Consider the following 111,237-nt stretch of genomic DNA (forward strand, 5'->3'; position numbering starts at 1 on the left):
GTACCGGGTGGGCCGCGTGTTCCTGGCGGGCGATGCCGCCCACATCCACAGCCCGGCGGGCGGCCAGGGCATGAACACCGGCATGCAGGATGCCGTGAATCTCGCCTGGAAACTCGCCCTGGTGCTGCGGGGCGAGGCCGCGCCGGACCTCCTCGACAGCTACAGCCCGGAACGCGCCGCGGTGGGCGAGGCGGTGCTGCGCAACGCCGCCCGACTCACCGCCGCGGCGACACTCACCAGCCCGGCGGCCCAAGCCGCCCGCAACCTCGCGCTCCGGGCGCTGCTCGGTTTCCACGCGGTGCGGGACCGGATGGCCGCGACCATGAGCGAGATCGAGATCGGTTATCCCGACAGCGTCCTCTCCGAGGGGCCGGGCGCAGGGCTGCGCTGGCCGCCGGAGCACGATGCCGGGCCGCCGCCCGGTGCGGGCGGTGCGCCGCGCTTCGCGCTTTACGCCGAGGACGGGCCGGCGGGCGCCGCGCTCGCCGCGCGCTTCCCCACCTTGCTCGCTCCGGAGATGCGGCCCGCACCGGACGGTCGGCTCCATCTGGTGCGACCCGACGGCTATGTCGGCTTGAATGCCGAGGCCGGCGACTGGGCGGCGGCCGCCCGCTACCTCGCCCGCCTCGCCCCGTCCTGACGATGCAGCCCGCGCGCGGCTCGCGCGTTGATCCGCGGCTTCTGCACGAGGATCGATGCCCCACATGAAATGGTACGCCCTGCGCCCGCGCGATCCCGCCGATCCGCGCTGGCCGCTGCCCGAGACGCCCCAGGTGAGCCTCAAGGCCGAGGATGCCCCCGACGCGCGGCGCCGCTTCCTGGAGGCCTATCCGAGCGAGCCGTTCGGCACGCCGGGCCAACCGCTGCCGAACCGCGGCGCGGGCTCGTTCCTCGGCGACGAGGACGCGCTCCTCGTGGAGGAGACGCAGGCGCCGCCCGCCCCCGAGGCGTGAGGAGAGGACGCGATGGGTATCCCGCACGAAACGCTCGACGCGCAGGTGATGCGCTACTGGGAAAAGGAGGCGGCCCGCTTCGACGGGCTCGCGGCGCGGGCGAGCTTCGGCTGGCTGGCCCGCTCCTATGCGCGGCGCGCCAAGCGGGCCCGCGAGATGGCCGAACGCGCCCGCGCCAAGGAAGTCGTCCGCGGTCGCCTGCCGGCCAAGCCCGCAGGCGCGTGAGGCGTTAGCCCGGGCTAAGACCTTTGCCGTGGCCTTCCAAGAGGCCCGGCCTTAAGGCGTGGCACCCCGCCACACCCCCGAAAATCCCGCCATGACCCGGACCGAGAAAGCCGCTCTCGCGAGCGCCGCCGTGGGCGTCGTCGTGACGGCGCTCAAGTTTGCCGCCTACTGGCTCACCGGTAGCCTCGCGCTCTATTCGGACGCGCTGGAGAGCATCATCAACGTCGTCGCGGCGGCCTGCGCTTTCCTGGCCGTGCGCGTCGCCGCCCAGCCGGCGGACGAAGACCACCCCTACGGCCACCACAAGGCGGAATACTTTTCAGCGGTGATCGAGGGCGCGCTCGTCATCGTCGCGGCGGTGCTGATCCTGCGCGAGGCCTATCACGGCATCCTCGATCCCACGCCCCTCGACGCGCCGGCTCTGGGGCTCGCGGTCAACGCCGTGGCGACCGCAATCAACGCCGCCTGGGCCTTCGCGCTGTTCCGCCAGGGCCGGATGCTGCGCTCGCCCGCGCTCATCGCGGATGCCCGCCACATCGTCGCCGACGTCGTCACCTCCGGCGGCGTCCTCATCGGCGTCGGCCTCGTCGCCGTCACCGGCACGCCGGTGATCGATCCGGTGGTGGCGGGCTTGGTGGCCCTCAACATCCTGTGGTCGGGCTGGACCATGGTGCGCGATTCGGTGAACGGCCTGATGGATCAGGCCGCCTCGCCGGAGATGATCGCCCGCATCCGCGCCCTCATCTCGGCCAACAGCGAGGGTGCTCTGGAGGCCCACGACGTGCGCACGCGGCATGCCGGGAGCGCCACCTTCGTCGATTTCCACCTCGTCGTTCCCGCCGAGATGACGGTGAAGGAATCGCACGCGATCTGCGACCGCCTGGAGGACGCGATCGAGACCGAGATCGAGGGCGCCGTGGTGGTGATCCACGTCGAGCCGGGGGACAAGGCGAAAGCCCGAGGCGTGCCGGTGATCTGACGATCACCCTGTCTTCTTCTGCCTCGAGCGCCCGCGTCCGCCTCGGCCAAGCCGCGGTCCGCTGCGCGGGGCACTTTCTGCGCCCGGCTTGCGGAGCCGATCGCTCGATCCGAGCGATCGGCACTTGACGCGGGGGGCGCGGTTCCCGAGCACGCTCGCATGAGCCGCGTCTTCGTCACCACCACCCCGACCCACCGCAACGCGACCGACCTGTTCGCCGACCGCTGGGCCAGCGACCTGTCCGAGTTGGCGCCCGGCCTGCCGTCCGGCGGGCTGCCGGGGTTTCGGGCCGATCCGCGGCCCGGACAGGCCGCCGCGCATCTCGGGGTGAACGGGCGGCTCGACGGCTACGACGTGCTCGAACTCGGGCCGCTGGAGGGCGCCCATACCTGCCAGCTCGAAGCGCTGGGGGCGAAGAGCATCACCGCGGTCGAGTCGAATTCGGAGGCCTTCCTCAAGTCGCTGATCGTCAAGAACATCGCCGGCTTGAACCGCTCGACCTTCCTGCTCGGCGACGTCAGCCGGCATCTGGAGGCGCCGGGGCCGCGCTACGACCTGATCTTCTGCTGCGGCATCCTCTACCACATGCTCGATCCGCTGGAGTTGATCCGCTTGGCGGCCGCGCGCACCGACCGGATCTTCATCTGGACCCATTACTTCCGCGAGGAGCGGCGCCTGCGCCGCCACGTCACCCATCCGGTCGAGCACGAGGGCATGCGGCTGTCGCTGCACGAACTGACCTACCGGGACCGCAAGCTCGCGACCTTCTGGGGGGGAAACCGCGAAAAGACCCGCTGGATGGAGCTGCCCGATCTGATCCGGGTGCTCGCCCATCACGGGCTCAGCGAGACGACGATCATCGCCGACGCCCCGGACTTCGTGAACGGGCCGGCGGTGACGCTGGCGGCCAAACGGCCGGGCGCCCCGCCAATCGCTTGACCCGTCCCGCGGGCCGTCCCTACACACTGCGGACGAAAGGCGCCTTCCAGGCGCCGCCGGCACTGAAGAATCGCGAAAGACCATGACCGAGCGCGTCGACCCCAAAAAACTCATCAAGGGCGGCCTGCACGACTGGGAGGTCGTGATCGGCATGGAGATCCACGCCCAGGTCACCAGCCGCTCCAAGCTGTTTTCCGGCGCCGCGACCGCCTTCGGCGCCGAGCCGAACGACCACGTCTCGCTGGTCGATGCGGCGATGCCGGGCATGCTGCCGGTGATCAACGAGGAATGCGTGGCCCAGGCCGTGCGCACCGGCCTCGGGCTGAAGGCGAAGGTCAATTTGCGCTCGGTGTTCGACCGGAAGAACTATTTCTACCCGGATCTGCCGCAGGGCTATCAGATCTCGCAGTACAAGGACCCGATCGTCGGCGAGGGCGAGGTGCTGGTCGATCTGCCGGACGGCGCCTCGATCACGGTGGGCATCGAGCGGCTGCATCTGGAACAGGACGCCGGCAAGTCGCTGCACGATCAGGATCCGACCAAGAGCTTCGTCGATCTCAACCGTTCGGGCGTGGCCCTGATGGAGATCGTCTCGCGGCCGGATCTGCGCTCGTCGGAGGAGGCCAAGGCCTACGTGACCAAGCTGCGCACGATCCTGCGCTATCTCGGCACCTGCGACGGCGACATGGAGAAGGGAAACCTGCGCGCCGACGTGAACGTCTCGGTGCGCCGTCCCGGCGAGGGGCTCGGCACCCGCTGCGAGATCAAGAACGTCAACTCGATCCGCTTCATCGGCCAGGCGATCGAGGTCGAGGCGCGGCGCCAGATCGCGATCCTGGAGGATGGCGGCACCATCGATCAGGAGACCCGCCTGTTCGATCCGGGCAAGGGCGAGACCCGCTCGATGCGCTCCAAGGAAGAGGCGCACGATTACCGCTACTTCCCCGACCCGGATCTGCTGCCGCTCGAATTCGATCAGGCCTATGTCGATGCCTTGGCGTCCGGCCTGCCGGAGCTGCCGGACGCCAAAAAGGCGCGCTTCGTCAAGGATTACGGCCTGTCGGCCTACGATGCGGGCGTGCTCGTGGCCGAGCGCCCCTCGGCCGATTACTTCGAGGCGGTGGCGCGCGGGCGCGACGGCAAGGCGGCGGCCAACTGGGTGATCAACGAGCTGTTCGGGCGCCTCAACAAGGAAGGCCGGAGCATCGAGGACACGCCGGTCTCGGCCGAGCAGCTGGGCGGCATCGTCGATCTGATCGGCGAGGGCGTGATCTCGGGCAAGATCGCCAAGGACCTGTTCGAGATCGTCTGGTCGGAAGGCGGCGACCCGCGGGCGATCGTCGAAACCCGCGGCATGAAGCAGGTGACCGACACCGGCGCCATCGAGGCGGCGGTGGACGAGATCATCGCCAAGAATCCCGACAAGGTCGAGCAGGCGCGGGCCAAGCCGACGCTGCTCGGCTGGTTCGTCGGCCAGACCATGAAGGCCACCGGCGGCAAGGCGAACCCGGCCGCCGTCAACGCGCTCCTGAAGGAGAAGCTCGGGATCGAGTGAGGGCCGTCCAGCCCGTGGCCGGACGACGCGGCTAAGAGTGCCTCACAAAACTCCCGTTCACAGCCGGTGTCTCCTCCGGGCGCGCCGGCGCAGCGGGAGTCTTGTGAGAGACACTCAGAACGCGATCCCGACCGCCTTGCGCCGAGGTGTTCAGTCCAGAGGGTCGGTCCCGATCGAGCTGGCGCGGATCGAAGCACGGCCCCACACTCCGGGATTGTCTTTTGCTGCTCCGTGCGGCGGGATTGTTAACTCTCGGCCGTAAATGTCGGCGTCGTTCAGGGTCTCCCCCGCCTAAGCCGGTCTTGGTCCCGGCTGCGGCGGGCCGCCCGAGCGAAGACATTGGGCTTCACCGGTGCAGAGCTTCGACCACGACGCCATCCCTGCCCCCCGCGAAGCCCTCCTGAACGCGGGCCCGCAGGAGCATCTCGACGCCCTGTGCCGGACGGCGTCCGAAATGTTCCGCACGCCGGTCGCCCTGATCCCCTTGATCGACGAGGACCGGTTCTGGTTCCGCGCCCGCTGCGGCGTCGAGGACGACGGCATCGAACGCGAGAGCGCCTTCTGCAACCACACCATTCGCCGCGCCCGGGGGCAGGCGCTGGTGGTTCCCGACCTGACGCAGGATGCCCGTTTCGCCCACTCGCCCCTGGTCGTAGGCCCGCCGCAGGCCCGCTTCTATGCGGGCGTGGCCATCGGCTCGATCACCGGCCGGACCATCGGCACGTTCTGCGTGATCGATGTCGTGCCGCGGCCGGACTTTTCGCCCACGCAGGTGCGTGCCCTTCAGGATCTGGCGCTGCTGGCGGAAGCCCATCTCCACCTGCACGAGCGTCGCGCCGAGGCCGAGGCCGAGGTTCTGGGGCAGGCCCGCGCCGAGGCTCACCTCGTCGAGCGTGAGGCGGCGCTGCGCGTTTCCCAGGCCGCCCACGCCATGGCCGAGCGCACCGCCTGCTTCGGTCACTGGCGGATCGATGCCGAGGAGCGCACCATCGCGTGGTCGGAGGGGATCGCCCGCATCTTCGGACGCAACGCGGCCCTGAGCCCTCTCTCCCTCGACACCCACATCGCCTTCTATCATCCCGATGATCGCGCCCGGGTCTACTGGGTGATCGACGAGGCGCTGGCCGGGCGCAGCACGGCGGAGACCGGCGGCTACGACCACCGCTCGCGGGTCATCCGTCCCGATGGCGAGGAGCGCGTGGTCTCGGTTCACGGCATCGCCCAGCACGATGACGGAGGACGGCTCGTCGCGCTCTACGGCGTCTGCCTCGACGTGACCGATCTGGCCAATTCCGAGCGACAGCAACGGGAGGCCGGCGAGGTCCTGCGCACGACCCTGGAGGCGATGGACCAGGGGCTGATGATGATCGGTCCCGACGGCCGTATCCGCGTCCACAACCAGCGCGCCCGTTCGGTCCTCGGCCTGCCCGAATCGCTGCTCCACGAGGGCGCGCGCTACGCCGACGTTCTGCGCTTCCAGACGGATTCCGGAGAGTTTCGCAACGCCCCGCCCGAGGTGCGCGACTGGCTCGTGGACGGCAGTCCGCGTCCGTCGATCAGCCGGTACGAGCGGACCCGCCCCAACGGCGTCGTGGTCGAGGTCCGCATCGCTCCGACGACATCCGGCGGCACCGTCTGCACCTATACCGACGTGACCGAACGGCGGCAGGCCGAGGCGGCTCTGCGCGCCGCGGAGGCCGACTACCAATCGCTGTTCAACAACGCGGTGATCGGCGTCTATCGCGCCCGCCTCGACGGACACATCGTCCAGGCGAACCGGGCGCTCGCCCGCCTGCACGGCTACGACGACGGTCGTGGCATCCTCGTGCCCAATACCGCCTTCGGCCACGACTGGTATGTCGATCCCGAGCGCAACGCGGCCTTCCTCGATCTCCTGCACCGCGACGGACGGGTCGAGGATTTCGTCTCGGAGGTGCGCCGTCACGCGGGCGGGGAGACGATCTGGGTGTCGGAGACCGCATGGCTCGTGCCGGGGCCCGACGGGACGCCCGTGGGCTACGAGGGCACGGTCGCCGACGCCACCGAGCGCAAGCGGGCCGAGGCGCTGGTCGAGCACATCGCCCGCCACGATGCGCTGACCGGGCTGCCGAACCGCCGCCTGTTCCAAGAGACGCTCGGCCGCAAACTCGCGGGCGCCCAGCGGCGGGGCGGCCGGATCGCGGTCCTGTGCTGCGACCTCGACCGGTTCAAGGCGGTCAACGACACCTTCGGCCATCCCGCGGGGGATGCCGTGCTGCGGGTCGTCGCCGAGCGACTGGGAGCGGCCCTGCGCGAGGGCGACATGGTGGCCCGTCTCGGCGGCGACGAGTTCGCCATCATCCTGAAGGATCAGGACGAAACCCGCCGCATCGCCGTCGTGGCGCGTCGCATCATCCAGTCGCTCGAGCGTCCGATCGATCTCGACGGCCTTTCGGCGGCCATCGGCGTCTCCATCGGCATCGCCGTCGGCCCGGAGGACGGCGACAGCCCCGAGACGCTGTTCAAGAACGCCGACATCGCCCTCTACCGGGCCAAGGATTCCGGCCGGAACGCCTTCCGCTTCTACGAGCGCGGGATGGATGCGGCAGTGGCCACCCGCAACCTGCTCGAACTCGACCTGCGCGATGCGCTGCGCTCCGGCGGCTTCGCCCTGCATTACCAGCCGATCTTCGCGTTGAAGGACGGTGCCCCGAACGGGTTCGAGGCGCTCTTACGCTGGAATCATCCGGTGCGCGGCGCGGTCTCGCCGGCGGAGTTCATCCCGGTGGCCGAAGAATCCGGGCTGATCGCCCCGCTGGGCACCTGGGCTCTCAACGAGGCCTGCCGCGAGGCGGCGTCCTGGCCCGGCGAGATGCGGGTCGCGGTCAACGTCTCGGCGGTGCAGTTCCGCAAGCAGGGGCTGGAGCAGGCAGTGGTCCGGGCGCTGGCCGCCTCCGGCCTACCCGCGCGGCGGCTGGAACTGGAGATCACCGAAAGCGTGCTGATGCAGGATTCGGACGCCGTCATCGGCTGCCTGCACCGCCTGCGGGCGATGGGCGTGCGCATCGCCCTCGACGATTTCGGCACCGGCTATTCGTCGTTGAGCTACCTGTGCCAATTCCCCTTCGACAAGATCAAGGTCGACCGCTCCTTCGTCCGCGACCTCGACAACCCGGTGGCGGCGGCGGTCGTGCGGGCCATCGTCGGCATCGGCGAGCGGCTCGGCTCCTCCATCACCGCCGAAGGGGTCGAGACGGAAGAGCAACTCGAACGCCTTCGCCACAAGGGCTGTACCGAGGTGCAAGGCTTCCTCCTGTCGCGCCCGATGGCGGCGGAGGACGCCCGCGCCTTCATGCGGGGGCGGACCAGCGCGGCGGCCTGAGCGGCCGCTACCGAAAATCCGTCGGCACCAGGCCGTAGCGGGCGATCTTGTCGTAGAGGGTCTTGCGCGGAACGCCGAGGGACTCGGCGGCCACCCGCACGTCGCCGCCGGCCATGATCAGTTCCTCGCGGATCAGGCCGCGCTCGAACCGTTCGACCTGCTCCGAGAGGGTCGGCGCCGTCGTCGGCGCCGGCGCGTCCGCTGCGGGCCGTCCGGCAAGCCCCAGCGCGCAGCGCTCGGCGAAGTGGTCGAGCTCACGCACGTTGCCGGGCCAGGAATGACGGGTCAGGTGGTCGCGCATCGCCCCCGTCACCGGCGGCGGCTCGCGTCCGAACCGGGCGGCGGCGCGGCCCAGGAAGTGCTGGAACAGGAGCAGGATGTCCTCCCGCCTTTCCCGCAGCGGCGGGATGGCGACCGTCACCACGTTGAGGCGGTGATAGAGGTCGTCGCGGAACGAGCCCGCTGCGGCTTCCTGGCCCAGATCGACCTTGGTGGCCGACACGACCCGCATGTCCACGGGACGGCGCTCGTTGGTGCCGAGCGGTTCGACCACGCGCTCTTGAAGCACCCGCAGCAGCTTCACCTGAAGCCCCAGCGGCATGCTCTCGATCTCGTCGAGGAACAGCGTGCCGCCCTGCGCGTGCTCGATGCGCCCGACCCGGCGCTTGAGGGCGCCGGTGAAGGCGCCGGCCTCGTGGCCGAACAATTCGCTCTCGACCACGCTGTCGGGCAGCGCGCCGCAATTCATGGCGACGAAGTTCTTGTTGGCCCGCCGGCTCCAGCGGTGAAGCGCGCTCGCCACCACCTCCTTGCCCGAGCCGGTCTCGCCGAGCACCAGCACATCGACATCGGCCGAGGCCACGTCGCGCACGAGGCGGCGCAGGGCCACGATCTCCGGCGAGATGCCGAGGAAGGCCGGATCCTCCTCGATGGCGGCATCGAGGCGGGCATGGAGGCGGCGGTTCTCCAGCACGAGCCGGCGGTGGTCCAGCGCCCGGCGCACCGAGCCCATCAGGCTTTCCGCCGGGTAGGGCTTGGCCAGGAAGTCGTAGGCGCCGCCGCGCATCGCCGCGACCGCCATGGAGATATCGCCGTGGCCGGTGATGAGGATCACCGGAAGGTCCGGGTCGTCGGCGCGCACCCGCTCGAACAGGGCGCGCCCGTCCAGGCCGGGTAGGCGCACGTCGGTGACGACGACGCCCGGCGGCTCGGCCCGGATGGCGGCGAGCGCGGCTTCCGCCGTCTCGAAGGTCTCGACCGCGAAGCCGTCGAGTTCGAGGCTCTGGCGATTGGCCCGGCGCACGTCCTCCTCGTCGTCGACGAAGACGATGCGCTCGGATCGGTCGGGCTGAGATTCGCCGCTCATGAGGTCTCCTGAACGGCCTCTCGCACGGCCACCCCCGCCCGCAAAAGGTCCATGCGGAACACGGTGCCGTCATCGCTCGAGGTCACCGAGAGGGTGCCCCCGCATTCCTCGACGATGCCACGGGAAATGGCGAGGCCGAGACCCAGACCGTCGGCCTTGGTGGTGAAGAAGGCGTCGAACACCTGCGCCCGCGCCGCCTCCGGGATGCCGGGACCGTTATCGGCGACCGATAGGATCACCCGCTCGGGCCCTGCCTCGACGTCGAGCCGGACCCACGGATCGGGCCGCCCGGTCACGGCGTCGAGGGCGTTCTGGACGAGATTGACCACGACCTGCTCCAGGCGCGGCCCGTCGCCTAGCACGGCCAGATCGGGCGGCAGCGTCGCCACGTCGAGGCGGATGCCGGCGTCCCGCGCACGGGGGCCGAGAACCTCGAAGCCGCCGCCGACGATCTCGGCGAGCCGCACCGGCTCGCGCCGGCCCGAGGCACGCCGGGCGAACCCCTTCAGCTGCCGCGTCAGCCCGCCGATCCGCTCGGTCAGGCGGCCGATGGCGGAGACGTTCTCGGCGGCGTCCTCGATCCGCCCGCGCCGCACGAGGATCGCGGTGTTGTCGGCATACGACCGGATCGCCGCGAGCGGCTGGTTGATCTCGTGGGCCATGCTGGCGGCGAACTGGCCGAGCGCGGCGAGCCGCCCGGCCTGGGCGAGTTCGCGCCCCAAGCGCTCGCGCTCGGCCTCGGAGCGGCGGCGTTCCTCCATCTCGGCGACCAGCTGGCGGTTGGCGTCGCTCAAGGCCTGGGTCCGCTCTGCGACCCGCCGCTCCAGTTCCTCGCGCCGCGCCGCCGACTCGGTGAGGCGGTTGCGGATGCGCCGCTGCCGCGCCAGCCACGTCGCGAGCGCCCCCCAGGCGAGTCCGGTGCCGAGCAGCGCGATCAGCCGACCCTGCACCCGCTCGCGCTCGACCGCGGCGGCGATGGGGGTCAGCGTATGGAGCCGCCACGTCGTGTCAGGCACGGCGGCGTCGAGCATCAAGGCGGGCCATGCGGGACGCCCGCCATTGCCGACCCGCACGAGATCGACCGCGTCGTCGGTCGGATAGACCGGCAGCGGCCCGAGGGTCGCCTCGCCGAAATCCCGCGACGCGCCGATGCGCTCGCGCTCCGCCGCGTCGAGGCCGCGCAGGGCCGTGAAGCGCCACGCCGGATCGCTCGCCACCAGCACGATGCCGCGGGCATCCGTGACGAACACGCGCTCGCGCGCCGCCCGCCACGCCGCCTCGACGCCGTCGAACTCGATCTTGACCACGACCACGCCCGCGGATGCGGGCAGGCGCCGGGACAGGTAGAAGCCCGGGCGCCCGCTCACGGTGCCGAGCGCGAATTGCGAGCCCGCGCCCGTCTCCATCGCCTGCCGGAAATAGGGGCGGAAGGTGTAGTCGTTGCCGATGAAGCTGCGCGGCTCGTCCGCGTTGCTCGCCAGAAGGGTCACGCCGTCGGCGCGGATGACGTAGATCACCGTCGCCCCGGTGGCCCGGGCGATCTGGCCGAGCCGGCCGTTGACGCTGTCGATGAGCGCCTTGTCCGGGGCGGGGCCGACGGCGCGCAGGATCTCGGGATCGGTAGCCAGCGCCAGCGGCAGCGCGCTCTGGCGCTGCATCTCCGCCGAAAGCGCCGCGACCTGAAGCGAGAGCGCCGATTGCGCCGTGCGCCGCAGGTCGGTGAGCGCGAGGCGCTCCGCCAACCGTCCGCCGAGCCAGACGGCGAGCGCCATCACCACGAGCCCGGCGATGAGGAAGAGGCCGGTGCGCGGGCGCACGCCGACAGAGGCCGGTTCGCTCACCGCCCGCAGCCCCGTGCGGAATCCCGGAACGAATTCCGCGACCCGGTGCGGAAAGCCGCAGAGGCCTCCCCGAGCCGGACCGGGCCGGTATGAAAAATAAGTCTCATTTCAACACGTTAGCAAAAAGTTACGAGCCTCGCCGGGCTGGCACGGGGGTTGCCATTCATATCGCGAAACGCAGCCATGCCCGAACCGCAGAGCTGTGTGCCGGAAGGCCAAAAGCAAGAGTGGGCGCCGTCGTGATCCCGTCCGGGACCGGCGACCTCCCACCGATCGATCCACGTTTCGCAGGGAGAAGCCCCATGGCAACCGTGCCGTCCCCGCTGACCGCGCCGCATGCGCCGTCCGCCCCCAAGCCGATCTACCGCACGCTCTATTTCCAAGTGCTCGTCGCCGTCGCGATCGGCATCACGCTCGGCCACTTCTACCCGAAGCTCGGCGCCGACATGAAGCCGCTCGGCGACGCCTTCATCAAGCTCGTCAAGATGATCATCGCCCCGGTGATCTTCCTCACCGTGGTCTCCGGCATCGCCGGCATGACCAACCTCGAGAAGGTCGGCCGCGTCGGCGGCAAGGCTTTGGCGTACTTCCTCACGTTCTCGACGCTGGCCCTCATCGTCGGCCTGATCGTCGCCAACGTGCTCCAGCCCGGCCACGGCCTGCACATCGACCCGAACTCGCTCGACCCCAAGGCGGTCGCGACCTACGCCGGCAAGGCGAAGGAGCAGAACATCGCCGACTTCCTGATGAACATCATCCCGACGACCGCCGTCGGCGCCTTCGCGGGCGGTGAGATCCTTCAGGTTCTGTTCTTCTCGGTGCTGTTCGGCTTCGGCCTCGCCTTCATGGGCGAGAAGGGCAAGCCGGTCCTCGACATCATCAAGGTCACCTCCGAGGCGATCTTCGGCGTCGTCAACATCATCATGAAGGTCGCCCCCATCGGTGCCTTCGGCGCGATGGCCTTCACCATCGGCAAGTACGGCATCTCCTCGCTCGCCAACCTCGCCTACCTCGTCGGCGCCTTCTACCTGACCTCGGCGATCTTCGTGCTCGGCGTGCTCGGCGCGGTCGCCCGCTACAACGGCTTCTCGATCATCCGGCTCATCCGCTACATCAAGGAAGAGCTGATGCTGGTGCTCGGCACCTCGTCCTCCGAGTCCGCCCTGCCCTCGCTGATCGAGAAGATGGAGCGCGCCGGCTGCTCGCGCCCGGTCGTCGGCCTCGTGGTCCCCACCGGCTACTCGTTCAACCTCGACGGCACCAACATCTACATGACGATGGCCGCGCTGTTCATCGCCCAGGCCACCGACACCCCGATCACCTACGGCGAGCAGATCCTGCTACTGCTGGTCGCCATGCTCTCCTCGAAGGGCGCGGCGGGCGTCACCGGCTCGGGCTTCATCACGCTGGCCGCGACGCTGGCGGTGGTCCCCTCCGTGCCGGTCGTCGGCATGGCGCTGATCCTCGGCATCGACCGCTTCATGTCGGAGTGCCGCGCGCTGACGAACTTCATCGGCAACGCGGTGGCCTGCATCGTCGTCGCCCGCTGGGAGGGTGAGGTCGACGAGGCCAAGCTGCACGCGGCGCTCGGCGGCAAGCCGGTCGAGGCGGCCCCGGTCGCCCCGGCTCCGGTCCTCCAGCCGGCCGAGTAAAACGGTCGAGAAGCTCCGGGCGGGTATCGTCCCACGCCTTACGCCCCGTCCGTGAGGGAGCCGCGGCAGCCGAAGGGTTGCCGCGGTTTTCTGTCTTTTTGGAACCGGCCCCGGCCGCTACGGTCCGCTCACCGATCGTTCGAGGAGAGCCGGATGCCAACCGGAGGATGCCATTGCGGAGCGATCCGCTACACGATGCAGGGGGAGCCGGTGCACAACGCCTTGTGCCACTGCACCGACTGCCGACGCCATGCGGGCGCGCCGATGGTCGGCTGGGCGATGGTGCCGGCCGCACAGGTGACGATTGAGGGCGAGCCCACGGTCTACGCCTCGTCCGAGCACGGGCGGCGCCATTTCTGCGGCCGCTGCGGCACCGGCCTGTTCTACGTCAACGAGCGGATGCTGCCGGGGATGATCGACGTGCAGACCGGCACCCTCGACGATCCCGCTTCCCTGCCGCCCCAGGCGCATATTCAGGTCGCCGAGCGCATCGCCTGGATGGAACACGCGCACGACCTGCCGCGCTTCGAGCGGTTTCCGGGCTGACCCTTCAGACCCGCGCCAGCTTTCGTCGGACCCGGCCGACGAAGCGCTCCCGGGCGGTTTGCGTGACGCCGTCCATGCCGGTGAGGGCGATCCAGTCGAGCCGGCAGCGCGGGGCGCAGAGCACGCAGATGCCCCGCTTCACCATGCGCCGGTCGGGCCAGCCGACGAGCCAGAGCAGCCAAAGCGGCGAGCCGTAGGTCGTCACCACCGTGATCCGGCGGATGCCGGTGAGCCGCGGCTGCAGCACGCGGGCACCGCCGAGCGCGAAGGCGACGCCGGGGCGCCACACCCGGTCGAACCAACCCTTCAGCATCGCCGGCATCCCGAACCACCAGGTCGGGTAGACCAACACCAGCATCTCGGCCCGCCGCAGGGCCGCGACATGCCCGGCGATATCCGGTGGGATCGCCGCCTCGTCGTAATAGCCGCCGCGCTCGTCGCCGCTCAGCCGCGGATCGAAGTTTTGGGCGTAAAGATCGATGATCTCGACTTCGTGGCCGGCGGCTTCGAGCGTGGCGACGGCGGTCGCCCGCAAGGATGCGGAAAAACTGTCGGCGCGGGGATGGCAATGCACCAGCAGGACGCGCATGGGCGGGGCTTCCTCGCGGGCTCCGTTAACCGAGGTTTCGGACTTGTACGGCGATGCTGCCCACCGTGATCGCGTGGGAAGCGCCAAGCCGGCAAGGGCTCACGCCCGGTCAGCCGCCGGGCGTCCGAGGGCGACGGCATCGTCCGGTCACGACCCAGGAGGCGACGATGGTGTGGTTGGTTCCACGCTTTCGCGTTTCGGTGGTGTTCAAACGAGTGCGGAGGACCAGCTTGACCCTGATCCTCCGCGTACAGCTCGGGTAATCCACCGCTGAAAGGAGCGGGGAGGTTTTCACCTTCCCGCTCCACTCCGGGATAATCGGTTTTCACCGCCAAATTGCAAGACCGGCCCCTGCGTTGTGCGCAGGCATCCGTCACGGCGCGGGCGAGGCCGCCCTCACCTTGTCCAGCAGGCTGGCTTCGGCGTAACCGTCCGGCACGAGCCCGTGGGCGGACTGGAAGGCGCGGATCGCCGCGCGGGTCTCGGGACCGACCTTGCCGTCGGTGCCGCCGGTCGGGTGTCCGAGCGCTTCGAGTCGGGTCTGGAGGTCGATGCGCTCGTCGTTGGTCAGCATCCGGTCGCCCCGCGGCCAGTCGCGGCCGAAGGGCGGGCCGCCGGCGAGCCGGTCGGAGAGGTGGGCGACGGTGAGCGCGTAGGCGAGCGCCGTGTTGTAGCGCAGGATTACCCTGAAGTTCGGTTCCAGCAGGAAGGCCGGTCCCCGTGCGCCTGCGGGCACCACCAGGGTCGCGCGCCGCTCCGCGCCCTCCGGAAACCCCTTGCCGCCCGCGGGCTTCAAGCCGAGCGCCGCCCATTCCGAAAAACTGCGCTCGGTCATCTCGTCGGCGAGCCGGTAGTCGAATCCCTCGGGTCGGCTCACGTCCTGGCCCCAGCCCTCGCCGGAGCGCCAGCCGTAGCTTTTCAGAAAATTGGCGGTCGAGGCGAGCGCGTCGGGGACCGAGCGCCAGATGTCGCGCTTGCCGTCGCCGTCGAAATCGACCGCGTGCTTCAGGTAGGCGCTCGGCATGAACTGGGTGTGGCCCATGGCACCGGCCCAGGAGCCGGTCATGCGCGCGGCGTCGGCGTCCCCGTTCCCGAGGATCGTCAGGGCGCCCAGAAGCTCGTCGCGCCAGAAGCCGGCGCGGCTTCCGTCCTGGCAGGCGAGCGTCGCCAGGGCCGGGATCACCGGGCGGACGATCTTCGGATCGTCGAGCACGCTGCCGTAGCCCGATTCGACCCCCCAGAAGGCGACGAGGATGTGCCGGTCGACGCCGTAGGCCGCCTCGATCCGCCCGAGCACCTCGGCCCACTCGGCGAGCTTGGCCTGCCCCGTGGCGATCTTCTCCGGCGTTACCGAGGCGTCGATGTAGTCCCAGACCGGCCGGACGAACTCGGCCTGGGTCTTCGTCGCGGGCAGCACCGCCGGATCGGGGGCGAGATCCTTCAGCGCGTCGCGCGCGGTCGCGGCGGGCACGCCGCGCGCCTCGGCGAGGCGCGCGAGGCCGGTCAGGCATTGTTCGAAGTTCGGCTGCGCCTCCTCGGCCCGCGCCCCGCCGGCCATCAGGACGAGGAGCGGCAGGAGCCGACGAAGGAGGGTCGCGTCGAGGCGCATCGAACATCCATCCTAGTTCGGGGCGAGGCGCAGCCTATCACCGCCTGCCCCGATCCCGATGATGCCTCAACCGCCGAAGGCGGTAGAGCGGGCGAAGGCCGCGGCGAAGCCTGCGAGCGGCACGGTGATCACCGTCGGCTCCTTGGTGTCGGGCTTGGCTGCCGTCACGGTCAGGTTCTGGGCGGTCTTCATCGCGTCGGTGGCGAGCGTCGGCAGGCTGATCGGCACGAGGCAGCCATCGGCGACGCAGTAGGAGAACGGCGCGCCCTTGCCGAGCGCCCGGTCGTCGAGCTTGAACGTCACGCCGGGCTCGATCTGCAGACCGAACGGCATCAGGATCAGGCCTTCCGTGCGTCCGTCCTTCGGCACCTTCAGCTCGATGCTGAACAGGCGCTTGCCCGTGCGGCGGTCGCCCTGGGACTGGATGATGACGCAATCGGTGCGGTTGTCCTCCCTCGTGCAGTTCATGGTCCAATCGCCGTAGCTCTCGCTGACCGAGCGGGCGCCCGCGGGCCACTGCGCCGGGCCGGACGGGGCGGCGGCCGGCTCCAGCACCGTGCCTGAGCCGGCGACGGGCTCCTTGGCGTCCTTGCTCTCCTTGGCCTCCTCCGCGGGCTTCGGCTTCGGCGGGGGGCGGCGCGGCCTGGGCTTGGGCTTGGGCGCTTCGTCGGGCGCCGCCTCCGGAGCCGCGTCCGGCGCGCCGTCCTGGGCCCGGGCGAGCGGAAGGCCGGACCCGAGGCCGACGGCGAGCCCGGCCAGGAGAAGCAGCACGCGGGGGGAAGCGGGCGGCGTGGTCCTGCGGGGAAGCGGCGGCATCGAGGAACTCCTGCACGTTGTCCGGGGCCGCCTAGCCTCGCCGGAGGGCGGATGCAATGTCCCCCGCCGAATTCTGCCTAAGCCTGGAATCGTTCCATGAAATCCGGCAGATACGCTGCGGGACGACTTGGGATCATTCGGCAAGAGAAGGCGACTACCGCATGAGCGACATCCTCGCGCACGCACCGCTCGACGCGCGCGGCCGGCCGCATCCTCTGTCGCAGTACCGGGGCAAGGTCCTGCTCGTGGTCAACACCGCCTCGAAATGCGGCTTCACCTCGCAGTATCAGGGGCTCGAAACCCTGTGGCGGCGCCATCGCGGCCGGGGCCTCGTGGTGCTGGGGCTCCCCTGCAACCAGTTCGGCGCCCAGGAGCCGGGCGACGCCGAGGAGATCGAGCGCTTCTGCTCGCTCACCTACGACGTGACCTTCCCGGTTCTGGCCAAGATCGAGGTCAACGGCGCGGGCGCCGATCCGCTCTACGTCGATCTCAAGCAGGCCAAGCCCGGCCTGCTCGGAACGCAGAAGATCAAGTGGAACTTCACCAAGTTCCTCATCGGCCGCGATGGCCGCGTCATCGAGCGCTTCGCCCCGGCGACGAAGCCCTCGGCGCTGGAGGGGGCGATCGAGCGGGCGCTGGACGAGACCTTGCCCGAATAGATTCGCGTCCGGTCAGGCGGGCGGCAGATCATAAAGGCGCAGCCGGATCGTGTCGTCCTCCAGGCTTACTTCGAGAGCTTTGTTGGTCAGGTCGTTCCCCAGCCCATCCAGGCGATCCAGGGCGATCGCGAATAGTTCTTTCTGCAATGCGAGGTCCATTCCGACTGGCCCGTTGAGGCAGATCAGGCCAGCATGGAGGTCGAGGCCCGCGTAGAGACCCTTCGATCCGGGCTCGCTTGCCGGCCCACGGAAGTCGATCGAGTTCTTGGTGACGAGGGTAAGATCCTCGGTGAGCAGAATCGGCAGCAATCGCCAGTCGGGCGTTCCCGACAGGCCGCGGCGCTTCACGCTCGTCGAACCCCAGTGGCCGCGATCGAGTGCCATCCGGGTCAACTCGTCGCTCAGGCACTCGTCGATGAAGAGGTTCATCCGGCCGGACGGCGGGGCACGCTTTCCTCGAAGACCAAGCGCGCGGTCTCCAGCAGCGGGCGCGCCCGCGGACGTCCGGCCAACGGATTCGCCTTGGCGTAGAGGGCGGCCAACTCGATCTGCGCCGGGCTCAGCGACGGGTAGGCAGCCGCAACCCGTTCCGGCAGGTGGCCTGCGGCGAGCGAGGCCGCCACGTCGTGGACGGGAATGCGGGTGCCTGCGATGATGGGTGTGCCTGACAGGATCGCCTCGTCGGACACGACCATCGCCCGCGCTGCGCCGTAAAGCCGCCAGCGCTGGGCCGCGCGCGCCACGAACGGCGACAAGTCGATCCGCAGGAAGTCGTTGTGTACGATCCAGTCTTCGGTCGAGCGCGACCAAGGATCGTCCGAGGGCGCCGCTCGCAAGCGGGTCTCCACGATGCAAATCGCGGCGATGCGTTCTTCCGCGGTCAGGCGCTTGGCACTGGCATAGTAGAACGCGACAAGGGGGCAGCCCTCGACGGCGACGCGTCGCTCGTCTCCGCGCAGGAAGAGACGATCGGGCAAAACGTTCCGGTCGATGGCGTGGTGGATGTCCCGCGGCTCGACATCGGCGACGAACGCAGCCTGCGTCGCCGACAGCATCCCAGCCGTTTCCGGTTCTCTGCCGCTCTGCAGAATGCTTCCCATGAACGGGAAGATATATTCTGGCGTGCGAGCCTTCAATCGGCCGGGGCGCCTCAGCGCCCCTTCGGTCCCGGATCGATCGCCTGCAATTCGCCCGGCGGCAGGCTCGGCGCCGCGGAGGCGGTCTGGGGGGCGTCGAGGCCGCGGGCGCGGTTGGCGAGCGCCACGGTGAGGCGTTCGGCGGGCTCCGAGCCCATCAGGGCCAGCACCTCGGCCATCTTGCGCGGGTTCATGGCCAGCACGATCGGCACCAGCGTCTCCAGGCTCAGCCGGTCGAACACGCGGGCGGCGTCCTTGGGCTTCATCGTCTCGTACATGGTGACGATGGTCTTGAGGCCGGCCTTCTCGGCCTCGCCCTTGTTGGTGGTGACGGAAGCCGCCTTCTCCTCGGCCTCCTTCAGATCGGAGACGCCGGATTCGAGCTTGCGCTCGGCGTCCTTCAGCATCTGCTCGCGCAGATCCAGCGCGTCCTGGCGCTGCTTGAGGGCGTCGCGGCGGGCCTGGAGCTTTTCGAGCAGTGCCCGCTCTGTCGGCGAGACCGGCTCGGGAACCGGAGGCTGGTAGACCGGCGGAGGCGCGGGCTCGGCCTTCTTTTCCGGTGCCGAGACCGAGCCGGTCGTGGTCGGGTCGGGGGGCGTGTAGTCCGAGCGGGCATGGGCCAGCACCCGGGCGAAGTCGGGCAGCGGCGCTCCGGCCGGAGGGCCCTCGCCCATCAGGGCGGTCAGCTTCAGCACGAGGAGCCCGATCGCCGCCAGGACCACGGCGTCGATCAGGCGCAGCCGGAAGGGGCGCGCCGGCAGGCTCGCGAGTCGGGCGAGGCGGCGCGCGGGGAGCTTCATGCGGCCCTGGCCCGCAGGCGGTCGAGGGCACGCTCGGACAGGGCGTGGGCGGCGGCGAGCGCAGCCCCGACCCGCTCGCCGTTGCCCGGCGCGGCCTCAATGGCGGCGGGGCGCGGCGCGGCCTGTGCCGACGCAGCGGCGGCCGGACGGGCCTGCCCGACGATCGCGGCGATCCGGGCGATTACGCTCTCCCCGGCCTCGACATGGGCGGCGATGTCGGCGGAGTAGCGCTCGGCGGTGCCGAGGCGCTCGGCCAGCGTCCGGTCGCACTCGTCCAGGGTAGCGCGCAGGCCCGCGATGGCCCGCTCCGCGGTGGCGCTCGCCACCACGAGGTCGCCGATGGTGGTGCGCAAGGCGGCTTCATCGGCCTTGAGCTTGCTGATGCGCCGCGACAGCCGCACGGACGACGCGATGGTCGCCACCAGGAGGATGGCGACGAGGATGTCGGCGGCGAACGAGACGAAGAAGGTCATGGGGCCGCAATCCTAGCCGTCGTTGCGGTTCTGCATCGAGGTCTCGTAGGCCTGGAGCGTGGTGCGGGACTGGCGCAGCGGCCGGGCGACCTGCACCGCGATGGCGTCGTCGATCCGGCCGATACGCCCCTGTGTCAGCGCCCAGTCGCCGCAACGGACCGTGATGAGGTCGGAGGGCTTGCGGTCGAACATCAGCGTGTCGCCGACCTTGAGGTTCAGGACGCGCTTCAGCGGCAGCGTCACCTCGTGCAGCACCGCCTCCATTTCGATGTCGGCCTGCCAGATCTCGGTGGCGAGATGGCTCTCCCACACCTGATCGCGCCCGAGCCGCTCGCCCATGAAGCTCTGCATGAGCAGATCGCGGATCGGTTCGATCGTCGCGTAGGGGAACAGGATCTGCATCCCGCCGCCGCGCCCGTCCATGTCGAGCTTGAGCGTGATCAGGATGGCGGCGTTGCCGGGACGGGTGATGGTGGCGAAACGCGGGTTGGTCTCGATCCGGTCGATGCCGAACCGCACCGGCGAGAGCGGCTGGAACGAGAGTTCGAGGTCGGTGAGGATGATCTCGACGAGGCGGCGCACGAGGCTCATCTCGATCGTGGTGAACGGGCGCCCGTCGAGGCGGCTCGACGAGCCGCCGCGCTTGCCGCCGAGCAGAAGGTCCATGGTCGAGTAGGCGAGCGTCTGCTCCACCGTGACGAGGCCCGAGCCCTCCCACAGGTCGGCCTTGAACACGCCGAGCAGCGTGGGGAGCGGGATCGCATTGAGGTAGTCGCCGAACCGGACCGAGGTGATGTTGTCGAGCGTCACCTCGACGTTGTCCTGAAAGAAGTTGCGCAGGGACGTCGACAACAACCGGATCATCCGGTCGAAGACGATTTCCAGCATCGGCAGGCGTTCGTACTGGACGACGCCCGAATCGACGATGGCGCGCACGCCCCCCGCGCCGGAGGCGGAGAGTTCGCGCAGAGAGAAGCCGAGGACGCCGTCGATCTCGTCCTGGTTCAGGATGCGGTCGTTGCCGGCGAGTTCGGGGAGGTTCTCGGTCTCCCCGTCCTCGATCATCGTCGCCCATTCGGCGGCGACGTCGCTGGCGCTCTTGGTGGTGCCTTGCTCGGCGAGCGCCGCGCCCCATTCCTCGGCGAGCGACGCGTCGCCGCCCTCGGCCCCCTGCTCGGCGAAGGCGGCTGCCCAATCGTCGTCGAGATCGTCCTCGGGGCCCATCATTGAACGATGACGTCCTTGAACAGCACCGCCTCGACCTTGGCCGGGTGGATCGCGATGTTGACGCGGCGCAAAAGCTCCTCGCGCAGGCGGAAGAGCCCGGCCGAGCCGGCCAGATCGCTGGCGCGGATCTCGCGCAGATAGGTCTGGAACGCGTCCTCGACGCGCGGCATCAGCGGCTTCACCTCGGCCTCGACCTTGGCGTCCTTCAGTTCCAGCGCGATGCGCAGCTTGAGCGTGCTGCCCTTGGCCTGGCCGGGATCGGCGTTGAGGTTGACCAGCATGTCGCGCACGTCGACGAAGACGGCGGGCATCTTCACATCCGCATGGGCGCCGTGCTCGGCTTCGGCGGCCGCAGCAGCTTTCTTCTTCATGAACACGAAGCCGCCGCCCCCGCCGCCGAGCAGCAGCACCGCGGCGGCCGCGATGATGATGAGCTTCTTCTTCGACTTCGGCGCTTCCGCCTCGCCGCCCTCGCCCTCCGCCTCGGGCGCCTTCTTCGGCTTCTTGGCCATGTGCTGCTCGGGATCGGGGACGGGCGCGGGGCGCGCGCGTGCGGCCCCGCTTCCGTTCTCGGCCGGCGTGGTTAACGCCCTCTTAAGCCGGGCAGAATTTGCCGGGTCGGACTTGCCGCGGGGTTCGACCGTCCCGGCGCCGCCGACGGGGGAAATCCGATCAAGCTATTGATCGTTAAAGGGAAAAATAAGAAGACCGGGATGGCACGGTCCCTGCGGTGATGCTCTCGTCCGCCGCCGCTATCCGAGGCCAGCCATGCAGAACGCGCTCTTCGTCGGGGTCTCCGCCCAGACCGCGCTCGCCCGCGAGCTCGACGTCATCGCCAACAACATGGCCAACGTCTCGACCACCGGCTTCAAGGGCCGCTCGGCCCGCTTTCAGGAATACCTGATGCCGGTGGCCTCCGCCGACAGCTTCCAGCGGCAGGACCGGCGCGTCTCCTACGTCATCGACCAGGGCACGCCGCTCGACCTCAGCCAGGGGCCGATCGAGCCGGACGGCAACCCGATGCACGTGGCCGTGCGCGGCGACGCCTTCCTCGCGGTGCAGACGCCCTCGGGGCTCCGTTACACCCGCAACGGCGCCTTCGAGCTCGATGCGCAGGGCAACCTCGTCAACTCCGACGGCTATGCCGTGCAGGGCGATGGCGGCACGATCACCATCGGCCAGCAGGAGACGGGGCTCTCCATCGCCCCCGACGGCACGGTCTCGACCAATCTCGGCGTGCGCGGGCGCGTCCAACTCGTGCGCTTCGCCGATCCGCGCGCGCTCAGGAACGAGGGCGCCAACCTGTTCTCGTCGGCCACGCCCGGCCAGCCCGCGGGCGCCGAGGGCCGGCTGGAGCCCGGCGCCCTGGAGCGCTCCAACGTCAAGCCGGTCATCGAGATGACCCGGCTGATGGACGTGAACCGCACCTATTCCATGGTGTCGAGCATCGTCTCGCGCCTCGACGACCTGCGCGGCACGGCGATCCGCCGCCTCGCCGACGTCGCCTGATCGCCGCCGCTTAAGGAAACGCTCCGATGCGCGCTCTCTACGCCGCCGCCACCGGCATGGCGGCCCAGGAACTCAACGTCCAGGTCATCTCGAACAACATCGCGAACCTGCGCACCACCGGCTACAAGCGGCAGCAGGCACATTTCCAGGATCTGCTCTACCAGAACCTGCGCCGCTCCGGTTCGTCCACCTCCGACCAGAACACCGTGCTGCCGGCCGGCCTCGCGCTGGGCTCGGGCGTGAAGACGGTCTCGACCGCCCGCGTCATGTCGCAGGGCACGCTCACCATGACCGAGAAGGATTACGACGTCGCGATCCGCGGCGAGGGCTACTTCCGCGTGCGCATGCCGGACGGCCGCACCGCCTACACCCGCGACGGCTCGTTCGACCTCGACGCGCAGGGCCAGATGGTCACCCGCGACGGCTACCTGCTCGATCCCGGCATCACGGTGCCGAACACCGCGACCGCGGTAACGATCGGGGCCACCGGCGCGGTGCAGGCGACCATCCCCGGCCAGACCGCGCCCCAGGCGCTCGGCCAGTTCCAGATGGCGCGCTTCGTCAACAAGGTCGGCCTCGAATCGATCGGCGACAACCTGTTCGTCGAGACCGCTGCCTCAGGTCCCGCCGTCACCGGCCTGCCGGGCTCGGAGGGCTTCGGCAACCTGCAGCAGAGCTACCTCGAAGAGGCCAACGTCAACGCCGTCACCGAAATCTCGTCGCTGATCGCGGCGCAGCGCGCCTACGAGATGAACTCGAAGGTGGTGACGGCCGCCGACCAGATGCTCTCCACCACCTCGCAGATGTTCCGCGGCTGACGAGATCCGTGATGCACGCCCTTCGCCCGATCCGCCGCCCCGCCAAGCGCGCCGTGCTGCCGCCCTCCCCCGGTGCCATCGGCCGCACCGCCCTGGCGCTCGCCGCCTTCGCGATGCTCGCCCTGTTCGTCTCGCCCCTGATGGCCGCCGAGGCCCTGCGCCTGCGCGGCGACGTGACCGCGCGGGGCGATACGCTCAGCCTCGGCGATCTCGTCGAGGGGGCGCCGACCGATCTCGCCGCCCGGGCGATGTTCCGCGCCCCCGGCCTCGGGGCGGTGGGCACGATCCAGGCCCGGCGCATCGTCGAGGCGGCGGCCGCCCTCGGGCTCACCGGTATCGAGACGGGGGGGCGGGTGCAGGTGAGCGTGCAGCGCGCCGCCCGCCGCGTCGGCGCAGCCGAGATCGAGGCCGCGCTCAAGCGCACGCTCGAGACGGCCTACGGGCTCGACGCGAAGACCCTGTCGGTGCGGCTCGACGGCGAGGCCCCGCTCCTCCTCGCTCCCCTCGACCTCGACGGCCCGGCGGCGGCGGTCGATGTCACCTACGATCCGCGCAACCGCCGGGTCGCCGGCCTCGTGGTGCTCGGCGAGCGGCAGGCTTCGCTGCGGGTCTCCGGCGTCGCGGTCGAAATCCGCGAGGTCGCCGTGCTGACCCGTAACCTCAACCGCGGCGAGGCGGTGACGGCGTCCGACCTCGCGGTCGAGCGCCGCCCCCGCGAGACGGTGCCGGTCGATGCCCTCGGCACGACCGCCCTCGCCCTGGGCCAAGTGGCGCAGCGTCCGGTCGGCGCCGGGCAGGTGCTGCGCTCCGGCGACGTCGCCCCGCCCGATCTCGTCGGCCGCGGCGAGGCCGTGACCATCGTGTTCGAGACGGCGGGCGTCTCGCTCGCCATGCGCGGCACCGCCAACGAGTCCGGCCGCCTCGGCGCCAGCGTCGCGGTGACGAACGGCGCCTCGAAGAAGGTGCTCCAGGCGGTCGTCGTCGGCCCTGGCCGCGTCTCGGTCAGCCCGCTTGCGCCGCAACCCGTCCTCCAGGCCAGCGCGCTCCCCGCGCGGCCCGGCCTCAACTGATCCCCTCGTAAGGCGTCCCGTCCGATGGCTCCTCGCCGCTCCCGCCTCCTCCTCGCCGCCGTCGCGATCGCGCCGCTGGGCGCCTGCAACACCGTCGACCGCCTGTCGCAGATCGGCGCCACGCCGGCCCTCTCGGCGATCGAGGACCCGACCAGCCAGCCGGGCTACAAGCCGGTCCGGATGGCGATGCCGGATATCCAGCCGGTGAGCTACGCGCCGAACTCGCTGTGGCGCACCGGCTCCCGCGCCTTCTTCAAGGACCAGCGCGCCGCCCGCATCGGCGACCTCCTGACCGTGAAGGTCAACGTCACCGACAAGGCCAACCTCAACAACGAGACCAAGCGCTCCCGCTCGAACGCCGAAGGCCTCGGCCTGCCCAACGCCTTCGGCCTGGAGAGCAGCGCCGCGGTGGCGGCGGCCGGCATCACGCCGGACAAGCTGATCACCGGTACCTCGACCACGTCGAGCGACGGCGCCGGCTCGGTCCAGCGCGCCGAGACGGTGACGACCAACATCGCCGCGGTGGTCAATCAGGTGCTGCCCAACGGCAACCTCGTGGTCGAGGGCAAGCAGGAGATCCGCATCAATTTCGAGGTGCGCGAGCTGATCGTGGCCGGCGTGGTCCGCCCCGAGGACATCGAATCGGACAACACCATCGATTCGACCAAGATCGCCCAGGCCCGCATCGCCTATGGCGGCCGCGGCCAGATCACCGACGTGCAGCAGCCGCGCTACGGCCAGCAGCTCGTGGATATCCTGCTGCCGTTCTGAGGCTCACGTCTCGCCGCTGTCGAGCAGCGCCCGGTAGGCATCGAGGGTGATCGAACCGTCCTCCGACCCGTCGAGCGCGGCCCGGTCGCGCGGGGGCAGCACGTCGCCGAAGGCGTCGATCCGCTTCCAGGCCGGCACCTCGCCGGCCCGGGGCTCTCCGGGCACGAAGCCGGACGGTGCGACGCGGCGGTAGCGGTGGACGTAGCGCGGGCAGTTCACGAAGACCTCCGCGATCGCGATCCGCAGGACGAACTCGGCGCCGGGATGAGCGCCGAGCGCGGCGGCGTCGCGCAGGACCTGCCCGGTCCCGTGCAGGCGCAGGCGGTGGGGCCGCTCGAAATCGACGAAGAGCAGGCCGAGTTTCGGGTTGGCCGCGAGATTGCCGGCGCTCAGATACATGCCGTTACCGTCGTAGCTCGGCATTTCGAGAGTGCGCGCATCGACCACCCGCACGAAGCCCGCCGCGCCGCCCTTGTAGGAGCAGGTCGGGAAGCCGCGATGGTCGATCGAGGTGAGGAAGACCATGTCGCGCCCGGCGATGAAGTTTTTCTGCGCGGCGCTGAGTTCGCTTGTGACCGAAAGCTTTCGCAATCGGTTGGCGAGGTTTTCGGTCCCGAATTCCTCCTGAAACACCCGGTGGCGCGGCCCGTAGAGCGGGCTGATCGCACCGAGCGGCGAACGGAACACCGCGCCCGGCGCCGTGGGGGTCATCGACCAGCTCAGGCGCTCCAGGCAGATCGCCCAGGCTCCGCGGTAGCGCGCGGCGCTTTCCGACGTGTCGATCTGCGTGTGGGACAGCGTCAGTTCGGTGAGGTCGGGCCCGAGCGGGCGCAGATCGATCCGCACCAGCGAGGGCGGCCCCCGCAACGGGCCCTCCCCCTCGTAATGCCATGTCAGGACGAGGCGGCGATCCGGGACGATGTCGCGATAGGTGCCGGAGATGGCGTAGGTCCGGCCGTCGGGGTCGCAGCCTTCGAGGCTGAAGCACCCGCCGACGCGAAGGTCGGTGATGGCGGCGTGCAGCTCGCCCGCCCCCGGCGTCAGCCAGCGCACGAGGCGGCGCGGATCGGTGCAGGCTTCGAAGACCCGCTCGGGCGGCGCGTCGAGCCGGCGGGTCAGGCTGACGGCGATGCGAGGCGGGGCGGTCGCGGGCTCGGTCATCGGGGCCTCCTCACGGGACGGCATCGAGAGCACGCCCCCGCGTCTCGGGCAGGAACAGCGCCGAGACCGCGAAGGCGACGCCCAACACCGCGACCGCGTACCAGAGTCCGGCATAGAGGTTGCCGGTCGCCGTGAAGGCCGAGAAGGCGATGGCCGGGAAGAAGCCGCCGAACCAGCCGCCGAGGGTGTAGGGCACCGACAGGGCGGTGTTGCGGATGCGGGTGGGGAACAGCTCGATCATCCAGGCGGCGAGCGGGGCCGAGGCCAGGGCCACGAAGGCGTTGAGCAGGCTCAGGAGCGCGATCAGCATCGGCACGTCGGTCTTGGCCGGGTCGGCCTTCGCCGGATAGCCCGCCGCCTTCACCGCCGCCGCCAGATCCTTCCCGAAGGCGGTTTTGCGGCTCGTGAAGGCGGACCCATCGAGCCCGGCGCCGTCGAAGGACGGGAGGGCGAGCGCGCCGATCTCGATCCGGGCCGCCTCGCCCGCCGCGAGATCGCGGGTCGTGTAGGGCACCCCGAGCTTGGCCACCGCGCTGCGGGCGACATCGCAGGGGCTGTCGAACCGGGCGAGGCCGAAGGGATCGAATGGGCGGCTGCACCCGGCCGGATCGGCCGCCACGACGACGGGCCGCTCGGCGACCGCCGCCGCGAGGTCGGGATGGGCGTAGCGCGTCACGCCCTCGTAGACCGGCAGGGCGAGCAAAGCCGTACCGAGGAAACCCGCGAGCATCACCGGCTTGCGGCCGATCCGGTCGCAGAGCCAGCCCGCCGCGATCATGCAGGCCACGAGGCCGGTGCTGTAGCCGAGGATCGTGTAATGCAGGAGAAACGGATCGATCTTCAGGTTCAGCATCAGCAGATAGATCGGGTAGGAGCCGGTCGCCGTCGCGACCGCCTGTCCGGCGACGGCGCCGAACAGCACCGGCAGGACGATGCGCAGGTTCGCCCATTGCCCGAGCGCCTCGGTCACCGGCCGGCGCGAGCCGCCGCCCCGGCTGCGCATCGCCACGAAGACCGGCGATTCCTGCAACTTGAGCCGCATGTAGATCGAGACGCCCATCAGCACGGCGGAGAGCAGGAACGGGATGCGCCAGCCCCAGGCCTCGAACGCCGCCTTGCCGAGCATCGCCTCGCAGGCGAGCACCACGAGGATGGCGAGCATCAGGCCGCCGGCCATGGTGATGCCGACCGCGCTCGTCGCCAGCCCGCGGCGCTCGGCGGAGGCATGTTCGGCGATGTAGGTGACGGCCCCGCCGAACTCGCCGCCGAAGGCGAGGCCCTGCACGATGCGCAAGCCCATCAGCAGGATCGGCGAGAGCACGCCGACGGCCGCGTAGGTCGGCAGCAGGCCGATGGCGACGGTGGCGCCGCCCATGATCACGATGGTGAGCAGGAAGGTGTATTTGCGGCCGACGAGGTCGCCGAGCCGCCCGAAGAGCAGGCCGCCGAAGGGCCGTGCCAGGAAGGTGACCGCCGCCGACAGCAGCGTGAAGACGTAGGCATAGGCCTCGTCGAGCCCCGAGAAGAACTGCCGCGCGATGATCGCCGCCATCGGCCCGAAGAGCACGAGGTCGTAGGCCTCGAACACCGCGCCCAGCGACGAGGCCGCGATGACGCGGCGGACCCGGCCACGCTCCTCGGGGATTGCCTCCGGCCGTATCGCGGCATGGGTGGCCGCAGCGTGCTGTGCCATGAACGTCCTCCCTGATGTCCCTGTCCGCGCCGTTCCGGCGTCGGGCGTGTCAGGCGGGATCGGCGTCCCGCTTCATCTCCTCCAGGAGCCCTTCGAGGGCGTCGAGGCGCTGGCTCCAGAACCGTTCGTAGGCCTGAAGCCAGCGGTGGGCGGTCAGCAGCGCCATCGGTTCCAGCCGGCAGAGATGCGACCGGCCCTGCACCTGCCGGGCGACGAGGCCGGCGGCTTCCAGGGTGCGGACATGCTTCGAGACCGCGACCGCCGAGATCGGGAAGGCCGGCGCGAGTTCGCTCAGGCCATGAGGGCGCTCGGCCAGCATGCGCAGGATCGAGCGCCGCGTCGGATCGGCCAGGGCGTGGAAGACGGCGTCCAGCGCCTGTTCGCGAGTCTCAACCATTCGGTCATTCAAATAACCGAATGGTTTTTTGTCAACCCGCCTGGGTTGAACTCACAGCGGCACGACGGCCGCGATCGCCGACAGCACCAGCGGGATCGCCACGAGCGCCAGCAGGGTCTGCACGGCGATGAGGCCGGCCATGAGGGGGGCGTCGCCGCCGAGCTGGCGCGCCATGATGTAGGAGGAAGAGGCCGTCGGCAGCACTTGGAACACGAGCGCGACCGTCAGGGCCGGGCCGCTCAGGCCGAGCGCCAGGGCGGACAGGACGGTGGCGAGCGGCATCGCCAGGAACTTGACCGCGCACGCCGTCGCGATCGGTCCGGTCCAGGCCCGTACCGCGCCGAACTCGAGGGCCGCGCCGATGCAGAGGAGGCCGAGCGGCAGCGAGGCGGCGCCCAATGTGCGGAACGCCGGCTCCAGCCCCGGTGGCAGAGGCAGTCCGAGGAGGCGGAAGGCGAGCCCGGCGAGAGAGGAGACGACGAGCGGGTTGGTCGCGATCTGCCGGGCAATGCCGGCCCCGGTGAGCCGGGCCGAACCGTGGCGGGCGAACACCACGACGCAGAGGATGTTGACGGTCGGCACGATCGCGGCGTTGCAGATGGCCGCGAGCGCGATGCCCTTTGCGCCGTACAGGCCCGCGGCCAGCGTGACCCCGACATAGTTGTTGAAGCGCACCGCGCCCTGGAACACCGACGTGAAGGCCGGGCCGTCGATCCGCATCAGGGGCCGCGCCGCCACGACGAGCCCGGCGACCGTGGTTGTCGCCAGGATCAGCGTCAGGGCGAGATCGGCCACGGGGACCGCGTCGAGCTGCGCGGTGGCGAGACCGTGGAAGAACAGGCTCGGCAGCAGGACGAAATAGGCGAGCCGCTCGGCCCCCGGCCAGAACGCGCCGTCGAGGAAGCCGCCGCGCCGCAGGCCCAGGCCGAGCGCGATCAAGAGGACGACCGGCAGCAGCGCCAGGACGACCGCGCCGCTCATGACAAGGACGTCAGTGCGCGCGGGCGATGCAGAAATCGACCGCCTGGAGCAGCGCGGCCTTCACCGGGCCGTCGGCGAAGATGTCGAGCGCCGCGCGGGCGGCGTCGCCGTAATGGCGGGCGCGGTCCATCGTGTCTTCCAGCGTGCGGTGGCGGCGCAGGATCGTGAGCGCCTGTTCGAGATCGCCCTCCTCCAGCTCCTCGCGTTCCAGGGTGCGGCGCCAGAACACCCGTTCCTCGTCCGTGGCGCGGCGCAGCGCCAGCACGATCGGCAGGGTGATCTTGCCCTCACGGAAATCGTCGCCGACGTTCTTGCCGAGCGCGGCGCTGGTGCCGCCGTAATCGAGCACGTCGTCGATGAGCTGGAAGGCGATGCCGAGATTCATCCCGTAGGCCCGGCAGGCCGCCTGCTCGGCTTCCGGCCGCCCGGCCAGCACCGGGCCGACCTCGCAGGCGGCGGCGAACAGTTCCGCCGTCTTGCCGCGGATCACCGCGAGGTATTCGTCTTCCGAGGTCTCGGTGTTCTTGGCGGCGGTGAGCTGCATCACCTCGCCCTCTGCGATCACCGTGGCGGCCGCGGACAGGATGTCGAGGGCGCGGAGCGAGCCCACCTCGACCATCATGCGGAAGGCCTGTCCCAACAGGAAGTCGCCGACGAGCACGCTCGCCTCGTTCCCCCACTTGATGCGGGCGGCGACGCGCCCGCGGCGCATGTCGCTCTCGTCGACCACATCGTCGTGGAGCAGCGTGGCGGTGTGCATGAACTCGACCGCGGCGGCGAGTTTCACCGCCCCGTCCCCGCCCGCGTAGCCGGTCAGGTCGGCGCAGGCGAGCGTCAGGATCGGCCGCAGGCGCTTGCCGCCCGACGCGATCAGGTGGTTGGCGACCTCGGGGATCATCGCGACATCCGAGCCGGTGCGCGACAGGATCGTGGTGTTGACCCGCTCCATTCCGCCCGCGACGAGGCGGACGAGATCGTCGAGGCTCGCCTCCGGATCGGTGCGGCCTTGTTCCAGCGGTACGACGACGCCCAAGCGCGGAGCCTCCGGATGACGTGCCGGCGCGGCGCCGGACCCTCTACCCCGTGGCGCCCCCTCTCGCACGGGGCAGCCTGCACCGCAACACATCGGGGCGAAGGCCCCCGATGTGTTGCGGTGCAGGCGGCTCTGTTTTCTTTGTTTGGCCGCAAGCGCTGGCGGTCGCCTCCGCGGCCTCAGGCTTCTTGCCCGGTTATATGGGGCTCCCGCACGCTCTTTCTTTCGGCCGCGATGCTGTAGGAGCTTGGAGAGACAGGGCCTCCGGCCTGTGAGCAGGTGCGGCAACGTGACGGAACTCATCCGCAGCAACGACATCGTCCTGATCGGCTTCGCCCGCTCGCTGCTGGAGGGCGCGCAGATCCCGCTCTTCGTCGCCGACGAGCATATGAGCGCGCTGGAAGGCTCGATCGGTGCCTTCGGGCGGCGCCTGCTGGTGCCGGACGATCACGCCGCCCAGGCTCGACGCATTCTCACCGATGCGGGCCTTGCTGCCGAACTGCGCGATGACGCCCGCGGCTGAGCCGGACCGCTTTTTCGGCGGGCGCCTGACCCTGCACCAGCCGCCTCGCGGCGCGCACCGCGCCGGCACCGATGCGGTGTTGCTCGCCCGGTGGATCGCGCCGGAGCCGGGGGAGACGGTCGCCGATCTCGGCGCCGCGACCGGCGCGGTCGGCCTCACGGTGGCGCATCTCGTGCCGGAATGCCGCGCGGTGCTGGTGGAGCGAGATCCTGCCCTCGCCGCGCTGGCGCGGGAGAACGTTGTGGCCAACAGTCTCGACGGGCGGGTCTCTGTGATCGAGGCCGATCTGCTCGCCTCCGGCGCCGCCCGCCGCGCCGCGGGGCTCGTGCCCGACAGTGCCGATCTCGTGCTGACGAACCCGCCCTTCTTCGCCGGGCCGGGGCACCGCCCCTCCCCCGATGCGGGCCGGGCCGCCGCCCACGCCTTCGCGGCCGAGGACGGGCTCGAAGCCTGGATGCGGGCCTGCGCCGATCTCGCCCGACCGGGGGGGCGGATCGGGTTGATCCATCGGGCGGACGCCCTGCCGGCCTGCCTCGACGCCCTCAAGGGGCGCTTCGGCGACTGCGCCGTGCGCCCGGTCCATGCGCGGGCGGATCGGCCGGCGATCCGTGTGCTGATTGCGGGCCGCAAGGGCAGCCGCGCCCCGTTCCGCCTGCTGCCGCCGCTGGTGCTTCAGGAGGCGGACGGTCGCTTCACCCCGGAGGCGGCGGCACTGCACGGGCGGATATGAGAAAGGGGCGCCCGGATGGGCACCCCTCGGGACATGCGGTTCAGTAGAACCGGCGGTGCCAGTAGTGGCGACGGTGCCAGTAATGACGGCGGTGCCAGTAATGACGGCGGTGCCAGTAAGGCCGCGGACGATAGTAGTACGGGCGGTAGTACCGCCGCGGGCGCCAATAGTGCCGGCGGTAGTAGTGCCGCGGGCGATAGTAGACCGGACGGTAGTAGTAGCGCGGGCGCCAGTGGCGGCGATACCCGTAGTAATAGGCCTTGGCGACGAGCGGTGCCTCGGCGGTTGGGGCGGCCATGGGCGCGACCGGGAGCGGGGCGGCCTGCGCCGTGGCGTTCAGCCCGGCCAGCCCGCCGAGCATCCCGAACGCCAGGATGAACAGACGTAGGATACGCATGGAGACGATTCCCTCCGTTCCGTCCGGATGGTGCGGACGCGCGCGGACGGATCGCGGCCCGGCCGTGCCCTGACGATCGTCCGGAAACGGCCGTGATGAACGTCATGCGGCCGAGTTTGGTTCTCACACTTTCGGCTTCGTGATCGCCGTTGCGGGAATCGGGCCGATGGATCGCGATCCGGCCTGCTGTTAACGAGGCGTCCCCGCCGTCGGCGCCTCGCGCCGCCCTCGCCGCCGAGCCCCTCATGCCGCTTCGCCTGCCCGACCGGTTGCGTTTCCTCCTGCCGCGTCGCTTCCGCAAGGCGCCGCCGCGGGTCGCTGTGGTGCGGCTCAGCGGGGTGATCGGCGCGGTCTCGCCGATCCGGCCCGGTCTCTCGATCGGATCGGTGGCGCCGAGCCTGGAGCGCGCCTTCGCGATGCCGGGGCTTTCCGCGGTGGCGCTGATCGTCAACTCGCCCGGCGGCTCGCCGGTGCAGTCGCACCTGATCTTCAAGCGCATCCGGGCGCTCGCCGAGGAGAAGGGGCTCAAGGTCTTCGCCTTCGTCGAGGATGCGGCGGCGTCCGGCGGCTACATGATCGCCTGCGCGGCCGACGAGATCGTGGCCGACCCGGCCTCCGTCGTCGGCTCCATCGGCGTCGTCTCGGCGGGGTTCGGCTTCGACCGCCTGATCGAGCGCATCGGCATCGAGCGCCGCGTCCATACCCAGGGCGAAGCCAAGGCGATGCTCGACCCGTTCCGCCCCGAGAACCCCGACGACGTCGCCCGCCTGAAGGAACTCCAGGCCGACGTGCAGGATCTGTTCACCACCTTGGTGCGCGCCCGCCGGCCCGGACTCGTGGCGGATCGAAACCTGTTCACCGGTGCGGTCTGGACTGGCCGTCAGGCGGTGCCGCTCGGCCTTGCCGATTCGGTCGGCGACCTGCGCGGGACGCTGCGGGCGCGCTACGGCGAGAAGGTCGAGCTTCACGTGGTGCCGGAGACCCGCGGCTCCCTGCTCGCCCGCCTGCTGCGGCGCTCGACGCCGGGCCAGACGGCGGCCTCGCTTTCCGAGGGTGCGCTGGCGGCCATCGAGGAGCGTGCCGCCTGGGCCAGGTTGGGGCTGTGAATACCGATCGGCGATGATCCTGGCGCATCGCCGATTGCCCCCGCGACGGCGGGGCAGCGGGTGTCCGCCGGACGCACGGGATAGGACCATCGGTCCTGTTCCGTGCCGCTCGGTATCAGTTCGCATCGGCTGGACGCTCGGCAAGGACAGTCCGCCCGCTCAAGCTTTTCCGTCCATTTCATCGGCGATGATGGCCATGTATCCGGGAAGCAGGGCGCCGAGCTTCTCCTTCCCGAGCCGCGTCAAGCCGACATGCTTGACCCTGGCATCGCTCGCGTCCTTGGCCTGTGTGATGAGCCCATCGTCGAGGAGGGCGCGTAACGTGCGCGCGACGACGGGGCCGGCAACGTCCAGGCGTTCGGTGATTTCGCCGACCGTCAGCGTCTCGCGGTCGGGCTCACGATCGATGACGATAAGGACCAGGAAGCGCAATTGCGACAGGCCCTGGTCGCTGAAGTAGCTCTCCAACCGCCGGATCATCAGGCTTGCCCGCCGCATCATGGCGAGGGCCGAGGCGATCGTCTTCGGCGCGACGCCGTGCGCCTCGGCATAGCCTTCGATCATCTGCTGCGTCGGGAGATCCTTCAGGAAGAACACGCGCGCGCCCTCGGTGACGGATCACGCCACGGGTTGCAGGATGGTCAGCTCGACCGGGCGGGCCAGCCACGCTTCGTAATGCCGAAACACCGCCCGCGTGTAGGGCTGGGCGTGATGATGATCGAAGGCGGCCTGATCGGCCCAGATCTCGTAGAGGTGAAGCTGCTCCGTTTCGACCCCACGATGGAGATCGAAGCGCAAGCAGCCGCGTTCAGCCCGCGTCGCGGCCACGATGGCCTCAATCGCCGCGACGGCATCCGAAAGGTGCTCCGGCTTCGGCGTGATGGTGGCAAAGATCGCGAGCGGCATGGCTGCCCCCTCCGTCAAAATTACTACCAAGATATATATCGAGATAGAGATTGGCGCAAACTCGACTCGAATGACTCAATGCGCACGCGCGCTCCGGGTTGATACCGTTGCCCAAATCCTGTACCGATTGGTACATTGTTGACCGATCGGTACGGAGACGCCCATGTCACGCCCGCCGCTGCCCCCCTTCACCGCCGAGACCGCCGCGCAGAAGGCCCGCATGGCCGAGGATGCCTGGAACAGCCGCGACCCCCAGAAGGTCGCGCTCGCCTACACCCCCGACAGCGTGTGGCGGAATCGGGCGGAGTTCATCCAGGGCCGGGACGCGATTGCCGCCTTCCTCACCCGCAAGTGGTCGCGTGAACTCGATTACCGCCTGATCAAGGAGGTGTGGGCGCATGAGGGCAACCGGATCGCCGTGCGCTTCGCCTATGAATGGCGCGACGACAGCGGCCAGTGGTTCCGCTCCTACGGCACCGAGAACTGGGAGTTCGACGAGGCCGGGCTGATGGCCCGCCGCATCGCCTCGATCAACGACCTGCCGATCGCGGAATCCGACCGTCGATACCACTGGCCGTTGGGCCGCCGGCCGGACGACCACCCATCGCTCAGCGATCTCGGGCTGTAACGTGGCCCGCCAAGTCGCCCAGCGGGACGACCTCCTGCCCGTGCTCGCCGAGACCTTTCGCGAGCACGGCTACGAGGGGGCCAGCCTGTCGCTGATCGCGACGGCGACGGGGCTCGGCAAGGGCAGCCTCTACCACTTCTTTCCCGGCGGGAAGGCCGAGATGGTCGAGGCGGTGCTGGCCGAGATCGAGGCGTGGTTCGAGGCCCGTGTCTTCGCCCCGCTGCGGCAGGACGACGACCCGGCCGCGGCGATTGCCCAGATGTTCGGAACCGTGACCGACTATTTCCGCTCGGGTCGCCGCGTCTGCCTCGTCGGCGCGTTGAGCCTGAGCGATGCCCGCGACCGGTTCGGGCAGGCTTTGCGGCGGTACTTCGCCCTGTGGGTCGAGGCGCTGACCGAGGCGCTCACCCGCGTCGGCCATCCGCCGGAGGGCGCGACGGCGCTCAGCGAGGACATCGTCGGCGGCATCCAGGGGGCGGTCGTGCTGGCCCGCGCGCTGGACAGGCCCGAGACCTTCGAGCGCATTCTTGTGTGTCTAAGAGAGCGAGCCCGAGCCGCCTGACCTCAGCGGCAGGCGGCGGGGGTCGCGCCGTAGCCGCTATAGACCACGCGCACCTTGCGGATACAGGTCTCGGCGGGAGCCGCGACTGGGGCGACCTCGACCAGCGTGACCGCGACCTTGGTCTCGACGGTGTCGGTGCCGTCGGAGGTGGCGCGCGCGGCGGCGCCCATCACGATCGGCGTGGCCGCCAGCGAAGCGGCGACGAGGGCGGCGAAGACAGTCATTCCCTTGCGCATGATCTTCCGAGCCGTGGTTTGCGCTGGCCGTGCAGGCGAAGCGTGGCTGTTCCTTTGCCGCATTAACTTGGCGGCAACCTTTGCAGTTCCCGGTCTCCAAGGTTTCGCCGAAAAAAGATGTGCCGGGCGACACGCGGGGCCGCATTTCGGACACGAAGCGCGTCCCGACCAGCCGGCCTCGGCGCGAGCCGAGCGAGAAGCCGCTTCGCTTGACACCCCGCCCCCCGCTCGTAAACGAGCCGGCAATCCCGTCTCGCCGCCTTCGGACACCCGCACAAATGAGCGACGCCGATCTCTCGCCCACCCGCTCGTTCCAGGGCCTGATCCTGACGCTCCAGCGCTTCTGGGCGGCGCAGGGCTGCGTGATCCTCCAGCCCTACGACATGGAAGTCGGCGCGGGCACGTTCCATCCGGCCACGACGCTGCGGGCGCTGGGGCCGAAGCCCTGGAAGGCGGCCTATGTCCAGCCCTCGCGCCGTCCCAAGGACGGGCGCTACGGCGAGAACCCCAACCGGCTGCAGCACTATTACCAGTTCCAGGTGATCCTGAAGCCGAATCCGCCGAACCTCCAGGAGCTGTACCTCGCCTCGCTCGACGCGATCGGGGTCGATCTGAAGCTCCACGACATCCGCTTCGTCGAGGACGATTGGGAGAGCCCGACGCTCGGCGCCTGGGGCTTAGGCTGGGAATGCTGGTGCGACGGTATGGAGGTGAGCCAGTTCACCTATTTCCAGCAGGTCGCGGGCTTCGAATGCGCGCCGGTCGCGGGCGAGTTGACCTACGGCCTGGAGCGCCTCGCCATGTATGTCCAGGGCGTCGAGAACGTCTACGATCTCAACTTCAACGGCGGTGAGGGCGACGCCAAGGTCACCTATGGCGACGTGTTCTTGCAGGCCGAACAGGAATACTCGCGCCACAACTTCGAGGCCGCCGACACGGCGATGCTGTTCCGGCAGTTCACCGACGCCGAAAAGGCCTGCCGCAGCTACCTCGACGCGGGCGCGCCCTCGGACGAGACCGGCCGCCACCGCATGGCGCAGCCGGCCTACGACCAGTGCATCAAGGCGAGCCATGTCTTCAACCTGCTCGACGCCCGCGGCGTCATCTCGGTGACCGAGCGCCAGAGCTACATTCTGCGGGTGCGCGAGTTGGCCAAGGCCTGCGGCGCGGCGTGGCTGAAGACCGAGAGCGGCGGCGCCGCCGCGGCGTGACGCTTGGGCGCGGGCGCCGTCATCGAAGCGACATGCGAGGGGGCTAGCGCCGGGACCTCGACCGACGCTTTCGCGACGAGCCCGCGATGTCCGACACCCCCTCCCCCGATCTCGACGCCCTCATCGCCGTCCGCCTCTCCCGGCGCGGCCTGATCCGCGGCGTGGGCGCCGCCGCCTTGACCGCCGGCCTCCCCATGCCGGCGATGGCCGCCGAGCCGCCGGCCTTCGACTTCCCCGAACTGGCGGCGGGCGTCGACGAGCATCTCCACGTGGCCGAGGGCTACGAGGCGCAGGTGCTGCTGCGCTGGGGCGACCCGCTGTTTCCCGACGTGCCGGCCTTCGACCCGACGGCGCAGAGCGCGGAAGCGCAGGACAAGCGCTTCGGCTACAACAACGATTTCGTCGGCTTCATCCCGATCGGGGGCCGAGCCGACCGCGGCCTGCTCGTGGTCAACCACGAATACACCAACGCCGAACTGATGTTCCCCGGCCTCGGCGCCTCCGACCGCAAGGGCGTGATCGCCGCGTTGTCGCCGGAGCAGGTCGCCATCGAGATGGCGGCCCATGGCGGCTCTGTCGTGGAAATTCTCTACGAGAACGGTCGCTGGGCCCCGGTGATCGGGTCGCGCTACACCCGCCGCATCACCGCGAATACGCCGATGACGCTCACCGGCCCCGCTGCCGGCCATCCCCGGCTCACGACGGCCGCCGATCCCGAGGGGCGTCGGGTCGAGGGGATGATCAACAACTGTTCCGGCGGGGTAACGCCCTGGGGAACGTGGCTCTCGGGCGAGGAGAACATCCACTATTACTTTCAAGGCGCACTGCCGGAGGGCCATCCAGAGGCCGGCAATGCCAAGGGGATGGGGATGGGCAGCCCGCAATATGCCTGGGGCCGCTTCCACGAACGGTTCGATCTCTCGAAAAATCCCAACGAACCCAACCGCTTCGGATGGGTGGTGGAGATCGACCCGTTCGATCCGGGCTCGATGCCGAGGAAGCGCACGGCGCTGGGCCGCTTCAAGCACGAGGGTGCGGCGGGGGTGACGGCGGGGGATGGACGCTACGTCGTCTATCTCGGCGACGACGAGCGGTTCCAGCACGTCTACCGCTTCGTCAGCGCGGGCCGCGTCGGGGCCACTCGTGCGGAGAACTCGACCCTACTCGATTCCGGAACGCTCAGCGTCGCCCGTTTCGAGGCCGACGGCACCGGCCGCTGGCTCCCGCTGACCCACGGCCAAAATGGGCTCGACGCCACCAACGGCTTCGCTTCCCAGGCCGACGTCCTGATCGAGACCCGCCGCTCGGCCAAGCTTTTGGGCGGCACCCCGATGGACCGCCCGGAGGACATCGAGGCCAACCCCAGGACCGGCCGCGTCTACGTGATGCTGACCAACAACACCAAGCGCACGCCCGAGCAGACCGACGCCGCCAACCCGCGGGCGGCCAACGCCTTCGGCCACGTGATCGAGATCACCCCCGACGGCGGCGATCACGTCTCCGAAAACTTCCGCTGGGAGGTGCTGGTCCGCTGCGGCGATCCGGCGAGACCTGAGGTGAAGGCGACCTTCTCGGCGCTGACCTCCCCCGATGGCTGGTTCGGCATGCCGGACAATTGCGCCTTCGATTCGAGCGGCCGGCTCTGGATCGCCACCGACGGCAACAACCGCCGCGCCACCGGCCGGGCCGACGGCATCTGGGCGGTGGAGACGGAGGGGCCGCGCCGGGGCACCTCGAAGCATTTTCTGCAAGTGCCGGTCGGCGCCGAGATGTGCGGCCCCTGCTTCGCCCCGGACGACCGCACCTTCTTCGTCGCCGTCCAGCATCCGGGCGAGCCCGACGAGGAGGGCGCCCTCGGCTCCTTTGAGAAGCCCTCGACCCGCTGGCCGGATTTCTCCCCCGACATGCCGCCCCGCCCCTCCGTGGTGGCGGTGACGCGCAAGGGCGGCGGGCGGATCGGCTGAAGTCATCTCGACGCGGCCCGACCGGGCGGCTATTCCCGCGCGCATGCCCGATCTTCTCCTCGAACTCCGCTCCGAAGAAATCCCCGCGCGCATGCAGCGGCGTGCGGCCGAGGATCTGAGGAAGCTCGTCACCGATGCGCTGGTGGAGCGCGGCTTCCTCTACGAGGGCGCCAAGGCCTTCGCGACGCCCCGGCGCCTCGCTTTGCACGTGGCCGGTCTCCCGGCCCGCGGCGAGGCGGTGCGGGAGGAGCGGCGCGGGCCCCGCGTCGGCGCGCCGGACGCCGCCGTCCAGGGGTTCTTGAAGGGGGCCGGGCTCGCCAGCCTCGATCAGGCGACGACCGTCACCGACCCGAAGAAGGGCGAATTCTATCTCGCGGTGATCGAGCGGCCCGGCCGCGAGACGCTGGACGTGCTGGCCGAGATCCTGCCCGGCATCATCAGGAATTTTCCCTGGCCGAAATCGATGCGCTGGGGCGCGGCCTCGGCCCAGCCCGGCAGCTTGCGCTGGGTGCGCCCGCTGCAATCGATCGTCGCCACCTTCGGCCCGGAGACGGAGAATCCGGAGGTCGTGCCGTTCTCGGTCGACGGGATCACGGCGGGCACCACCACCTACGGCCATCGCTTCCTGGCGCCCGAGCCGTTCGAGGTGCGCCGCTTCGACGATTACGTCCAGGCTCTGGAGCGCGCCCACGTCATCCTCGACGCGGACCGGCGCAAGGACATCATCCTTCACGACGCCCGCGATCTCGCCTTCGCCCGCGGCCTCGACCTCGTGGAGGATGACGGCCTGCTCGAAGAGGTGGCCGGCCTCGTCGAGAAGCCGGTGGTGCTGATGGGCTCGTTCGACGAGCGCTTCCTGGAGATCCCGTCGGAGGCCATCCGGGCGACGATCCGCGCCAACCAGAAATGCTTCGTGCTGCGGAAATCCGGCACCGAGGAACTGGCCCCGGCCTTCCTACTGGTCTCGAATCTGGTGGCCTCCGACGGCGGCGCCGCGATCACCGCGGGCAACGAGCGCGTGGTGCGCGCCCGGCTCTCGGACGCGCGCTTCTTCTGGGAGACGGATAAAGCCACCAAGCTGGAAGACCGGCTGCCGAAGCTCGACACCATCGTCTTCCACGAAAAGCTCGGGACGCAGGGGGAGCGCATCGCCCGCATCGCGGCGCTCGCGAAAGAGATCGCCCCGTTGGTCGGCGCCGACCCGGCGCTCGCCGAGCGCGCCGCCCGGCTCGCGAAGGCCGACCTCGTCACCGAGATGGTCGGCGAGTTCCCGGAATTGCAGGGCCTGATGGGCCGCAAATACGCGGCGCTCCAGGGCGAGCACGCAAGCGTCGCCGCCGCCATCGAGGAGCATTACAAGCCGGTCGGCCCCTCCGACCGGGTGCCGACCGATCCGGTCTCGATCGCGGTGGCGCTCGCCGACAAGCTCGACACGCTGGTGGGCTTTTGGGCGATCGACGAGAAGCCGACCGGGAGCAAGGATCCGTTCGCGCTGCGTCGGGCGGCGTTGGGTGTGATCCGCGCCGTGATCGAGCGGTCCTTGCGCTTGTCGCTGACCGCGCTGCTGGAGCGCCGCTTTGCGCAGGCCGGTGCGGAGCGCACCGCGGATCTCCTCGCCTTCTTCGCCGACCGCCTCAAAGTCTATCTCCGCGATCAGGGCGCCCGCCACGACCTGATCGACGCCGTCTTCGCCCTGCCCGGCCAGGACGATCTCCTGCTCGTCGTCCGCCGGGTCGAGGCGCTCGGCGCCTTCCTCGGCACCGACGACGGCAAGAACCTGCTGGCGGGCTACAAGCGCGCGGCCAACATCCTGCGCATCGAGGAGAAGAAGGACGGTCGCGCCTACGACGCCGCCCCGGACGCCGCCCGCGCGGCCGCCGGCCAACCCGAGGAGCGGGCGCTCGCCGAAGCGCTGGAATCCGCCCGGGCCGAGGCCTCCGCGGCGGTCGCAGCGGAAGATTTTTCGGGAGCGATGCGGGCGCTGTCGCGGCTGCGGGCGCCGGTGGATGCGTTCTTCGAGAAGGTCACGGTCAACGCCGACGATCCGGGCTTACGCGAAAACCGCCTCCTCCTCCTCAACGCGCTGCGCGCCGCCACCCGCGAAGTCGCCGACTTTTCGCGCATCGAGGGGTGAGCCGCATCCCCTCTCCCCGCGATGCGGCGAGAGGGGAGCCAGGGTGATTGCTGCTCAACCGAGCCCTCCGGTCGCCTGCGGCCCAGGGCGGCGTCGAATCAGATCGAACGTAGGGCAGTCTGCTGAGGGCGGCTTGCGGACGTTACCGGCGCTGTTAGTCCGATATGGGTCGACCTTTTGCGAACCGGTCATGGCAGCCGCTTTCGACTCATTGCTGACCATCAGGATGTCCGCTTTAGGGCTCTCCATGACGCCCATTTGCTAAAGGTAATGTGTTGCAACGAATATGCATTGCACAGCCCTTGTTGGCGGCTGAAAGGGCATCCAGCGACGCCATCGATTTTATTCAAATAATGTTGACCAAGCTACTTGTCTTGATTAGTCATTAGATTTTGCGGATATGATTTTGTAGCTCGTGCGAGCCAAACCCAAGCGTCACCATTGCGAAAATATTTAAACCGATAAGGCTTCGATCCTTCACTGTCATAGCCTGGATGCTCGCGAATATAAAACTCTACCCAGATATTTTTAATTCTCTGGTGTTCAGCTCTCGATTTTAGATCGTAATCTAATATTCTGCGAAAATAGTCCACAAATTTTGATTTATCATAATCAATCGGCAAAGAAATTCTTGCACGAATGATTCTATGCTCGACTTCCTCGCCGCTGCTGCAAGTATCAAAATATGATACGGTGTCCGTGTTGATTTTGTAATAGCTTTGCTCATTTTCTGGAAACAAAAATTGCATTAATTGGCTGGAATGTATTGAGACCAGGATAACTAGAATGAGAAAAAATCGCCAAACTTTGTCCATGCCGGCCTCGGGGCTGCAAACTACCACGGCATTGCCAACTCGCAGCTAAAATGTATGCCCCGAAATTATCAATTTGCACCTATAAGATAGAGAGTCGGGCCACATGCTATGTTTAGGTTGAATAAATCCGTAACGACCCGCCCGATCCCTGCGTGAACGTCCGCTTTCGGTCGTACAGCCAAAGCCCGCTCACCACCCATAGCAGCCCATCCATGTGGTTCGGTTTAGGTGTGGAGAGGCGAACCAGCGCTATCAGTCCGATATGGGTCACCTTTAAACGAACCGGACCTGACAGCCGCTTTCGACCCAACTCGGACCCTCGCGGCGTGGATCGCGTATGTCCGAACTTACCAGAAAGCAGCCACGCGTTGCGCGTTTCGTTCATGGGTTTCGTGGGTCGTGAAGGCTTGAAGTCCTTGAGCAAAATTTACCCACAAAACTCCTGATTTCTGCGTGGTGGGGCCGCCTGCGCGACCGTGTGCAGAAGCCAAGAAAGATTGCTTGCGGGCTGCGCCGGATGCAGTTCAATGTCTTGACAACGACCATTATGTGGTTGAGGCAAATCGGCATGAGCAGCGACCGGGCCAGCAAAATTATATTTGCAATTATATGTGCGACATTCGTGTTGCCTCTAATAATAATTTTGCCACTTCTCATGACATCCGTAGGCCCATTACACGAGTCGAAAGGAGCAATAAATTACAAGCTGGACAAACATTGCGTAGGTATGCCTTGTTGTCTCTTGTACATCACTACTGATCATAGAGAGTTGGCCGTATTCAGAGGTGTCAATACATATTGTGGCGATATGTATCCGGCGGGAACACAGGTTGTATTTACGTTCCGAAAAAGTATATTAGGAAAAATTTTGGTCGAAAATATATATAGCGCGACCAATTCATCCCATCTTATGAGAAACCACCCGGCTCCACGCTTCTCATGAAGCGAATGACCGCGCAGCAACCTAAGTCGCTACTTTGTTGGGGCTTGGCTTTTGTGGAAGTCATAATTTCTGCGCACGCGCGATCGAATTCGAGAGTTTCTGCAAAACAACGGTGTCAGCATGTGGAACTTTTGGCTTCCAGTAGCTTGTGCGATCACAGTACTTACTTTCGTACGAGGGTTTTGGCGTTTTAATAAAGATAGATCGGAATGGTCAAAGGACTTTTGGGGTCTGGGAATGCCTGATCTAAGAATAACGATTGCAATAATATTGATGTCATGGATATTTTCTGCAGCGGTTTACTCTTGCAGGAGTTATGGTTTGTTTTGCCGCGTGAATCCGCAAACAGACAGATTGGAACGATAGGTTATTTCATCGCTGATCGCTGTTCTCCTTATTCCTCCATGCCCGTGTGAATAAGTTTTCGCACCGATCACCGCGGCCAAGCTGTTGCAAAATTCTTGAGTTTCGAAGAGAGCGGCGTCCGGTCTGATCGCGAAGCGGTCGTCCTCGTGGCGCGTGAGCGATGCCTGCTTTCCACCCTTAGTAGCCCATCCGTTTGGTTCGGTTTAGGTGTACCCATAGCGCACCCTGCGCCGCAGTCTGTTTTGGATATCGACACGGACTATCCAAAACGGACTTTTCCATGCGAACCATCCATAGAGAACTGGCGCGGTGGAATGCTCGGAGGCGGACACCCCACGAATCCGCATAGGGCGGAAAGCAGGCCCCCGCATGGTTCAGCGGATTGGGTTTGGCCCCTGGCCGGCGCGGGCGTGGATCACAGTGCCGACATCGGATTCGTGTCTCTCCTGACGCGCCCACCGCCTCGTCGAGCCCAGACGGGAAACCGGCGGCGGGCGTGAGCCGGTCCGAGGGGACCCGCCGATGCCGAACCGCCGTCTGTCGAACGCGCCACACTCTGGGCCAGGGTGGCGTCCGGCCCGGCCCTGGCCGACGGCGTCACCGCCGTCACGCTGCTGCCGGGAGGGCACGCGGAGGTCACCCGCGTCATGCGGTGACCGGGACGACAGCATCCGAATCGTGATCCCGGCCGACCAGATCGACGATATCCTCAAAAGCCTCGAGTTGCGCGATCCGAACGGCACCGTGCGAGCCTGCGCCTCGATGGACCGGCCCGGGCCGAGGAGGCCCTGAAGCGGCTTCCGAGCCGCAGATCGGGTTCAGCCGCGACATTCAGGACAGGACCGCCATCGCGGACGTCCGAAGCGATGCTCCGACAGGCGGGGGCCGGCTGCCGGGCCGAGCCTGTTCGGCCCGATGCCCTCGCCGGATGAGGGCCGCCGCAGCGCCCGCTTCCAGCGATCAAGGCGTGGCGGCTCTTCTCGACCCTATTCGGGTCTCCTTCGCCCGCCCGAAACCTGTCGTCGAAAAAATCATCCACCGGACGTTGCGCCGTGGAAACAGACGCCGGCCCGCGAATCGTGCGACTCGATTCCTGTTGAATTGATTCTAGCCGGCACATGACACGCTTCGACGCGCCTGCCCTGATCGATGCGTGCTACGCCGCCGCCCTCGATCCGACCCTGTGGCCGGCGGCGCTCGACGGGATCGCGCGGGCGGTCGGGGGCCGAGGCGGGTTGATCGTCTCGCACGATCCCCGGCGCACGCCGCTGACGCTGCATTCGGAAAGCCTCGGCGCGATCAACCACGATTACGGCGCCGGGGGCTGGTGGCGGTTCGACACGCGCATCGCCCGGGCCAACGCGCTGGGCCTCGCCGCCGGCTCGGTCGTCTGCGACGAGATGTATTTTCCCGCCGAGGACAAGCGGCGCGATCCGTTCATCCAGGATTTCTTCGGCGGGCACGGCCTCGACAACCTCGCCGGCTGCCTCGACACCGATCCGATCGACGGCACCGGCCTGTCCTTCAGCGCCCCGCGGGAGGCCGCGCGCGGGCCGTTCGAGGGCTACGAGCTGGACCGGTTGCGGTTGCTCGGCCCCCACGCCACGCGGGCGTTCAAGCTGACCACGATCCTCGGCGAGGCCCGGCGCGGGGTGGGCGATCTCGGCGCGGCGCTCGACCGGATGCGGGCCGGCATCGTCGCCCTCGACCGGTCCGGCTGCGTGCGCAGCGTCAACGCGGCGGCCGAGGCGCTGGTGGCGGGCTACCTCGTCCTGCGCACCGGCCGCGCCCCGGAGGCGGCGGAACCCGCCGACCGCGACCGGCTCGGGCGCTTCCTCGCCGAGTACCTGCCCGGTCCCGGCGTCCCGCGGAAAACCTCGATCCTGCTGCGGCGCAAGGGCGGCGGGCGCCCGCTCTTCGTCGAGGCGCTGCCCCTGCCCGGCGGCGGCGCCGATTGCGCCTGGACCGGCAACTGGACCGGCCACGGCGTGAACGGCCTGATCCTGCTGGTGCGCGATCTCCTCGCCCCCTCCGCCCGTGCCGTCGAACCGCTGCTGGAGCCTCTCGGCCTCACCGCGGCGGAAGCGCGGGTCGCCGCCCTGATCGGCCGCGGCGCGAGCCCGCGCGCGGCGGCGGCGACGCTTTCGGTCGGCGAGAGCACCGTGCGGACGCAGCTCAAGGCGATCTACGCCAAGCTCGGCATCCACCGGCAGAGCGAGCTGGCGGTGCTGGTGACGCGGTTGGACGGCGTGTGAGCGCGCTTTTCCCCTCGATCGCGTCGGGTTCGGCCGCCCCCTCGCCCCGCCTGCGGCGAGAGGGGGTGCGCGTTGCGAACGGGCCGAGGGGAGCGATCCCGTCGGCGAGGAAAAGAGCTCAGCCCTTCCGGCCCTTCTTGTAGCTCTGGATCGCGTTCTGGCAGCCGGGGGAGAGCTTGGCCATGTTCTTCTCGAAGCAGGCCTGGGTCTCCGGGCCGTCCTCGGGGGGCAGTCCGGCGCAATGGGTGGTGAAGTCGCCCATGCATTGCTGCTGCAGCACGGCCTTGTCGTCCGCCGACATCGGCGCGGCCAGGGCCGCCGAGGCGAAGCCGGTGAGGAGGGCGGCGGACAGGATGAGACGAACCGGCATGGAGGCTCCGACCTTCAGAGGAAAACCGTCCAGAAAGTCGCGAGACCGGCAAAGCGTTGCATTGCGCGAGCCCGGAACGGGAGAAGGACGCTTCGCGTTGAGGAGGCCGCCACACAGGAGCTTCGCCGTGCGCCCCGCCCTCCTCCTCCTCGCCGCGACGCTCCTGGCGGTTCCGCAGGCGGTGTTCGCCCAAGCCGCGCCCGCGCCCACGACCGTCGAGGCGGTGCCGGCGACCGAGGACGACACGCCCCCCGGCCCACCGCCGCCGCTGCCCGATCTCGCCGATCCCAACGGGCGCACCGGCTCGGCCCTGAGCGAGCCCGACGAACGTTCCGGCATCCCGAAATCCCTGCGGGCCTCCGGCTCGCGGGCGGGCGGGCCGGCCAACGACCTCAACCCGAGCGGTCGCGCCGAGGCGCCCGCGCCGCCCAAGGGCGAACTCGTCAACGTGCTCACCGGCCGGACGCTGTTCCACGGCAATTACTGCGGCAAGGGCAATCGCGGCGAGGACGTGCCGCCGATCGATGCGCTCGACACCGCCTGCATGCACCACGATGCCTGCTACGGCGCCGCCGGCTACAGCTCCTGCGCCTGCGACGCGACGCTGCGGCGCGAGGCCACCGCCGTCTCCGACGATCCCTCGGTGCCGCTGGAGACCCGCCGCCGGGCGCTCAGCGTGACCCAGGCCGCCGGGGCGATGGAGTGCCGCCAGCCTTGAGCGAAAAACGCGCTCGCGCCGCATCGGCTTCCTTCGGAAGCCGGCGGCACACGTTCGGGCCGAGGCTTTACTCCGGCTCGTCCCGGCGCTGGCGCAGCTCCGGGGCGGGACTTTCGGGCTCGGTCGCGGGGGCGACCTGACTTTCCGTGCGGCTGGTGTCCACGAACAGCCGTGCGTCGCCCTCGCGCACCCCGAGGCTGCGTAGGGCATAGGTCATCATCCCGAGGGCCAGCTCGCGCTCGGCCATGAGCACGAGGCCGACGCCGTCTTCCTCCAGCCGACGCCGCTCGGCGTCGCTGTGGGTGCGCACGACGCTGTCGATGGTCGGGTTGGCCGCCCGCGCCTTGCGCAGGAGGCGCCGTCCCTGGTGCGAATCCGGGGTCGCGACGACGAGGAGACGGGCGGAGCCGATGTCGGCGGCTTCCAGGATGCCCGGCGCGGCGGCATCGCCGAACACGGCGGGCACGCCGACGGCCCGCAACTCCTCGACCCGGCGGCGGTCGCGCTCAACCACGACGTAGGGCAGGTTCCAGTCGGCGAGCGCGCCGGCGATGGCGCTGCCGACCCGGCCGTAGCCGACGAGCACGGCGTGGCCGGCCATCCCCGGCTCGTGGCCGCCCACCGCCAGCGGGGCGGCGCCGCGCCGCTCGAGCCGACGGCGCCATTCCGGCCGCTCGCCGAGCCATGCCGAGGCCCGCTCGGCGAGGGCGAAGAACAGCGGGTTGAGGGTGATGGAGAGGAGCGCGCCGCCCAGGATCAGGTCGCGGCCGGGTTCGGGCAGCAGCTTCAGACCGATGCCGAGACCCGCCAGGATGAAGGAGAACTCGCCGATCTGCGCCAGGCTCGCCGCGATGGTGAGCGCGGTGCCGACCGGGTGCCCGAAGGCCAGAACGATGGCGATGGCGGCCAGCGACTTGCCGACGACGATGACGCCGAGCACGCCCAGCACCGAGAGCGGCTCGCGGATGAGGATGCCGGGATCGAACAGCATCCCGACCGAGACGAAGAACAGGACCGCGAAGGCGTCCTGCAACGGCAGGGAATCGGCCGCCGCCTGATGGCTGAGGTCGGATTCGGCCAGCACCATGCCGGCGAAGAAGGCGCCGAGCGCGAAGGAGACGCCGAACAGCTCCGACGAGGCGAAGGCGATGCCGACTGCCGAAGCGAGCACCGCCAGCGTGAACAGCTCGCGCGAGCCGGTGCGGGCGGCCAGTCCCAGGAGGTAGGGCACGAAGCGCCGCCCGCCGATCAGCATCACGGCCATGAACACGCCGACCTTGGCGAGCGTCAGCGCGAGCGTCGCCAGCAATCCGTGCGCCGCGCCGCCCTGCCCGCCCTGCGGCGCGACCCCGCCGAGGGAGGGGGCGAGCGCGGGCAGCAGCACCAGCGCCAGCACCATGGCGAGATCCTCGACGATGAGCCAGCCCACCGCGATGCGGCCCTTGTCGCTGTCGAGGAGGCCGCGCCCCTCCAGCGCCCGCAGCAGCACCACGGTGCTGGCGACCGAGAGCGCCAGCCCGAAGACGATGCCGGCCCCGAGCGACCAGCCGAAGGCGGCGGCGAGCCCGGCTCCCATCGCGGTCGCGGCGGCGATCTGCACGACGGCGCCGGGCAGGGCGATGGCGCGCACCGCCATCAGGTCCTTCAGCGAGAAGTGCAGGCCGACGCCGAACATCAGTAGGATCACGCCGAGTTCGGCGAGTTGCGCGGCGAGTTCGGGATCGCCGACGAAGCCCGGCGTGAACGGCCCGATCGCGATTCCCGCCACGAGGTAGCCGACCAGCGGCGGCAGCCGCAGGCGCTGCGCCGCCATGCCGCCGACGAAGGCACAGACCAGCCCCAGCGCGATGATCGAGATGAGTCCGGTAGCGTGGTGCAACGCGGGTCGATTCCTGCGGAGCGCCGCCCGCTCCACAGGTTCCTTAGAGCAATTCTTTTGCCTCTGTCCGCATCGGTTTCACCGTTGCGAGACGGCGCGTGCCGGGCGTCACCCTGGCCCGGCCCGCACCGAATGAGAGACGCGCCGGTCAGATCTTCCCGTCGAGGCCCATCTGGTAGTACTTGTGGACGATCTTGTCCTGGTTCTCGAGCAGCCAGTCGATCGACGGCTCGTTGGTCATGGCCTTGCGGATCGCCTCGGTCATGCCGCGGCGCTGGATGTCGAACAGCGCCTTGTGGTCGATGTTCTGGTCCTGAATGATGCCGGGGCTGAGCCAGACCGAGCAGATGATGCCGAGATCGTTCGCCTTCTCCTTGGGGATGTAGCCGGCGCGCACGGCGTCGAGCACGCCGTTGGCGATGGCGTACTGAACGGTGCCCATCAGGATCGAGGTGTACTTGTTCTCGGTCACGCTCACCTTGGAGACGCACAGCGTCACCGGGCGCACCATGATGTCGGTGTTGAGCAGCGCAAAGACGCGGGAATGGCCGACCACCTGATCGCCGGTGAGCGTGGCCAGCGCGGTGCCGACCGGCCCGTCGAGCTCGCCGATGATGACCTCGGGCTCGGCGGCGGTGTTGGGCGGGCCGCCCGCGACGAGGGCTTCGCCGGCGCGCAGGATGATGCGGTCGCTCATGGTCACTCCTTAAGGCATTGATCCGGCGCGGGTCGTCGCAGCGCCGGACGGGTTTGTCCAGGCCGCGTAGAGCGGTGTGGGAATGCACGCTTGTCCGGGAGCGACACCGGTTTGGCCCCCGCCGCCCGAACTGGCGCGGTTCTCGCCTGCACGGCGTTCCGCCGTCTGCGAAGCGGGGCGGTGACAGAATCGCGCTTCCGAAACAGCCCGCCACGGCCCGGCTTTGTCGTGTTGGTGCGCTGCGTTATAGGGGCGGCGACGAGGTTCCGGGAGCGTGCGGGACGGCAACCGGCCGGGCGCACGGGCTCCCGAGTCACTGAGGGACCGACATGGGCAAGATCAAGGTGGCCAATCCGGTCGTCGAACTCGACGGCGACGAGATGACCCGGATCATCTGGGCGGAGATCAAGAACAAGCTCATCCACCCCTACCTCGATCTCGACCTCGACTATTACGATCTCGGCGTCGAGCACCGCGACGCCACGAACGATCAGGTCACGGTCGATGCGGCCGAGGCGATCAAGCGCCACGGCGTCGGCGTGAAATGCGCCACGATCACGCCGGACGAGGCCCGCGTCGAGGAGTTCAAGCTCAAGGAGATGTGGCGCTCGCCCAACGGCACGATCCGCAACATCCTCGGCGGCGTCATCTTCCGCGAGCCGATCATCTGCAAGAACGTGCCGCGCCTCGTGCCGGGCTGGACCCAGCCCTTCGTCATCGGCCGCCACGCCTACGGCGACCAGTACCGCGCCACCGACTTCAAGGTGCCGGGCAAGGGCCGCCTGACGATCAAGTTCGAGGGCGACGACGGCACCGTCATCGAGAAGGAAGTGTTCAAGTTCCCGGACGCCGGCGTCGCGATGTCGATGTACAACCTCGACCAGTCGATCATCGACTTCGCCCGCGCCTCGTTCAACTACGGCCTCGCGCGCAAGTACCCTGTCTATCTCTCGACCAAGAATACCATCCTTAAGGTCTATGACGGCCGGTTCAAGGATCTGTTCCAGAAGGTGTTCGACGAGGAGTTCAAGTCGAAGTTCCAGTCGCTCGGGCTGGTCTACGAGCACCGCCTGATCGACGACATGGTGGCCTCGTGCCTGAAGTGGTCCGGCGGCTATGTCTGGGCGTGCAAGAACTACGACGGCGACGTTCAGTCGGACACCGCGGCGCAGGGCTTCGGCTCGCTCGGCCTGATGACCTCGGTGCTGATGACGCCGGACGGCCAGACGGTCGAGGCCGAGGCCGCCCACGGCACCGTGACGCGCCACTACCGCGAGCACCAGAAGGGCAAGGCGACCTCGACCAACTCGATCGCCTCGATCTTCGCCTGGACCCGCGGCCTGTCGCACCGGGCCAAGCTCGACGACAACGGCGCTCTGGCGAAGTTCGCCGCCACGCTCGAGAAGGTCTGCGTCGACACCGTCGAGGCCGGTCACATGACCAAGGATCTGGCGCTGCTCGTCGGCCCGGACCAGAAGTGGCTCACGACGAACGGCTTCCTCGACAAGGTCGATGAGAACCTGAAGGCCGCGATGGCGTAACGCCACCGCTCAACCCTCTCCCCTCCGCGGGAGAGGGTGCCCGCGGAGCGGGCGGGTGAAGGGAGCGACGGTTCAGCTTGGCCGCATTCGACGCGAACTCACCGGAAGCGTAGTTCCCCTCTCCCGCCTCGCATCCGCGAGGCACCCTCCCCCGCGGAGGGGGGAGGGTTTTGGGTGGCGGCGACGCGCTCCGTTTGGATGATCACTCCTTCGGGAACACGTCGCCCGCATTCGCCCTGCTCAGCGGCGTCGCGCCCGGCGCCACGCCGTTCTTCATCAGGATCCACGCCACGATCGGATCGAGCTGAGCGTCGGGCAGCGTGCCCGGCGCGTTCGGCGGCATGTTGGAAAAAATCCAGTCGCGGAGGTCCGAGACCGGCCGACCGCTCCACTTTGCCTTGAACGCCGCATCGACCAGCGACGCCCCGAGGGCGCCGGCCAGTTCCGGGCCGTGACACTCGGCGCAGTGATCGTTGTAGATCACGTGGCCGGCTTCCGCCTGTTGGCGGTCGAAGGGGCCGGAGGCGGCGTGCGCGGTGGTCGGGGATGTCGGACCGCCTAGGAAAATGACGACGGCGAGTACGGGGCCTCGGATGCCCCCGTAAACGGTCGAACGCATACGCCTTCCCTCCGATTCGCCTCCCGCATCTTATCCGGTTGATCGGGGCCTGATCCGCTCCACGCCGTCATCGCGAGGCGGAGCCGACGCGATCCAGGGCGCGACGTTTCCGGATGGGGCGCGAACGCACCGACGGAACGGTCCAGGCCTCCTCGGACAATGCGGAGCCCCGGATTGCTTCGGCTGCACCTCGCATTGGCGGCGCGGGTTGCCGGATCGGACGGCGTGCCGTGGCCGGTCGCGAACCGCCCTACCCGGCCTTCTTCGCCGCATTCCGCTTGCGCGTCTCGGCCGCCTTCTTCGCCGAGGCCGAGCGTTGCTCGGGCGTGCGGGAGGCCGAGGCCGTGCCGCCGGTGCGACCGCCCTTGTGGGCCGCGGGGTGGCCGGTCGCCTGGCCCCGGCCGGAGCCGCCGGGCTTCTTGCCGCCGCCGTCGTCCTTGTTGACGGTCGCCCAGGCGCGGGACTCCGCTTCCTTCTCCGGCACGCCGCGGGCCTCGTAGGATTCCGCGATGTGCTCGGCCTTGCGAACCTGCTTGTCCGTGTATTTCGACTTGTCGCCGCGGGCCATGTGACTCTCCCGTGATCGGCGCCGGTCAGGTCTTCGGCGCGTCGAGGACCGCCCTCACCCGCCGGATCAGGTCGGCCCGGCGGTAGGGCTTGTTCAGGATCTCGAACTCCGGACGCGGTAATCCGGTTCGCTCCAGCGACGCCTCGGCGTAGCCGGTGGTGAGCAGGACCTTGAGCGACGGGCGCCGCCGCCGGGCCTCGCGGGCGAGGCTGAGACCATCCATGCCGGGCATGATGAGGTCCGAGAAGAGGATGTCGATCTCGGGATGGTCGTCGAGGATTTCGAGCGCCTCGCGGCCGTGGCGGGCGAGCAGGGTGCCGTAGCCGTAATCGCGCAGGATCGCGCGGGCGAGTTCGGCGACGTCGGCCCGGTCGTCCACCACGAGGACGGTTTCGTTGCCCCGCTGCGGCTCGCCCGAGACGGGGCCGGGGGCCGGCGTCTCGGCGCCGGTTTCGTCGCTCGCCGGGAAGAGGAGGCGCACGGTGGTGCCCTCCCCCTGGACCGATTCGATCTGCACGGTGCCGCCGGACTGCTTGGCGAAGCCGTAGACCATGGAGAGGCCGAGCCCCGTGCCCTTGCCCTCCTCCTTGGTGGTGAAGAACGGGTCCATCACCCGCGCCAGCACGTCGGAGGGGATGCCCGAGCCGGTGTCCGAAATCTCGACGGCGACGCAGCGCGACCCGCCGGGCGAACTCGGCTCGCGGTTGCGGGTCGCGATGGTGACGCGCCCGCCCTCCGGCATGGCGTCGCGGGCGTTGATCAAGATGTTGAGCAGCGCGACCTCGGCCTGGGTCGGATCGAGCCGGCAGGGCCACAGGCCGGGGGCGAGGTCGGTCTCGATGGTGATCGCCTCGCCCAGCGTGCGCCCGGCGAGCTGGCGCATCTCTTCGACGAGGGTATTGAGGCTGAGCGTGCGCCCTTCCAGCCGCTGCTTGCGAGCAAACGAGAGGAGCTGCGCCGTCAGGGTCGAGGCGCGCTCGGCGGCCTCGCGGATGTTGCCCACCGCGCGGCCCATCCGGGCGCGGTCGGCGTCGGGGCGCTCCAGATTGGTCGCGAGCGAATCGGCGTAACCGAGGATGACCTGGAGCAGGTTGTTGAAATCGTGGGCGATGCCGCCGGTGAGCTGGCCGAGCGCCTCCATCTTCTGCGCGTGGCTCAGCGATTCCTCGGCCTGCTTGCGCCGGGTGATGTCGAGCTGCGAGCCGAAGAAGTAAACGAGGTCGCCGGCCGCGTTGTAGACCGGGCTGACGAACAGGGCGTTCCAGAAGGCCGAGCCGTCCTTGCGGTGATTGATCAGCTCGATCGAGATGTCCTCTTCCCGCTCGATCGCCGCGCGCAGGCGGGCCTTGGCCTCGGCGTCGGTGTCCGGCCCCTGGAGGAAGCGGCAATTGCGGCCGACGACCTCCTCCTTCTCGTAGCCCGTCATCGTCAGGAAGGCTTGGTTGACGAAGACGATCGGCTGGTCGGGGAGGTTGGGATCGACCACCGTCATCGGCATGCGCGTCATCTCGACGGCCGCGAAGAAGATGCCGCTGCCCGATTCGAATTCGTGGCCGGCCAGCCCCGCCTCGACGCGCGGATGGACGTTGTGCGACGGCTTCTCGGGAATATCGGTCATCGACAAGCCGCCCTCCGGCACGGGGTCGCCGACGGGCCAATGCCGCCGGCACCCCTCTCCCGCATCTCATGACACGGCGGGCGCCGGAGGGTGAGTCCCCTCCGGCCCGCCGTGACGGTCTCAATCCTCCCGATCGATGCCGAAGCGCACGTTCTCGACGTTCGCCCGCTCGAAGGCCTGCATGACGTACTGGTACGAGCGCTCGGTGGCGCTGTGCTCGCCGTCCGGGCTCTCGTCGGGCTTGAGCACGAACATCAGCATCGAGCGGCCGGTGACCGAGTAGGTCTCGCCGACCTTGAAGCTCTCGACCTCCTGGTCGTCCGGCAGGTTGGTGTCGAGCAGCCGCGTCCAGGCGGTGCCGCCGGGCGTGTCCGGGAAGGTGAAGCCGACGACGTCGTGATAGGCGTTGTAGAACAGGAGCAGCGTCGCATCCTCGCCGCGGCGGTGGATGCCCGAGGCCTGTGCGCGCCCATCGAGCAGCACCGCGAGCGAGCGGGAATTGCCGTCGTTCCAGTTCTCCGGCGCCATCTCGGTGCCGGCGGGCGTCAGCCACGTCACGTCCTTGACGCCGAACTCCTCGTCGTAGGCCCCCGTCACGAAGCGCCCGCGCGAGAGCATCGGCAGGGCGTTGCGCAGCAGGATCAGGCGCTGGGTGAACTCGGCGAGGTCCCGCTCCTCCTCGCCGATGGCGCCCCAATCGACCCAGCTCACCTCGTTGTCCTGGCAATAGGCGTTGTTGTTGCCGTTCTGCGTGCGGGCGAACTCGTCGCCGGCGAGCAGCATCGGCGTGCCCTTCGACAGGAACAGCGTGGCCAGCAGGTTGCGCATCTGGCGCAGGCGAACCGAGCGGATGGCCGGATCGTCGGTCGGTCCCTCGACGCCGTAATTGTAGGACAGGTTGTGGCCGTGGCCGTCGCGATTGTCCTCGCCGTTGGCCATATTGTGCTTCTCGTTGTACGAAACCGTATCGTTCAACGTGAAACCGTCATGGGCGGTGATGAAGTTGACGGACGCCCAGGGCCGGCGACCGCGCTTGTTGAACTTGTCGGCGGATGCCGTGATGCGGGAGGCGAGCCCCGGCAACAGGCCGCCATCGCCCTTCCAGTAGCCGCGCACGTCATCGCGGAACCGGTCGTTCCACTCGGCCCAGCCGGGGGGGAAACCACCGACCTGATAGCCGCCGGGGCCGCAATCCCACGGCTCGGCGATGAGCTTCACGTCGTTGAGCACCGGGTCCTGGCGGCAGGTGTCGAGGAAGCCGCCGCCCTCGTCGAAGCCGTAGGGCTCGCGGCCGAGGATGGTGGCGAGATCGAAGCGGAAGCCGTCGACCCGCATCTCGGTCGCCCAGTAGCGCAAGCTGTCGGTGACGAGCTGCAGCACGCGCGGGTGCGAGAGGTTGAAGGTGTTCCCTGTCCCCGTATCGTTGATGTAGTAGCGCGGCTGGTTCGGGAGCAGGCGGTAATACGAGGCGTTGTCGACGCCCTTGAAGGAGAGCGTCGGGCCCTTCTCGTTGCCCTCCGCCGTGTGGTTGTAGACCACGTCCAGAATCACCTCGAGGCCGGCGCCGTGCATGCGCGCGACCATCTCCTTGAACTCGGAGAAGGCGAAGTCCGGCACCGCGGCGTAGCGCCGGGCCGGCGTGAAGAACGAGATCGTGTTGTAGCCCCAGTAATTGATGAGCCCCTTCTGCTGCAGGTAGTCGTCCTGCACGAAGGAATGCACCGGCAGGAGCTCGACCGAGGTGACGCCGAGGCTCTTTATGTAGTCGAGCACGGCCGGATGACCCATGCCGGCATAGGTACCGCGGTGCTTCTCCGGCACCGCCGGATGCAGCTTGGTGAAGCCCTTCACGTGGGTCTCGTAGACGATCGTCCGCTCCCACGGCACGCGGGGCTTCTCGTCCCGGCCCCAGGTGAAGGCGGGGTCGATCACGCGGGAGCGGCGGGTGTAGGGGGCGGAATCGCGCTCGTCGAAGGTCAGGTCGTCGCCGGTCTCCATCTTGTAGCCGAACAGCGCCGGGTTCCACTGGATCGTGCCGACGAGTCCCTTGGCATAGGGGTCGATCAGCAGCTTGTTCGGGTTGAAGCGGTGTCCGGCCTCGGGCTCGTAGGGGCCGTGGACGCGGTAGCCGTAGATCGTGCCCGGCCGGGCGTCGGGCAGGTAACCGTGCCAGACCTCGTCGGTGTATTCGGGGAGCTCGATCCGCTCGATCTCCTTCTCGCCCGCATCGTCGAACAGGCACAGCTCGACCTTGGTGGCGTGGGCCGAGAACAGGGCGAAGTTGACGCCGCGCCCATCCCAGGTGGCGCCGCGGGGATGGGGCGAGCCCTCGCGAATGCGCGAGCGCGCCACGCGCACCTTGGGGCTCGCAATCCTGTCCTGATCGGGCATCTTCATTCCAATTGATGATCGGGGCGGGCCCGGCGGTGGCCCGGTCGCGACTCTGAACGTTCACGCAACGGTGAAGCTCCACCGCAACGCGGCATGATCGCAATTATTTCCGCATGCCCGTCCCTCCGATCGCCGATTCGGGCATGATGCGGGCCGCTCGGCCCGGCCGGGACGAAACTCCGGGGGCGGGCAGGCGTTTCTGGCCGCATCGAAGCAGGGACGGCCGAGCATGGGCGAAGACGGAACCGAGCGGCGGGTGAACCCCAGGGCGATCGCCGAGCGCCACGGCGTGAGCGCGGAGGCAGTCGAGCATCTCGCCCGCGCGCTGGCGACGGGGCACGGCAACATGGCCCAGTTCGACCATCCCGAACTGGGCGGCCTCGGCCAATGGTCGCGCGGCGGCATGATCATGGTCGGGCGGATGAACGACCACGCGCTCAAGGCGCGGGTCGATGCGCTCTGCACCGAACTCGCCGCCACCCTGCCCCTGCCCGAGACGCACGGGGTGCCGGGCGCCGGCAATTGGTGGCCCGACGGGCTCGGCGTGCCGTCGAGCGTCGGGGCGCAGGACGGGACCCGCTACGCCTTCTTCCCGGCGAGCCGGCGGCTCGCCGTCGAGACCGGCGGGCAGATCAAGCTCTACGATCTCGGCGAGCGGGTCGTGACCGGCGTGTCGCAGCAGCAGGGCGCGGGCGGTTCGTTCCGGTTCAGCGGCCCGGCGGGCAGTTTCGCCCTGGACGACCTGACGCCGGTCGAAGCCGCGGCGCAGGCGGAGAACGCGACCCCGCCGGTGCCGGCCGAACCGTCTCCGGCGCCCCCGCCCGAGCCGGCCCTCGCCCCGCATCCGGAGCCGCCGTCGCCACCTCGGGCCGCCGCATCGCCGAGCGGCGCCGACGAGATCCTGACCATCCTGGAGCGGCTGGCCGAACTCCACCGCAAGGGCGTGCTCACCGACGCCGAGTTCGCGCAGAAGAAGGCGGAGCTGCTGGCCCGGCTCTGAAACGCCGAGGCTCAGCGCTCGCCGCGGGCCAGCACGGCCCCGGTATAGGTCTCGGCCACCTCGCAGAAGGGCACGCCGCCGGCGGAGAGGACGGCCTCCACGGAGAAGAGCGGCGCGTCGGGGCCGGGCACGATCCCCTCCCCCGGTCGCCACAGCATGCGGAGCGACAGGTTGCGGCGGCTCGGGTTCAGCGGGCGCACCACGCGGCCGAACGGCGCTTGGCTGCCGTCGAGGGCGGCGTTCATCTCGGGCGTCAGCCGGCCGGGCACGTACCAGTTGTCGGCTTCCGACAGGACGTGGCTGCCGCAGGTGAGCCGGACCCGGCGGTAGCGCACGGTCTCGTCCGGGCCGACCGCGAGGCGCTCGCGCTGAAGCGGGCTCGGCGCCTTGTCGATGCTGGGCACGCGCACGGCGACGATGCGGGGATCGGCGGACAACCCGCGCTCGGCGCACCACGCCTCCAGCACGGCGGTGGCGCTCGGCGCGGCCAGCAGACGGGCGCTGAGGGTCTCGATCACCGCGCGCGTCCCGGCCTCATCCTGCGCCTCTCGTCGGATTTCCTGCGGCTGCGCCTCAGCCGGCGGCGAGAGGGCACCGGCCGTCGCGAGTCCCGCCATCAACATCCTGGCCGCCGCATCCATGGTGCAGCGCATACGTTGCCGGGGCGGAAAGGTCCATCGCGGCGAGCGCAAGGCAGGTGCGGAAACGAAGAAGCCGCCCAAAGGCGGCTTTCTGCGAAGGAAATGTTTGGTGGAGCCTAACGGGATCGAACCGATGACCTCTTCCATGCCATGGAAGCGCTCTCCCAGCTGAGCTAAGGCCCCAAACCATCTCGCCAGGACCGCTGGAGGTCTCGGCAAGGTCTTATCGTCAACGTACCAAGTGTAGAGGGATGGTGGAGCCTAACGGGATCGAACCGATGACCTCTTCCATGCCATGGAAGCGCTCTCCCAGCTGAGCTAAGGCCCCAACCTCTCTCGCCGAACCGCTGGAGGTTTCGGCGACGTCTTGGCCGCGGGTGGTGCCCGCCGCTGACGAGCGGTTCTATAAGCGCAGGTTCGGGCGGACTCAAGCCCCTCCGGCCCCGCGAACCCGCTTTTTTGCCGCCTCCCGAAGCGGGCGCTCAGATGCCCGCGTACCACGAGAAGCCGAGTTGGGAGACCATGCTGCCGCGGCCCTGACCGATCCCGGAGACGCGGTCGGTCGCCTCGATGCTGGCGAGGTATTTGAGCGACTTGTAGCCGAGCTGGCGCTCGACCCGCAGCCGCACCGGGGCGCCGTGGGCGACGGGCAGGTCGCCGCCGTTCATGCCGTAGGCCAGGATCGTCTGCGGATGGAGCGCGTCGAACAGGTCGTAGCTGTCCCACCAGCCGTCGACGGTGCGGATGACGATGAAGCGGGCCTCGGGCTTGAGGCCGCAGCTCGCCAGCACGTGCGACAGGGGAACGCCGGTCCAGCCGCCGATGGCCGACCAGCCCTGCTCGCAGGAATGCAGAGTCACCTGGGTGCGCGCCGGCATCGCCTTGAGCGCGGCGAGCGAGAACGCGGTCGGGCGCTCGACGAGGCCGCTCACCGGCAGGCGCCAATCGGAAAAGCCGGTCGCCTTCGAGCGGCGGTAATCGGGATTGTCCGGATCGGTGGTGTTGATCGTCGGGAAGATCTTGGAGATCGCCTCGGGCGGAAATTCGCGGGCGAGCGGCTGATCGCGCAGCAAGAAGCGTTGGGTGGCGAGCGTCAGGGTGTCGCTCAGGCCGTAGAGGCCGGGACGGCTCGGGCCGCCCTCGATCGGTTCGCAGCCGCCGAGCCAGGGCGCGAGGCCGAGCGTCGAGGCGCCGACGAGCCAGCCGCGCCGGGAGATGTCGGCCATCACGTCTCCTCCGTGGTGCGGCCGGTGCGGCCGGTGATCATGCCCCGCAGCAGCCGGAGCGGGCGGTTGGCGGCGACCTGCCAGAGATGCACCAGCAGGAACGCCACGAGCAGGGTGGCGGCCAGGAAGTGGACCGTGCGGGCCGATTGGCGCCCGCCGAACAGCGTGAACAGCTCCGGATAGGCGGCGGTGACGCCGGGCGACATCGTCAGCCCCGAGAGCAGCATCACCGGCGCCAGCACCAGCAGCACGGCGAGATAGGCGAGCTTCTGCAGGGCGTTGTAGCGCTCCCGCCCCGAGGCCGGCACCGGCGGGCGGAGGCGGAGATGCGCGCGCAGCTCGCCGGCCAGATGACCGGGGCGGAGTTGGTCCCGCTCCGGCGCGAGTCGGCGGAACAGGTGACCGCTGACCAGCGCCGCCGCGAGATAGAGCGCCCCGCTCAGCACGAAGATCCAGGCCGCGAGGAAGTGAAGGTTGCGACCCCAGCCGGTCTGTTCGAGGTTGACCGGCAGCGGCAGGACGATCCAGGCCGGCGCGTCGTTGGCGCCGGTCTCGCCCCAGAACAGCCGGGGCAGGGCCAGCAGGATCGCGACGCCGCTCACGCCAAGCGCCACGAAGGCGCCCGCGCCGACCCAATGGGTCAGGCGCACCCAGAGCGGATGGCGCACAGGCTCAACCGGCCTCATGGCCGGACCGCAGCACGTCGAGGCGGTAGTGGTCGCGACGCGCCCGCGTCAGCGGGCGGCTGAACGGCGCGGCCCCGGCGACGAAGCCCTCCACCGCCTCGTCGCCGGAGAGCGGATAATCGGTCACGCCGGTCCAGTGCACCAGCACGCAATCGCCCCCCGGCCTCAGGCTGCGTCCGACCTGGGCCACCAGGCGGGCGAGGTCGTCGCGGTCGAGGAAGTAGAGCACCTCCGACAGGACGATGAGGTCGAACCGGCCTTCGGGCCAGACCGTCGGCACGGCGCCGACGACGAACTCGATCCGCGGATGGTCGGCGCAGCGGGCGCGGGCCGCCTCGATCGCCGAGGGGGCGATGTCCAGGGCCACGAGGTCGGCGCAGCGATCGGCCAATTGCCGGGTGAAGACGCCGATGGAGCACCCGACCTCCAAGGCGCGGGCGTAGCGCGGCTGCGGCAGGGCCCGGAGCGTCGCCGCGTATTTCTCCCGCTCGTAGTCGCTCGAAGTGAAGCGCCACGGGTCGGGGTTCGAGGCGTAGAGATCGACGAAGTAGCGCGCCGGCAGGGTCTGGGCGTGGCGCAGGCTCATGGCTCCGCCCCCCAGAGCCCGTGCAGGGGCGCGTCCGCCTCCAGCACGTGCGCGGCCATGCCGGTCAGGGCGAAATCCGGTGCGGGCTGGCGCAGATAGGTCGCCAGATCGCGCATCTGCGCCTCCAGCGGATGGTCGTCGAGGAAGCCCGCGAGGCCGACCGAGCGCTGGGCGAGCGTCAGCACGTCGAGCCCGGCCTGATCGACCGCGGCGCGGGCGAGGTTGACGCAGGCCACGACGCGATCCGGTGACAGCGCCTCGGCGGCGGCGGTCTCGGCCGCCTGCGCGACGAGCAGGCGGCAGGATTCCAGTGCGATCAGGCTGCGCCCGAACCGGGCCTGCTGATGCGGGTCGCCGCCGCGGCCGGTCGTCCGCATGTGAGTGCGGAAGGTCTCGACCACGGCCTCCATCCCGCCGAGCTGCACCGCGAGGAAGCGCCACGCGCCGGCAAAGAAGAACGGCTGGCGAAAATAATCGTCGGGGGCTCCGACCACCGCCCCGTCGCTCGACCCCAGACCGGTGAAATCGACGGTGCCGGTCGCGGTCGCGCGCATGCCGTGGACGCGCCATTCGCCGAGATCGGCCCGCTCGCCGGCCTTCATCCGCATCACCAGCATCAGGCTGCGCCCATCGGGGGCGCGCGCGGTGACGAGCGGGCGCGTCACGAAGCCGGCGCCCGAGGCGAAGCTCTTGGCACCGTGGAGCCGCCCGACGGCGTCGAGCGTCAGGCCGTTCTCCTTCGGCTCGGTGTTCCAGACGCCGAACAGGTGGCCGTCGAGGGCATCGCGGGCGAGTGCCGCGCGGGTCTCCGGATCGGCGTAGCGCAGCACGAGCGCCAGCGCGTTGACGTGGCCCTCGTAGATCCGGCCCACCGGCAGGCTGTCGCGGCCGACCTGGGTCAGGAGCCGGCGCAGGTCGCCGACGCGCTCCGGCGCGCACAAATCGTCGCCGCCGAGCGCCTCGGGCAGCGGCGCGGCGAGCCGGCCGTTGCGCCGCAGCCGCTCGATCGCGACGAGGGGAAAGGCATCGTCGCGCGCGGCCTCGGACGGGGACGACACGAGGTGAAGGGGAGAATGGGCAGACAAGAAGGGCTCGCGCGTGGCGGGCCGGCTCCGACGCGGCCGTCCGCAGAACCAGCAAACGTTTGTTCGCGCCCCGCGTTCAACCGAGCAGTGCGGATGTTGCGCCGCTTTGCACGGGAATCCGCTCGTTTCGCCGAACGGGCGGCGGGGGACGGTGAATCCCCCTTAACCCTTCCCCCCGAAAGCTGCCGCGCGCGATTCGCGAGCGAGGGACGGCCGGCGGCGATGACGGGTGACGGATTCGAGGCCCGGCGCGACCGGGTGCTGGCCGGGGTGACGGCGCTGGCGGGGGCGGCCCTTCTCGCCCTGCTCGTGCTGCGCGGCGGGCTGAAGGATGCCGGGCTCAACTCGCACGGGGCGCTGGCCGACGCCTTCCTGCACGGGCGGCTCTGGATCGAGCGCTGCCCGGAAATCGACTGCGCGCTCTTTCAGGGCCGCACCTACGTCATCTTCCCGCCCCTGCCCGCTGTGGTGGCGATGCCGTTCATCGCGCTCTTCGGATTTCCCGGCTTCAAGGGCTTCGTCTTCCTCGGCCTCGCGCTCGGCGGCTTGAGCCTTCTCGCCTGGCGGTCGATTCTGCGGACGCTGGGCGTCGCGCGCGCCGACGCGCTCTGGCTTCTCGCGGCCCTGGCCTTTGCCAGCCCGCTCTATCAGGTGACGCTGCGGGCCGACGGCGTGTGGTTCTACGCGCAGACCGTCGGCTTCCTGATGGTCAGCCTGAGCCTGTGGGCCGCGATCTGCCGGCAATCCCTGCCGCTGGCGGGCCTGTTCGTCGGCCTCGCCTTCCTGTGCCGGCAGATGGCGATCTTCTATCCGCTGTTCCTGCTGGTTCTCTGCCTCCCGCGGGAGCGCCCGCTGTCGGAGAGTCTCCGGACGATGGTGAAGCCGGTGCTGCTGGCCGGCATCCCGGTGGCGGCGGCGCTCGCGGTCTACTTCGCCTACAACGCCGCCCGCTTCGGCAGCCCGACCGAGACCGGTTACGGTTTCATCCATAACCCGGACCAGACGAGCTTCATCTGGCACCGCATCCGCGAGACCGGCCTGTTCTCGCGGGACTACCTCCTGTTCAACACCCTCTACCTGTTCCTGCAGGGACTGCATTTCGAGTTCGGCGGCCCGGGGCTCACGACGCTCGCCGGCTTCGACAAGGCCGGCACCGCGCTGCTGGTGGCGAGCCCCTGGGTGCTCCTGGCCTTCTACGCGCGGCTCGACCGGGTGTTCGCGGCGGGCGCCGCGGTGATCGCGCTCATCGCCGGCATCACCCTGTTCTATCACTCGAACGGCGCCGAGCAGATCGCGACCCAGCGCTACACCCTCGACTGGCTGCCGATCCTGATCGTGCTGATGGCGCGCGGCTCCCGCCCCCCGGCCTTCGCGGCGCTGCCGCTCCTCGTCACCTGGGGCGTGGCGGCCAACCTCGCGGTGCTCGCCGTGCTGGCGGTCTACAAGGTCTGAGGCGTCCCTCCGAACGTCAGCAGGCGGTGGCCGAAATAGTTGGCGACGGCGCCGACCCCGATGCCGACGCCGTGGCCGAGCGCCTCCGCCGCGGCCCGCGGCAGGCCCGGCACCATCGCCCCGAGCACGGCGACGAGACCGGCGCTGACGGCGAGCACCACACCCATGCCGACCATGTTCACCGCCAGGAACACCGGCAACTGGCCGCGCACCGAGCCGGCTTGCGCGCCGCGGAACACGAAGCGGCGGTAGAGCCAGAAGCCCGCCGCCATGCCGATGGCGTAGGCGAGGATCAGCGCCGCCTCGAACGGGAAGGCCAGCGAGAGGAGGATGCGGGCCAGCCAGTTGATCGCCGCCGCCGAGCCCCCCGCGATCAGGAAGCGGACGACCTCGCCGTCGGTCCCGCGGTTCGTCGCGCGCGCCATCACAGCCCCCATCCGGCGACGAGCCCCTGCGGCAGGCCGAAGGCGGCGATGCCGAAGGCCAGGCCGGCGATCCCGGCGAGCGCGAGGCTCGGCCGGTCCTTGACCGCGAAGGCGACCGGATCGTCGTGCAGTTCGTCGCGGCCCGCGAGCAGCCAGACCCGGCCCATGAACAGCACCAGCACCATCGGGAAGGCCCACAGGGCCAGCGGCGCCGCCAGAGCCGCGTGGCGGAACGCCTCGTTGGCGAGATAGAGGATGAATATGACGACGCTGGCGAGCCCCGCCGCGATGCCGAAGGCCAGCACCACCGGCTCGTCGGCGCTCTGATAGCCCCGCCCCGACAGCTTGCCCGAGCGCCCGCGCTTGGCCGCGCCGCGCAGTTCGGTCTGCCGCTTGGCGAAGGAGAGCGAGGTGAACAGGAACATCGAGAAGGTCAAAAGCCAGGGCGACCACGCCACCCCCACCGCCGCGACGCCCACGGCGATGCGCAGGGTGAACAGGCCGCCGAGCGTCAGCGCATCGAGCATCGGCACCCGCTTGAGCCAGGCGGAATAGGTCAGCGTCAGCGCCAGATAGGCGAGCACGCCGACGAGCACCGCCGGGCCCGCCGCGAAGGCCACGGCGAGCCCGCCCGCGAGGCCCAGGATCGTGGCGGCGATCCCGGCCGAGAGCGGCAGCCGTCCGCTCGCCAGCGGGCGCTCGCGCTTCGACCAGTGGGCGCGGTCGTGCGGCAGATCGAGCAGGTCGTTCAGGAGATAGCTCGCCGAGGCGACGAGGCCGAGCGCCAGGAAGGCGGCGAGCGCCAGCCCCCAGGCCGCCGGATCGCCGGCCCGACCGCCCAGCACCAGCGGCAGGAAGACGAGGCCGTTCTTGGCCCATTGGTGCAGCCGCAGACCCTTCGTCAGGGCGCGAAGCCGCGACGCGGCGGGAAATTCCCGAACCGGCTTGCCCAGAGCCCGTGCCGCCCGTGCGACGCCGCCCGGCGCCTCGACGACGATGAGGCTGCGCGCCCGCGCCCAGACCGGCAGGTCGGCCGCCGAATTGCCGGCATAGTCGAAGCCCTGCGGATAGAGGCTCGCGAGTTGGGCCGCCTTCGCCTCGCCCTTGAGGTTCCTCACCCCGTCGCTGGCCACCACCCGGTCGAAGACCGGGAAGGCCTGCATCACCTTGAGCGCCATCAATTCGTCGGCGGCGGTGGCGAGCACGATCTCGCGGCCCGCCGCCCGCTCGGCCTCGATATGGGCCAGGAGCGCGGCGTTGGCCGGCATCGTCGCGATGTCGAGCACCGCCCGCTCGGCGACCTTGCGCTTGAAATACGCCTTTCCGCGCGGCAGCCACAGCAGCATCGCGAGGACCATCAGGAGGTTCCGCCGCAGCAGCGACACCGCGCCCTCGAGCAGCAGGTCGGTGCGCAGCAGCGTGCCGTCGAGATCGATCACCAGCGGCACCGGCTTCGGGCCGGCGGTCGGGGTCGGGGGGGAGGCGGGCGTCTCCGCCCGTCGAACGCTCGCGATGGCCATGCTGCCCGCCTGTCCTCTGCGGCGGCTCGGCCTGTCGACCGCCGCCTCGTCTCGGATCGATGTTCCGGCGGGCGCGACTTCACGGCGGTTAAATCGGCGGGGATGGGCAGCGCGGATACACGGTTTCCGTCGGTCGTGCTTGCGCGATACGAGCGGATTTCCGTCGAATTTTACCGGTTCGTCTCGGGTCAACCGCGACAGGTCGCAAGGCCGCGCGATCGGAGACGGAAGACGCCGGTCCCTTCCGCATAAGGGGAGGAGCGTGCCTCACCCTGACCGTAAGGCCCCCTGAACCCAAGCGGCACGGAACCGGACCGACGCTCCTGTTGCGTGCATCCGGCGGACGCCCGCCGCCCCGCCGTCTCGGAGGCAATCGGCGATGGGCCGGGATCGTCGCCGATCGGTCTTATTCGGAGTCCCGCACCGCGAAGGAGCGCGCCAGCTGCCGCGCGCTGTCGAGCTGAGCCTCCAGCGCCTCCGTCACCAGGGCGAAGTGCTCCCGCTCGGCGGCGTTGCTCGTGCCCCGGGCCAACTCTCCCAGGATCCGGGAGAAGTCGCGCCCCAGTTCGTCGATGGCACGGGTCGGCTCCGCGCGGGAGCGTTCGAGCGAGTGCTGCACCAGCAGCATCTTCACGAGCTGCTGCGTCGCGCTCAGCTCCGCTTCGAGCGTGGCCAGCACCGCCTCGATCCCCTCGCTCATGCCGCTCATGCTCCTCGTTGCCCGACACCCGCTATAGCGCAGCGTCCCGCGCATCGCCGCACGGCTCGCCGCGCCGCTTGTGGAGCGGAAGGCTTCTGGGCTAACCCTCCGCCCCTTCCCCCGCCCACACCATCCCCGGACCCGTCCGACGCCATGGTAGCCCAGAACCGCGACGCGGCCGCGCCGAAAACCATCCTCGAAAGCCTCGCCGGTACCCGCGTGCTGGTGATCGAGGCGCGCTACTACGAGGACATCGCCGACGAACTCCTGTCGGGGGCCCGCGCCGCCATCGAGGCGGTCGGCGCCGAGGCGCATGTCTTCACCGTGCCGGGCGCCCTCGAAATCCCGGCCGCGCTGGCGATCCTGCTCAAGGCCGGCGAGCGCCGGGGCGAACCCTACGACGCGGCGGTGGCGCTCGGCTGCGTCATCCGCGGCGAAACCGGCCATTACGACATCGTCGCGGGCGAGAGCGCCCGCGCGCTGATGGACCTGTCCGTCGCCGAGCGGCTGCCGCTCGGCAACGGCATCCTCACCGTCGAGACCATGGAGCAGGCGCTGGTGCGCGCCCGGGTCTCCGAGATGAACAAGGGCGGCGGCGCGGCGGAGGCGGCCTTGAGCCTCGTCGCGATCAAGCGCGCCGCCAACCTGGAAACCACCCGATGAGCCAGCCCGCCGAGACCCCGGCCGCGCCCGAAACCACGGCTGAAGGCAGCTCCAGGCCGAAGCCCGCTCCCTTGAGCCTGCGCAAGGGCGCGCGCCTCGCTGTGGTGCAGGCGCTCTACGAGATGGAGATCTCGGACAAGGGCGTGATCGAGGCCCTGGCCGAATTCGAGGCCTTCTGGATCGGCCAGGAGGTCGACGGCGTCGTCCATCCCCCGGCCGAGACCGCCTTCTTCCGCGACGTGCTGCGCGGGGCGGTCGAGGAGCAGCGCGCCATCGATCCGAAGCTCGACGCGGCCCTCTCCAAGGGCTGGCCGCTGCGCCGCCTCGAGGTCGTCCTGCGCGCGATCCTGCGCGCGGGCGCCTACGAGCTGCTGTTCCGCCGCGACGTGCCGGCCCGTGCGGCGATCTCCGAATATGTCGACGTCGCCCACAGCTTCTATGCCGGCGACGAGCCGGGCATGGTCAACGCCGTGCTCGACCGGATCGGCCGCGAGGCCCGCTCGACCGAGTTCGGCATCCCGGCCGCGCCGAAGAAGGCCTGACGATCCGTGGCGCGCGCCGGCGAAGAAGCCCTGATCGCGCGCTACTTCGCCCCGCTCAGCGGCCCCGGCGCCGAGGGTCTGCGCGACGACGCCGCCAGCCTCACCCCCTCCCCCGGCCACGACCTCGTGCTGACGGCGGACGCGGTGGTGGCGGGCGTCCACTACTTCCCCGACGATCCGCCGGGCTCGATCGCGGTCAAGGCGCTCGGCGTCAATCTCTCGGACCTCGCCGCCAAGGGCGCCGTGCCCCGCGGCTTCCTGTTGACGCTCGCGCTTCCCGACGACTGGACGGAAGCTTGGCTTTCCGCCTTCGCCGAGGGCCTGGGCGCGTCCTCCCTCGAACACGGCTGCCCGCTTCTGGGCGGCGACACCGTCCGCTCGGGCGGACCGGCGCTGATCGGCGTCACGGCGTTCGGCGAACTGCCGGCCGGCACCATCGTGCGGCGGCAGGCGGCGCGGGCCGGCGACCGGCTCTGCGTCAGCGGCACCATCGGCGACGCGGCTCTGGGCCTCGCCCTGCGGCTCGCGCCGGACGAAGCGCTCGATCCGGCGCATCGGGAGGCCCTGCGCGACCGCTATCTCCATCCTCGCCCGCGGCTGGCCCTGGCACCGGTGCTGCGGGCCCATGCCCGCGCCGCCATGGATATCTCGGACGGCCTCGTCGGCGACCTGACCAAGATGCTCTCCGGCACCGGGCTGACCGCGCGGATCGAGGCGGCACGGGTGCCGCTGTCCCCGGCCGCGCGGGCGGCTATCGCCCGCGATCCGGCCCGCCTCGCCACGGCGCTGACCGGGGGCGACGATTACGAGATCCTTTGTGCGGTGCCGCCCGAGGCGCTGCCGGCCTTCCTCGCCGAGGCCGCCCGCGTCGGCGTGCCGGCGGCCGAGGTCGGCATCGTAGAGGCGGGCGCGGCGCCCCCGCGCGTGCTCGACGTCGCCGGCACGGCGATGGCATTCGCGGCGGGCTCGTTCAGCCACTTCTAAGCTTCCGCGGTCGACAGGCCGCCCGGCGCGGCCGCCTCGGTGCCGACCGTGGTGACGGCAACCCACGATCCTCTCCGGCGCCGGAGATCCGGGTCCGTGCCGACTGGGCGATCAATCCCGGATCGTTGTCCGATTGAGGACCAACGGTCACGTCGCGCAGGATGAACCGATGGGGCGGCATGGCGATGACGTCTGCCGCCTTGAGTTCGCGCGCCGCGGATCGCCCGCCGCACGCGCGTGAACGCGTCGGCGACTCTGAGCATCCGGAACTTGCGCCGGTTATGGGGGCGCGCCTCGATGAAGTCGGAGGACCGGACGTGATCGCGATGCGCCGCGGCGAGCGATGCTGCCCGGGCGCGGCAGGTCCGGCACTCTGACCTCTTCACCGTCTCGACGCTGCGCTCGCGTTGCGGTGCCGGCGGGCTTGCGCGTAAGAGGCCTGACGAAATGTCCGTTCGCCGTCGGTTGCCTCGTCCGGCGCGGCGTGGCGGGCGCTTTGCGAGAGACAATCAGGCCACGGCGATGACCGACCATCCGACCCCCGAGGGCCTGCCGCCGATCTCCGGCGCCCCGGCCCGTCCGCGCCTCGTGCTGGCCTCTGCCTCGCCCCGGCGCCTCGCCCTGCTCCAGCAGGTCGGGATCGAGCCGGACGGGCTGCTGCCCGCCGACATCGACGAGACGCCGCGCAAGTCCGAATCCCCCCGCGAACTCGCCCGGCGCCTCGCCCGCGAGAAGCTCGAGGCGGCCCAGGCGGCCGCGCGGCGGCGCGAAGACCTGCAAAGCGCCTATCTGGTCTCCGCCGATACGGTGGTGGCGGTCGGCCGGCGGGTTCTGCCGAAGGCCGAGACCCTCGACGAGGCCGCCGATTGCCTGCGCCTGCTCTCGGGCCGGGCGCACCGGGTCTATACCGGCGTCTGCGTGCTCTCGGCCAAGGATCGGCTGCGCGAGCGCATGGTCGAGACGCGGGTGCGCTTCAAGCGCCTCTCCAACCGGGAGATCGAGGGTTACCTGTCCTCCGGCGAGTGGCGCGGCAAGGCCGGCGGCTACGCCATCCAGGGGCTCGCAGGGGCCTTCGTGGTGAAGCTCGTCGGCTCCTACAGCGCCGTCGTCGGCCTGCCGCTCAATGAGACCATGAGTCTGCTCGAAGGCGAAGGCTTTCCCGTGCGCGGAGCCTGGGGCGCGGCGTCGTGAGCGCGGCCCGCCCCGAGACCCCGCCGGCTTGCCCGATCTGCGGCCGCCCGGCGAACCCCGAGACCAAGCCGTTCTGCTCGCCGCGCTGCGCCGATATCGATCTCGGCCGCTGGCTCGGCGAGCGCTACGCCATCCCCGGCCCGCCGGACGAGAACACCCTGCCCCCGATGCCGGACGGCGACGACGACCGCTCCCGCTGAGGCCGTCGCACGTTCGTCAAAAAACCCGCTTCCGACCTGCAAAACGAGGCTGGACAGGACCGGAGGCCTTCCTTATACCCCCGCTCGTCGCCAGCGCACAGCGCAGCGGCCGATGCCCAGGTAGCTCAGTTGGTAGAGCATGCGACTGAAAATCGCAGTGTCGGCGGTTCGACTCCGTCCCTGGGCACCATAGCTTCGCCGGATCAGTCGATCGGCCATCTCTGACCTTCGAAAATCTATAGACGCTGCGCCTGGGCGCTCGCTCGGACTGGCGAGGAGCTGCGTGCCGCGGCCGGTTGCCTCGTCGGCGACCCTCTCGGAACATGGTGCCGCGCCGCCGCTTCCCACCCCGCCGAACTGGCATAGGACAGCCTCCGGGGATGAGCATGGCCAAGGACGTGACGACCTATACGCTCAAGCAAGCGCTCGCCGCACGGGTGGACGATCACATCGAGATCGCCGTGGAGGCCGAAGACGGCACGACGTTCAAGATCCGGGCGAGTTCCGAACAGCTCGACGCGCTGACCGGCGATCTGGAGACGATCCTCGACGGCGACGCCGCAGGCGACGACGCCTGACCTAGAGCATCGTCCCGAAAGGTGGTGTCCGGCTTTCGGAAAAAGACGATGCGACACAAGAATATAGAGCATCGTCCGGGATCCGATATCCAGGACGATGCTCTAGGCAGGCGGGCCCGCGGCCGAGCCCGCCGCCGCTGAGCCGGGTTTCCGGAGCCGGTTCTCGGAAAACACCGATGCGGCACGGGGACCGAGCGTTTCGTGCGGAATCCGGGATCGCCGCACGAAACGCCCATGACGGCGGCGCGCGCGGCCCCGGCCCGTCGGCGGCCTGTGCCCCGCCGGACGTCGCGGGGCGTTCCGTGCCAAAAGGGGTCGTCCGGGTCGGGACGGGCGTCCCAGGAGGCGGGACAGCCCGCGTCCCGCCCTTGCCTTCGCGGGGGGGCTTCGCCAAGCTGTGCAGCCCCTCCCCGCTCGGGCCCTCGGGCCGGGTCTCCGGCGGGCGGGCTTCGTTGCGAGAGATCACGGGTTTGTCGATGAGAGTCACTGTCGAGCGCGCGGCCCTCCTCAAATCGCTCGGCCACGTGCACCGGGTGGTGGAGCGGCGCAACACCATCCCGATCCTCTCCAACGTCCTGTTGCGCACCGCCGAGAACGGCCTGCAGCTCAAGGCGACCGACCTCGACATCGAGGTGACCGAGACCGTGCCGGCGGACGTGCTGGACGCGGGCGCCACCACGGTGCCGGCCCACGTCATCTACGACATCGTCCGCAAGCTGCCCGACGGCGCGCAGGTCTCGCTCGAGACCTCCGGCGAGACCGGGCAGATGACGATCCGGTCCGGCCGCTCGCGCTTCGCGCTCGGCGCCCTGCCCGAGGGCGATTTTCCCGATCTCGCCGCGGGCGAGCTGCCGCATTCCTTCTCGATTCCGGCTGCCGAGCTGAAGCTGCTGATCGAGAAGACCCAGTTCGCGATCTCGACCGAGGAGACGCGCTACTACCTCAACGGCATCTATCTCCACACCGTGGAGGTCGAGGGCGAGGCCAAGCTCCGCGCGGTCGCCACCGACGGGCATCGTCTGGCCCGCGTCGAGACGACGGCGCCCGAGGGCAGCCGGGGCATGCCGGGCATCATCGTGCCGCGCAAGGCGGTCGCCGAGATCATCAAGCTCGTGGACGACGGCGGCGAGAGCGTCGAAGTCGAAATCTCGCCGGCTAAGATCCGCCTCACCTTCGCGGGCGGCGTGACGCTGATCTCGAAGCTGATCGACGGCACCTTCCCGGACTACCAGCGCGTCATCCCCACCGGCAACGACAAGCGCCTGACGGTGGAGCGCGACGCCTTCGCCCGCGCGGTCGACCGTGTCTCGACCATCTCGTCCGAGCGCGGGCGCGCCGTGAAGCTGTCGGTGATGGAGGGGCGTCTCGCCCTCTCGGTGACCAACCCGGATGCCGGCTCGGCGACCGAGGAGCTCGACGCCGACTACGAGGCGTCGGCCCTCGATATCGGCTTCAACGCCCGCTACCTCCTCGACATCACCGCCCAGCTTCAGGGCGACACCGCCCTGTTCAAGCTCGCCGATCCGGGTTCGCCGACCCTGATCCAGGACCGCGAGGGCGCGCCCGCCCTCTACGTGCTGATGCCGATGCGGGTGTGAGGCCTCGCGCCTCCCTCGCGCTCGGCCGGCTGAACCGCTAGATTGCCGGGGCAGAGGGAGCCCATGTCCGAGCCCGTCGTCCTCATGGAACACGCGGCCTTCGACGATCTCGGCGCGGCCGAGCGCGATCCTTCGACCGACGCGCTTGCCGCGCTGCGCGCGATCTGGGCCGAAGGCGTCGCGTCGGGCGATCACCGGCCGGTCGACGATGTGCTCGATGTGCTTGCCGCGCGTTACGATGCCATGCAGATGAAGGCGCCGTGAGCCGGTCGTCGTCGTGCCGATGTCCTGATCGATCGCGTCCTCCACTCCGCCTGGGATCGGTCCGGCCCCCTGCCGTATGAATGAAGCCCCACCTCCGGCGACGCGCCTCACCCGTCTGATCGCCCGCGACTTCCGCAACCATGTCGATCTCGACCTCTCGACCGCGCGTCGCTTCGTGGCGCTCGTCGGCGAGAACGGGGCGGGCAAGACCAACGTGTTGGAGGCGGTCTCGCTGTTCTGCCCCGGCCGGGGCCTGCGCCGGGCCGACCTCGCCACCATGGCCCGCACCACCGGCCCCGGCGGCTTCGCGGTCTCGGCCACGCTCGACAGCGGCGAGGCCGAGCACCGGCTCGGCACCGGCTACGAGCCGCCGGTCTACGAGGCCCGCGGCAGCCGGGTCTGCCGCATCGACGGGGCGGCGGCGCCCTCGCCCGTCGCCTTCTCGGAATTCCTGCGGGTGGTCTGGCTCACCCCCGATCTCGACGGGCTGTTTCGCGGGCCCGCGGGCGACCGGCGCCGCTTCCTCGACCGGCTGGTGCTCGCGGTCGATGCCAGCCACGGCGCCCGCGTCTCGGCGATGGAGCGGGCGCTGCGCTCGCGCAACCGCCTGCTCGACGAGCGCCCGGACGACGGGCGCTGGCTCGACGCGGTGGAGCGCGAGGTCGCCGAACTCGGCGTGGCCGTGGCCCTCGCCCGCCGCGAGACCGCCGAGCGCCTCGACCGGCTCATCGCCGAGACGCGGGACGATGCCGCGCCGTTCCCCTGGGCCTCGGTGCGGCTGGAGGGCGACCTCGACGACCTCGTGGCGGTCTGGCCGGCGCTGGAGGCCGAGGATCGGTTCCGCCGCGCCCTGATGCAGGGCCGCCACCGCGACCGCGCGGCGGGCCGCACCCTGATCGGCCCTCAGACCACCGACCTCGTCGTCCGCCACGGCCCCAAGGACGTGCCCGCGGCCACCGCCTCCACCGGCGAGCAGAAGGCGCTGCTAATCGGCCTCGTCCTGGCCCATGCCCGCCTCGTGCGCGCCATGAGCGGGCTCTCGCCGCTCATCCTCCTCGACGAGGTGGCCGCCCATCTCGATCCGCGCCGCCGCGGCGGGCTGTTCGATGCGCTGGAGGCGCTGGAGAGCCAGGTCTGGATGACGGGCGCCGACCCGGCGCTGTTCGGCGAGCTGGAGGGCCGGGCCGACCTCGTGCGGGTCGCCGACGGGCGGATTCTTTTGGGAGAGGGCTGACGGCGGCTGGGGCCTGCGGCGCATCGGCTCGCGCGATCACCGGTCATCTGCGATAAGGCTGCCTGCCGCCCTGCCGTGATGGGCCGGCGCTCTTCCCAGTCCCAAAACCCTCCGAGACCCCATGTCCGCTCGCCTCGCCGAGGCCCGTGCCGCGCTCCAAAAGACCTTCGGCTACGACGATTTTCGGCCCGGGCAGGACGAGGTGATCGGCGCCGTGCTCGATGGGCAGGACGTGTTCGCCGTGATGCCGACGGGATCGGGCAAGTCGATGACCTACCAGCTGCCGGCGCTCGTCGATGACGGGCTGACCGTGGTGGTCTCGCCGCTCATCGCGCTGATGCACGATCAGGTGCAGCAGATGCACGCTTTTGGTATCGAGGCCGCGACGCTCAACTCGACCGTGGCCGAGACGACTTCGCGGGAGACGTGGCGAAAGATCCGCTCGCGCGAGTTGCGTCTTCTCTTTGTCTCGCCCGAGCGCCTCCTGATGGACGGCTGCATGGACGCGCTCCAAAGCGCGGGCGTGCGACGGCTGGCGGTGGACGAAGCCCACTGCGTCTCGCAATGGGGCCACGATTTCCGCCCCGAATACCGCGAGATCGCCCGCGCCCGCGAGGCACTGGGCAACGTGCAGACGCTGGCGCTCACCGCGACCGCCGACGCGGCGACCCGCGCCGAGATCGCCGAGCGGCTGTTTCCGGCGGGGCGGCCCCCGAAAACCTTCGTCCACTCGTTCGACCGGCCGAACATCCGCCTGACGTTTCAGCCGAAGGACAACCCGACGCGGCAGCTGGAGCGGTTCCTGAAGAACCGGCGCTCGGAGAGCGGGATCATCTACTGTTCGTCGCGAAAGCGCGTGGAGCAGCTGGCCGATACGCTGAAGGCCGACGGCTTCAACGCCCTGCCCTACCATGCCGGCCTCGACCAGGGCACGCGGGCGCGCAACCAGGACACGTTCCTGCAGGAGGACGGGGTGGTGATGACCGCCACCATCGCCTTCGGCATGGGCATCAACAAGCCCGACGTGCGCTACGTCTGCCACGCCGACATGCCGACCAACATCGAGGGTTATTATCAGGAGATCGGCCGCGCCGGCCGCGACGGCCTGCCCTCCGACACGCTCACCCTCTACGGCCTCGACGACATGGCGCTCCGCCGCCGCCAGATCGACGAGAAGGAGATCCCCGACGAGCGCCGCCGGGTCGAGCGGCGCAAGCTCGAGGCGATGATCGCTCTGTGCGAGGGCGCGGTCTGCCGCCGCCAGTCGCTGCTCGGCTATTTCGGCGAGGCGAGCGAACCGTGCGGCCGGTGCGATCTCTGCCGCGGCGGCGTCTCGCTCATCGACGGCACCGTCTCGGCCCAAAAACTCCTGTCGGCGATCGTGCGCACCGGTCAGCGCTTCGGCGCGGCCTATGTCTGCGACGTGGTCCACGGCAAGGAGAGCGAGCCGATCCGCCGCAACGGCCACACGGCGCTCAAGACCTTCGGGGTCGGTGCCGACAAGCCGGTGGCGGCGTGGCGCGCGCTGCTGCGCCAGCTCTTTGCCGCAGGCGCGGTCGCCGAGAACACCGACGGCTATGGCGGCCTCGTCATGACCGAGAAGGGCGAGGCGATCCTGTTCGGCCGCGAGACCGTGCAGGTGCGCCCCGACCCGGAGCCGAAGAAGGCCGAGCCGCGCAGCCGCCGCACCACCCGCAGCGAGGACGCCGCGGACGGGCTGAACGAGGCCGACGAGGCCCTGTTCCAGCACCTGCGGGGCCTGCGCGCCACCATCGCCCGCGCGGAGGGCATCGCCGCGTTCATGGTGTTTCCCGACCGTACGCTGATCGAGATGGCCCGCGGCAAGCCCGTCGATCTCTGGGCGCTCCGCTCGATCCACGGCGTCGGCGAGCGCAAGCGCGAGGCCTATGGCGAGCGCTTCACCGACGCGATCCGCGAGTTCCTGAGCGATGCCGCGAGCGGTCGCAGCGCGCCGGGCTGAGGCGGCCTCTCAACAGGTTTATCCACAGCCCCCAGCGACCGGCCGCCGCAGGCGGGCGCATTGCGTCGTCCACACTTATCCACATATAAATCGTCAACAGAACAAAACACGAACAAGCGCCGCTGCAGCCTACCCCCCTCACGGGCCTCAGGGACATCGCCATGAGAACCGCCGACAAGCAGATCGCCGACATCCTCGTGCGCTACGGCGAGCCCTTCGCGGGCAATGTCTGGCGCGTGCAAGGCACCGCCGTGATCTACCACAAGACGTTGGAGCGCATCGCCGCCCACACCCGCATCCGCTTCGACCCGCCGACGCTGATCCGCTCGGAGCGCGACGAGGCGGTGATTCTGGTCACCGGCCGGATGCCCGGCGAGAAGGCGGGCGAGGAGCGGATCGAGTGGTCGATCGGCGAGGCGCTGGTGAACGTGAACTACCGCGTCTCGGGGCGGCAGGCGGCCTATGTCTACGCCATGGCCGAGAAGCGGGCGAAGGATCGGGTCATCCTCAAGCTGATCGAGCTGCACGGCCTCGTCTATTCCGAGGAGGAGGCCGACGAGTTCCGCCAGAACCACGGCGTGCCGATCCGTGCGGTGGACGAGGATTACGACGCCCCGCCCGCCTTCGACGAGGTGACCGAGCAGGAGGCCGACCTGAAGCGCCTGATCGACGAGGCGGAGACGATCAACGCCGTCACCGACCTGATGCTCGACGAGCGCACCCAAAACATCCTCAACGCCATGCCGCACGGCACCCGCGAGGAGGTGCGCGACTACGCCAAGGCCCGCCTCCGCGCGCTCGGCTGGCCGCCGGCCAAGAAGCCGGCCCGCGGACGCGCCGCGTAAGTCCGGGGTTCCCAAAGGACGTGTCCTTTGGCGGGGCACCGGGGCAGAGCCCCGGTTTCCCTCCAAAACCGGGGCTCCGCCCTGGACCCGCGAAAGGACTCGTCCTTTCGAAACCTGAATTGGGTCACCGATGGATGTGCTGGCGGGTTCGGTCGAGCGGGTGACCTTCCACAGCGCCGAGACCGGCTTCTGCGTGCTCAAGGTCCATGCCCGCGGCAAGCGCGATCTCGTGCCGGTGGTGGGCCACGCGCCTGCCATCGCCGCGGGCGAGTGGATGACGGCGTCCGGCCGCTGGACGACCGACCGCGAGCACGGGCTCCAGTTCCGCGCCGAGACGCTGCAGGTCACGCCGCCGACCGGCATCGAGGGCATCGAGCGCTACCTCGCTTCGGGCCAGATGCGCGGCATCGGCCCGATGATGGCCAAGCGCATCGTCGCGGCCTTCGGCGAGGCGGTGTTCGAGATCATCGAGGCCGAGCCCTCCCGCCTCACCGAGGTCGAGGGCATCGGCAAGACCCGCGCGGCCCGCATCGTGAAGGGCTGGGCCGAGCAGAAGGCGGTGCGGGAGATCATGATCTTCCTGCACGCCCACGGCGTCGGCACCGCACGGGCGACCCGCATCTTTCGCACCTACGGCCATGACGCGCTGAAGGTCATGGCCGAGGACCCGTACCGGCTCGCCCGCGACATAAGCGGCATCGGCTTTCGCACGGCGGACGCCATCGCGATCCGCCTCGGCCTCGCCCGCGAGGCGCCGCAAAGGCTCGCCGCCGGGATCAGCTACGCGCTCCAGAAGGCGATGGACGAGGGCCATTGCGGGTTGCCCGTCGAGGCGCTGGTGCGCTCGGCCGCCGAACTGCTCGATGTCGGCCCCGACCTCGTGCGCTGCGCCGCCGCTTTGGCGTTGCGCGAGGGACGCGAGGTCGTGGCCGACACGCTCGCCGGCGAGCCGTGTCTGTTCCTGAAGGGTCTGCACGGGGCCGAGCGGGCGATGGCCGCCCGGTTGCTCGACCGCGCCGCCGGTTCTCCGCCCTGGCCCTCCATCGATCTGGCCCTGGCTCGCCCCTGGGTCGAGGCCAAGACCGGCAAGGCGCTCTCAGCCTCCCAGGCCGAGGCCGTGGGCCTCGCCCTCTCCAAAAAACTCTGCGTGCTGACCGGCGGGCCGGGCGTCGGCAAGACCAGCACGCTCGACGCGATCCTGCGCATCCTCACCGCCAAGGGCGTGCGGGTGCTGCTCGCCGCCCCCACGGGACGGGCCGCCAAGCGCATGGCCGAGCAGACCGGGCTGGAGGCGCGCACGATCCACCGCCTCTTGGAGATCGACCCCCGCCACGGCGGCTTCCAGCGCTACGAGGCCAACCCCCTCGATGCCGACCTCGTCGTCATCGACGAGACCTCCATGGTCGATGTGCCCTTGATGCACGCCCTGCTCAAGGCGGTGCCGGAACGCGCCGCCCTGATCCTCGTCGGCGACGTCGATCAGCTCCCCTCGGTCGGTCCGGGGCAGGTGCTCGCCGACGTGATCGCCTCCGGCCGCGTGCCGGTGGCCCGCCTCACGGAGATCTTTCGGCAGGCCGCCGAGAGCCGGATCGTCACGAACGCCCACCGGGTCAATACCGGCCGCCTGCCCGAGGCGCCGGCCCGCGGCGCGGACAGCGACTTCCACATCGTGACGATCGACGAGCCGGAAGCCGGCCTCGACACGCTGGTGGAGCTGGTCGCCCGCCGCATCCCACGCCGCTTCGGCCTCGATCCGGCCCGCGACATCCAGGTGCTGACGCCGATGATCCGCGGCACGATGGGGAGCCGCAACCTCAACCACCGGCTACAGGCGGTGCTGAACCCCGACCCGCCGGCCCTGGTCGAGCGCTTCGGCTGGCGCTTCGCCCCCGGCGACCGGGTGATGGAGACCCGCAACGACTACGACCGCGACGTGTTCAACGGCGATCTCGGCACGGTCGCGGCGCTCGACCTGGCCGAAGAAGCCCTGAGCGTCGATTTCGACGGGCGGCTCGTGGTCTATCCCTTCGCCGAGCTCGACACCCTGGTGCCGGCCTTCGCCACCACGATCCACAAGGCGCAGGGCTCGGAATATCCGGCGGTGGTGATCCCGCTAGTGACGCAAGCCCGCACCATGCTGGCGCGCAACCTGCTCTACACCGGACTCACCCGCGGGCGCCGCCTCGTCGTGCTGGTCGGCCAGCCGAGGGCGATCCGCATGGCGGTGCAGGCGGGCAGCGTCCGCCGCCGATGGACCAAGCTCAGGGAGTGGCTGGAGGCGGGCTGACGCGGGCGGCTGGCGTTGCCGTTTTGCCCTCGCGCCGTCCGCTCGTCATCGTGTAGGCCAAGTAGACAGGCCGCTGGCCGCAATTCGGAAGAAGAAGGGCCGCCCGCCATTTCCCGCTCCGACCCTTCCGAGCCGGTGCGGCAGGTCTTCTACCTGCCGGGCTTCGACCCGCGCGAACCCGAGACCTATTGGGGCCTGTTCCGCCGGGAGAGCCGCATCACGTCCGAGCGTCGCGGCATCCGGATCGCGGTGAGCGAGCCGGTGCGCTCTGCCGACGGAATCAGCCTCGATTGGGACGTGACCGGCGCGATCGACGGCGCGACGATTCCGGTGCGCTACAGCCTGCTGCGCTGGGACGACATCGTGCGCGCCCGCTTCCCCCGCTCGAACCTGCGCCGGCTCGCCGAGGCGCCGGTCCTGTGGTGGCGGCTGTGGCGCAGCGGCTATCTCAAGGCGTTTCGAAGTGAGGCGCGGCGCTTCCACCGCGTCATCCTCGGCGTCCACCTGCTCTACCTCGCCATCGTCGTGCTGAGCCTCGCCCTGGCCGGCGCCGTGGCGTCGGTCGCACCCCTGCCAGGACTTGCCACCCTTCTCCTCGTTCCGCTCCTCGCCTACGCGATCCTCGGCGGGCTCATGCGCGTGACGCGGGGCAGGCCGCTCTACGTCGCCCATCTCGTCGACGACACCGCCTTCACCCATGACCACGCCTCCGGCCGCGAGACCGCGATGCGCCAGCGCCTCGATCCCTGGGCCGAGCGCATCCGCGCCGCCGAGGGCCGGGCGTCCGAGATCGTGGTGATCGGCCATTCCTCGTCGAGCTTTCTCGCCCTGGAGGCCCTCGACCGCGTCCTGGCGCTCGATCCCGGCTTCGGGAGCCGCGGCACGCCGGTGACGCTCGTCACCCTCGGCAGCGTGATTCCCTGGATCACCCTCGATGCCCGGGCCGAGAAGACGCGCGCCGCGCTGGCCCGGATCGGCGCCGCGAGCGGAATCGGCTGGCTCGACATCCGCGCCAAGTGGGATTGGCTGTCGATCCACCTGCGCGATCCGCTCAGCGCCTCGGGTCTCACCGCGCCGCCGCCGGGGCGGATCGCCATCCTGCGGGTGTCGATCGAGGACCTGATCGAGCCGAAGATCGTCGCCCGGCGGCGCTGGAACCTGTTCCGGATGCATTTCCAGCTGCTGATGTCGAGCCGGGCGCCCGGCGCCTTTGACTACGCGGCTTTCGTGGCCGGGCCGGAGCCGGTCCACGCAGCGGTCGCCCGCCTCGCCGCGCCGCCCCCGCTCGTCCAGGAAATGTGAGGAAAAGCGCGGACCGGGTCGCGCGCGATCCTGTTGCGACGCGGTTCGGTGTTTGCAGCCGTTCCCGTTCCGCTTTAGAGCGAAACCCGCGTCGCGCCAGCCCTCACTTGGGGTAGGCTGCGGATCGAGTGGGGCCGTTTCGGGCTCACGCGCGGCGAAGGTTTTAGGCAAGGTCTGCGGATGTTTCGCAACGACGTTCCGATCACTCCCGAGCTCGTGCGCCAGCACGGTCTGACGCCGGACGAGTACGAACGCTTCCGTGCCCTGGTCGGCCGCGAGCCGACGCTGACCGAACTCGGCATCGTCTCGGCGATGTGGAACGAGCACTGCTCCTACAAGTCCTCGCGCAAGCACCTGCGCGGCCTGCCGACCTCGGCGCCGTGGGTGATCCAGGGCCCCGGCGAGAACGCGGGCGTCATCGATATCGGCGACGGGCTGGCTTGCGTCTTCAAGATGGAGAGCCACAACCACCCGAGCTTCATCGAGCCGTATCAGGGCGCGGCGACCGGCGTCGGCGGCATCCTGCGCGATGTCTTCACCATGGGGGCGCGGCCCATCGCGGCCCTGAACGCCCTGCGCTTCGGCTCGCCGGATCATCCCCGCACCCGCCATCTCGTCTCGGGCGTCGTCGCGGGCGTGGGCGGCTACGGCAACTCGTTCGGCGTGCCGACCGTCGGCGGTCTCGTCGGCTTCCATCGGCGCTACGACGGCAACATCCTCGTCAACGCCATGGCGGTGGGGCTGGCCCGCACCGACGCCATCTTCTACGCGGCCGCCACCGGCGTCGGAAACCCGATCGTCTATCTCGGCTCCAAGACCGGCCGCGACGGCATCCACGGCGCCACCATGGCCTCGGCCGAGTTCGACGATGCCAGCGAGGCGAAGCGCCCGACCGTGCAGGTCGGCGATCCCTTCGCGGAGAAGCTGCTGCTGGAAGCCTGCCTGGAGCTGATGGCGTCCGGCGCCGTCATCGCGATCCAGGACATGGGCGCGGCGGGGCTGACCTGCTCGGCGGTCGAGATGGGCGCCAAGGGCGATCTCGGCGTCGAGCTGCATCTCGAGAAGGTGCCGACCCGCGAAGAGGGCATGAGCCCCTACGAGATGATGCTCTCCGAGAGCCAGGAGCGCATGCTCATGGTGCTCAAGCCCGGCATGGAGGCCGAAGCCGAAGCCATCTTCGTGAAGTGGGGCCTCGATTTCGCGGTCATCGGCCACACCACCGACACGCTGCGCTTCGTCATCAAGCACCACGGCGAGACGGTCGCCGACCTGCCGATCAAGGAACTCGGCGACGAGGCCCCGCTCTACGACCGGCCCCACATCGCCAACACCCACCAGCCGGTGATCGCCGCCGCCGACGTGAGCGCTCCGGTTCCGAACGCCGCGGCCCTTAAAGCCCTGATCGGCTCGCCGGAACTCGCCTCCAAGCGCTGGGTCTACGAGCAGTACGACCACTTCATCCTCGGCAACACCGTGCAGAAGCCCGGCGGCGACGCGGCGATCGTGCGGATCGAGGACGGTCCGAAGGGCCTCGCCATCTCCACCGACGTGACGCCGCGCTACTGCGAGGCCGATCCGGTCGAGGGCGGCAAGCAGGCCGTGGCCGAGGCGTGGCGCAACATCACCGCGGTCGGCGGGCGCCCGCTGGCGATCACCGACAACCTCAACTTCGGCAACCCGGAGAAGCCCGAGGTGATGGGCCAGCTCGTCGGCTGCCTCAAGGGCATCGGCGAGGCCTGCCAGGCCCTCGACTTCCCCGTCGTGTCCGGCAACGTCTCGCTCTACAACGAGACCAACGGCGTGGGCATCCTGCCGACCCCGACCATCGGCGGCGTCGGCGTCCTCGACGACGTCGAGCGTCACGCGACCCTCTCGCTCAAGCGCGAGGGCGACGTGCTGGTGCTGATCGGGCGCACGCAAGGCTGGCTCGGCCAGTCGCTCTACCTCTCGGAAGTTCTCGGCCGCGAAGAGGGCGCGCCCCCGCCCGTCGATCTCGCCGTCGAGCGCAAGGCCGGCGACTTCGTGCGCAGCCTGATCCTGTCGGGCATCGCCGACACCGTCCACGATCTCTCCGACGGCGGCCTCGCCGTGGCGCTCGCCGAAATGGCGATGGCCGGCGGGATCGGCGCGACGTTGCCCGCCGTGCCGGACGGTGTGCTGCCGGCCCATGCCTACCTGTTCGGCGAGGACCAGGGCCGCTACCTGATCGCGCTGCCGGCTGAGGCCGCCGCCGATCTGCTCTACAGCGCTTCGGCGCAGGGGATCGACGCCGCGACCGTCGGCATCGTCGGCGGCCGGAACCTCGTTCTGCCGGGCGAGGAGACGGTGTCCGTGGACGAGTTGAAGGCCGCTCACGAGGGCTGGTTCCCGGCCTACATGGCGAGCCAGCCGGCGGCGCCTGCCGCCTGATGAGAACGGGAGACACCCCATGCCGATGGATGCCCACGAGATCGAGTCGATGATCCGCGAGGCGCTGCCCGACGCGAAGGTGGAGATCAAGGATCTCGCCGGCGACGGCGACCACTATGCCGCCACCGTCATCTCCGCCGCCTTCAAGGGCAAGACCCGCGTCGCCCAGCACCAGATGGTCTACGGCGCGCTCCAGGGGCGCATGGGCGGCGTGCTCCACGCCCTTGCGCTGACCACGGGCGTCCCCCAGGATTGAGAGGGTTGCGCGCGCCGTCTGCGGCGCCGCCTTGAAATTCTCCGGACAGCCCTGACTTCACGCCTAGAGACCCGAACGAAACGCCGACGAGGACCGCGCGATGACCGACATCAACACCACGATCCAGAACGAGATCGCGTCGCAGGACGTGGTCGTGTTCATGAAGGGCACGCCGCAATTCCCGATGTGCGGCTTCTCGGGCCAGGTCGTGCAGATCCTCAACTACCTCGGCGTGCCGTTCAAGGGCGTGAACGTGCTCGACGACATGGGCGTGCGCGAGGGCATCAAAGCCTTCTCCAACTGGCCGACCATCCCGCAGATCTACGTGAAGGGCGAGTTCGTCGGCGGCTGCGACATCGCCCGCGAGATGTTCCAGTCGGGCGAATTGCAGCAGTTCCTGTCCGAGAAGGGCGTGCCGGTGAAGTCGGCCGCCTGAGCCGCGCACGCCGCGTCGTCCCGAACGGTGGTTTCCGGCTTTCGGAAACGGACGATGCGGCACGAAAGCCGAGAGCACCGTCCCGGCCCCAGGATCCGGGGCGGTTCTCGCTGCTGAACTCTTCGCGCTCCGAACGCTTGTCTCCCGGGTCGACCCGGGAGGCTTCATGTACGACGTGATCATCGTGGGCGGCGGCCCGGCCGGGCTCAACGCCGCCCTGATCCTCGGTCGCGCCCGGCGGCGCGTGTTGCTCTGTGATTCCGGCAATCCCCGCAACGCCAACACCCCGGCGACTTGGGGCCTGTTCACCCGCGACGGCACCCCACCCGCCGAGCTGCGCGCGAAAGGACGGGCTGACCTCGCCCGCTACGACACCGTCGAGATTCGCGACATCGAAGTGACCGGCGCGTCCCGCGAGGGGGACGGCTTTGCCGTTCGCCTCGCCGACGGGCGCCGCGAGCGAGCCTGCCGGATGATCCTGGCCACCGGCCTGCGCCAGGACCTGCCGCCGGTCGCCGGCTTCGACACCTATTGGGGCACGGGCGTCCATTCCTGCCCCTATTGCGACGGCTACGAGGTGCGCGACCGTCCGCTCGCCATCTACGGGCGGGGCCATGGCGGCTGCGGCCTCGCCCTCGAACTCTCAGGGTGGAGCCGCGACGTCACCCTCTGCACCGATGGCGGCGACGGCGATCTGTCGGACAAGGATCGCGACCGTCTCGCGCGCAACCGTGTCCGCGTCATCGAGGCGGCGGTGGAGCGGCTCGACGGCGACGGCGTGCGCCCGCACCGCCTGCATTTCCGCGACGGCACCGACATCCCCTGCGCCGCCCTGTTCGTGATGCCCTTCGCCTGCAGCCCCTCGCCGCTCATCACCGAGCTCGGCTGCGACCTCGACGAGACCCGCGGCGTCGTGCCGACCCGCGAATACGAGCGCACCAACGTGCCGGGCCTGTTCGTGGCGGGCGACGCGTCGCGCCGCGTCCAGTTCGCGGTGGTCGCCGCCGCGGAGGGCGCGATGGCGGCGTTCGCCATCAACACCGAGATGATCGCCGAACGGACCCGCTGAGGCGCCGTGACCAATGCGGCGATGGGGCGTTGACCGCACAAACCTTGTGGAGCCCCGATGATTCCGACCACCCATCCCGAACCCGTCCGCGTCGCCGTCGCCTGCGGCTGCACCCTCGGGGAGGAGGTTCTGTGGGATGCCCGCGACGCCTCGCTGATGTGGGTCGACATCGAGAACCCGGCGATCTGGCGCCACTGGACCGAGAGCGGCGAGACCGAGCGGCTTCCCCTCGACGAGAATCTCAGCTTCGCCCTGCCGACGCCGGACCCTCACAGGGTCGTGGCCGGCTTCCGCTCGGGCGTGGCCGCCTTGAGCCTCGCCGACGGAACCCGCCGGCCCATCGTCCGGCCCGACGACTTTCCGCCCGGCAACCGGCTCAACAGCGGCAATGTCGGCCCCGACGGACACCTCTATTTCGGCAGCATGGACGATGCGGAAGAGGCCGAGACCGGCAGCTATCACCGCTATGACGGACGAGACCTCGTCACCTTCGGCGGGCGGGCCGCGGTGACGAACGGTCCGGTCGCGAGTCCGGATGGGCGGCGCCTCTATACCATCGACACCGCAGAGGGCATCGTTCGGACCCACACCTTGAGAGGTGAGGAGATCGGCCCGCCGGAGCCGCTGATCCGCTTCGAGGACGGTTGGGGCAAGCCCGACGGCCTGACGCTCGACGCCGAGGGCCATCTCTGGATCTGCCATTACGGCGCGTCCCGCATCACCCGCTTCCGCCCGGACGGCACGGTCGAGCGCGTCGTGCCGATCCCGACGGCGCTGGTGACGAAATGCGCCTTCGGCGGCCCGGATCTCACGACGCTCTACGTCACGACCTGCCTGCGCGGGCGCGATCCGGCCATCGATCCGATGGCCGGTCACCTGTTCCGGGTGGAGACCCCGTTCAAGGGGCTTCCGGCGCGGCTCTACGAGCTGCCGCTACCCTGAAAGAAGGGATCAGCCGTGGCAGGTGCAGCCGGCGTGGTCGCAGCCGTCCTTCTCGGGATGGCCGTCGGCGCAGGCGTCGCAGCAGAACGCCTTCTCTTCGCGCTTCACCGCGCTCTCCAGCGAGACCACGCACACGCAGTCCGGGCAGGCGCACTTCACCATCTCGACGTTCACGCTGGTCATATCGGCACCTTGAGAAGAATCGTTTCGCGAACCGGTTCGCACCGGGACGAAACGATCTTCGTTCCGGCCACGCCGGAGCGCAATCGTTTTGCGACAAGATCGAACAAATGTTGCTTTTGGGACGCGGGTCGGCGGCTCAGGCCCCGCCCGCGAGCAATTGCGACACCCGCGCGGCGAGTTCGGCGGAGGCGAAGGGCTTCTGCATCACCGGCAGGTCGTCGGGGATCGGCACGGCCTCGGCGTGGCCGGTCAGGAGCAGCACCGGCACGCCTTCGAAGCGGCTGCGGATCGCGGCGGCGAGTTCGACGCCGGTCATGCCCGGCATGGCGAGGTCGGCCACCACGAGGTCGAAGCGCCCGCCCTCCTCCATCATGGCGAGCGCCGCGTGCCCGTCCTTGGCCTCGGTCTCGGTGTAGCCGAAATCGTTGAGGAAGGAGGCCGTCACGTGGCGCACCTCCGGGTCGTCATCGACCACGAGGATGCGGGCCGGAACCGCCGCGGTCGCCACCTCCGGCACGGTCTCGGCCGCATCCGCCTCGGGCGTGGCTTCCGCCTGCGGCAGGGCGAGTTCGATGCGGGTGCCGGTGCCGACCTCGCTGGCGATGCGAAGCCGCCCCCCCGCCTGCTGGGCGAGGCCGAACACCATGGCGAGGCCGAGGCCCGTGCCCTGCCCCACCGCCTTCGTGGTGAAGAACGGCTCGCAGACCCGCTCCAGGAGTTCGGGCGGGATGCCGGTGCCCTCGTCGGCCACCGTGACGACGGCATAGGTGCCGGACTTGAGATCGGGGTCGTCGGCGATGTCGGCGCGCCGCGTCGCGATCGTCACGCGTCCGCCGTCCGGCATGGCGTCGCGGGCGTTGATGCAGAGATTGAGCACCGCCAGTTCGAGCTGGTCGGGATCGACCAAGGCGCGGGGCGTGGCGGGATCGAGGTCCCGCACCACGGTGACGAGGCTGCCGAGGCTCGATCCGAACAGGGCGCTCATGCCCTCGATGAGCGCGTTCGGATCGACGGGGCGGGCCTTCACGTCGTTGGAGCGGCTGAAGCTGAGGAGGCGCTTGGTCAGCGCCGAGCCGCGCTGGGCCGCACCGGTGGCGTTGTCGACGAGGCGCTTCACCCGCGGCTGGTCGGCGATCCGCGGCCCGACCAGTTCCAGGCTGCCGAGGATGGCGGTGAGCAGGTTGTTGAAGTCGTGGGCGATGCCGCCGGCCAGCGTGCCGAGCGCCTGCATCTTGTCGGATTGGCGCAGCCGCGCCTCCAGGCTCTTCTGTTCGGTCACGTCGCGTTCGATCGTGGCGAGGTGGGTCACCTCCCCGCTGCCTCCGCGGATCGGCACGCGGATGACGTGCGACCAGCGCTCCGCCCCGAGCACCCCGCGGGCGATCACCGTCGAGCCGGCCTCTCCGGCGGCGACGGAGCGCGCATCGGCCTCCTCCGTCTCCCGTGCCTCGGACGTGTCGGTGACGGCGGTCTCGGTGCGGCCGAGGCTCGCCTCGATCTCGGCGCCCATCAGGGCGGCCTTGCGGGCATTGAGGCGCACGAAGCGCCCGCCCGCATCCTTGAACGAGATCGCCTCCTCGGCGTGATCGAGCAGGCCGCGCAGGAGCGCCCGCTCGGTGGCGAGATCCCGGCCGAGGCGGTGGCGCTCGTAGGCGTTGCGCACGGTGGCGCGTAAGAGCGTCGGGTCCCAGGGCTTGGCGACGTAGCCGATGATGCCGCCGCGGTTGAGCGCGGCGATCACCGCCGAGATGTCGGCGTAGCCCGTGAGCAGGATCGCCTGCGCCTCGTGGAAGCGCCGGGCCTCGGCCAGGAGCGCGTCGCCGGTCATGCCGGGCATGCGCTGGTCGGAGACGACGACGGCGATGTCGGGCTCTTCGCGGAGGAGGCGAAGCGCCTCCTCGGGCTTGGCCGAGGTGAGCACCCGGTACTCGTCCTCGAACAGGTCCTCGAGGGCGATCAGGATGTCCGGCTCGTCGTCGACGGCCAGGATCGTGCCTCTGCTCATGCCGCTGCCGACTGCCTCGGGATGCCGATGACGAAGCTCGCGCCCCCACCCGGCGCCGTCTCCACGGTCAGCGAGCCGCTATGCGCCTGAACGACGCTGTACGCAATCGCCAAGCCGAGCCCGGTACCCGATCCGACCGGCTTCGTCGTGAAGAACGGCTCGAAGATTTTTTCGCGCAAGTCTTCGGGAATACCCGGCCCGGTGTCGCTGATGCGGATGAAATCGGTCTCCTCGTCGGAGTCGGTCGCCACGGTAATGGTGCCCTCTTCGGGAATGGCGTCGGCGGCGTTGCCGAGGATGTTCATGACGACCTGATTGAGGAGCGCCGGCGTACAGTGAATCTCCGCGCGCCCGGAAAAGTCGCGCCGGACGGCGATGCGGGTGCCGAGCTTGTGCTGGATCAGCGCCAGCACGGTCTCGATCGCCTCCGGCACGTTGACGAGACCGCGCTCGCCCTCGTCGAGGCGCGAGAATTTTCGCAGGTTCAGCACCAGTTCCTGGATGCGGGTGAGGCCGAGCCGCATCGAGCCGACGCGGTCGCGGGCTTTGGTGAGGGCGCGGGCGCCATCGGGGGCTTCCGGGGCCGGCAACTCGCTTAAGATTCGCTCGACGGTGCCCTGGTGGGCCAGGATGAAGGCGAGCGGGTTGTTGATCTCGTGGGCGATGCCGGCGACCAGCTCGCCGAGCGAGGCCATCTTGGCGGCCTGGACGAGCTTTGCCTGCGCCTCGGTCAGCTTGCGGTTGGCGTCCTCCAGATCGCGGTTGGCCTGCTGGAGCGCGTCGGCCAGAGCGGCGCGGGCGGCCGCCGCCTCGGCTTCCGCGCGGGCGCGCTCGACGGCGCGCTCGCGGTCGCCGAATTCGCCGGAGATGCGGCGGTTGTCCTCTTCCAGCAGGCGGCGGCGCACGAGGCCGCGCACCCGCATCGCCAGCACCTCGCCGTCGGCCTTGGACACCACGTCGTCGGCGCCGGCCGCGAAGGCCGCCACCAGCAGGCTCTTGTCGGGCTTGGCCCCGGCCATGCCGATCAGCGGGAAGCCCGCGCCGCCGGCCTCTGCCTGCTTGAGGCGGCGCGCGCCGATCTCGGTACAGAGCGCGATGCCGTCATAGGGGCTGCCGACGAGGTCGAGGGTGACGCAGTCGAAGCTCGCCCCCGGCTCGTCCAGCGCAGCCAAGGCTGCGGCCCGGTCGGCCGCCGCCACGACGGTGTGGCCCTCCTGCGAGAGCAGGCCGGTGAAGAAGGCCCGGTAGGTGGCGCTGCCGTCGACGATCAGCACCCGGCCCCGGCGGAAGGCGGCCCCCGACGGCCCTTCCGCCGCGCCGCTCTTGCGCTCGCGCAGGAGCGCGCGGATGCGCAGCACCAGCAGGTCGCGGTCGGCGGATTTCTCGACATAGGCGTCGGCGCCGCTCTCGAAGCCGTGGCGCTCGCCGTCCCGCGCGCTCGTCAGCATCACGACGGGCAGCGCGCGGGTGCGCAGGGACAGCCGCATCTGCCGGGTGAACTCGTCGCCGTTCATGCCGGGCAGGTGATGGTCGGCGACGACGAGGTCGGGCAGGTCGGTGTTGAGGAGGTCGAGCGCGGCTTCCGCCGTCGCGCAGCGCTGCACCGAGAATCCCTGGGCTTCGAGCTGAAGCCGCAGTTCCAGCGCCTGGGTCTCGGAATCCTCCACCAGCAACAGGCGGTGCTCCCGCGCCGCCTCGGCTGCGGGCATGGTCATGACGGTCTCCCCTGGGCGAGCCGCAGCAGATGGGGCGCGACCTGCTCCAGGGGAAGCACCCGCGACGCCGCCGAGAGCCGCACGGCCGCCGCCGGCATGCCGTAGACGACGGCCGAACTCTCGTGCTCGGCGACCGTTGCGGCGCCGGCCTTTCGCATCTCGAGGAGGCCGGTGGCGCCGTCCTCGCCCATGCCGGTGAGCAGCACGCCGATGCCCTGCGCCCCGGCCTGTCGGGCGACGGAGGCGAACAGCACGGTAGCGGCCGGGCGCTGGCCGCCGACCGGGGCGGCGTCGCTCACGCGCAGAACGCCGCTGGCGCCCAGTTCGAGATGGCGGTCGCCCGGCGCGACGTAGACGCGGCCGGGCGCCATGATCTCGCCGTCGCGGGCGAGCCCCACGGGCAGCGCCACCACGCCGTCGAGCCAACTGGCAAAGCCTTCCATGAAGGCCGCGCCCATGTGCTGGACGAGCAGCACCGGCAGCGGGAAGTCGGCCGCGAGGCCGCCGATCACTTTCGCCAAGGCGGGCGGGCCGCCGGTGGAGGCCGCGATGGCGAGCACGCTCGGGGTGGCCGAGACCGGCTCGAACAGGGCCGGCATCTCGGCCGCCGGGGGCGCAGCCTTGCGCGCCGCCCATTCGGCGCCGATGGGGCGGCGGCGGATCACCGGGACGGCGGCCATGATGCGCAGCTGCGTGCAGATCTGGCCGGCGACGGCGTCGTAGCCGTCGTTCGTCGTCGCCACCGGCTTCTCGACCACCGACAGCGCCCCGGCCCGCAGCGCGTTCATCGAGATCTTGAGGGAGGAATCCTCGACCGAGTCGGCGATGACGACGATGGGCGTCGGCCGGTCGGCCATGATGCGCCGGGTCGTCTCCAGACCGTCGATGCCGGGGAGCCGAATGTCCATCGAGATCACGTCGGGCCGCACGGTATCGATCGCCGCGAGCGCCGCCTCGCCGGACTCGACCGCGCCGGCGAGTTCGAGCCGCGGATCGCGGCTGATGATGTGGGTGAGCAGGGTGCGGACGACGAGGGAATCCTCGACCACCAGCACGCGCACGCGCCCCTTGGGCGCCAGAATGTCGCTTCCCCCGCTCACAGCAGCTGACCGATGGTGTCCAGGAGTTCGCGCTGGTCGAATTTCTGTTTGGTCAGATAGGCGTCGGCCCCGAGTTCGAGGCCGCGGGCGATGTCCGCCTCGTCGCCGCGGGAGGTCATCAGGACGATGGGCAGGCGGCCGAATTCCTCCTCGCGGCGCAGGGCCTCGACGAGGCCGAATCCGTCGAGGCGCGGCATCTCCACGTCGGCCACCACGCAATCGACCGGTTCGATGCGCGCCCGCAGGCGATCGAGTGCCTCCTGTCCGTCGACGCAGACGATGACGCGGTAGCCCGCCGCTTCCAAGATGCTCTTCTCCAGGGTGCGGGTCGTGATCGAGTCGTCGACGACGAGAATCGTCGAACGCCGCGTCTCAACCATCGTTCCGTCGGCCGGATTGTATGGTTTCATACGCTCATGGGAAGGCCTCGGCCCCGCATGGCCCAGTCGCGCGATCAGGCCGTCGGGATCGAGCACCAGGGCCGGGGTATCGGTGCCCAGCACCACGGTTCCGGTCACGAGCGCCGGATCGACGCCGAAGGGCGGGGCCGGGAGCACGAGGAGGCGGCGCACGTCGTGCAGGGCCTCGACCGTGACGACGCAGCGCCCCTGCGCGCCGCGCAACCGCAGGGCCGGCACCGTGGCGGTGTCGCGGGCGGCTTCCGGAACGCCGAGCAGGGCGCTGAGGGCGGCGACGGGAAGCGTCGTGCCGGCGCGCTCGGCCTCGCCTTCCACCGGGACGACCGCGCGTCCCGCCACGGTCTCCAGCACATCCGGGTCGAGCCGGGTCAGCGCCTCGACGGCGCCGCTCGGCAGGGCGTAGCGGACCCCGCCCGCCTCGACGATCACCACGGGGCGCCGTGCGGCGGAAAGCGGCAGCGTCAGGATCAGCGAGGTGCCGTGCGGGTCACGGGGGGCGAGCCGCACCTGCCCGTGCAGAGCGCGGGCGACCTCGGCGACGACGGAAAGCCCCATGCCGCGGCCCGACAGGGCGTCCACCGTGCCGGCGGTGGAGAAGCCCGGTTCGAACGGCAGCGCCAGCAGCGCCTCCGCATCGGGCCGCGCCTCCGGGCCGAGCAGCCCGCGCTGGCGGGCGGTGGCCTCGATGGCCGAAAGGTCGGGCCCGCGGCCGTCGTCATGGATGCCCAGCACGAGGCGACCGCCCTGGGCCTCGATGCTGAGCAGGATCGACAGGGCGGGCGGCTTGCCGGCGCGGCGGCGGGCCTCGGGCGGCTCGGCGCCGTGGCTGAGCGCGTTGCGCAAGGCGTGCAGCACCGGATCCTTGAGCGATTGCAGCATCGCCCGTTCCACCGGGAGATCGAGGCCGCGGGCCGAGACCTCGACGTCGCGTCCCTCGGCTCGGGCGAGGTCGCGCACCATCCGGGCGAGGCCGCCGAACACGGTCTCGGCCGGGACCAGGGCGAGGCGCTCGGCTTCCTCGCGCACGCGGGCGGCGGCGGTCTCGACGGCGAGGTTGGCGGCTTTCTGGCCCAGGGCGAGGTCGGAGGCCTCGCGGGCCAGGGCCGCGAGTCCGGCCTCGATCTCGGAAAGCGCCCGGCGAAGCGCGGCGGCGTCGGCGAGGTGTTCCGCCTGGCTGGGGCGTTGGGCGGCCTCGGCCCGGCGGCGCAACGCGCGGGCCTGGGCGGCGAAGCGGGTCGCACGCTCGGCCGCGAGGGTCTGGCCCGGCAGGGCGGCCCAGAGCCCGTGGCTTGCCCGCGTCAGCGCCTCGACGGCGGTGGCGGGCACGCGCAGGACGGCGAGCGAGGGTTCGCCCGCCGGTTCGGTCGCGGGGGGCGAGGGCGACGGCGTGGGGGCCGGTTCGGGCTCCGGTGCCGGCTTGGGGGCGGTCGGATCGAGGCAGGCGGCGAGAGCGGCGAGCGCATCGTCCGGCATCGCGCCGGCCCCGCCCGCGGCGACGTAGGCCTCGATCCGGTCGAGCGCCAGATGGGTCGCGGCCCGCGCCTCCCGGTCGAGGGGATGTTGCCCGGTGTTGATCCGCTCGAACAGGGCCTCCAGCTGATGCGCCACCGCCTCGACCGGCGGCAGATCGACGGCCCGCGCCGCGCCCTTCAGGCTGTGGGCGCGGCGAAACACGTCGTGCCAATCGACGCCGCCCTCGGCGGCCAGCGCGGCGCGGATCGCGTCGAGATGCTCGCGATGCTCGACCTCGAAGGCGGCGAGAAGCTGTTGGCGGATGTCCATGCGGCGCGGCCTAGAGCATCGGTCCGAAAGGTGGGAACCGGCTTTCGGAAAAAGACGATGCGGTTCAAGGATCTAGAGCATCGGTCCGAAAGGGGGGAACCGGCTTGTCGCAGAAAGCCGATGCAGCCCAGTCACCTAAAGCCGGTATCGCTCGGCCAGAGCCATCAGCCCCTGGGCGAGTTCGGTGAGGTTGGCCGAGGCCGTCTCGACCTCGCGGGTGCCGGCGGCGGTCTGCTGGCTCGCCTGCCGGATGTTCTGGAGCGCCCCCATCACCTGTTCGATGCCGAGCTGCTGCTGGTTGGTCGAGGCCACGATCTGCTGGAAGGTCTGCACGCCCTCCTCCACCCGGGCGGCCATCTCCTCGATGGTTCGCACGGTCGAGTCGGTGCGGGTCTTGCCCGCCGCCGCGCGCTTGACCGCTTCCTCCGTCAGCATGACCGAGGCGTTGATGCCGCGCTGGATCTCGCCGAGGATGCCGCGCACCTGCACGGTCGCCTGCTTGGCCTGATCGGCGAGCAGCTTCATCTCCGAGGCGACGACCGCGAAGCTGCGCCCCTCCTCGCCGGCCGCCGCCGCCTCGATGGCGGCGTTGAGGGCGAGCAGGTGGGTGCGCTCTGAGATGTCGTTGACCGTGACGATGATCTCGCCGATCGCCTGGGTCTTCTCGCTGAGCGCCACGATATTGCCGGCCACCGCTTCGCCCTGCTCGCGGATCGAGTCCATGGCCTTGGCCGTGTCGGTGGCCGCGCGAAGCCCTGAGCGGGCGGTCTGGGCCGCGGCCTGGGCGGTGGCGATGACCTCGCTGGCACGCTTCGAGATCTGGGCGCCCGAATGGGTGATCTCGTCGACCGTCGCGGCAGTCTCCTGCACGGCGGCGAACTGCTCTTCCACGCTCGCCGCCTGTTCCTGCGCCGAGGCGCGGATCTCGGCCGCCGCCGCGTTGAGGTCGGCGGTGGCGGCGCGGTTGGTCCGGGCGAGGTCGGCGAGCCCCGCGGCCATGCTGTTGAGGGTTGCGCCCAGGCGCCCGATCTCGTCCTGGCCGGTGCGCTCGAGGCGGCCGGTGAGGTCGCCGGCGCCGATGCGCTCCACGAAGCGCATGACGTTCTCCAGCGGGCGCACCACGGCCCGGCTGATGAGGATGGTCACGAGGACCGAGAGCAGCACCGAGGCGATCACGGTGATGGCGATCGACAGGCGGCTCGCATCGTAGATGTCGCGCACGCTCTTCTGTCCGACCGCGATCACGCCGTCGAGCGCGGTGCGGGCGTTGCCGATGCTGCGCAGGAGGCCGTCATGGAGGCGGTTGATCTCGTCGTTGCGCCCTTCGACGGTGGCGATGTCCTTGGAGTTGACCGCCTGGAGCTGGACTTCGCTGGCCGAGCGCACCTGCCGGAAGCTGTCGCTGACCTCGTCGATGACGCTGCCGAACCGGATCCAGGCCGAGGCGCGGTCCGCGGAGATCGCGGCGGCGCGGTACTCCTTCACCTCGGCCGCGATGATGGCGAGCAGGCGCTCCAGCTCCGTGGCGTTCTGGCGCCAGCCGCCGAGGAAGTCGTCCTGCTGCCGCTGCCCCGATCCTTGCGACGAGGTCAGCACCGCGATCACCGCGTTGCGGCGCACCAGCCCCATGTTGCGCGAGACGTTGCCGAGGTCGTCGAGCTGGCGCAGCACGCCGATGTCGCGGCTGACGATGGTGTCCGTCATGTCGCGCACGGTCGCGATCTGCCGCAGCGCGTAGGCGCCGAGCAGGGCCACGATCAGGCTCGCGGCCACGAAGCCGAGGAGGATGCGTTTTCCGATCGAGAGCGACACGGGCGTTCGAAGGCTCCGGCGATGGGGGAAGACCGGCCAGCGGCCGTCAGGTGGGGAAGCGGGCCAGCAGCGCCGGCAGGTCGAGGATCGAGAAGCCGTCGCGGACATCGCCGGTCCGGTCGGAGCCCGGCGGGACATAGCCCAGAACCGGGCCGGCTCCCAGGGCGTCGGCGGCGACGTTCGCGCGGGATTCGATGCGGGCGATGCCGACCACGCGGTCGACGGCCAGCGCCATCGCGGGCTCCTGCGCCCGCAGCCGCACGAGGTGCCCGTCCTCCGATCCGGCGCTGAGCCCGAGGCAGGCGGCGAGATCGAGCACGGTGACGATGGTGCCGGCCATGGCGCCGATCCCGCGCAGGGTCGTCGGCGCGCCGGGAAGTGCCGTGCAGGGGATCGGCGGCGTCACGCCCGCGACCGACGCGAGCGGCAGGCCAACGCGCTCGGCGCCGCAGGCGCAGACGAGGAAGCCCTCGGTCGCGACGGCGCGCTCCCCCCCGGCGGAGCGGGCGGCGAGCGCCGCCGCGCGGGCGTCGAGCAGGGCGTCGCGCCGTTCGACGATCTTCGCATCGAGGGCGGCCGTCATGCGGCCGGCCCGCTCGCGAGGAGCGCCCGCGCATTCTCGGCTAGGCGGAAGGCGCTCACGCCGTCTCCTTCGGGCAGGATCGTCTCGGGCGGCAGTCCTTGCGCGAGGCGAAGCGCGTTGTCGAGGGCGCGCGACGCCTCGTCCCGCCGCCCGCGACGGGCCAGCAACAGGCCGAGCTGGTAATGGGCCATGACGAAGCCGCGGTCGAGGAACAGCGCGCCGCGCAACGCCCGCTCGGCTTCCGCCTCGCGTCCGAGATCGAGGGCGAGCAACCCCTCGTAGTAGCGCAGGGCCGGATCGGTGCCGCGCCCGCCGATCCCGTCCTGCAGGAGCCGCCATGCCTGCGCGGTCTGCCCCGCATCGGCGAGTCGCCGGACGTGTCCGAGGAGATCGCCGGGGTCCGGGGCCTCGGGCGCTTGGGCCGGCGGCGGCGCCGGTTCGGCCCGCCGGGGCGCCGGTGGCGCCGGGGGCGGTGGGACCGGCTCGGGGAGCGGTATCGGCGGAAGGACGATCTCCGGCGGCCAAACGGGGGCCGGCTGCGGCTCGCCGGTCTGCGTGCCTACCGGGCGATAGGCGATGGTTCCGGGCAGGGCCACCGGCTCCAGCCATTGGGCGAAGGCCGGGTTGGGCTCGGCGTGGCCGATCAGCAGCCAGCCGCCGGGCTGGAGCCGCTGGCCCAGCGCCCGGACGATCCCGTTCACGTGCTCGGCCGAAAAGTAGATCAGCACGTTGCGGCACAGAATCAGATCGAAGTTCGCCCCCACATTCGCCGCCAGATTGGGCTGCGGACCCTCGATCAGCGAGAGCAGGTTCTGGCGCTCGAACCGGACCATCCGGCGATAGATCGGGCGCAGCGCATAGGAGCCGTGCGGGCGGCCCGGCCGGGCGGGCTGGCGCCGGAACCAGCGCAGGCGGTCGGCCTCGTCCATGGTGCGCAGGGCCCAGGGACCGAACTCGGCCTCGCGGGCAGTGGCGAGCGCCTCGACGCTGAGATCGGTACCGAGGATCGTCACCGACCAGTCGGACAGGGCTTCGCCGAGCAGGTCGCGAACGAGGATGGCCAGCGAATAGGGCTCGGCGCCGGTCGAGCAGCCCGCGCTCCAGATCCGGAGGGTGCGGGTGTCGGAGCGTGCGGCGATCAGGTCGGGCAGGATGCGGGCGCGCAGCGCCTCGAACTGCTCGGCGTAGCGGAAGAAGAAGGTCTCGCCGATGGTGATCTCGGCTTCGAGCGCCGCCCATTCGTCGCGCCCGCCGGGACCTTCGAGGCGGGCGAGATAGGCGGCGCAATCGGGCAGGCCGCAGGCTTTCAGCCGCCGGCGCACCCGGTCGTGCAGCAGATCGTCCTTGTCGCAATAATAGTTGTGACCGGTGCGGGCGATCACCCGCTCCTTGAGCGCGGGAAACGCCGGATCGTCGGCGGGGCCTGCGGCGCGGCGCGCGCGTTCGGGCGGATGCGTCACGCGGGCCGAACGGCCTCTGGCGCCCCGAACCGGGCGAGCCGCTCCTGAGCGGCGGCGGCGAAGGCGTCGAGCCGGGCCTGCTCCTCCAGCGTCAGGATGCGGTCGAGCGACAGCCGATGGACGAGATTCTGGTCGTGGGCGAACTCGGCCACGACGCAGCCGTTCAGGCTGCGTGCCGGCTCGACCGGCTTCATGGCCTCCGACGCGACGGCCACCACATCGAGCGCCCGGTCGACCAGAAGACCCAGCGCGCGAGAACGGGCCAGCACCACGTGACGATAGGGGTCCTCCGCGCCCGCACCGTCGCGCAGGCCGAACAGGACGGCGAGATCCACCACCGGCACCGGCTCGCCGCCGAGGTTGAGCAGGCCCGCGACCGGTCCGCCGACCGTCGGCGGCGCATGTAGGCGCGGCAGCGGCAGAATCTCCCGGATCTCGGCCTGCGGCAGGGCGCAAGGCGTGCCGGCCACGTCCACAATGAGATGGGCCGCGCCCGCCATGTCCACCCACCCGAAGAATCAAAAAGCCGGCCGCCCCGGTGGGACGGTCCGGCTGAGAATAGAGCGACCGCCGCGCCCCGGAAACGGGGGAGCGGCCCCGTCGCGATGCGCGGCTCGGACAAGGCGTCGCGGCCCGTCGTGAATTGCACGCCTCCGGCGCGCCCCTTCGGATCCGAGGTCGCTAATCGGCGCCCCGGAACGACGGTCGGAGGACGACAACGCGCCCCGCACCGTCTCGCCGTGGTCAGGCGACCTTCTGGCGCGAGCGGGACGGCTTCGTGGTCTCGGGCTCGGGCTCCGGCTCCTCGATACGGCCGCCGGGACGGCCCAGGCCGATCGACTTGGCGAGCGCCGAACGCTGCGCGGCGTAGTTCGGGGCCACCATCGGGTAATCGTTCGGCAGGTTGTAACGCTGGCGATACGAATAGGGGTCGAGACCGTGGGTGCCGAGATGACGCTTGAGGGTCTTGTAGGGCTTGCCGTCGATGAAGCTGATGATCGCGTCCGGGGTCACGGACTTGCGAACCTGAGCCGGGGTCGGCTTCTCGATCGCCTCCTCGGCCGGGGCCGCCGCGGCGGTCGCGCCGCCGAGCCCGGTCAAGGCTGCGTGAACGTTGATGATCAGGCCGGGAAGCTCGGACGCGGGCACTGAGTTGTTCGACACGTAGGACGAGACGATGTCGCTCGCCAATTCCACGAAGTCGTTGAATGATTTCTGACTCTCTTCCGTCATCCTGCTTGTCCGTTCCTATGGCCCCTCGGGCGGCAAGATCATACGTGTCGCCCGAAGACGCAAGGGAGCAATTTAAAAAACTACGTTTGCGTTGTGGGTATTGGCTTCGAAACACTCAAGTCGAGAGGCCGGGGGCAACGTAATCCGTCAAATGGAAGACATCCCGATCCATCCCGAGGCGGCGGATCGAGAGTCTCAGGCCGGAGCGCCGGCGGGGCCGAAGCGGCCGTAGCGCAGGGCCAGCGTCGGCAGGATCAGCAGGTTCAGCACCGTCGAGGTTACGAGGCCGCCCAGGATGACGAGCGCCATCGGCCCTTCGATCTCGCGGCCGGGCTCTCCGGCTCCGAGCGCCAGCGGCAGCAGGCCGAGACCCGTCACCAGCGAGGTCATCAGGATCGGCACGAGACGATCTGCCGCGCCCTCGATCGCCGCCGACCGGCCCCAGGACCGACCCTCCACCGCGGTGAGGTGCTCGTAATGCGAGACCATCATGATGGTGTTGCGCAGCGAGATGCCGAACAGCGTCACGAACCCGACGATGGAGCCGAGCGAGACCACGGCACCGGTCGCCGCCACCGCGGCGACGCCGCCGACGAAGGCGAAGGGCAGGTTGACCAGCACGAGGATCAGGTTGCGGGTCGAGCCGGTGACGACGGCGAGCAGCACGACGATGCCGAGCCCGGCGAGCGCCGAATAGGCGATCAGGTCGCGCCGCGCCTTGGCCTGCGCCTCCGCCGCGCCCGCGAAGCTCACATAGACGCCCGGCGGCAGCTTCACCTCCTTGCCGATCTTGCGCCGCGCCGCCTCGACGAAGGAGGCAACGTCGCGCTCCTCGACGTTCGACGTGATCGTCTGCACGCGCTGCGCGCCGATATGCTGGACGGCGTAGCGCCCGGAGGTCTCGTAGATGTCGGCGACCTGGGACAGGCGGATGAAGCTGCCGCCGCGCACTCGGATCGGCAGGTCGCCGAGGCTCGACAGGCGGGTGCGGACGGCCTTTTCCAGGATGACCGTGACGTTGAAGACGGCGTTGCCCTGGTAGGTCTGGCCGACCACGTCGCCCTGATAGGCGGTGCGGACGATCTCCAGGACCTCGACGGCATCGAGCCCCCAGTGGCGCAGGTCGTTGGCCCGCAAGGAGACGTTGATCTGCGGGAGCCCGGCGGGGGAGACCACCTGCACGTCGGCGGCCCCCCGCACCTCGCCGAGTTCGCGCGCCACGTCGCGGGCGGCGGCCTCGATCGCGGACAAGTCGTTGCCGAACACGTGGACGGCGACCGGCGCGGTGAAGCCCGAGACCGTTTCCTCGATCCGCTCGGTCAGGAAGGTCTTGAGCGAGAAGCCGGCGCCCGGCGTCTTCGCCATCAGCGCGCGGATGCCGGCCTCGGCCCGCTCCTGGCCCTCGCCGTCGAGGCCGGCGGCGAGGTCGATATGGATCTCGCTGTAATGCGTGCCGCCGACATCGTAGCCGGCCTCCGCCCGCCCGACCTGCTGGGCGACCGCGCGCACGCCGGGCACTTCCTTCAGCGCCTGCGTGATGTGCCCGCCCAGGCGCAGCGACTGCTCGAGAGACGTGCCGGGCGCGGCGGCCATGTGCAGGATCAGGTGGCCCTCCTTCAGATCGGGCAGGAAGGCGCCGCCGAGGAAGGGCACGGCCGCACCCGCGGCGACTACGGCGACCAGCCCCGTCGCCATGATCCGCTTCGGGGCGCGGTCGATCCGCGTGAGGAGCCGCATGTAGGCGGCGCGCGAGGCGCGCATCGGCAGCGGATCGAGGGTCGGCAGGCGCTTGCGCCGCGCCAGCAGCAGCACGGCCAAAGCCGGTGTCAGGGTCAGCGCCACCGCGAGCGAGGCCAGCACGGCGAGGATGTAGGTGAGGGCCAGCGGGCCGAACAGGCGGCCGGCGACCCCCGTCAGCGCCAGGACGGGGAAGAAGACGAGGAGCACCGCGAGCGTCGCGTAGGCGACCGAGGTGCGCACCTCCATCACCGCCTCGAACACCACCGCCGGGCCCGGCAGAGGCGTGGCCAGACGGCGGTTCTCGCGCAGGCGGCGCACCACGTTCTCGACGCCGATCACCGCGTCGTCCACCACCTCGCCGATGGCGATGGCGAGCCCGCCCAGCGTCATGGCGTTGAGGCTCTCGCCGAGCGCGGCGAGCACCGCGACCGCGGCGATCAGCGAGAGCGGGATCGCGACCGCGCTGATCAGGCTGGTGCGCCAGTCGAGCAGGAACATGAACAGCACGACGATCACGAGGAGCCCGCCGAGCGCCAGCGCCTGGATCACGTGGCCGTTGGCGACCGCGACGAAGTTCGCGGGCCGGAACAGGTCGGTGCGCAGGGTGATGCCCTCGCGCTCCAGGCCCGGCCGCAGCTCGGCCAGAGCCGCCTCGACCTGTTGGGTCGCCTCGACGGTGTTGGCGCCGATCTGCGCCCCGACCGAGAGCATCACGCCGGGCACGCCGTCGATCTGCGCCGCGCTGATCGGCGGCTCGGGGGCGTCGCGCACGTCGGCCACGTCGCCGAGCGTGACGCTGGCCCCGCCCTCGTTGACCAGCACCGTGCGGGCGACGTCTTCCGGCGTCAGCGATTGGCCTTCGGTCTGGAGGGCGATGCGCTGGTTCGTCGTATCGACGAAGCCCGCGCCGCGCACGCCGGTGGCCTTGCGGGCGGCGGCCAGCACGTCGTTGAGGCCGATGCCGAAGCGGATCAGGTCGCGCGGGCGCACCTGCACCTGGATCGAGCGGATGTCGCCGCCATAGACCAGCACTTCGGCGATGCCGGGGACCGCCAGCAGCCGCAGGCGCAGCCGCCAGTCGGCGACGGTGCGCAGATCGAGCAGCGAGCGCGTCTGCGAGGTGAGGCCGAGGACGAGGACGGTGCCGGTGGACGAGGTCAGCGCCGTCATGGTCGGGGCCATGACGCCCTGCGGCAGGCGGCTGGCGATGGTGGCGAGGCGCTCGTTCACGAGCTGACGCGCCCGGTAGATGTCGCTTCCCGTCGTGAAGGTGGCGGTGACGACGGACAGGCCCTGGATCGAGGTCGAGCGCAGGCTCGCGAGGCTCGGCAACCCGTTGATCGCGCCCTCGACCGTCTGCGTGACGATCACCTCGACCTGCTCCGGGCTCAGGCCCGGCGCCTCGGTCTGGACCGAGACGGTCGGGGGGGCGAATTCGGGGAAGACATCGTACTTCGCTTGTCCCAGCGCCATGACGCCGTAGACGAGCAGGGCGAGGCCGAGCGCCAGCACCACGCCGGGGAAGCGCACCGCGAAGGCGACGAGGGCCGCCTGAGGCCCCGTCTGCGGTGCGGCCGGGGGAATGGCCGGGGGCGCGGCCATCAATCGTCGTCATCCATGGAGGCCGGCGCCTGCGCCCTCGCCTCCTCGGACAGCAGCGCCTGCGCGCCGCCGACGACGATCTCGGTCTCCTCCGCGAGATCGCCGACCACGTAGGCATCGGCCGACATCGCGGCGTTCGGCGGCAGCGGATGACGGGCGAAGCCGTCCTCGCCGACCTCGCGGTAGAACCACGCCCCGCCCTGCCAATGCACCACCGCATCCTCGGGCACGAGGATGCCCTCGACCGCCCGGTCGGCGGTGATGAAGGCGAGCGTGCTCATGCCAGGCAGGAGGCCGCTGTCGCCGGAGACGAGGTAGAACAGGCTGACGCCCTGGATGCGCTGGTCGGTGCGTGTGGCCGGCGAGACGTAGCGCAAGGCCACGCGCTCGCTCTGCGGCGGCACCTCGGCAAAGGCCGTGTCGGGCCGACCCTTCAGCGTTTCGCCCGGCGGCAACGTCACCTGCACGAGGAAGTCGGTGCGCTCGATCAGCCGCGTCACGACGGTCGAACGCTCGACGATCGCCTTGCCGATCACCGGCCCCCATTCCTGCTGGGCGGTCGCCGCCAGGGTGCGCAGCTGCGACTGGGCCGCCGAGAGCGCGGCCTGATCGGTCTGGTAGGTCCCCTCCGCGGTCTCGACCTGCACCTGGGTCGCGTAGGCGCCGAGACTGCGGGCGCGCTGGAAGGCGCTCTTCGAGACCTCGGCCCTGGCCTGGGCGGTCTGGAGCGCGGCCTGGGCGCTGGCATAGGCGTTGGTCAGTTCCGTGACGCGGGCGAGATCGAGGACGCTGCCATAGGCCTGGACCTCGATGCGGTGGCGGCCCGGCTCGACCTTGCGCGTCTCCACGCCGATGCGGGCCCGCTCGTCGGCATCGAGCTTCACCACGACGCGCCCGTTCTCGATCGCGGTGCGCTGGACCGGCTTCGCCTCGGGTTTCGGCTCGGGGCGCAGCGCCGTCGGCGCCTGCGGGGCCGTAGATCCTTTGGCGAAAAGATCGTCGAGATCCGGCAGGCGGTTCAGCAGCCGCGGCTCGATGGCGAGGACGAGCCCGCCGAGCGCCAGGACCAGAGCGCCGACGAGCCAAGCCTGTGAGCCGCCTCGTCCTTTCACCCGCGCATCCTCCCGCCGACGGCCCGATGCCGCCCTGCCGGATTACCGAATTATCCCGGTTTTGAATACCGAAATTGCCCGAGCATCAACGCCGCCGCAGGCTTTTCGGCCCGCGCGGTAAACGGCGGCGATGCGCGGCGGGTCAGTTCTTCTTGCGGAAGGCGTCGAGGCTGACGACCTCGGCGCTCGCTTCCTTGTCGCCCTTCTCGGCGGCCTCGGGCTTGGCCGGCTTGTCCTTGGTGCCGTCCTCGGCCTCCTTGGCCTCGCGGGCGACCGGAAGGGCCGGCACGATCTTCGGCCCGGCGCCGACCGGGGCCAGACCCGTCCCCTTCGGCTTGATCTCCGCCGGTTCGGACGCCGCACCGCGGGGCCCGGGCTTCGGGGCGGCGGTCGGCGTCTCCACGGACTCCTCGCCCTCGGCGCCCTCGTTCAGATCGAACTTGAGGCCGAACTGCACGGAAGGGTCGAAGAAGCCGGACAGGGCGTCGAACGGAATCAGCAGCCGCTCCGGCACGCCGGAGAAGGACAGGCCGACCTCGAAGGTATGCTCGGTGACGTTCAGGTCCCAGAACTGGTGCTGCAGGACGATCGTCATCTCCTGCGGGTATTTCTCGCGCAGGCGCTGCGACATGCGCACGCCCGGCGCCTCGGTGCGGAAGGAGATGTAGAAATGATGCTCGCCCGAGAGCCCCTCGCGGGCCGCATCGGTCAGCACCTTGCGCACGACGCCGCGCAGGGCATCCTGAACCAGGAGATCGTAACGGATCAGATCTTCGGCCATCGGCGCTCGCTTGTCCGGTCACGGCCGGAGGGCGGCAGCGCCGGGACGTGGAAATTGAGTGGAGGTTTCTGTTGCCAGGTACCTCCGAACCCCGCCTAAACGGTGCTACCCGCTAGGACTTTAGGTCGGTTTTTGGCACCGCTTACGCGGCGACAGCCACCGGAGCAAAGTTGTCGTTGGCAACTATTGCAAAGGCCCGATAACGGCGGAACCATGCCGAGCGAAAGTGCTCCCTTTACGCCCTCGTCGATCCTATTTCGCCCCCGCCGGAACCCAGCACGTCGGCCGGTGACGGCCATGCGGCCATCAGTCCTGGGTTCGGGTGGAGGCGCCGGGTACCGCCCCCGGGTCCGATAGGTTTATTTCGAAGAACGTTTATCGCCATAGCCGGCCTTGCGACCGGCAAGGGGAATATAGAGGGGCCGACGGCGGTTTTGAAGAGCGATCCGCGCTCAGACCCGCTCCGCGCTGGAAGCGTGGCCGAATTGCCGCCCCTCGGAGCGGGCGGCGGCGCGCATTCTCACACCGAATCACCGCCGATCACGCCCGCCGCCGCTCCGCTCAGGTGGCTCGGCCGCATGCTCGGGCTCGTGCTCGTGCCCCTCGTGATTCTCGTCGCCGCCACGTTCATCGCCGGCCCGCTGGTGCGGTTCGTCGGCGATTGGCGCCTGGGGCTCGACCCGTTCACGCCGCTGGCGGAGCGCCCGCGCCTGCCGCTGGCCGAACTCGCCGCCCGCGGCGTCATCACCGACGCCCTGCGGCAGGGGGTGATGGCCCTCCTCGTCCTCGGGCTCGCGGCGTTCGCCTGCCGCGGCGGCGGGCCGGGCGCCCTGCGCCGCCGCCTCGGCTTCGCGAAGCCGGCTCTGCCGCGGGCCTCGACCCGGCGGCTCCTGTGGCTGCTGCCGCTCTGGCCGCTGATCCACATCGCCTGGGTGACGGCGACGGCGGCGGCGCTCAACGTCAATTTCGGGCACGGCGTGCGCCTCTCGCCGTTCCTGTCGTCCACCATGGTCGCCCTGTGGCTCACCTTCGTGGTCCTGCTCGCGCCGCTCGCCGAGGAATTGCTCCTGCGCGGCGAGGTCTATGCCCGCGCCAGCGCCTTCCTCGGGCCGGCGGCGACCATCGTGGTCACGGCGCTGATCTTCTGCCTCGCCCATGTCGGGCTGGAGCCGGCCCCCCGCTACGCCAGCTCCTTCAGCGCGCTGGCCCGGCCGCTGACCCTGCTGCCGCTGGCCCTGACCCTCGGCTGGCTGCGCTGGCGCACCGGACGCCTCTGGCCCTGCATGCTGCTCCATGCCTGGAGCAATCTCGCCCTGGTCACCTATCAGCTGGGCTGGTTCGCCGGTTTACGGTGATGCGAGCCTCGACTCGACATCCGGCCCGTCGCCCGTCAGACCTGACCGGACATGCGCGCGTATCACGATCTCCTGACCCGCATCCTTGAGGACGGCACCCGCAAGGAGGACCGCACCGGCACCGGCACGCTGTCCGTGTTCGGGCACCAGATGCGCTTCGACCTCGGGCAAGGGTTCCCCCTCGTCACGACCAAGCAACTCCACCTGCGCTCGATCATCCACGAGCTGCTGTGGTTCCTCAAAGGCGACACCAACGTCCGCTATCTCCGCGAGAACGGCGTCACGATCTGGGACGAGTGGGCCGACGAGGCCGGCGATCTCGGGCCGGTCTACGGGCGGCAATGGCGATCCTGGGAGAAGCCCGGCGGCGGCACGGTCGACCAGATCCGATGGGTGCTCGACGAGATCGCCCGCAATCCCGATTCGCGCCGCCTCGTGGTATCGGCCTGGAACCCGGCCGACCTCGACAAGATGGCGCTGGCTCCGTGCCACTGCCTGTTCCAGTTCTATGTCGCCGACGGGCGCCTCTCCTGTCAGCTCTACCAGCGCTCGGCCGACGTCTTCCTCGGCGTGCCGTTCAACATCGCCAGCTACGCATTGCTCACCGCGATGATGGCGCAGGTGACGGGGCACGAACCGGGCGACTTCGTCCACACCTTCGGCGACGCCCATCTCTACGTGAATCATCTGGAGCAGGCCCGGCTCCAGCTCTCGCGCGCGCCGAAGCCCCTGCCGAAACTGCGGCTCAATCCGGAGGTTCGCTCCCTGTTCGACTTCACCTTTTCGGACATCGCCATCGAGGCCTATGCGCCGCATCCGGCGATCAAGGCGCCGGTGGCGGTCTGATGGCCTCGCGCGTCTCCCTGATCGCGGCGGTCGCCCGCAACGGCGTGATCGGCCGCGACAACGGCCTCGTCTGGCGCCTGTCGAGCGATCTGAAGCGCTTCAAGGCGCTGACGCTGGGCAAGCCGATCCTGATGGGCCGCCGGACCTGGGACTCGATCGGGCGGCCCCTGCCGGGCCGGCGCAGCCTCGTGCTGACCCGCGACCGCAGCCTCGCCATCCCCGGGGCCGAGATCGTGCATTCCTGGGACGAGGCGGTGACGGCGGCGGGCGCCGACGAACTCATGGTGGTGGGGGGCGCCGAGATCTACGCGCTCGCCCTGCCGCATGCCGACCGGCTCCACCTCACCGAGGTCGATGCGGCGCCCGATGGCGACGTGCATTTCCCCGATTTCGACCGCTCCGCCTTCCATGAGACGCTACGTGAAGCGCATCCGGCGGGGGAGCGCGACGAGTTTCCGTTCCAGTTCGTGGATTGGGAGCGCAGGTCCGGCCGTTGACCGAACCGGGGCGCATTGGCCGCAGGGCCCCGGCGGTTGTCCGGCCGGTGGGTGCGGTTGCCATTGACGGGCCGCGCGCCCACCTGCCAGCCTTGACAGGAAAGCCCGCGGCCACTCAGGTGCGCGGCGTATCCCTAAGGCTGCGGCAAACGCGTTCTTGCGGCTTGAGAAAATCGTCGCGCCTCATGCGGGGCGCAGCCTGAGCAGGAGTTCACGTCGAGAATGCCTTGGAGCAATCAGAGCGGCGGCGGTGGCGGCCCCTGGGGCCGGCCCGGCGGCGGCGGTGGTAACGGCGGCGGTCCCTGGGGTGGCGGGGGCGGCGGCAAGACGCCCCCCGATCTCGAGGATCTGCTCCGGCGCGGACAGGACCGCCTCCGCGGCGTGATGCCCGGCGGCGGCTTCGGCGGCGGCAAGGGCCTCCTGATCGCGGCGGGCCTCGTGGTCGGCGCGTGGCTGCTCACCGGCTTCTACATCGTGAAGCCCAACGAGGTCGGCATCAACACGATCTTCGGGCGCTACACCGGCTCGACCGCCGAGGGCCTGCGCTACAACTTCCCCTATCCGATCGGCACCGTGCAGAAGCCGAATGTCGGCGTCGTGAACTCGATCCAGATCGGCTACACCGCCGCCGGAACCCGCACCCGCGACGTCCCGGAAGAGAGCCTGATGCTCACCGGCGACGAGAACATCGTCGATCTCGATTTCGAGGTGCAGTGGCGCGTCAACCCGGCCAAGGCCGAGGATTACGTGTTCAACCTCGCCAACCCGGACGGCACCATCAAGGCCATCGCCGAGAGCGCCATGCGCGAGGTGGTCGGCCGCCGCAACATCCAGGCGATCCTGACCAACGAGCAGTCCAGCATCGCCCAGGAGGTCAAGGAGATCCTCCAGTCCGCCCTCGACGAGTACGGCGCGGGCGTGCGCATCGAGGTGGTGCAGCTCACCAGCGTCAACCCGCCCCCGGAGGTGCGGCCGGCCTTCATCGACGTGAACGCCGCCCAGCAATACGCCCAGCAGGTGCGCAACGAGGCCGAGACCTACGCGAGCCGCGAAGTGCCCCAGGCCCGAGGCAAGGCGAGCCAGGTGATCCAGGGCGCGGAAGCGTTCCGCACCCAGGCGACGGCGGATGCCACCGGTCAGGCCGCCCGCTTCAGCCAGGTGTACCAATCCTACAAGGCCGCGCCCGCCGTGATCCGCGAGCGCATCTTCCTGGAGACGATGGAGAAGGTGCTCGGCTCGGTGAACAAGGTGATCATCGATCAGAACGGTTCGGGCGTCTCCGGCGCCGGTGCCGCCGCCGGCGTGCTGCCGGTGCTGCCGCTGACCGACACCCTGCGGGCCCCTGCTGCGAGCGGAGCGACGAGCCGATGAACAATCCCGCCCTCCGCACCGGCCTGATGGTGATCGCCGCCGCGATCGCCGTCGGCCTCTACGCCTCGGTCTTCACCGTCGGGCAGATGCAGCAGGCGCTGGTGCTCCAGCTCGGCCGCGTCCGCGACGTGCTGAACCCGGTCGGCCAGAACAAGCCGGGCCTCTACTTCAAGGTGCCGTTCGCCGACAGCGTCGTGCTGTTCGACAAGCGCGTGCTCGACCTCGACCTGCCGGTGCAGCCGCTGCTCACCGCCGACCGACAGAATCTCGAAGTCGACGCCTTCGCCCGCTACCGGATCGTCGATCCGCTGAAGTTCTACCAGTCGGTCGGCACCATCGCCCTGGCCAACCAGCGTCTGGCGAGCTTCACCAACTCGGCTTTGCGCAACGTGCTCGCCCGCTCCAGCCGCGACGCGCTGGTGCGGACCGACCGCGCCCAGCTGATGAACGACATCCAGGACAGCGTGAACCGCGAGGCCAAGGGGCTCGGCGTCGAGATCGTCGACCTGCGCATGACCCGCGTCGATCTCCCGGCCAAGAACAGCCAGGCGGTCTACGACCGCATGACCTCGGAGCGGAAGAAGGAGGCGACCGACATCCGCGCCAACGGCGATCAGGCCGCGACGCTGATCCGCGCCAAGGCCGACCGCGACGTCACCGTGATCCTGGCCGAAGCCAACCAGCAGGCCGAGGAGCTGCGCGGCGCGGGCGAGGCCGACAAGAACCGCATCCTCGCCGAAGCCTTCGGCAAGGACGCCGACTTCTTCGCCTTCTACCGCTCGATGCAGGCCTACGAGCACGCGCTGAAGGGCCAGGACACCAAGCTGGTGGTGAGCCCGAATTCGGACTTCTTCCGCTTCTTCTCGGATCCGCAGGGGCGTAAGCCCGAGGCGGCGAAGGGCGACGCCGCGAAGACCGAGTCGAGCCCCGGCACGACCGGCACGGTGCGATAGGACCCGAGCACTGCGGCATCCGCGGCCGGCGCCCTTGATCGGGGTGCCGGCCGCCGAATCTATAGGCGAGCCTAAAAACCGGGCCGCACCCAAGACGATGAGGAAACCGCCCATGATGCCCGCTGCGAGACTCGCCGCGAATGCCGACCGGGCCCGTCGGCCCTCGCTCGCCCGGCGCGCCGCCTCGGCGCTCTCCGCCGCGGTGCTGGGCGTTACGGTCGCCGCCGTGTCGCTGCCCCTGCCCGCCCTGGCCAAGGGCCCGGAATCGCTCGCCGACCTCGCCGAGAAGGTGACGGATGCGGTGGTCAACATCTCGGCCTCGACCACGGTCGAGACCAAGAGCACCGGCCGCAGCCTGCCGCAGCTTCCTCAGGGCACGCCGTTCGAGGACCTGTTCGAGGAATTCTTCAAGCGCCGCGGCGGCCAGGGCAGCCCCAAGAGCGAAGACGACAGCCCGCGCTCGCCCTCTCGCAAGTCGAACTCGCTGGGTTCGGGCTTCATCATCGACGCGTCCGGCATCGTGGTGACCAACAACCACGTCATCGGCGACGCCAACGATATCCAGGTGATCCTCAGTGACGGCGTGAAGCTGAAGGCCGAGATCGTCGGCAAGGACCCGAAGCTCGACCTCGCGGTGCTGCGGGTGAAGCCGACGGCCGAGCGCCCGCTCAAGGCCGTGCCCTTCGGCGATTCCGACAAGATGCGCCCGGGCGACTGGGTGATGGCGATCGGCAACCCGTTCGGGCTCGGCGGATCGGTCTCCGCCGGCATCGTCTCGGCGCGGGGCCGCAACATCGAATCCGGCCCCTACGACAACTACATCCAGACCGATGCGGCCATCAACAAGGGCAATTCGGGTGGCCCGCTGTTCAACATGGACGGCGAGGTGATCGGCATCAACACCGCGATCCTGTCGCCGTCGGGCGGCTCGGTCGGCATCGGCTTCGCGGTTCCCTCGGGCACCGCCTCCCCGGTGGTGGAGCAGCTGCGCCAGTTCGGTGAGGTGCGCCGCGGCTGGCTCGGCGTGCGCATCCAGAACGTGGACGACGCCACCGCCGAGGCGCTCGGCCTCAAGGGCGGCGCCAAGGGCGCGCTGGTGGCCGGCATCGACGAGAAGGGCCCGGCCAAGACCGCGGGGCTCGAGGTCGGCGACGTGATCGTCAAGTTCAACGGCGTGCCGGTGAAGTCGTCGAGCGAGCTGCCCCGCATCGTCGCGGCGACCCCGGTGGGCAAGCAGGTCGACGTGCAGGTCGTGCGCAAGGGCGAGGAGCAGACGAAATCCGTGCTGCTCGGACGCCTGGAGGACGGCGAGAAGACCCAGGTCGCCACCGCGAAGCAGCCCGAGGCGGAATCGGTCAACCGCCAGATCCTCGGCCTCAGCCTCACCGGCCTCTCGGACGAGGCGCGCAAGCGCTTCAACATCAAGGACACGGTGAAGAGCGGCGTCGTTGTCACGAAGGTCGATCCGAACTCGACCGCCGCCGACAAGCGCATCCAGCCGGGCGAGGTCATCGTCGAGGTCGGCCAGGAAGCCGTTTCGGCGCCCGCCGACGTCACCAAGCGCGTCGAGGCGATGAAGAAGGAAGGCCGCAAGTCGGTGCTGCTGCTGGTCGCCGGCCTCAGCGGCGACGTGCGCTTCGTCGCGATCGGCCTCGACTGAGCGTCGGCCGGCGGCGACCGCGACGGTGGGGCTCCTCGCCGTCAAGCTCGCCGTCACGCCGCTGCTGATGGCGCTGGTCACGCTGGTGAACCGGCGTTTCGGCTCGGCCGCCGGCGGCATCGTCGCCGGCCTGCCGCTCACCTCCGGGCCGATCTCGCTCTACCTCGCCCTGGAGCAGGGCCTGCCCTTCGCAGGCGAGGCCGCCCACGGGTCGCTGGTCGGCGTCGGCGCGGTGTTGGCCTCCTACCTCGCCTACCTCATGGCGAGCCGGCGCCTTTCGGTTTTCCCGTCTTGCTGGGCCGGACTCGCCGGCTTCACCCTCTGGGCGGTCGCTGCCGGACGGATCGGCGCGGACACCCTGCTCGTCCTCCTCGTCCTTGCCCTGGTCGGCCTGTTGCTGGCCTTCACGCGCGGCGCCCGCTCCGGCCGCCGCCCGGCGCGGCTGCCGGCCTGGGATCTGCCGGCGCGTATCGCCGTCTCCACCGGTCTCGTCGTGCTGGTGACGCTGGCCGCGCCGCTCCTCGGGCCCGCGGTCAGCGGGTTGCTCGCACCCGTGCCGGTGATCGCGTGGCCGCTGATCGTCTTCGTCCACGCTCAGAGTGGGCGGGACGCGGCGGTCGCCACCATCCGCGGCACGGTGTCGGGCGCGGTCGGGCTGTGCGTGTTCAACCTCGCCGTGATCCGCCTCGCGCCGAGCGGAGGGATCGCGGGGACCTACGCGGTGGCGCTGTCGCTCGCGCTCGCGGTGTCGCTGGTGCTGGTCGGCGCCCTCTATCGCCGGAGAGCGTGAGCCCCGGCCTCAGCCCACGAACTCGGCCGCCGAGAACCCCTGAAGGTACAGCAGGGCCGTCAGGTCGCCGTGCTCGATCCGCACCCGCGCCGCCGCCGCGACCTTGGGCTTTGCCCGAAACGCGACGCCGATTCCCGCCTCGCCGAGCATCGGCAGATCGTTCGCCCCGTCGCCGACCGCCAGCGTCTCGCTCGCGGCGAGCCCGAGGCGTTCCCGCAATTCGATCAGCGTGGCACGCTTGGCCTCGGCCCCGACGATGGGCTCGACCACCCGGCCGGTGAGGTGGCCCTCGGCCACGTCGAGGACGTTGGCGCGGGTCTCATCGAAGCCGATTGCTGCCCCGATCGGTCCCGTGAACAGGGTGAAGCCGCCCGAGACGAGGCCGGTGAAGGCACCGTGCGCCCGCATCGTCGCGACCAGGGTGCGCCCGCCCGGCGTGAGGCGGATGCGGTCCCGGATCAGCCCGTCGATCACGGCGACCGGCAGCCCCTTGAGCAGTCCGACCCGCTCGCGCAAGGCCGGCTCGAAGGCGATCTCGCCACGCATCGCCCGCTCGGTGATCGCGGCCACCTGTGGCTTGATGCCGACGAGATCGGCGAGTTCGTCGATGCATTCCTGCTCGATCATGGTTGAATCCATGTCGGCGAGGAAAAGCCGCTTGCGGCGATGGGCGCCGCCGGGCAGCACGGCCACGTCGATCGGCTCGCCGGAGAGCGCCGTGCGCAGGCGCTCGGTGAGCGCGCCGGCCTCCCCCGGTTCGGCCGGGACCAGCAACTCGGCGGCGACCTCGCCGTGCAGGATGCGGGGCTGGTGATCGGTGCCGAGCACCCGGCGGGCCTCGGCGAGCACCGCGTCGGTGATGGCGGGCCTGCCTGTGTTTGCTATCAGCGTCGCGACGAGAGTCATGCGAGAAATCTTCGAAGAGGACGCCGTGTCGGTGGCGGACGAAGCCCAAGACGGCCGCCCGGCCGCGGTTCTCATCGCAGGGCCGACCGCCTCGGGCAAGTCGGCGCTGGGGCTGGCGCTGGCCCGCGCCTTCGACGGGGTCGTGATCAACACCGACTCGATGCAGGTTTATTCGGATTTACGCGTCCTCACCGCGCGCCCGAGCCCGGCGGAGGAAGAGCAGGCCCCGCATCGTCTCTACGGCAACGTCGACGGCGCCGTGAACTTTTCCGTCGGTCACTTCCAGCGGCATGCCGCGGCGATCCTGAACGAGGCCGACGCGGCGGGCCGGCTGCCGATTTTCGTCGGCGGCACCGGCCTCTACTTCCGCGCCCTCGACGAAGGCCTTTCGGACTTGCCCGAGGTGCCGGAAGCGATCCGCGACGCGATCCGCACCGAGGCCGAAGGTCGGCCGACCGAGGCGTTGCACGCGCTCCTCGCCGAGCGCGATCCCGAGAGCGCCGCGCGCCTGCGCCCCTCCGACCGGATGCGGGTGATGCGGGCGCTCGAAATCTTTGCCGCCACCGGCCGCCCGATCGGCTCGTTCCACGAGAGCCGCCAGCCCGGGCCGCTCGGGGGCCGCCCGCTTCTCAAGTTTTTTCTTGCCATCGAGCGCGAGGAGCTGCGCCGCCGGATCGACACGCGCTTCCTCACCATGATGCAGGACGGCGCTCTCGATGAGGTTGCGGCCTTGCGTGCAAAAAGCCTCGACCCGTTGCTGCCGGTGATGCGCGCCCACGGCGTGCCGGGGCTGATCGCGCATCTGGACGGCGCACTCTCGCTGGACGAGGCGGTGCAGCGGGGCCAGGGCGATACCCGCCGCTACGCCAAGCGCCAGCATACGTGGTTCCGCCACCAGATGGGGGCGGACTGGCACTGGCTCGCGCCGGAAGAGGCGCGAGCCCTCGCATTCAGTCGCCTGAGCGCTCCAGCCGGGCGATGAGCGAAGAGGTGTCCCAGCGCTTGCCGCCCATGGCCTCGACCTCGGCATAGAACTGATCGACCAGGGCCGTCACCGGCAGCCGGGCGCCGTTGCGGCGGGATTCGGCGAGCAGGATGCCGAGATCCTTGCGCATCCACTCGACCGCGAAGCCGAAATCGAACTTTTTAGCATTCATGGTCTTGCCGCGATTCTCCATCTGCCAGGAGCCGGCGGCGCCCTTGGAGATCACCTCCAGCACCGCCTCGACATCGAGCCCGGCGCGCTTGGCGAAGTGGATCGCCTCGGACAATCCCTGCACCAGACCGGCGATGGCGATCTGGTTGACCATCTTGGTGAGCTGGCCCGCGCCCGAGGGCCCCAGCAGGCGGCAGGAGCGGGCGTAGGCTCCGATCACCGGCTCGACCTCGGCGAACGCGCCCTCGTCGCCGCCGCACATCACGGTGAGCACTCCGTTTTCGGCGCCCGCTTGCCCGCCGGAGACCGGCGCATCGATGAAGCGAAGCCCCGCGGCATCGGCCGCCGCCGACAGCTCGCGCGCCACCTCGGCAGACGCCGTGGTGTGATCGACGAAGACCGCGCCTTTTTGCATCCCGGCGAAGGCGCCGTCCGCGCCCAGCACCACCGAGCGCAGGTCGTCGTCGTTGCCGACGCAGGCGAAGACGATCGCAGCCCCCGCCGCCGCCTCCCGCGGCGTCGCGGCGGCCCGCCCGCCATTGGCTTGAACCCAGGCCTCGGCCTTCGCCCCGGTGCGGTTGTAGACCGTAACCGTGTGGCCCTTCCTGGCGAGATGTCCCGCCATCGGCGCGCCCATCACGCCGAGCCCCAGGAATGCGACGTTGACCATCGGTGCGGTGTCTCCGGCTTTGAGAGTTTGACGTGTAGCTCGCTGTACTCCCGAGCGGGTTCGCATTC

The 111,237-nt window shown here is 70.0% G+C and carries 104 protein-coding genes, 3 tRNA genes and 1 other RNA gene (1 of these 108 running past the window's edge); 54 read left to right on the forward strand and 54 right to left on the reverse strand.

Features of this window, described 5'->3' with window-relative positions:
* The 7 genes from BM140_RS08565 to BM140_RS08595 form a co-directional block, all read left to right on the forward strand.
* Positions 1 to 640, forward strand: the end of a protein-coding gene (locus BM140_RS08565) for an FAD-dependent monooxygenase (RefSeq protein WP_244535354.1). Its footprint begins 824 nt before the window's first position; 640 of the gene's 1,464 nt are visible here — the last part of the coding sequence; the start codon falls outside the window, past its left edge; the stop codon is at positions 638 to 640.
* A 64-nt stretch (positions 641 to 704) separates the two neighbouring features.
* Positions 705 to 953 carry a hypothetical protein gene (locus tag BM140_RS08570; protein WP_091944106.1) on the forward strand — a complete coding sequence of 83 codons (249 nt, stop codon included), beginning with the start codon at positions 705 to 707 and terminating at the stop codon, positions 951 to 953.
* Between the two features lie 12 nt (positions 954 to 965).
* Positions 966 to 1,178: a hypothetical protein gene (locus tag BM140_RS08575; RefSeq protein WP_091944109.1), complete on the forward strand. Its 213-nt coding sequence runs from the start codon at positions 966 to 968 to the stop codon at positions 1,176 to 1,178.
* 91 nt (positions 1,179 to 1,269) lie between these two features.
* Complete coding sequence (locus tag BM140_RS08580) at positions 1,270 to 2,157, forward strand: cation diffusion facilitator family transporter (RefSeq protein WP_091944112.1); 888 nt, start codon at positions 1,270 to 1,272, stop codon at positions 2,155 to 2,157.
* 159 nt (positions 2,158 to 2,316) lie between these two features.
* Entirely contained in the window at positions 2,317 to 3,096 is a 780-nt protein-coding gene (locus tag BM140_RS08585; protein WP_091944116.1) for a class I SAM-dependent methyltransferase, read from the forward strand.
* Positions 3,097 to 3,178: 82 nt separating this feature from the next.
* Positions 3,179 to 4,651 (forward strand): Asp-tRNA(Asn)/Glu-tRNA(Gln) amidotransferase subunit GatB, encoded by a 1,473-nt coding sequence (gene gatB, locus BM140_RS08590; RefSeq protein WP_091944119.1) that lies wholly within the window; start codon positions 3,179 to 3,181, stop codon positions 4,649 to 4,651.
* 352 nt (positions 4,652 to 5,003) lie between these two features.
* Positions 5,004 to 8,012: a bifunctional diguanylate cyclase/phosphodiesterase gene (locus BM140_RS08595; RefSeq protein WP_244535356.1), complete on the forward strand. Its 3,009-nt coding sequence runs from the start codon at positions 5,004 to 5,006 to the stop codon at positions 8,010 to 8,012.
* A gap of 7 nt (positions 8,013 to 8,019) precedes the next feature.
* Here the strand turns inward: BM140_RS08595 and BM140_RS08600 are convergent, their stop codons facing one another.
* Together BM140_RS08600 and BM140_RS08605 are read right to left on the reverse strand one after the other, a co-directional pair.
* The gene (locus tag BM140_RS08600) at positions 8,020 to 9,378 is read right to left on the reverse strand and encodes a sigma-54-dependent transcriptional regulator (RefSeq protein WP_091944122.1); all 1,359 of its coding nucleotides are present in this window, start codon (positions 9,376 to 9,378) and stop codon (positions 8,020 to 8,022) included.
* Positions 9,375 to 11,219: a sensor histidine kinase gene (locus BM140_RS08605; protein WP_244535357.1), complete on the reverse strand. Its 1,845-nt coding sequence runs from the start codon at positions 11,217 to 11,219 to the stop codon at positions 9,375 to 9,377. The genes BM140_RS08600 and BM140_RS08605 overlap by 4 nt, the downstream gene beginning before the upstream one ends.
* Before the next feature lie 302 nt (positions 11,220 to 11,521).
* Between BM140_RS08605 and BM140_RS08610 the strand changes: the two genes are divergently transcribed.
* Positions 11,522 to 12,871 carry a dicarboxylate/amino acid:cation symporter gene (locus BM140_RS08610; protein WP_091944125.1) on the forward strand — a complete coding sequence of 450 codons (1,350 nt, stop codon included), beginning with the start codon at positions 11,522 to 11,524 and terminating at the stop codon, positions 12,869 to 12,871.
* A 153-nt stretch (positions 12,872 to 13,024) separates the two neighbouring features.
* Positions 13,025 to 13,417 (forward strand): GFA family protein, encoded by a 393-nt coding sequence (locus tag BM140_RS08615; protein WP_091944128.1) that lies wholly within the window; start codon positions 13,025 to 13,027, stop codon positions 13,415 to 13,417.
* Between the two features lie 4 nt (positions 13,418 to 13,421).
* Here BM140_RS08615 and BM140_RS08620 read toward each other — a convergent pair whose 3' ends face one another.
* The 3 genes from BM140_RS08620 to BM140_RS08630 all read right to left on the reverse strand — a co-directional run bounded on the left by BM140_RS08620 (position 13,422) and on the right by BM140_RS08630 (position 16,431).
* Complete coding sequence (locus BM140_RS08620) at positions 13,422 to 14,006, reverse strand: NAD(P)H-dependent oxidoreductase (RefSeq protein WP_091944131.1); 585 nt, start codon at positions 14,004 to 14,006, stop codon at positions 13,422 to 13,424.
* Between the two features lie 373 nt (positions 14,007 to 14,379).
* Positions 14,380 to 15,564 (reverse strand): lytic murein transglycosylase, encoded by a 1,185-nt coding sequence (locus BM140_RS08625; protein WP_425287053.1) that lies wholly within the window; start codon positions 15,562 to 15,564, stop codon positions 14,380 to 14,382.
* Positions 15,565 to 15,681: 117 nt separating this feature from the next.
* On the reverse strand, positions 15,682 to 16,431 hold the full coding sequence (locus BM140_RS08630; protein ID WP_091944136.1) for an invasion associated locus B family protein: 750 nt from the start codon (positions 16,429 to 16,431) through the stop codon (positions 15,682 to 15,684).
* A gap of 161 nt (positions 16,432 to 16,592) precedes the next feature.
* Between BM140_RS08630 and BM140_RS08635 the strand changes: the two genes are divergently transcribed.
* On the forward strand, positions 16,593 to 17,090 hold the full coding sequence (locus tag BM140_RS08635) for a glutathione peroxidase (RefSeq protein ID WP_091944139.1): 498 nt from the start codon (positions 16,593 to 16,595) through the stop codon (positions 17,088 to 17,090).
* 12 nt (positions 17,091 to 17,102) lie between these two features.
* Here BM140_RS08635 and BM140_RS08640 read toward each other — a convergent pair whose 3' ends face one another.
* The 6 genes from BM140_RS08640 to fliL all read right to left on the reverse strand — a co-directional run bounded on the left by BM140_RS08640 (position 17,103) and on the right by fliL (position 21,238).
* A complete protein-coding gene (locus tag BM140_RS08640; RefSeq protein WP_091944142.1) occupies positions 17,103 to 17,519 on the reverse strand; it encodes a DUF5615 family PIN-like protein in 417 nt (138 codons plus the stop codon).
* Complete coding sequence (locus tag BM140_RS08645) at positions 17,516 to 18,145, reverse strand: DUF433 domain-containing protein (RefSeq protein WP_165616424.1); 630 nt, start codon at positions 18,143 to 18,145, stop codon at positions 17,516 to 17,518. The genes BM140_RS08640 and BM140_RS08645 overlap by 4 nt, the downstream gene beginning before the upstream one ends.
* A 95-nt stretch (positions 18,146 to 18,240) precedes the next feature.
* Positions 18,241 to 19,026 carry a MotE family protein gene (locus BM140_RS08650; protein ID WP_091944148.1) on the reverse strand — a complete coding sequence of 262 codons (786 nt, stop codon included), beginning with the start codon at positions 19,024 to 19,026 and terminating at the stop codon, positions 18,241 to 18,243.
* Positions 19,023 to 19,499, reverse strand: coding sequence for a DUF6468 domain-containing protein (locus BM140_RS08655; protein WP_091944151.1), 477 nt, complete (start codon positions 19,497 to 19,499; stop codon positions 19,023 to 19,025). Before BM140_RS08655 ends, BM140_RS08650 begins: the two co-directional genes overlap by 4 nt.
* Before the next feature lie 12 nt (positions 19,500 to 19,511).
* On the reverse strand, positions 19,512 to 20,726 hold the full coding sequence (gene fliM, locus BM140_RS08660; protein WP_091944154.1) for a flagellar motor switch protein FliM: 1,215 nt from the start codon (positions 20,724 to 20,726) through the stop codon (positions 19,512 to 19,514).
* On the reverse strand, positions 20,723 to 21,238 hold the full coding sequence (gene fliL / locus BM140_RS08665) for a flagellar basal body-associated protein FliL (RefSeq protein ID WP_091944157.1): 516 nt from the start codon (positions 21,236 to 21,238) through the stop codon (positions 20,723 to 20,725). Before fliL ends, fliM begins: the two co-directional genes overlap by 4 nt.
* 256 nt (positions 21,239 to 21,494) lie before the next feature.
* On the opposite strand from fliL, the gene flgF reads away from it, so the two are divergent.
* The 4 genes from flgF to flgH are packed head-to-tail and all read left to right on the forward strand — an operon-like array spanning position 21,495 to position 24,894.
* Positions 21,495 to 22,235 carry a flagellar basal-body rod protein FlgF gene (flgF, locus tag BM140_RS08670; protein ID WP_091944161.1) on the forward strand — a complete coding sequence of 247 codons (741 nt, stop codon included), beginning with the start codon at positions 21,495 to 21,497 and terminating at the stop codon, positions 22,233 to 22,235.
* A 26-nt stretch (positions 22,236 to 22,261) separates the two neighbouring features.
* On the forward strand, positions 22,262 to 23,053 hold the full coding sequence (gene flgG / locus BM140_RS08675; protein WP_091944166.1) for a flagellar basal-body rod protein FlgG: 792 nt from the start codon (positions 22,262 to 22,264) through the stop codon (positions 23,051 to 23,053).
* An 11-nt stretch (positions 23,054 to 23,064) separates the two neighbouring features.
* On the forward strand, positions 23,065 to 24,123 hold the full coding sequence (flgA, locus tag BM140_RS08680) for a flagellar basal body P-ring formation chaperone FlgA (RefSeq protein WP_091944169.1): 1,059 nt from the start codon (positions 23,065 to 23,067) through the stop codon (positions 24,121 to 24,123).
* Positions 24,124 to 24,147: 24 nt separating this feature from the next.
* Positions 24,148 to 24,894 carry a flagellar basal body L-ring protein FlgH gene (flgH, locus tag BM140_RS08685; protein WP_091944172.1) on the forward strand — a complete coding sequence of 249 codons (747 nt, stop codon included), beginning with the start codon at positions 24,148 to 24,150 and terminating at the stop codon, positions 24,892 to 24,894.
* A 3-nt stretch (positions 24,895 to 24,897) separates the two neighbouring features.
* On the opposite strand, the gene BM140_RS08690 is transcribed toward flgH, so the two are convergent.
* From BM140_RS08690 to BM140_RS08710, 5 genes are read right to left on the reverse strand one after another with little or no spacing between them, the layout of a single operon-like run.
* Positions 24,898 to 26,055, reverse strand: a complete 1,158-nt coding sequence (locus BM140_RS08690) for an SRPBCC domain-containing protein (RefSeq protein WP_091944492.1) — start codon at positions 26,053 to 26,055, stop codon at positions 24,898 to 24,900.
* A 10-nt stretch (positions 26,056 to 26,065) separates the two neighbouring features.
* A complete protein-coding gene (locus BM140_RS08695; RefSeq protein ID WP_091944175.1) occupies positions 26,066 to 27,748 on the reverse strand; it encodes an MFS transporter in 1,683 nt (560 codons plus the stop codon).
* A 49-nt stretch (positions 27,749 to 27,797) separates the two neighbouring features.
* Complete coding sequence (locus tag BM140_RS08700) at positions 27,798 to 28,145, reverse strand: ArsR/SmtB family transcription factor (RefSeq protein ID WP_091944179.1); 348 nt, start codon at positions 28,143 to 28,145, stop codon at positions 27,798 to 27,800.
* Positions 28,146 to 28,196: 51 nt separating this feature from the next.
* The gene (locus BM140_RS08705; protein ID WP_091944183.1) at positions 28,197 to 29,126 is read right to left on the reverse strand and encodes an AEC family transporter; all 930 of its coding nucleotides are present in this window, start codon (positions 29,124 to 29,126) and stop codon (positions 28,197 to 28,199) included.
* A gap of 10 nt (positions 29,127 to 29,136) precedes the next feature.
* Complete coding sequence (locus BM140_RS08710) at positions 29,137 to 30,159, reverse strand: polyprenyl synthetase family protein (RefSeq protein WP_091944186.1); 1,023 nt, start codon at positions 30,157 to 30,159, stop codon at positions 29,137 to 29,139.
* A 289-nt stretch (positions 30,160 to 30,448) separates the two neighbouring features.
* On the opposite strand from BM140_RS08710, the gene BM140_RS08715 reads away from it, so the two are divergent.
* Together BM140_RS08715 and BM140_RS08720 are read left to right on the forward strand one after the other, a co-directional pair.
* Entirely contained in the window at positions 30,449 to 30,682 is a 234-nt protein-coding gene (locus BM140_RS08715; RefSeq protein ID WP_091944189.1) for a putative signal transducing protein, read from the forward strand.
* Positions 30,666 to 31,412: a tRNA1(Val) (adenine(37)-N6)-methyltransferase gene (locus BM140_RS08720; protein WP_091944192.1), complete on the forward strand. Its 747-nt coding sequence runs from the start codon at positions 30,666 to 30,668 to the stop codon at positions 31,410 to 31,412. Before BM140_RS08715 ends, BM140_RS08720 begins: the two co-directional genes overlap by 17 nt.
* 40 nt (positions 31,413 to 31,452) lie before the next feature.
* Here BM140_RS08720 and BM140_RS08725 read toward each other — a convergent pair whose 3' ends face one another.
* Complete coding sequence (locus tag BM140_RS08725; RefSeq protein WP_091944195.1) at positions 31,453 to 31,809, reverse strand: hypothetical protein; 357 nt, start codon at positions 31,807 to 31,809, stop codon at positions 31,453 to 31,455.
* 245 nt (positions 31,810 to 32,054) lie between these two features.
* On the opposite strand from BM140_RS08725, the gene BM140_RS08730 reads away from it, so the two are divergent.
* Entirely contained in the window at positions 32,055 to 32,915 is an 861-nt protein-coding gene (locus BM140_RS08730; RefSeq protein ID WP_091944198.1) for a S49 family peptidase, read from the forward strand.
* Positions 32,916 to 33,074: 159 nt separating this feature from the next.
* Here BM140_RS08730 and BM140_RS08735 read toward each other — a convergent pair whose 3' ends face one another.
* Positions 33,075 to 33,512 (reverse strand): MarR family winged helix-turn-helix transcriptional regulator, encoded by a 438-nt coding sequence (locus tag BM140_RS08735; RefSeq protein ID WP_091944201.1) that lies wholly within the window; start codon positions 33,510 to 33,512, stop codon positions 33,075 to 33,077.
* A 21-nt stretch (positions 33,513 to 33,533) separates the two neighbouring features.
* Entirely contained in the window at positions 33,534 to 33,821 is a 288-nt protein-coding gene (locus BM140_RS08740; RefSeq protein ID WP_091944204.1) for a putative quinol monooxygenase, read from the reverse strand.
* 163 nt (positions 33,822 to 33,984) lie between these two features.
* On the opposite strand from BM140_RS08740, the gene BM140_RS08745 reads away from it, so the two are divergent.
* Positions 33,985 to 34,449 (forward strand): nuclear transport factor 2 family protein, encoded by a 465-nt coding sequence (locus BM140_RS08745; protein ID WP_091944206.1) that lies wholly within the window; start codon positions 33,985 to 33,987, stop codon positions 34,447 to 34,449.
* A 1-nt stretch (position 34,450) separates the two neighbouring features.
* Complete coding sequence (locus BM140_RS08750) at positions 34,451 to 35,011, forward strand: TetR/AcrR family transcriptional regulator (protein WP_091944209.1); 561 nt, start codon at positions 34,451 to 34,453, stop codon at positions 35,009 to 35,011.
* Positions 35,012 to 35,013: 2 nt separating this feature from the next.
* Here BM140_RS08750 and BM140_RS08755 read toward each other — a convergent pair whose 3' ends face one another.
* The gene (locus BM140_RS08755) at positions 35,014 to 35,247 is read right to left on the reverse strand and encodes a hypothetical protein (protein ID WP_091944212.1); all 234 of its coding nucleotides are present in this window, start codon (positions 35,245 to 35,247) and stop codon (positions 35,014 to 35,016) included.
* 278 nt (positions 35,248 to 35,525) lie between these two features.
* Between BM140_RS08755 and BM140_RS08760 the strand changes: the two genes are divergently transcribed.
* From BM140_RS08760 to glyS, 3 genes are all read left to right on the forward strand, one after another.
* The gene (locus BM140_RS08760; RefSeq protein ID WP_091944215.1) at positions 35,526 to 36,458 is read left to right on the forward strand and encodes a glycine--tRNA ligase subunit alpha; all 933 of its coding nucleotides are present in this window, start codon (positions 35,526 to 35,528) and stop codon (positions 36,456 to 36,458) included.
* Positions 36,459 to 36,544: 86 nt separating this feature from the next.
* Positions 36,545 to 38,422, forward strand: a complete 1,878-nt coding sequence (locus BM140_RS08765) for a PhoX family protein (RefSeq protein ID WP_091944218.1) — start codon at positions 36,545 to 36,547, stop codon at positions 38,420 to 38,422.
* A 43-nt stretch (positions 38,423 to 38,465) separates the two neighbouring features.
* On the forward strand, positions 38,466 to 40,556 hold the full coding sequence (gene glyS, locus BM140_RS08770; RefSeq protein ID WP_091944220.1) for a glycine--tRNA ligase subunit beta: 2,091 nt from the start codon (positions 38,466 to 38,468) through the stop codon (positions 40,554 to 40,556).
* A gap of 365 nt (positions 40,557 to 40,921) precedes the next feature.
* Here the strand turns inward: glyS and BM140_RS25360 are convergent, their stop codons facing one another.
* A complete protein-coding gene (locus BM140_RS25360; RefSeq protein WP_131803770.1) occupies positions 40,922 to 41,371 on the reverse strand; it encodes a hypothetical protein in 450 nt (149 codons plus the stop codon).
* A gap of 2,427 nt (positions 41,372 to 43,798) precedes the next feature.
* Here BM140_RS25360 and BM140_RS08775 point away from each other — a divergent pair.
* A complete protein-coding gene (locus tag BM140_RS08775) occupies positions 43,799 to 44,935 on the forward strand; it encodes a helix-turn-helix transcriptional regulator (protein ID WP_091944223.1) in 1,137 nt (378 codons plus the stop codon).
* A gap of 118 nt (positions 44,936 to 45,053) precedes the next feature.
* On the opposite strand, the gene BM140_RS08780 is transcribed toward BM140_RS08775, so the two are convergent.
* On the reverse strand, positions 45,054 to 45,305 hold the full coding sequence (locus BM140_RS08780; protein ID WP_091944226.1) for a hypothetical protein: 252 nt from the start codon (positions 45,303 to 45,305) through the stop codon (positions 45,054 to 45,056).
* 127 nt (positions 45,306 to 45,432) lie between these two features.
* Here BM140_RS08780 and BM140_RS08785 point away from each other — a divergent pair, with 127 nt between their 5' ends.
* Complete coding sequence (locus tag BM140_RS08785) at positions 45,433 to 46,023, forward strand: phospholipase A2 family protein (protein ID WP_091944229.1); 591 nt, start codon at positions 45,433 to 45,435, stop codon at positions 46,021 to 46,023.
* 67 nt (positions 46,024 to 46,090) lie between these two features.
* Here BM140_RS08785 and BM140_RS08790 read toward each other — a convergent pair whose 3' ends face one another.
* Complete coding sequence (locus tag BM140_RS08790; RefSeq protein WP_091944231.1) at positions 46,091 to 47,902, reverse strand: cation:proton antiporter domain-containing protein; 1,812 nt, start codon at positions 47,900 to 47,902, stop codon at positions 46,091 to 46,093.
* Between the two features lie 148 nt (positions 47,903 to 48,050).
* Positions 48,051 to 48,599, reverse strand: coding sequence for a formaldehyde-activating enzyme (locus tag BM140_RS08795; RefSeq protein ID WP_056246899.1), 549 nt, complete (start codon positions 48,597 to 48,599; stop codon positions 48,051 to 48,053).
* Positions 48,600 to 48,928: 329 nt separating this feature from the next.
* Here BM140_RS08795 and BM140_RS08800 point away from each other — a divergent pair, with 329 nt between their 5' ends.
* Positions 48,929 to 50,140 carry an NADP-dependent isocitrate dehydrogenase gene (locus tag BM140_RS08800; RefSeq protein ID WP_091944234.1) on the forward strand — a complete coding sequence of 404 codons (1,212 nt, stop codon included), beginning with the start codon at positions 48,929 to 48,931 and terminating at the stop codon, positions 50,138 to 50,140.
* Between the two features lie 202 nt (positions 50,141 to 50,342).
* Here BM140_RS08800 and BM140_RS08805 read toward each other — a convergent pair whose 3' ends face one another.
* The 4 genes from BM140_RS08805 to glgX all read right to left on the reverse strand — a co-directional run bounded on the left by BM140_RS08805 (position 50,343) and on the right by glgX (position 55,336).
* A complete protein-coding gene (locus BM140_RS08805; protein ID WP_091944237.1) occupies positions 50,343 to 50,759 on the reverse strand; it encodes a c-type cytochrome in 417 nt (138 codons plus the stop codon).
* A 250-nt stretch (positions 50,760 to 51,009) separates the two neighbouring features.
* The gene (locus BM140_RS08810) at positions 51,010 to 51,327 is read right to left on the reverse strand and encodes a plasmid stabilization protein (protein WP_091944240.1); all 318 of its coding nucleotides are present in this window, start codon (positions 51,325 to 51,327) and stop codon (positions 51,010 to 51,012) included.
* A 25-nt stretch (positions 51,328 to 51,352) separates the two neighbouring features.
* Positions 51,353 to 52,945: a histidine kinase famiy protein gene (locus BM140_RS08815; RefSeq protein ID WP_091944243.1), complete on the reverse strand. Its 1,593-nt coding sequence runs from the start codon at positions 52,943 to 52,945 to the stop codon at positions 51,353 to 51,355.
* Between the two features lie 120 nt (positions 52,946 to 53,065).
* Positions 53,066 to 55,336, reverse strand: a complete 2,271-nt coding sequence (gene glgX / locus BM140_RS08820) for a glycogen debranching protein GlgX (protein WP_091944495.1) — start codon at positions 55,334 to 55,336, stop codon at positions 53,066 to 53,068.
* A 229-nt stretch (positions 55,337 to 55,565) separates the two neighbouring features.
* Here glgX and BM140_RS08825 point away from each other — a divergent pair, with 229 nt between their 5' ends.
* Entirely contained in the window at positions 55,566 to 56,336 is a 771-nt protein-coding gene (locus tag BM140_RS08825) for an SHOCT domain-containing protein (RefSeq protein WP_091944246.1), read from the forward strand.
* 11 nt (positions 56,337 to 56,347) lie between these two features.
* On the opposite strand, the gene BM140_RS08830 is transcribed toward BM140_RS08825, so the two are convergent.
* The 7 genes from BM140_RS08830 to BM140_RS08860 all read right to left on the reverse strand — a co-directional run bounded on the left by BM140_RS08830 (position 56,348) and on the right by BM140_RS08860 (position 60,560).
* Positions 56,348 to 56,953 (reverse strand): hypothetical protein, encoded by a 606-nt coding sequence (locus tag BM140_RS08830; protein WP_131803772.1) that lies wholly within the window; start codon positions 56,951 to 56,953, stop codon positions 56,348 to 56,350.
* Between the two features lie 131 nt (positions 56,954 to 57,084).
* Positions 57,085 to 57,160: transfer RNA gene (locus BM140_RS08835), tRNA-Ala, on the reverse strand.
* A 69-nt stretch (positions 57,161 to 57,229) separates the two neighbouring features.
* Positions 57,230 to 57,305: transfer RNA gene (locus BM140_RS08840), tRNA-Ala, on the reverse strand.
* Positions 57,306 to 57,459: 154 nt separating this feature from the next.
* Complete coding sequence (locus BM140_RS08845; protein ID WP_091944252.1) at positions 57,460 to 58,203, reverse strand: molybdopterin-dependent oxidoreductase; 744 nt, start codon at positions 58,201 to 58,203, stop codon at positions 57,460 to 57,462.
* Positions 58,203 to 58,889, reverse strand: coding sequence for a cytochrome b/b6 domain-containing protein (locus tag BM140_RS08850; protein WP_091944255.1), 687 nt, complete (start codon positions 58,887 to 58,889; stop codon positions 58,203 to 58,205). Before BM140_RS08850 ends, BM140_RS08845 begins: the two co-directional genes overlap by 1 nt.
* The gene (locus tag BM140_RS08855; RefSeq protein WP_091944259.1) at positions 58,876 to 59,475 is read right to left on the reverse strand and encodes a class I SAM-dependent methyltransferase; all 600 of its coding nucleotides are present in this window, start codon (positions 59,473 to 59,475) and stop codon (positions 58,876 to 58,878) included. The genes BM140_RS08850 and BM140_RS08855 overlap by 14 nt, the downstream gene beginning before the upstream one ends.
* The gene (locus BM140_RS08860) at positions 59,472 to 60,560 is read right to left on the reverse strand and encodes an acyl-CoA dehydrogenase family protein (RefSeq protein WP_244535359.1); all 1,089 of its coding nucleotides are present in this window, start codon (positions 60,558 to 60,560) and stop codon (positions 59,472 to 59,474) included. The genes BM140_RS08855 and BM140_RS08860 overlap by 4 nt, the downstream gene beginning before the upstream one ends.
* Before the next feature lie 222 nt (positions 60,561 to 60,782).
* Between BM140_RS08860 and BM140_RS08865 the strand changes: the two genes are divergently transcribed.
* Complete coding sequence (locus tag BM140_RS08865) at positions 60,783 to 62,012, forward strand: hypothetical protein (RefSeq protein WP_091944262.1); 1,230 nt, start codon at positions 60,783 to 60,785, stop codon at positions 62,010 to 62,012.
* Here the strand turns inward: BM140_RS08865 and BM140_RS08870 are convergent.
* The 3 genes from BM140_RS08870 to BM140_RS08880 all read right to left on the reverse strand — a co-directional run bounded on the left by BM140_RS08870 (position 62,000) and on the right by BM140_RS08880 (position 64,657).
* Positions 62,000 to 62,437, reverse strand: a complete 438-nt coding sequence (locus tag BM140_RS08870) for a GtrA family protein (protein WP_091944265.1) — start codon at positions 62,435 to 62,437, stop codon at positions 62,000 to 62,002. The genes BM140_RS08865 and BM140_RS08870 overlap by 13 nt on opposite strands.
* Positions 62,437 to 63,957, reverse strand: a complete 1,521-nt coding sequence (locus tag BM140_RS08875) for a UbiA family prenyltransferase (protein WP_091944268.1) — start codon at positions 63,955 to 63,957, stop codon at positions 62,437 to 62,439. The genes BM140_RS08870 and BM140_RS08875 overlap by 1 nt, the downstream gene beginning before the upstream one ends.
* Before the next feature lie 406 nt (positions 63,958 to 64,363).
* Entirely contained in the window at positions 64,364 to 64,657 is a 294-nt protein-coding gene (locus BM140_RS08880; RefSeq protein WP_131803774.1) for a hypothetical protein, read from the reverse strand.
* A 153-nt stretch (positions 64,658 to 64,810) separates the two neighbouring features.
* Here BM140_RS08880 and ribH point away from each other — a divergent pair, with 153 nt between their 5' ends.
* From ribH to BM140_RS08975, 19 genes are all read left to right on the forward strand, one after another.
* Positions 64,811 to 65,320 (forward strand): 6,7-dimethyl-8-ribityllumazine synthase, encoded by a 510-nt coding sequence (gene ribH / locus BM140_RS08885; RefSeq protein ID WP_091944274.1) that lies wholly within the window; start codon positions 64,811 to 64,813, stop codon positions 65,318 to 65,320.
* Entirely contained in the window at positions 65,317 to 65,862 is a 546-nt protein-coding gene (nusB, locus tag BM140_RS08890) for a transcription antitermination factor NusB (RefSeq protein ID WP_091944276.1), read from the forward strand. Before ribH ends, nusB begins: the two co-directional genes overlap by 4 nt.
* Before the next feature lie 6 nt (positions 65,863 to 65,868).
* Positions 65,869 to 66,846 (forward strand): thiamine-phosphate kinase, encoded by a 978-nt coding sequence (gene thiL, locus BM140_RS08895; RefSeq protein WP_091944279.1) that lies wholly within the window; start codon positions 65,869 to 65,871, stop codon positions 66,844 to 66,846.
* A 522-nt stretch (positions 66,847 to 67,368) separates the two neighbouring features.
* Positions 67,369 to 68,037: a Maf-like protein gene (locus BM140_RS08900; RefSeq protein WP_091944282.1), complete on the forward strand. Its 669-nt coding sequence runs from the start codon at positions 67,369 to 67,371 to the stop codon at positions 68,035 to 68,037.
* Positions 68,019 to 68,237 (forward strand): DNA gyrase inhibitor YacG, encoded by a 219-nt coding sequence (locus BM140_RS08905; RefSeq protein ID WP_091944285.1) that lies wholly within the window; start codon positions 68,019 to 68,021, stop codon positions 68,235 to 68,237. Before BM140_RS08900 ends, BM140_RS08905 begins: the two co-directional genes overlap by 19 nt.
* Before the next feature lie 114 nt (positions 68,238 to 68,351).
* Positions 68,352 to 68,427: transfer RNA gene (locus BM140_RS08910), tRNA-Phe, on the forward strand.
* A 196-nt stretch (positions 68,428 to 68,623) separates the two neighbouring features.
* On the forward strand, positions 68,624 to 68,815 hold the full coding sequence (locus BM140_RS08915) for a hypothetical protein (protein ID WP_091944501.1): 192 nt from the start codon (positions 68,624 to 68,626) through the stop codon (positions 68,813 to 68,815).
* 476 nt (positions 68,816 to 69,291) lie between these two features.
* Positions 69,292 to 70,413, forward strand: coding sequence for a DNA polymerase III subunit beta (dnaN, locus tag BM140_RS08920; protein ID WP_091944504.1), 1,122 nt, complete (start codon positions 69,292 to 69,294; stop codon positions 70,411 to 70,413).
* 63 nt (positions 70,414 to 70,476) lie between these two features.
* A complete protein-coding gene (locus BM140_RS08925; RefSeq protein WP_091944287.1) occupies positions 70,477 to 70,677 on the forward strand; it encodes a hypothetical protein in 201 nt (66 codons plus the stop codon).
* Positions 70,678 to 70,753: 76 nt separating this feature from the next.
* Positions 70,754 to 71,911 (forward strand): DNA replication/repair protein RecF, encoded by a 1,158-nt coding sequence (gene recF / locus BM140_RS08930; protein WP_091944290.1) that lies wholly within the window; start codon positions 70,754 to 70,756, stop codon positions 71,909 to 71,911.
* Between the two features lie 121 nt (positions 71,912 to 72,032).
* The gene (gene recQ / locus BM140_RS08935) at positions 72,033 to 73,892 is read left to right on the forward strand and encodes a DNA helicase RecQ (RefSeq protein ID WP_091944296.1); all 1,860 of its coding nucleotides are present in this window, start codon (positions 72,033 to 72,035) and stop codon (positions 73,890 to 73,892) included.
* Positions 73,893 to 74,053: 161 nt separating this feature from the next.
* A complete protein-coding gene (locus BM140_RS08940) occupies positions 74,054 to 74,737 on the forward strand; it encodes a trna delta -isopentenylpyrophosphate transferase (RefSeq protein ID WP_091944300.1) in 684 nt (227 codons plus the stop codon).
* Between the two features lie 130 nt (positions 74,738 to 74,867).
* On the forward strand, positions 74,868 to 77,024 hold the full coding sequence (recD2, locus tag BM140_RS08945; protein ID WP_091944303.1) for an SF1B family DNA helicase RecD2: 2,157 nt from the start codon (positions 74,868 to 74,870) through the stop codon (positions 77,022 to 77,024).
* A 135-nt stretch (positions 77,025 to 77,159) separates the two neighbouring features.
* Complete coding sequence (locus BM140_RS08950) at positions 77,160 to 78,326, forward strand: hydrolase (RefSeq protein WP_091944306.1); 1,167 nt, start codon at positions 77,160 to 77,162, stop codon at positions 78,324 to 78,326.
* 180 nt (positions 78,327 to 78,506) lie between these two features.
* Entirely contained in the window at positions 78,507 to 80,735 is a 2,229-nt protein-coding gene (gene purL / locus BM140_RS08955) for a phosphoribosylformylglycinamidine synthase subunit PurL (protein ID WP_091944308.1), read from the forward strand.
* Positions 80,736 to 80,754: 19 nt separating this feature from the next.
* Positions 80,755 to 80,991, forward strand: coding sequence for a BolA family protein (locus BM140_RS08960; protein WP_091944311.1), 237 nt, complete (start codon positions 80,755 to 80,757; stop codon positions 80,989 to 80,991).
* A 100-nt stretch (positions 80,992 to 81,091) separates the two neighbouring features.
* Positions 81,092 to 81,427 (forward strand): Grx4 family monothiol glutaredoxin, encoded by a 336-nt coding sequence (gene grxD / locus BM140_RS08965; RefSeq protein ID WP_091944314.1) that lies wholly within the window; start codon positions 81,092 to 81,094, stop codon positions 81,425 to 81,427.
* Between the two features lie 166 nt (positions 81,428 to 81,593).
* A complete protein-coding gene (locus BM140_RS08970; RefSeq protein ID WP_091944317.1) occupies positions 81,594 to 82,496 on the forward strand; it encodes an NAD(P)/FAD-dependent oxidoreductase in 903 nt (300 codons plus the stop codon).
* Positions 82,497 to 82,553: 57 nt separating this feature from the next.
* Entirely contained in the window at positions 82,554 to 83,438 is an 885-nt protein-coding gene (locus BM140_RS08975) for an SMP-30/gluconolactonase/LRE family protein (protein WP_091944320.1), read from the forward strand.
* A 9-nt stretch (positions 83,439 to 83,447) separates the two neighbouring features.
* Here the strand turns inward: BM140_RS08975 and BM140_RS08980 are convergent, their stop codons facing one another.
* The 14 genes from BM140_RS08980 to ssrA form a co-directional block, all read right to left on the reverse strand.
* Positions 83,448 to 83,621 (reverse strand): metallothionein, encoded by a 174-nt coding sequence (locus BM140_RS08980; RefSeq protein ID WP_091944323.1) that lies wholly within the window; start codon positions 83,619 to 83,621, stop codon positions 83,448 to 83,450.
* 136 nt (positions 83,622 to 83,757) lie between these two features.
* Positions 83,758 to 85,626, reverse strand: coding sequence for a response regulator (locus tag BM140_RS08985; protein WP_091944327.1), 1,869 nt, complete (start codon positions 85,624 to 85,626; stop codon positions 83,758 to 83,760).
* Positions 85,623 to 87,335, reverse strand: coding sequence for a response regulator (locus BM140_RS08990; protein WP_091944508.1), 1,713 nt, complete (start codon positions 87,333 to 87,335; stop codon positions 85,623 to 85,625). Before BM140_RS08990 ends, BM140_RS08985 begins: the two co-directional genes overlap by 4 nt.
* Before the next feature lie 2 nt (positions 87,336 to 87,337).
* Positions 87,338 to 88,402: a chemotaxis-specific protein-glutamate methyltransferase CheB gene (cheB, locus tag BM140_RS08995; RefSeq protein WP_091944330.1), complete on the reverse strand. Its 1,065-nt coding sequence runs from the start codon at positions 88,400 to 88,402 to the stop codon at positions 87,338 to 87,340.
* Between the two features lie 35 nt (positions 88,403 to 88,437).
* Complete coding sequence (locus BM140_RS09000) at positions 88,438 to 90,642, reverse strand: hybrid sensor histidine kinase/response regulator (RefSeq protein ID WP_091944334.1); 2,205 nt, start codon at positions 90,640 to 90,642, stop codon at positions 88,438 to 88,440.
* Positions 90,643 to 90,777: 135 nt separating this feature from the next.
* Positions 90,778 to 92,454 (reverse strand): methyl-accepting chemotaxis protein, encoded by a 1,677-nt coding sequence (locus tag BM140_RS09005; RefSeq protein WP_244535362.1) that lies wholly within the window; start codon positions 92,452 to 92,454, stop codon positions 90,778 to 90,780.
* A 46-nt stretch (positions 92,455 to 92,500) separates the two neighbouring features.
* Positions 92,501 to 93,037, reverse strand: coding sequence for a chemotaxis protein CheW (locus BM140_RS09010; RefSeq protein ID WP_091944340.1), 537 nt, complete (start codon positions 93,035 to 93,037; stop codon positions 92,501 to 92,503).
* Entirely contained in the window at positions 93,034 to 94,497 is a 1,464-nt protein-coding gene (locus BM140_RS09015) for a CheR family methyltransferase (protein WP_091944343.1), read from the reverse strand. Before BM140_RS09015 ends, BM140_RS09010 begins: the two co-directional genes overlap by 4 nt.
* The gene (locus tag BM140_RS09020; protein ID WP_091944346.1) at positions 94,494 to 94,997 is read right to left on the reverse strand and encodes a chemotaxis protein CheW; all 504 of its coding nucleotides are present in this window, start codon (positions 94,995 to 94,997) and stop codon (positions 94,494 to 94,496) included. Before BM140_RS09020 ends, BM140_RS09015 begins: the two co-directional genes overlap by 4 nt.
* Positions 94,998 to 95,241: 244 nt before the next feature.
* Positions 95,242 to 95,730: a Ros/MucR family transcriptional regulator gene (locus BM140_RS09025; RefSeq protein WP_091944349.1), complete on the reverse strand. Its 489-nt coding sequence runs from the start codon at positions 95,728 to 95,730 to the stop codon at positions 95,242 to 95,244.
* A gap of 195 nt (positions 95,731 to 95,925) precedes the next feature.
* Positions 95,926 to 99,072 (reverse strand): efflux RND transporter permease subunit, encoded by a 3,147-nt coding sequence (locus tag BM140_RS09030; RefSeq protein ID WP_091944352.1) that lies wholly within the window; start codon positions 99,070 to 99,072, stop codon positions 95,926 to 95,928.
* Positions 99,072 to 100,184: an efflux RND transporter periplasmic adaptor subunit gene (locus tag BM140_RS09035; protein ID WP_091944355.1), complete on the reverse strand. Its 1,113-nt coding sequence runs from the start codon at positions 100,182 to 100,184 to the stop codon at positions 99,072 to 99,074. The genes BM140_RS09030 and BM140_RS09035 overlap by 1 nt, the downstream gene beginning before the upstream one ends.
* 142 nt (positions 100,185 to 100,326) lie before the next feature.
* Complete coding sequence (locus BM140_RS09040) at positions 100,327 to 100,965, reverse strand: SspB family protein (protein ID WP_091944358.1); 639 nt, start codon at positions 100,963 to 100,965, stop codon at positions 100,327 to 100,329.
* A 57-nt stretch (positions 100,966 to 101,022) separates the two neighbouring features.
* Positions 101,023 to 101,408: a transfer-messenger RNA gene (ssrA, locus tag BM140_RS09045) on the reverse strand.
* 42 nt (positions 101,409 to 101,450) lie between these two features.
* Between ssrA and BM140_RS09050 the strand changes: the two genes are divergently transcribed.
* The 7 genes from BM140_RS09050 (at position 101,451) to BM140_RS09080 (ending at position 108,437) form a co-directional block, all read left to right on the forward strand.
* On the forward strand, positions 101,451 to 102,320 hold the full coding sequence (locus BM140_RS09050) for a CPBP family glutamic-type intramembrane protease (protein WP_425287051.1): 870 nt from the start codon (positions 101,451 to 101,453) through the stop codon (positions 102,318 to 102,320).
* 51 nt (positions 102,321 to 102,371) lie between these two features.
* Positions 102,372 to 103,166 carry a thymidylate synthase gene (locus BM140_RS09055; RefSeq protein WP_091944361.1) on the forward strand — a complete coding sequence of 265 codons (795 nt, stop codon included), beginning with the start codon at positions 102,372 to 102,374 and terminating at the stop codon, positions 103,164 to 103,166.
* Positions 103,166 to 103,663 carry a dihydrofolate reductase gene (locus BM140_RS09060; RefSeq protein ID WP_207549445.1) on the forward strand — a complete coding sequence of 166 codons (498 nt, stop codon included), beginning with the start codon at positions 103,166 to 103,168 and terminating at the stop codon, positions 103,661 to 103,663. The genes BM140_RS09055 and BM140_RS09060 overlap by 1 nt, the downstream gene beginning before the upstream one ends.
* Positions 103,664 to 103,885: 222 nt before the next feature.
* Positions 103,886 to 105,034 (forward strand): FtsH protease activity modulator HflK, encoded by a 1,149-nt coding sequence (hflK, locus tag BM140_RS09065; protein ID WP_091944364.1) that lies wholly within the window; start codon positions 103,886 to 103,888, stop codon positions 105,032 to 105,034.
* A complete protein-coding gene (gene hflC, locus BM140_RS09070) occupies positions 105,031 to 105,987 on the forward strand; it encodes a protease modulator HflC (RefSeq protein ID WP_091944367.1) in 957 nt (318 codons plus the stop codon). Before hflK ends, hflC begins: the two co-directional genes overlap by 4 nt.
* Positions 105,988 to 106,102: 115 nt before the next feature.
* Positions 106,103 to 107,647 carry a DegQ family serine endoprotease gene (locus BM140_RS09075; RefSeq protein WP_091944518.1) on the forward strand — a complete coding sequence of 515 codons (1,545 nt, stop codon included), beginning with the start codon at positions 106,103 to 106,105 and terminating at the stop codon, positions 107,645 to 107,647.
* 25 nt (positions 107,648 to 107,672) lie between these two features.
* The gene (locus BM140_RS09080; RefSeq protein WP_091944370.1) at positions 107,673 to 108,437 is read left to right on the forward strand and encodes a hypothetical protein; all 765 of its coding nucleotides are present in this window, start codon (positions 107,673 to 107,675) and stop codon (positions 108,435 to 108,437) included.
* Positions 108,438 to 108,446: 9 nt separating this feature from the next.
* Here the strand turns inward: BM140_RS09080 and serB are convergent, their stop codons facing one another.
* Positions 108,447 to 109,343, reverse strand: a complete 897-nt coding sequence (gene serB, locus BM140_RS09085; RefSeq protein WP_091944373.1) for a phosphoserine phosphatase SerB — start codon at positions 109,341 to 109,343, stop codon at positions 108,447 to 108,449.
* Between serB and miaA the strand changes: the two genes are divergently transcribed.
* Positions 109,342 to 110,325: a tRNA (adenosine(37)-N6)-dimethylallyltransferase MiaA gene (miaA, locus tag BM140_RS09090; RefSeq protein WP_091944376.1), complete on the forward strand. Its 984-nt coding sequence runs from the start codon at positions 109,342 to 109,344 to the stop codon at positions 110,323 to 110,325. The two genes, serB and miaA, sit on opposite strands and share 2 nt — an antisense overlap.
* Here the strand turns inward: miaA and BM140_RS09095 are convergent.
* Positions 110,294 to 111,169: an NAD(P)-dependent oxidoreductase gene (locus BM140_RS09095; RefSeq protein WP_091944380.1), complete on the reverse strand. Its 876-nt coding sequence runs from the start codon at positions 111,167 to 111,169 to the stop codon at positions 110,294 to 110,296. The genes miaA and BM140_RS09095 overlap by 32 nt on opposite strands.
* Positions 111,170 to 111,237 lie beyond the last annotated feature (68 nt).

The organism is Methylorubrum salsuginis (assembly GCF_900114375.1).
Taxonomy (GTDB): Bacteria; Pseudomonadota; Alphaproteobacteria; order Rhizobiales; family Beijerinckiaceae; genus Methylobacterium; species Methylobacterium salsuginis.

Bases quoted from the DNA above. Each gene is read 5' to 3' on its own strand.
- BM140_RS08570 (WP_091944106.1), top strand. From the start codon at position 705: ATGAAATGGTACGCCCTGCGCCCGCGCGATCCCGCCGATCCGCGCTGG.
- BM140_RS08575 (WP_091944109.1), top strand. From the start codon at position 966: ATGGGTATCCCGCACGAAACGCTCGACGCGCAGGTGATGCGCTACTGG.
- BM140_RS08580 (WP_091944112.1), top strand. From the start codon at position 1,270: ATGACCCGGACCGAGAAAGCCGCTCTCGCGAGCGCCGCCGTGGGCGTC.
- BM140_RS08585 (WP_091944116.1), top strand. From the start codon at position 2,317: ATGAGCCGCGTCTTCGTCACCACCACCCCGACCCACCGCAACGCGACC.
- gatB (WP_091944119.1), top strand. From the start codon at position 3,179: ATGACCGAGCGCGTCGACCCCAAAAAACTCATCAAGGGCGGCCTGCAC.
- BM140_RS08600 (WP_091944122.1), bottom strand. From the start codon at position 9,378: ATGAGCGGCGAATCTCAGCCCGACCGATCCGAGCGCATCGTCTTCGTC.
- BM140_RS08610 (WP_091944125.1), top strand. From the start codon at position 11,522: ATGGCAACCGTGCCGTCCCCGCTGACCGCGCCGCATGCGCCGTCCGCC.
- BM140_RS08615 (WP_091944128.1), top strand. From the start codon at position 13,025: ATGCCAACCGGAGGATGCCATTGCGGAGCGATCCGCTACACGATGCAG.
- BM140_RS08620 (WP_091944131.1), bottom strand. From the start codon at position 14,006: ATGCGCGTCCTGCTGGTGCATTGCCATCCCCGCGCCGACAGTTTTTCC.
- BM140_RS08625 (WP_425287053.1), bottom strand. From the start codon at position 15,564: ATGGCCGGCGGGGCGCGGGCCGAGGAGGCGCAGCCGAACTTCGAACAA.
- BM140_RS08630 (WP_091944136.1), bottom strand. From the start codon at position 16,431: ATGCCGCCGCTTCCCCGCAGGACCACGCCGCCCGCTTCCCCCCGCGTG.
- BM140_RS08635 (WP_091944139.1), top strand. From the start codon at position 16,593: ATGAGCGACATCCTCGCGCACGCACCGCTCGACGCGCGCGGCCGGCCG.
- BM140_RS08640 (WP_091944142.1), bottom strand. From the start codon at position 17,519: ATGAACCTCTTCATCGACGAGTGCCTGAGCGACGAGTTGACCCGGATG.
- BM140_RS08645 (WP_165616424.1), bottom strand. From the start codon at position 18,145: ATGCTGTCGGCGACGCAGGCTGCGTTCGTCGCCGATGTCGAGCCGCGG.
- BM140_RS08650 (WP_091944148.1), bottom strand. From the start codon at position 19,026: ATGAAGCTCCCCGCGCGCCGCCTCGCCCGACTCGCGAGCCTGCCGGCG.
- BM140_RS08655 (WP_091944151.1), bottom strand. From the start codon at position 19,499: ATGACCTTCTTCGTCTCGTTCGCCGCCGACATCCTCGTCGCCATCCTC.
- fliM (WP_091944154.1), bottom strand. From the start codon at position 20,726: ATGATGGGCCCCGAGGACGATCTCGACGACGATTGGGCAGCCGCCTTC.
- fliL (WP_091944157.1), bottom strand. From the start codon at position 21,238: ATGGCCAAGAAGCCGAAGAAGGCGCCCGAGGCGGAGGGCGAGGGCGGC.
- flgF (WP_091944161.1), top strand. From the start codon at position 21,495: ATGCAGAACGCGCTCTTCGTCGGGGTCTCCGCCCAGACCGCGCTCGCC.
- flgG (WP_091944166.1), top strand. From the start codon at position 22,262: ATGCGCGCTCTCTACGCCGCCGCCACCGGCATGGCGGCCCAGGAACTC.
- flgA (WP_091944169.1), top strand. From the start codon at position 23,065: ATGCACGCCCTTCGCCCGATCCGCCGCCCCGCCAAGCGCGCCGTGCTG.
- flgH (WP_091944172.1), top strand. From the start codon at position 24,148: ATGGCTCCTCGCCGCTCCCGCCTCCTCCTCGCCGCCGTCGCGATCGCG.
- BM140_RS08690 (WP_091944492.1), bottom strand. From the start codon at position 26,055: ATGACCGAGCCCGCGACCGCCCCGCCTCGCATCGCCGTCAGCCTGACC.
- BM140_RS08695 (WP_091944175.1), bottom strand. From the start codon at position 27,748: ATGGCACAGCACGCTGCGGCCACCCATGCCGCGATACGGCCGGAGGCA.
- BM140_RS08700 (WP_091944179.1), bottom strand. From the start codon at position 28,145: ATGGTTGAGACTCGCGAACAGGCGCTGGACGCCGTCTTCCACGCCCTG.
- BM140_RS08705 (WP_091944183.1), bottom strand. From the start codon at position 29,126: ATGAGCGGCGCGGTCGTCCTGGCGCTGCTGCCGGTCGTCCTCTTGATC.
- BM140_RS08720 (WP_091944192.1), top strand. From the start codon at position 30,666: ATGACGCCCGCGGCTGAGCCGGACCGCTTTTTCGGCGGGCGCCTGACC.
- BM140_RS08725 (WP_091944195.1), bottom strand. From the start codon at position 31,809: ATGCGTATCCTACGTCTGTTCATCCTGGCGTTCGGGATGCTCGGCGGG.
- BM140_RS08730 (WP_091944198.1), top strand. From the start codon at position 32,055: ATGCCGCTTCGCCTGCCCGACCGGTTGCGTTTCCTCCTGCCGCGTCGC.
- BM140_RS08740 (WP_091944204.1), bottom strand. From the start codon at position 33,821: ATGCCGCTCGCGATCTTTGCCACCATCACGCCGAAGCCGGAGCACCTT.
- BM140_RS08745 (WP_091944206.1), top strand. From the start codon at position 33,985: ATGTCACGCCCGCCGCTGCCCCCCTTCACCGCCGAGACCGCCGCGCAG.
- BM140_RS08755 (WP_091944212.1), bottom strand. From the start codon at position 35,247: ATGCGCAAGGGAATGACTGTCTTCGCCGCCCTCGTCGCCGCTTCGCTG.
- BM140_RS08760 (WP_091944215.1), top strand. From the start codon at position 35,526: ATGAGCGACGCCGATCTCTCGCCCACCCGCTCGTTCCAGGGCCTGATC.
- BM140_RS08765 (WP_091944218.1), top strand. From the start codon at position 36,545: ATGTCCGACACCCCCTCCCCCGATCTCGACGCCCTCATCGCCGTCCGC.
- glyS (WP_091944220.1), top strand. From the start codon at position 38,466: ATGCCCGATCTTCTCCTCGAACTCCGCTCCGAAGAAATCCCCGCGCGC.
- BM140_RS25360 (WP_131803770.1), bottom strand. From the start codon at position 41,371: ATGGACAAAGTTTGGCGATTTTTTCTCATTCTAGTTATCCTGGTCTCA.
- BM140_RS08775 (WP_091944223.1), top strand. From the start codon at position 43,799: ATGACACGCTTCGACGCGCCTGCCCTGATCGATGCGTGCTACGCCGCC.
- BM140_RS08780 (WP_091944226.1), bottom strand. From the start codon at position 45,305: ATGCCGGTTCGTCTCATCCTGTCCGCCGCCCTCCTCACCGGCTTCGCC.
- BM140_RS08795 (WP_056246899.1), bottom strand. From the start codon at position 48,599: ATGAGCGACCGCATCATCCTGCGCGCCGGCGAAGCCCTCGTCGCGGGC.
- BM140_RS08800 (WP_091944234.1), top strand. From the start codon at position 48,929: ATGGGCAAGATCAAGGTGGCCAATCCGGTCGTCGAACTCGACGGCGAC.
- BM140_RS08805 (WP_091944237.1), bottom strand. From the start codon at position 50,759: ATGCGTTCGACCGTTTACGGGGGCATCCGAGGCCCCGTACTCGCCGTC.
- BM140_RS08810 (WP_091944240.1), bottom strand. From the start codon at position 51,327: ATGGCCCGCGGCGACAAGTCGAAATACACGGACAAGCAGGTTCGCAAG.
- BM140_RS08815 (WP_091944243.1), bottom strand. From the start codon at position 52,945: ATGACCGATATTCCCGAGAAGCCGTCGCACAACGTCCATCCGCGCGTC.
- glgX (WP_091944495.1), bottom strand. From the start codon at position 55,336: ATGCCCGATCAGGACAGGATTGCGAGCCCCAAGGTGCGCGTGGCGCGC.
- BM140_RS08825 (WP_091944246.1), top strand. From the start codon at position 55,566: ATGGGCGAAGACGGAACCGAGCGGCGGGTGAACCCCAGGGCGATCGCC.
- BM140_RS08830 (WP_131803772.1), bottom strand. From the start codon at position 56,953: ATGGCGGGACTCGCGACGGCCGGTGCCCTCTCGCCGCCGGCTGAGGCG.
- BM140_RS08845 (WP_091944252.1), bottom strand. From the start codon at position 58,203: ATGGCCGACATCTCCCGGCGCGGCTGGCTCGTCGGCGCCTCGACGCTC.
- BM140_RS08850 (WP_091944255.1), bottom strand. From the start codon at position 58,889: ATGAGGCCGGTTGAGCCTGTGCGCCATCCGCTCTGGGTGCGCCTGACC.
- BM140_RS08855 (WP_091944259.1), bottom strand. From the start codon at position 59,475: ATGAGCCTGCGCCACGCCCAGACCCTGCCGGCGCGCTACTTCGTCGAT.
- BM140_RS08865 (WP_091944262.1), top strand. From the start codon at position 60,783: ATGACGGGTGACGGATTCGAGGCCCGGCGCGACCGGGTGCTGGCCGGG.
- BM140_RS08870 (WP_091944265.1), bottom strand. From the start codon at position 62,437: ATGGCGCGCGCGACGAACCGCGGGACCGACGGCGAGGTCGTCCGCTTC.
- BM140_RS08875 (WP_091944268.1), bottom strand. From the start codon at position 63,957: ATGGCCATCGCGAGCGTTCGACGGGCGGAGACGCCCGCCTCCCCCCCG.
- BM140_RS08880 (WP_131803774.1), bottom strand. From the start codon at position 64,657: ATGAGCGAGGGGATCGAGGCGGTGCTGGCCACGCTCGAAGCGGAGCTG.
- ribH (WP_091944274.1), top strand. From the start codon at position 64,811: ATGGTAGCCCAGAACCGCGACGCGGCCGCGCCGAAAACCATCCTCGAA.
- nusB (WP_091944276.1), top strand. From the start codon at position 65,317: ATGAGCCAGCCCGCCGAGACCCCGGCCGCGCCCGAAACCACGGCTGAA.
- BM140_RS08900 (WP_091944282.1), top strand. From the start codon at position 67,369: ATGACCGACCATCCGACCCCCGAGGGCCTGCCGCCGATCTCCGGCGCC.
- BM140_RS08915 (WP_091944501.1), top strand. From the start codon at position 68,624: ATGGCCAAGGACGTGACGACCTATACGCTCAAGCAAGCGCTCGCCGCA.
- dnaN (WP_091944504.1), top strand. From the start codon at position 69,292: ATGAGAGTCACTGTCGAGCGCGCGGCCCTCCTCAAATCGCTCGGCCAC.
- BM140_RS08925 (WP_091944287.1), top strand. From the start codon at position 70,477: ATGTCCGAGCCCGTCGTCCTCATGGAACACGCGGCCTTCGACGATCTC.
- recF (WP_091944290.1), top strand. From the start codon at position 70,754: ATGAATGAAGCCCCACCTCCGGCGACGCGCCTCACCCGTCTGATCGCC.
- recQ (WP_091944296.1), top strand. From the start codon at position 72,033: ATGTCCGCTCGCCTCGCCGAGGCCCGTGCCGCGCTCCAAAAGACCTTC.
- BM140_RS08940 (WP_091944300.1), top strand. From the start codon at position 74,054: ATGAGAACCGCCGACAAGCAGATCGCCGACATCCTCGTGCGCTACGGC.
- recD2 (WP_091944303.1), top strand. From the start codon at position 74,868: ATGGATGTGCTGGCGGGTTCGGTCGAGCGGGTGACCTTCCACAGCGCC.
- purL (WP_091944308.1), top strand. From the start codon at position 78,507: ATGTTTCGCAACGACGTTCCGATCACTCCCGAGCTCGTGCGCCAGCAC.
- BM140_RS08960 (WP_091944311.1), top strand. From the start codon at position 80,755: ATGCCGATGGATGCCCACGAGATCGAGTCGATGATCCGCGAGGCGCTG.
- grxD (WP_091944314.1), top strand. From the start codon at position 81,092: ATGACCGACATCAACACCACGATCCAGAACGAGATCGCGTCGCAGGAC.
- BM140_RS08970 (WP_091944317.1), top strand. From the start codon at position 81,594: ATGTACGACGTGATCATCGTGGGCGGCGGCCCGGCCGGGCTCAACGCC.
- BM140_RS08975 (WP_091944320.1), top strand. From the start codon at position 82,554: ATGATTCCGACCACCCATCCCGAACCCGTCCGCGTCGCCGTCGCCTGC.
- BM140_RS08980 (WP_091944323.1), bottom strand. From the start codon at position 83,621: ATGACCAGCGTGAACGTCGAGATGGTGAAGTGCGCCTGCCCGGACTGC.
- BM140_RS08985 (WP_091944327.1), bottom strand. From the start codon at position 85,626: ATGAGCAGAGGCACGATCCTGGCCGTCGACGACGAGCCGGACATCCTG.
- BM140_RS08990 (WP_091944508.1), bottom strand. From the start codon at position 87,335: ATGCCCGCAGCCGAGGCGGCGCGGGAGCACCGCCTGTTGCTGGTGGAG.
- BM140_RS09000 (WP_091944334.1), bottom strand. From the start codon at position 90,642: ATGGACATCCGCCAACAGCTTCTCGCCGCCTTCGAGGTCGAGCATCGC.
- BM140_RS09010 (WP_091944340.1), bottom strand. From the start codon at position 93,037: ATGACGGCCGCCCTCGATGCGAAGATCGTCGAACGGCGCGACGCCCTG.
- BM140_RS09020 (WP_091944346.1), bottom strand. From the start codon at position 94,997: ATGGCGGGCGCGGCCCATCTCATTGTGGACGTGGCCGGCACGCCTTGC.
- BM140_RS09025 (WP_091944349.1), bottom strand. From the start codon at position 95,730: ATGACGGAAGAGAGTCAGAAATCATTCAACGACTTCGTGGAATTGGCG.
- BM140_RS09030 (WP_091944352.1), bottom strand. From the start codon at position 99,072: ATGGCCGCGCCCCCGGCCATTCCCCCGGCCGCACCGCAGACGGGGCCT.
- BM140_RS09040 (WP_091944358.1), bottom strand. From the start codon at position 100,965: ATGGCCGAAGATCTGATCCGTTACGATCTCCTGGTTCAGGATGCCCTG.
- BM140_RS09055 (WP_091944361.1), top strand. From the start codon at position 102,372: ATGCGCGCGTATCACGATCTCCTGACCCGCATCCTTGAGGACGGCACC.
- BM140_RS09060 (WP_207549445.1), top strand. From the start codon at position 103,166: ATGGCCTCGCGCGTCTCCCTGATCGCGGCGGTCGCCCGCAACGGCGTG.
- hflK (WP_091944364.1), top strand. From the start codon at position 103,886: ATGCCTTGGAGCAATCAGAGCGGCGGCGGTGGCGGCCCCTGGGGCCGG.
- hflC (WP_091944367.1), top strand. From the start codon at position 105,031: ATGAACAATCCCGCCCTCCGCACCGGCCTGATGGTGATCGCCGCCGCG.
- BM140_RS09075 (WP_091944518.1), top strand. From the start codon at position 106,103: ATGCCCGCTGCGAGACTCGCCGCGAATGCCGACCGGGCCCGTCGGCCC.
- miaA (WP_091944376.1), top strand. From the start codon at position 109,342: ATGCGAGAAATCTTCGAAGAGGACGCCGTGTCGGTGGCGGACGAAGCC.
- serB (WP_091944373.1), bottom strand. From the start codon at position 109,343: ATGACTCTCGTCGCGACGCTGATAGCAAACACAGGCAGGCCCGCCATC.
- BM140_RS09095 (WP_091944380.1), bottom strand. From the start codon at position 111,169: ATGGTCAACGTCGCATTCCTGGGGCTCGGCGTGATGGGCGCGCCGATG.